Annotated in this window: 104 protein-coding genes, 5 tRNA genes and 4 pseudogenes (1 of these 113 running past the window's edge); 44 read left to right on the forward strand and 69 right to left on the reverse strand. The window is 39.0% G+C overall.

Annotated features, from left to right (window positions below; translation table 11 throughout):
- The 4 genes and pseudogenes from ACTJJG_RS02980 to ACTJJG_RS02995 form a co-directional block, all read right to left on the reverse strand.
- Positions 1-148 (reverse strand): annotated as a pseudogene (locus tag ACTJJG_RS02980) (hypothetical protein); the annotation flags it as partial.
- A gap of 136 nt (positions 149-284) precedes the next feature.
- Entirely contained in the window at positions 285-1,556 is a 1,272-nt protein-coding gene (locus tag ACTJJG_RS02985; RefSeq protein ID WP_005078412.1) for a Glu/Leu/Phe/Val family dehydrogenase, read from the reverse strand.
- A gap of 1,032 nt (positions 1,557-2,588) precedes the next feature.
- Entirely contained in the window at positions 2,589-4,022 is a 1,434-nt protein-coding gene (locus ACTJJG_RS02990; protein ID WP_032052635.1) for an amino acid permease, read from the reverse strand.
- A 412-nt stretch (positions 4,023-4,434) separates the two neighbouring features.
- Complete coding sequence (locus ACTJJG_RS02995) at positions 4,435-5,712, reverse strand: hypothetical protein (protein ID WP_032057281.1); 1,278 nt, start codon at positions 5,710-5,712, stop codon at positions 4,435-4,437.
- A 127-nt stretch (positions 5,713-5,839) separates the two neighbouring features.
- On the opposite strand from ACTJJG_RS02995, the gene ACTJJG_RS03000 reads away from it, so the two are divergent.
- Positions 5,840-6,628, forward strand: coding sequence for a class I SAM-dependent methyltransferase (locus tag ACTJJG_RS03000; protein WP_032057279.1), 789 nt, complete (start codon positions 5,840-5,842; stop codon positions 6,626-6,628).
- 26 nt (positions 6,629-6,654) lie between these two features.
- Positions 6,655-7,185: a hypothetical protein gene (locus ACTJJG_RS03005; RefSeq protein ID WP_005078420.1), complete on the forward strand. Its 531-nt coding sequence runs from the start codon at positions 6,655-6,657 to the stop codon at positions 7,183-7,185.
- 52 nt (positions 7,186-7,237) lie between these two features.
- Here the strand turns inward: ACTJJG_RS03005 and ACTJJG_RS03010 are convergent, their stop codons facing one another.
- Together ACTJJG_RS03010 and ACTJJG_RS03015 are read right to left on the reverse strand one after the other, a co-directional pair.
- Positions 7,238-7,801, reverse strand: a complete 564-nt coding sequence (locus ACTJJG_RS03010; protein ID WP_017387028.1) for a hypothetical protein — start codon at positions 7,799-7,801, stop codon at positions 7,238-7,240.
- 139 nt (positions 7,802-7,940) lie between these two features.
- Positions 7,941-8,408 (reverse strand): Holliday junction resolvase-like protein, encoded by a 468-nt coding sequence (locus ACTJJG_RS03015; protein ID WP_002116954.1) that lies wholly within the window; start codon positions 8,406-8,408, stop codon positions 7,941-7,943.
- 158 nt (positions 8,409-8,566) lie between these two features.
- Here ACTJJG_RS03015 and ACTJJG_RS03020 point away from each other — a divergent pair, with 158 nt between their 5' ends.
- The 4 genes from ACTJJG_RS03020 to yccS all read left to right on the forward strand — a co-directional run bounded on the left by ACTJJG_RS03020 (position 8,567) and on the right by yccS (position 13,503).
- Positions 8,567-9,211 carry a ParA family protein gene (locus ACTJJG_RS03020; protein ID WP_005804567.1) on the forward strand — a complete coding sequence of 215 codons (645 nt, stop codon included), beginning with the start codon at positions 8,567-8,569 and terminating at the stop codon, positions 9,209-9,211.
- Positions 9,212-9,335: 124 nt separating this feature from the next.
- Positions 9,336-10,454 (forward strand): AI-2E family transporter, encoded by a 1,119-nt coding sequence (locus ACTJJG_RS03025; protein WP_002117074.1) that lies wholly within the window; start codon positions 9,336-9,338, stop codon positions 10,452-10,454.
- A 125-nt stretch (positions 10,455-10,579) separates the two neighbouring features.
- Positions 10,580-11,149 carry a superoxide dismutase [Cu-Zn] SodC gene (sodC, locus tag ACTJJG_RS03030; protein WP_372552663.1) on the forward strand — a complete coding sequence of 190 codons (570 nt, stop codon included), beginning with the start codon at positions 10,580-10,582 and terminating at the stop codon, positions 11,147-11,149.
- Between the two features lie 203 nt (positions 11,150-11,352).
- Positions 11,353-13,503: a YccS family putative transporter gene (gene yccS / locus ACTJJG_RS03035; RefSeq protein ID WP_017403260.1), complete on the forward strand. Its 2,151-nt coding sequence runs from the start codon at positions 11,353-11,355 to the stop codon at positions 13,501-13,503.
- Positions 13,504-13,543: 40 nt separating this feature from the next.
- Here yccS and ACTJJG_RS03040 read toward each other — a convergent pair whose 3' ends face one another.
- Positions 13,544-14,773, reverse strand: coding sequence for a chloramphenicol efflux MFS transporter CraA (locus tag ACTJJG_RS03040; RefSeq protein ID WP_069120184.1), 1,230 nt, complete (start codon positions 14,771-14,773; stop codon positions 13,544-13,546).
- Between the two features lie 368 nt (positions 14,774-15,141).
- Positions 15,142-15,510 carry a hypothetical protein gene (locus tag ACTJJG_RS03045; protein WP_014207798.1) on the reverse strand — a complete coding sequence of 123 codons (369 nt, stop codon included), beginning with the start codon at positions 15,508-15,510 and terminating at the stop codon, positions 15,142-15,144.
- Positions 15,511-15,747: 237 nt separating this feature from the next.
- Between ACTJJG_RS03045 and ACTJJG_RS03050 the strand changes: the two genes are divergently transcribed.
- Complete coding sequence (locus tag ACTJJG_RS03050; RefSeq protein ID WP_014207799.1) at positions 15,748-16,335, forward strand: NAD(P)H-dependent oxidoreductase; 588 nt, start codon at positions 15,748-15,750, stop codon at positions 16,333-16,335.
- A gap of 13 nt (positions 16,336-16,348) precedes the next feature.
- Positions 16,349-16,663: a putative quinol monooxygenase gene (locus ACTJJG_RS03055; RefSeq protein ID WP_032057273.1), complete on the forward strand. Its 315-nt coding sequence runs from the start codon at positions 16,349-16,351 to the stop codon at positions 16,661-16,663.
- Positions 16,664-16,708: 45 nt separating this feature from the next.
- Here ACTJJG_RS03055 and ACTJJG_RS03060 read toward each other — a convergent pair whose 3' ends face one another.
- Together ACTJJG_RS03060 and ACTJJG_RS03065 are read right to left on the reverse strand one after the other, a co-directional pair.
- Positions 16,709-17,077, reverse strand: a complete 369-nt coding sequence (locus ACTJJG_RS03060; RefSeq protein ID WP_017400479.1) for a hypothetical protein — start codon at positions 17,075-17,077, stop codon at positions 16,709-16,711.
- A gap of 93 nt (positions 17,078-17,170) precedes the next feature.
- Positions 17,171-18,580 carry an FAD-binding oxidoreductase gene (locus ACTJJG_RS03065; protein WP_002116692.1) on the reverse strand — a complete coding sequence of 470 codons (1,410 nt, stop codon included), beginning with the start codon at positions 18,578-18,580 and terminating at the stop codon, positions 17,171-17,173.
- Positions 18,581-18,958: 378 nt separating this feature from the next.
- Between ACTJJG_RS03065 and serA the strand changes: the two genes are divergently transcribed.
- From serA to ACTJJG_RS03080, 3 genes are all read left to right on the forward strand, one after another.
- A complete protein-coding gene (gene serA, locus ACTJJG_RS03070) occupies positions 18,959-20,191 on the forward strand; it encodes a phosphoglycerate dehydrogenase (protein WP_004705258.1) in 1,233 nt (410 codons plus the stop codon).
- 98 nt (positions 20,192-20,289) lie between these two features.
- Positions 20,290-21,174, forward strand: a complete 885-nt coding sequence (locus ACTJJG_RS03075; RefSeq protein WP_005804555.1) for an EamA family transporter — start codon at positions 20,290-20,292, stop codon at positions 21,172-21,174.
- Positions 21,175-21,264: 90 nt separating this feature from the next.
- Complete coding sequence (locus ACTJJG_RS03080) at positions 21,265-22,128, forward strand: EamA family transporter (protein ID WP_014207805.1); 864 nt, start codon at positions 21,265-21,267, stop codon at positions 22,126-22,128.
- Between the two features lie 7 nt (positions 22,129-22,135).
- Here ACTJJG_RS03080 and ACTJJG_RS03085 read toward each other — a convergent pair whose 3' ends face one another.
- The 3 genes from ACTJJG_RS03085 to truB form a co-directional block, all read right to left on the reverse strand.
- Positions 22,136-22,579, reverse strand: coding sequence for a hemerythrin domain-containing protein (locus ACTJJG_RS03085; protein ID WP_001019905.1), 444 nt, complete (start codon positions 22,577-22,579; stop codon positions 22,136-22,138).
- Positions 22,580-22,790: 211 nt separating this feature from the next.
- A complete protein-coding gene (locus tag ACTJJG_RS03090; protein WP_000525218.1) occupies positions 22,791-23,567 on the reverse strand; it encodes a sulfite exporter TauE/SafE family protein in 777 nt (258 codons plus the stop codon).
- Between the two features lie 19 nt (positions 23,568-23,586).
- On the reverse strand, positions 23,587-24,492 hold the full coding sequence (gene truB, locus ACTJJG_RS03095; RefSeq protein WP_002116937.1) for a tRNA pseudouridine(55) synthase TruB: 906 nt from the start codon (positions 24,490-24,492) through the stop codon (positions 23,587-23,589).
- Positions 24,493-24,645: 153 nt separating this feature from the next.
- Between truB and ACTJJG_RS03100 the strand changes: the two genes are divergently transcribed.
- Positions 24,646-25,677 (forward strand): lipase secretion chaperone, encoded by a 1,032-nt coding sequence (locus tag ACTJJG_RS03100; RefSeq protein WP_032063173.1) that lies wholly within the window; start codon positions 24,646-24,648, stop codon positions 25,675-25,677.
- 115 nt (positions 25,678-25,792) lie between these two features.
- On the forward strand, positions 25,793-26,734 hold the full coding sequence (locus ACTJJG_RS03105; protein ID WP_080777126.1) for a lipase family alpha/beta hydrolase: 942 nt from the start codon (positions 25,793-25,795) through the stop codon (positions 26,732-26,734).
- A 51-nt stretch (positions 26,735-26,785) separates the two neighbouring features.
- Here the strand turns inward: ACTJJG_RS03105 and rplS are convergent, their stop codons facing one another.
- From rplS to ispH, 12 genes are all read right to left on the reverse strand, one after another.
- Positions 26,786-27,154: a 50S ribosomal protein L19 gene (gene rplS, locus ACTJJG_RS03110; RefSeq protein WP_002116654.1), complete on the reverse strand. Its 369-nt coding sequence runs from the start codon at positions 27,152-27,154 to the stop codon at positions 26,786-26,788.
- Between the two features lie 219 nt (positions 27,155-27,373).
- Positions 27,374-28,129 (reverse strand): tRNA (guanosine(37)-N1)-methyltransferase TrmD, encoded by a 756-nt coding sequence (trmD, locus tag ACTJJG_RS03115; protein WP_002116964.1) that lies wholly within the window; start codon positions 28,127-28,129, stop codon positions 27,374-27,376.
- Positions 28,130-28,171: 42 nt separating this feature from the next.
- Positions 28,172-28,720, reverse strand: coding sequence for a ribosome maturation factor RimM (rimM, locus tag ACTJJG_RS03120; RefSeq protein WP_002116736.1), 549 nt, complete (start codon positions 28,718-28,720; stop codon positions 28,172-28,174).
- A gap of 19 nt (positions 28,721-28,739) precedes the next feature.
- Complete coding sequence (gene rpsP, locus ACTJJG_RS03125) at positions 28,740-28,991, reverse strand: 30S ribosomal protein S16 (protein ID WP_000260334.1); 252 nt, start codon at positions 28,989-28,991, stop codon at positions 28,740-28,742.
- Between the two features lie 147 nt (positions 28,992-29,138).
- Positions 29,139-29,564 (reverse strand): type IV pilin protein, encoded by a 426-nt coding sequence (locus ACTJJG_RS03130; protein WP_002117055.1) that lies wholly within the window; start codon positions 29,562-29,564, stop codon positions 29,139-29,141.
- Positions 29,561-30,043, reverse strand: a complete 483-nt coding sequence (locus ACTJJG_RS03135) for a type IV pilin protein (RefSeq protein WP_002116770.1) — start codon at positions 30,041-30,043, stop codon at positions 29,561-29,563. Before ACTJJG_RS03135 ends, ACTJJG_RS03130 begins: the two co-directional genes overlap by 4 nt.
- A gap of 10 nt (positions 30,044-30,053) precedes the next feature.
- The gene (locus ACTJJG_RS03140) at positions 30,054-33,908 is read right to left on the reverse strand and encodes a PilC/PilY family type IV pilus protein (RefSeq protein ID WP_057061736.1); all 3,855 of its coding nucleotides are present in this window, start codon (positions 33,906-33,908) and stop codon (positions 30,054-30,056) included.
- An 11-nt stretch (positions 33,909-33,919) separates the two neighbouring features.
- Positions 33,920-34,729, reverse strand: a complete 810-nt coding sequence (locus ACTJJG_RS03145; RefSeq protein WP_017481716.1) for a PilX N-terminal domain-containing pilus assembly protein — start codon at positions 34,727-34,729, stop codon at positions 33,920-33,922.
- Positions 34,726-35,727, reverse strand: coding sequence for a PilW family protein (locus tag ACTJJG_RS03150; protein ID WP_057061737.1), 1,002 nt, complete (start codon positions 35,725-35,727; stop codon positions 34,726-34,728). Before ACTJJG_RS03150 ends, ACTJJG_RS03145 begins: the two co-directional genes overlap by 4 nt.
- Positions 35,727-36,287, reverse strand: coding sequence for a type IV pilus modification protein PilV (gene pilV / locus ACTJJG_RS03155; RefSeq protein ID WP_081037637.1), 561 nt, complete (start codon positions 36,285-36,287; stop codon positions 35,727-35,729). The genes ACTJJG_RS03150 and pilV overlap by 1 nt, the downstream gene beginning before the upstream one ends.
- Complete coding sequence (locus ACTJJG_RS03160; protein WP_005067119.1) at positions 36,281-36,754, reverse strand: pilus assembly FimT family protein; 474 nt, start codon at positions 36,752-36,754, stop codon at positions 36,281-36,283. The genes pilV and ACTJJG_RS03160 overlap by 7 nt, the downstream gene beginning before the upstream one ends.
- A gap of 169 nt (positions 36,755-36,923) precedes the next feature.
- Positions 36,924-37,874: a 4-hydroxy-3-methylbut-2-enyl diphosphate reductase gene (gene ispH, locus ACTJJG_RS03165; protein WP_002116992.1), complete on the reverse strand. Its 951-nt coding sequence runs from the start codon at positions 37,872-37,874 to the stop codon at positions 36,924-36,926.
- Positions 37,875-37,996: 122 nt separating this feature from the next.
- Here ispH and gmk point away from each other — a divergent pair, with 122 nt between their 5' ends.
- The 5 genes and pseudogenes from gmk to ACTJJG_RS03190 all read left to right on the forward strand — a co-directional run bounded on the left by gmk (position 37,997) and on the right by ACTJJG_RS03190 (position 41,822).
- The gene (gene gmk, locus ACTJJG_RS03170) at positions 37,997-38,626 is read left to right on the forward strand and encodes a guanylate kinase (protein ID WP_002116973.1); all 630 of its coding nucleotides are present in this window, start codon (positions 37,997-37,999) and stop codon (positions 38,624-38,626) included.
- A gap of 72 nt (positions 38,627-38,698) precedes the next feature.
- The gene (gene rpoZ, locus ACTJJG_RS03175) at positions 38,699-38,977 is read left to right on the forward strand and encodes a DNA-directed RNA polymerase subunit omega (RefSeq protein ID WP_002116990.1); all 279 of its coding nucleotides are present in this window, start codon (positions 38,699-38,701) and stop codon (positions 38,975-38,977) included.
- A gap of 38 nt (positions 38,978-39,015) precedes the next feature.
- Positions 39,016-39,171 (forward strand): annotated as a pseudogene (locus tag ACTJJG_RS03180) (hypothetical protein).
- Positions 39,172-39,186: 15 nt separating this feature from the next.
- Entirely contained in the window at positions 39,187-41,292 is a 2,106-nt protein-coding gene (locus ACTJJG_RS03185) for a RelA/SpoT family protein (RefSeq protein WP_032057263.1), read from the forward strand.
- A gap of 146 nt (positions 41,293-41,438) precedes the next feature.
- Entirely contained in the window at positions 41,439-41,822 is a 384-nt protein-coding gene (locus ACTJJG_RS03190) for a RidA family protein (RefSeq protein ID WP_002116996.1), read from the forward strand.
- On the opposite strand, the pseudogene ACTJJG_RS03195 reads toward ACTJJG_RS03190, so the two are convergent.
- Positions 41,812-41,939: pseudogene (locus tag ACTJJG_RS03195) on the reverse strand (hypothetical protein). The gene ACTJJG_RS03190 and the pseudogene ACTJJG_RS03195 overlap by 11 nt on opposite strands.
- 102 nt (positions 41,940-42,041) lie before the next feature.
- Between ACTJJG_RS03195 and ACTJJG_RS03200 the strand changes: the two are divergent.
- Both ACTJJG_RS03200 and bfr read left to right on the forward strand, forming a co-directional pair.
- Positions 42,042-42,236, forward strand: a complete 195-nt coding sequence (locus ACTJJG_RS03200) for a bacterioferritin-associated ferredoxin (RefSeq protein ID WP_000289091.1) — start codon at positions 42,042-42,044, stop codon at positions 42,234-42,236.
- 243 nt (positions 42,237-42,479) lie between these two features.
- On the forward strand, positions 42,480-42,944 hold the full coding sequence (gene bfr / locus ACTJJG_RS03205; RefSeq protein ID WP_005067113.1) for a heteropolymeric bacterioferritin subunit Bfr: 465 nt from the start codon (positions 42,480-42,482) through the stop codon (positions 42,942-42,944).
- A gap of 42 nt (positions 42,945-42,986) precedes the next feature.
- Here the strand turns inward: bfr and ACTJJG_RS03210 are convergent, their stop codons facing one another.
- The 17 genes from ACTJJG_RS03210 to ACTJJG_RS03290 all read right to left on the reverse strand — a co-directional run bounded on the left by ACTJJG_RS03210 (position 42,987) and on the right by ACTJJG_RS03290 (position 64,502).
- Positions 42,987-44,615, reverse strand: coding sequence for a PglL family O-oligosaccharyltransferase (locus tag ACTJJG_RS03210; RefSeq protein ID WP_017481721.1), 1,629 nt, complete (start codon positions 44,613-44,615; stop codon positions 42,987-42,989).
- A gap of 105 nt (positions 44,616-44,720) precedes the next feature.
- Positions 44,721-46,034, reverse strand: a complete 1,314-nt coding sequence (locus ACTJJG_RS03215; RefSeq protein ID WP_032063181.1) for an O-antigen ligase family protein — start codon at positions 46,032-46,034, stop codon at positions 44,721-44,723.
- A 57-nt stretch (positions 46,035-46,091) separates the two neighbouring features.
- Positions 46,092-46,529, reverse strand: a complete 438-nt coding sequence (locus ACTJJG_RS03220; protein ID WP_004789794.1) for a pilin — start codon at positions 46,527-46,529, stop codon at positions 46,092-46,094.
- Between the two features lie 348 nt (positions 46,530-46,877).
- Positions 46,878-47,438: a TPM domain-containing protein gene (locus ACTJJG_RS03225; protein ID WP_032057259.1), complete on the reverse strand. Its 561-nt coding sequence runs from the start codon at positions 47,436-47,438 to the stop codon at positions 46,878-46,880.
- On the reverse strand, positions 47,432-48,514 hold the full coding sequence (locus tag ACTJJG_RS03230; protein ID WP_032063182.1) for a TPM domain-containing protein: 1,083 nt from the start codon (positions 48,512-48,514) through the stop codon (positions 47,432-47,434). Before ACTJJG_RS03230 ends, ACTJJG_RS03225 begins: the two co-directional genes overlap by 7 nt.
- A gap of 24 nt (positions 48,515-48,538) precedes the next feature.
- Positions 48,539-49,129 (reverse strand): LemA family protein, encoded by a 591-nt coding sequence (locus ACTJJG_RS03235; protein WP_002117090.1) that lies wholly within the window; start codon positions 49,127-49,129, stop codon positions 48,539-48,541.
- Positions 49,130-49,259: 130 nt separating this feature from the next.
- Positions 49,260-50,147: a metal-dependent hydrolase gene (locus tag ACTJJG_RS03240; RefSeq protein WP_014207824.1), complete on the reverse strand. Its 888-nt coding sequence runs from the start codon at positions 50,145-50,147 to the stop codon at positions 49,260-49,262.
- Between the two features lie 173 nt (positions 50,148-50,320).
- Positions 50,321-51,742, reverse strand: a complete 1,422-nt coding sequence (locus ACTJJG_RS03245; RefSeq protein WP_002117101.1) for a glutamate synthase subunit beta — start codon at positions 51,740-51,742, stop codon at positions 50,321-50,323.
- 69 nt (positions 51,743-51,811) lie between these two features.
- Positions 51,812-56,287 carry a glutamate synthase large subunit gene (gene gltB / locus ACTJJG_RS03250; RefSeq protein ID WP_014207826.1) on the reverse strand — a complete coding sequence of 1,492 codons (4,476 nt, stop codon included), beginning with the start codon at positions 56,285-56,287 and terminating at the stop codon, positions 51,812-51,814.
- A 461-nt stretch (positions 56,288-56,748) separates the two neighbouring features.
- On the reverse strand, positions 56,749-57,618 hold the full coding sequence (locus ACTJJG_RS03255; protein WP_032057253.1) for a hypothetical protein: 870 nt from the start codon (positions 57,616-57,618) through the stop codon (positions 56,749-56,751).
- 16 nt (positions 57,619-57,634) lie between these two features.
- Positions 57,635-58,717 (reverse strand): 3-dehydroquinate synthase, encoded by a 1,083-nt coding sequence (gene aroB, locus ACTJJG_RS03260; RefSeq protein ID WP_002116776.1) that lies wholly within the window; start codon positions 58,715-58,717, stop codon positions 57,635-57,637.
- A gap of 28 nt (positions 58,718-58,745) precedes the next feature.
- Positions 58,746-59,315, reverse strand: coding sequence for a shikimate kinase AroK (aroK, locus tag ACTJJG_RS03265; RefSeq protein WP_002116987.1), 570 nt, complete (start codon positions 59,313-59,315; stop codon positions 58,746-58,748).
- 11 nt (positions 59,316-59,326) lie between these two features.
- On the reverse strand, positions 59,327-61,453 hold the full coding sequence (pilQ, locus tag ACTJJG_RS03270; RefSeq protein WP_069120196.1) for a type IV pilus secretin PilQ: 2,127 nt from the start codon (positions 61,451-61,453) through the stop codon (positions 59,327-59,329).
- 62 nt (positions 61,454-61,515) lie between these two features.
- Entirely contained in the window at positions 61,516-62,043 is a 528-nt protein-coding gene (locus ACTJJG_RS03275; protein ID WP_069120199.1) for a pilus assembly protein PilP, read from the reverse strand.
- Positions 62,044-62,053: 10 nt separating this feature from the next.
- Positions 62,054-62,806: a type 4a pilus biogenesis protein PilO gene (locus ACTJJG_RS03280; RefSeq protein WP_206216692.1), complete on the reverse strand. Its 753-nt coding sequence runs from the start codon at positions 62,804-62,806 to the stop codon at positions 62,054-62,056.
- Positions 62,803-63,444 carry a PilN domain-containing protein gene (locus tag ACTJJG_RS03285; protein ID WP_033848908.1) on the reverse strand — a complete coding sequence of 214 codons (642 nt, stop codon included), beginning with the start codon at positions 63,442-63,444 and terminating at the stop codon, positions 62,803-62,805. Before ACTJJG_RS03285 ends, ACTJJG_RS03280 begins: the two co-directional genes overlap by 4 nt.
- Complete coding sequence (locus ACTJJG_RS03290) at positions 63,444-64,502, reverse strand: pilus assembly protein PilM (protein WP_033848910.1); 1,059 nt, start codon at positions 64,500-64,502, stop codon at positions 63,444-63,446. The genes ACTJJG_RS03285 and ACTJJG_RS03290 overlap by 1 nt, the downstream gene beginning before the upstream one ends.
- A gap of 161 nt (positions 64,503-64,663) precedes the next feature.
- On the opposite strand from ACTJJG_RS03290, the gene ponA reads away from it, so the two are divergent.
- Complete coding sequence (gene ponA / locus ACTJJG_RS03295; RefSeq protein ID WP_032057246.1) at positions 64,664-67,225, forward strand: penicillin-binding protein PBP1a; 2,562 nt, start codon at positions 64,664-64,666, stop codon at positions 67,223-67,225.
- Positions 67,226-67,240: 15 nt separating this feature from the next.
- Here the strand turns inward: ponA and ACTJJG_RS03300 are convergent, their stop codons facing one another.
- The 9 genes from ACTJJG_RS03300 to ACTJJG_RS03340 form a co-directional block, all read right to left on the reverse strand.
- Positions 67,241-68,065, reverse strand: a complete 825-nt coding sequence (locus ACTJJG_RS03300; RefSeq protein WP_080777164.1) for a putative RNA methyltransferase — start codon at positions 68,063-68,065, stop codon at positions 67,241-67,243.
- Between the two features lie 2 nt (positions 68,066-68,067).
- Positions 68,068-68,400 carry a DUF7709 family protein gene (locus tag ACTJJG_RS03305; RefSeq protein ID WP_002116981.1) on the reverse strand — a complete coding sequence of 111 codons (333 nt, stop codon included), beginning with the start codon at positions 68,398-68,400 and terminating at the stop codon, positions 68,068-68,070.
- A gap of 59 nt (positions 68,401-68,459) precedes the next feature.
- The gene (gene mraY / locus ACTJJG_RS03310; RefSeq protein ID WP_002116751.1) at positions 68,460-69,578 is read right to left on the reverse strand and encodes a phospho-N-acetylmuramoyl-pentapeptide-transferase; all 1,119 of its coding nucleotides are present in this window, start codon (positions 69,576-69,578) and stop codon (positions 68,460-68,462) included.
- Positions 69,579-70,979, reverse strand: coding sequence for a UDP-N-acetylmuramoyl-tripeptide--D-alanyl-D-alanine ligase (locus ACTJJG_RS03315; RefSeq protein WP_032057242.1), 1,401 nt, complete (start codon positions 70,977-70,979; stop codon positions 69,579-69,581).
- 8 nt (positions 70,980-70,987) lie between these two features.
- Positions 70,988-72,487, reverse strand: a complete 1,500-nt coding sequence (locus ACTJJG_RS03320; protein WP_032063184.1) for a UDP-N-acetylmuramoyl-L-alanyl-D-glutamate--2,6-diaminopimelate ligase — start codon at positions 72,485-72,487, stop codon at positions 70,988-70,990.
- Positions 72,488-72,490: 3 nt separating this feature from the next.
- Positions 72,491-74,323, reverse strand: coding sequence for a penicillin-binding protein PBP3 (gene ftsI / locus ACTJJG_RS03325; RefSeq protein WP_017400506.1), 1,833 nt, complete (start codon positions 74,321-74,323; stop codon positions 72,491-72,493).
- Between the two features lie 11 nt (positions 74,324-74,334).
- Positions 74,335-74,667 carry a cell division protein FtsL gene (gene ftsL / locus ACTJJG_RS03330; RefSeq protein WP_002116847.1) on the reverse strand — a complete coding sequence of 111 codons (333 nt, stop codon included), beginning with the start codon at positions 74,665-74,667 and terminating at the stop codon, positions 74,335-74,337.
- A complete protein-coding gene (gene rsmH, locus ACTJJG_RS03335; RefSeq protein WP_032063185.1) occupies positions 74,667-75,590 on the reverse strand; it encodes a 16S rRNA (cytosine(1402)-N(4))-methyltransferase RsmH in 924 nt (307 codons plus the stop codon). The genes ftsL and rsmH overlap by 1 nt, the downstream gene beginning before the upstream one ends.
- A 231-nt stretch (positions 75,591-75,821) precedes the next feature.
- Complete coding sequence (locus ACTJJG_RS03340) at positions 75,822-76,823, reverse strand: sulfate ABC transporter substrate-binding protein (RefSeq protein WP_032057238.1); 1,002 nt, start codon at positions 76,821-76,823, stop codon at positions 75,822-75,824.
- Between the two features lie 400 nt (positions 76,824-77,223).
- On the opposite strand from ACTJJG_RS03340, the gene ACTJJG_RS03345 reads away from it, so the two are divergent.
- From ACTJJG_RS03345 to ACTJJG_RS03380, 8 genes are all read left to right on the forward strand, one after another.
- The gene (locus ACTJJG_RS03345; RefSeq protein ID WP_002116889.1) at positions 77,224-77,523 is read left to right on the forward strand and encodes a hypothetical protein; all 300 of its coding nucleotides are present in this window, start codon (positions 77,224-77,226) and stop codon (positions 77,521-77,523) included.
- 116 nt (positions 77,524-77,639) lie between these two features.
- A complete protein-coding gene (gene gltX / locus ACTJJG_RS03350) occupies positions 77,640-79,148 on the forward strand; it encodes a glutamate--tRNA ligase (RefSeq protein ID WP_044425090.1) in 1,509 nt (502 codons plus the stop codon).
- Between the two features lie 57 nt (positions 79,149-79,205).
- Positions 79,206-79,281, forward strand: a tRNA-Ala gene (locus ACTJJG_RS03355).
- Positions 79,282-79,306: 25 nt separating this feature from the next.
- Positions 79,307-79,382: transfer RNA gene (locus tag ACTJJG_RS03360), tRNA-Glu, on the forward strand.
- Between the two features lie 128 nt (positions 79,383-79,510).
- A complete protein-coding gene (locus ACTJJG_RS03365; RefSeq protein ID WP_044425093.1) occupies positions 79,511-80,932 on the forward strand; it encodes an amino acid permease in 1,422 nt (473 codons plus the stop codon).
- Between the two features lie 120 nt (positions 80,933-81,052).
- Positions 81,053-81,952: a PGAP1-like alpha/beta domain-containing protein gene (locus tag ACTJJG_RS03370; RefSeq protein ID WP_080779836.1), complete on the forward strand. Its 900-nt coding sequence runs from the start codon at positions 81,053-81,055 to the stop codon at positions 81,950-81,952.
- Positions 81,953-82,073: 121 nt separating this feature from the next.
- Positions 82,074-82,149, forward strand: a tRNA-Glu gene (locus tag ACTJJG_RS03375).
- Positions 82,150-82,178: 29 nt separating this feature from the next.
- Positions 82,179-82,254 (forward strand) — tRNA-Glu (locus ACTJJG_RS03380).
- A 91-nt stretch (positions 82,255-82,345) separates the two neighbouring features.
- Here ACTJJG_RS03380 and ACTJJG_RS03385 read toward each other — a convergent pair.
- Complete coding sequence (locus tag ACTJJG_RS03385) at positions 82,346-83,293, reverse strand: hypothetical protein (protein WP_372552659.1); 948 nt, start codon at positions 83,291-83,293, stop codon at positions 82,346-82,348.
- Positions 83,294-83,566: 273 nt separating this feature from the next.
- On the opposite strand from ACTJJG_RS03385, the gene ACTJJG_RS03390 reads away from it, so the two are divergent.
- Complete coding sequence (locus tag ACTJJG_RS03390) at positions 83,567-83,905, forward strand: hypothetical protein (protein WP_002117013.1); 339 nt, start codon at positions 83,567-83,569, stop codon at positions 83,903-83,905.
- Between the two features lie 19 nt (positions 83,906-83,924).
- On the opposite strand, the gene ACTJJG_RS03395 is transcribed toward ACTJJG_RS03390, so the two are convergent.
- From ACTJJG_RS03395 to ACTJJG_RS03435, 9 genes are all read right to left on the reverse strand, one after another.
- On the reverse strand, positions 83,925-84,881 hold the full coding sequence (locus tag ACTJJG_RS03395; RefSeq protein ID WP_002116718.1) for a cation diffusion facilitator family transporter: 957 nt from the start codon (positions 84,879-84,881) through the stop codon (positions 83,925-83,927).
- A gap of 132 nt (positions 84,882-85,013) precedes the next feature.
- The gene (locus ACTJJG_RS03400) at positions 85,014-88,172 is read right to left on the reverse strand and encodes an efflux RND transporter permease subunit (protein WP_017400513.1); all 3,159 of its coding nucleotides are present in this window, start codon (positions 88,170-88,172) and stop codon (positions 85,014-85,016) included.
- Entirely contained in the window at positions 88,162-89,370 is a 1,209-nt protein-coding gene (locus ACTJJG_RS03405) for an efflux RND transporter periplasmic adaptor subunit (RefSeq protein ID WP_044424943.1), read from the reverse strand. Before ACTJJG_RS03405 ends, ACTJJG_RS03400 begins: the two co-directional genes overlap by 11 nt.
- Complete coding sequence (locus ACTJJG_RS03410) at positions 89,370-90,779, reverse strand: TolC family protein (protein WP_069120221.1); 1,410 nt, start codon at positions 90,777-90,779, stop codon at positions 89,370-89,372. The genes ACTJJG_RS03405 and ACTJJG_RS03410 overlap by 1 nt, the downstream gene beginning before the upstream one ends.
- A 57-nt stretch (positions 90,780-90,836) precedes the next feature.
- Positions 90,837-91,229 carry a cation efflux protein, CzcI-like gene (locus ACTJJG_RS03415; protein ID WP_002116733.1) on the reverse strand — a complete coding sequence of 131 codons (393 nt, stop codon included), beginning with the start codon at positions 91,227-91,229 and terminating at the stop codon, positions 90,837-90,839.
- Positions 91,230-91,425: 196 nt separating this feature from the next.
- Entirely contained in the window at positions 91,426-91,599 is a 174-nt protein-coding gene (locus ACTJJG_RS03420; protein ID WP_005067037.1) for a hypothetical protein, read from the reverse strand.
- Between the two features lie 144 nt (positions 91,600-91,743).
- Positions 91,744-92,361 carry a methyltransferase family protein gene (locus ACTJJG_RS03425; protein WP_017400516.1) on the reverse strand — a complete coding sequence of 206 codons (618 nt, stop codon included), beginning with the start codon at positions 92,359-92,361 and terminating at the stop codon, positions 91,744-91,746.
- Positions 92,352-92,546 (reverse strand): hypothetical protein, encoded by a 195-nt coding sequence (locus tag ACTJJG_RS03430; protein WP_005067033.1) that lies wholly within the window; start codon positions 92,544-92,546, stop codon positions 92,352-92,354. The genes ACTJJG_RS03425 and ACTJJG_RS03430 overlap by 10 nt, the downstream gene beginning before the upstream one ends.
- A 56-nt stretch (positions 92,547-92,602) precedes the next feature.
- Positions 92,603-93,001, reverse strand: a complete 399-nt coding sequence (locus ACTJJG_RS03435; RefSeq protein WP_002116970.1) for a cation efflux protein, CzcI-like — start codon at positions 92,999-93,001, stop codon at positions 92,603-92,605.
- Positions 93,002-93,149: 148 nt separating this feature from the next.
- Here ACTJJG_RS03435 and ACTJJG_RS03440 point away from each other — a divergent pair.
- Together ACTJJG_RS03440 and ACTJJG_RS03445 are read left to right on the forward strand one after the other, a co-directional pair.
- Positions 93,150-93,843 (forward strand): annotated as a pseudogene (locus ACTJJG_RS03440) (hypothetical protein).
- A 340-nt stretch (positions 93,844-94,183) separates the two neighbouring features.
- The gene (locus tag ACTJJG_RS03445; RefSeq protein WP_069120222.1) at positions 94,184-94,567 is read left to right on the forward strand and encodes a tetratricopeptide repeat protein; all 384 of its coding nucleotides are present in this window, start codon (positions 94,184-94,186) and stop codon (positions 94,565-94,567) included.
- 44 nt (positions 94,568-94,611) lie between these two features.
- Here ACTJJG_RS03445 and ettA read toward each other — a convergent pair whose 3' ends face one another.
- Complete coding sequence (gene ettA, locus ACTJJG_RS03450) at positions 94,612-96,273, reverse strand: energy-dependent translational throttle protein EttA (RefSeq protein WP_005067029.1); 1,662 nt, start codon at positions 96,271-96,273, stop codon at positions 94,612-94,614.
- 295 nt (positions 96,274-96,568) lie between these two features.
- Between ettA and ACTJJG_RS03455 the strand changes: the two genes are divergently transcribed.
- A complete protein-coding gene (locus ACTJJG_RS03455) occupies positions 96,569-97,846 on the forward strand; it encodes an O-acetylhomoserine aminocarboxypropyltransferase/cysteine synthase family protein (RefSeq protein ID WP_069120223.1) in 1,278 nt (425 codons plus the stop codon).
- A 274-nt stretch (positions 97,847-98,120) separates the two neighbouring features.
- Entirely contained in the window at positions 98,121-99,011 is an 891-nt protein-coding gene (locus ACTJJG_RS03460; RefSeq protein ID WP_002116932.1) for an SDR family NAD(P)-dependent oxidoreductase, read from the forward strand.
- Positions 99,012-99,079: 68 nt separating this feature from the next.
- Here the strand turns inward: ACTJJG_RS03460 and ACTJJG_RS03465 are convergent, their stop codons facing one another.
- Positions 99,080-101,266 carry a SulP family inorganic anion transporter gene (locus ACTJJG_RS03465; RefSeq protein ID WP_032057225.1) on the reverse strand — a complete coding sequence of 729 codons (2,187 nt, stop codon included), beginning with the start codon at positions 101,264-101,266 and terminating at the stop codon, positions 99,080-99,082.
- A 295-nt stretch (positions 101,267-101,561) separates the two neighbouring features.
- The gene (locus tag ACTJJG_RS03470; protein WP_017400519.1) at positions 101,562-103,910 is read right to left on the reverse strand and encodes a Tex family protein; all 2,349 of its coding nucleotides are present in this window, start codon (positions 103,908-103,910) and stop codon (positions 101,562-101,564) included.
- 656 nt (positions 103,911-104,566) lie between these two features.
- Here ACTJJG_RS03470 and ompR point away from each other — a divergent pair.
- From ompR to ACTJJG_RS03495, 5 genes are all read left to right on the forward strand, one after another.
- Positions 104,567-105,331 (forward strand): osmolarity response regulator transcription factor OmpR, encoded by a 765-nt coding sequence (gene ompR, locus ACTJJG_RS03475; RefSeq protein ID WP_000060753.1) that lies wholly within the window; start codon positions 104,567-104,569, stop codon positions 105,329-105,331.
- Positions 105,332-105,348: 17 nt separating this feature from the next.
- Positions 105,349-106,806 (forward strand): ATP-binding protein, encoded by a 1,458-nt coding sequence (locus ACTJJG_RS03480; protein ID WP_032063594.1) that lies wholly within the window; start codon positions 105,349-105,351, stop codon positions 106,804-106,806.
- Positions 106,807-106,839: 33 nt separating this feature from the next.
- Positions 106,840-106,962, forward strand: a complete 123-nt coding sequence (locus tag ACTJJG_RS03485; protein WP_080779819.1) for a hypothetical protein — start codon at positions 106,840-106,842, stop codon at positions 106,960-106,962.
- 35 nt (positions 106,963-106,997) lie between these two features.
- On the forward strand, positions 106,998-108,512 hold the full coding sequence (locus ACTJJG_RS03490; RefSeq protein ID WP_002116671.1) for an acetyl-CoA hydrolase/transferase family protein: 1,515 nt from the start codon (positions 106,998-107,000) through the stop codon (positions 108,510-108,512).
- Positions 108,513-108,642: 130 nt separating this feature from the next.
- Entirely contained in the window at positions 108,643-109,074 is a 432-nt protein-coding gene (locus ACTJJG_RS03495; RefSeq protein WP_002116887.1) for a GNAT family acetyltransferase, read from the forward strand.
- Positions 109,075-109,242: 168 nt separating this feature from the next.
- On the opposite strand, the gene ACTJJG_RS03500 is transcribed toward ACTJJG_RS03495, so the two are convergent.
- Both ACTJJG_RS03500 and ACTJJG_RS03505 read right to left on the reverse strand, forming a co-directional pair.
- Positions 109,243-109,318: transfer RNA gene (locus tag ACTJJG_RS03500), tRNA-Phe, on the reverse strand.
- A gap of 106 nt (positions 109,319-109,424) precedes the next feature.
- Positions 109,425-109,808, reverse strand: a complete 384-nt coding sequence (locus tag ACTJJG_RS03505; RefSeq protein ID WP_002116928.1) for a GNAT family N-acetyltransferase — start codon at positions 109,806-109,808, stop codon at positions 109,425-109,427.
- 102 nt (positions 109,809-109,910) lie between these two features.
- On the opposite strand from ACTJJG_RS03505, the gene hisB reads away from it, so the two are divergent.
- The 5 genes from hisB to hisA all read left to right on the forward strand — a co-directional run bounded on the left by hisB (position 109,911) and on the right by hisA (position 113,374).
- Positions 109,911-110,504, forward strand: a complete 594-nt coding sequence (gene hisB, locus ACTJJG_RS03510; RefSeq protein ID WP_002116767.1) for an imidazoleglycerol-phosphate dehydratase HisB — start codon at positions 109,911-109,913, stop codon at positions 110,502-110,504.
- The gene (hisH, locus tag ACTJJG_RS03515; RefSeq protein WP_032057222.1) at positions 110,504-111,121 is read left to right on the forward strand and encodes an imidazole glycerol phosphate synthase subunit HisH; all 618 of its coding nucleotides are present in this window, start codon (positions 110,504-110,506) and stop codon (positions 111,119-111,121) included. The genes hisB and hisH overlap by 1 nt, the downstream gene beginning before the upstream one ends.
- 150 nt (positions 111,122-111,271) lie before the next feature.
- Positions 111,272-111,820 (forward strand): DUF805 domain-containing protein, encoded by a 549-nt coding sequence (locus tag ACTJJG_RS03520; RefSeq protein WP_372552794.1) that lies wholly within the window; start codon positions 111,272-111,274, stop codon positions 111,818-111,820.
- A gap of 86 nt (positions 111,821-111,906) precedes the next feature.
- Complete coding sequence (locus ACTJJG_RS03525) at positions 111,907-112,548, forward strand: 3'-5' exonuclease (RefSeq protein ID WP_032057219.1); 642 nt, start codon at positions 111,907-111,909, stop codon at positions 112,546-112,548.
- Positions 112,549-112,642: 94 nt separating this feature from the next.
- Positions 112,643-113,374 (forward strand): 1-(5-phosphoribosyl)-5-[(5-phosphoribosylamino)methylideneamino]imidazole-4-carboxamide isomerase, encoded by a 732-nt coding sequence (hisA, locus tag ACTJJG_RS03530; protein WP_000905538.1) that lies wholly within the window; start codon positions 112,643-112,645, stop codon positions 113,372-113,374.
- A 54-nt stretch (positions 113,375-113,428) separates the two neighbouring features.
- Here the strand turns inward: hisA and ACTJJG_RS03535 are convergent, their stop codons facing one another.
- Both ACTJJG_RS03535 and ACTJJG_RS03540 read right to left on the reverse strand, forming a co-directional pair.
- A complete protein-coding gene (locus ACTJJG_RS03535; protein WP_032057218.1) occupies positions 113,429-115,120 on the reverse strand; it encodes an ATP-binding cassette domain-containing protein in 1,692 nt (563 codons plus the stop codon).
- Between the two features lie 206 nt (positions 115,121-115,326).
- Positions 115,327-115,343, reverse strand: partial view of a helix-turn-helix domain-containing protein gene (locus tag ACTJJG_RS03540; RefSeq protein ID WP_032057217.1) — the end only. Its footprint extends 535 nt past the window's final position; only the last 17 of its 552 coding nucleotides appear in the window; its start codon lies off the right edge, out of view; its stop codon occupies positions 115,327-115,329.

Here is a 115,343-nt window from a genome sequence, read left to right on the forward strand (position 1 = left end):
TCCCGCCTGCAAAATCGATATATTCTTTATTTTCTTGATCCCAAATACGTGAACCTTCGCCACGTACCGGAATGAAATTTGCCGGTGCAAAAACTGGAACCATCCAGTCGTTAAAGTTGCTTCGAGTTACAGAAATTGGCTGTTCCATGCTTACCTCAGTATTTATTTAATATATTCGATAACACTTAAATTTGAATAATTCAGAAAAAGGGACTGAACAAATAAACCCTATAACATCCTTTATATTTGTTCAGACCACTTTTTCTAAAAGTAATTTCCGCAGATTAGCCTGGGAAAATACCGCGTTCTTTACGAGCTTTTAAGATACGCTCACATGCCAAGATGTAAGCCGCTGTACGTAAAGTACAAGCGTTGCTGTTTGCTGTATTCCAAACATCTTCCATAGCTTGAACCATCAACTTGTCTAAACGCTCGTTGATTTCTTCTTCGCTCCAGAAGTAGCTCGCCATGTCTTGAACCCATTCGAAGTAACTTACAGTTACACCGCCGGCGTTACATACCACGTCAGGAACTACAACAATGCCACGCTCAACTAATACGTCTTCAGCTTTAGGATATGTCGGGCCGTTTGCGCCTTCTAAAATCAACTTAGCTTTAAGTTTTTGAGCACGTTCAACAGTGATTTGGCCTTCCAATGCAGCTGGAACAATAATGTCAACTTCAGCTGTCCAGAAATCTTCGTCAGCAATTGATTGAGCGCCGGCAAAACCACCAACACCTTGATTTGCATTTACGTGATCACGTAATGCTTCAAGATCAATACCATCAGCATTGAAAATTGTGCCAGTGTGGTCTTGAACGTGTGTAACTTTCGCTTTCGATTCAACAAATAAGAAAGCTGCTTCACTACCTACGTTACCAAAACCTTGAATAGCAACTTTCGCGCCTTCAATTGGTAAATTAATTTTTGCTGCTACTTCACGACCTGTAACGAATACGCCACGACCAGTTGCTTTTACACGACCTAAAGAACCGCCTAAGTGAACTGGTTTACCAGTTACAACACCAGTTACCGTGTGACCTTGGCTAGTAGAATAAGTATCCATCATCCAACCCATGATATTGGCATTCGTACCAACGTCTGGAGCAGGAATATCTTTTTGAGGCCCAATAATATGACCAATTTCAGTCGTATAACGACGAGTCAAACGCTCTAATTCACGAGTTGATAATTTACGTGGATCAACACGGATACCACCTTTTGCACCACCAAATGGCAAGTTCAAAACAGCAGTTTTAATTGTCATCCATGCAGATAACGCCATCACTTCATTCAAATCAACATTTGGATGGTAACGAACACCGCCTTTACCCGGACCACGAGACAAGTTGTGTTGTACACGGTAACCTTCAAAGTGCTGGATCGAACCGTCATCCATCACGATTGGCACGTCAACAATAAGCGCACGCTTAGGACGTTTTAAAGTATCGATATAATCAGCTAAGTGTTCTAAATATGGCGCTACACGGTCAATTTGTGCCAAGTAAGTTTGCCATGCATCGCTATGTTCGTTTACGTATGAAAGATCTGACATCTTTTTTCCTATATACCTTCATAGACTCAGATTTGATAAATCCGTAGTCTTTATTATTCAGCAACCAAAACCTTGCAATAACAAAGTCTTAGTTTATTTACTAAACCTTCTGCTCTTCTAAAGCATTAGATTTTTTAAATTCCATTTGTTGATACTAAAAGTATGATCTACTTTTATATATCGATATCTTTTACAAGCTTTCTTTCATGTAACTTACTGTTTATAAAGCTATCTTTATAAAAGCAAAGTTTAACCACAACCCACTTAATCCAGTCGGCTGAAATATAAATACAAAAGAAATGGCATAACCGTTTGGGAGTTAAAAAGAACGATGATTTATAAAAAAATCATATGTCCATAAAAATTATTTTGACTAATCGATAGATCCCTCCATTAGTCTTTTTAAAAATAAACATTGTTCAATAATGCTACAGATTAATTATCTCTACACACACCGCTTAAAATTAAGCCGGAACATAGCTATAAAATCTTCCAATAAATATAGCATAGAGCACACTCATTTAGAACATTTTAAAATAAATAAGCAGAGAAAAAATAATCAAATCGCACTAATCTTTATAATAAAAAAACAACAAATATTAAAAAAAGCTTAACTTTAATAAAAAAAATTTATAGAAAACATAAAATCATAATTTAAAAAAATACACCAAATTAAAATCATAAATAACAATAACTTAAAAATTAATCACCTTTATGAATTTGTCAAAAAATTATACCCTCTCTACATTAAATCTATAATAAGTCCATTTCTAATTCATATTTTATAAAAACCCAAAAACCTCTTTATCAAATAACCAAGCTAAACATAGACTTAATCAACTATTAATAATAAATAAATATTAATAAGAATCCGATAAATGGTAATTTTATAAAACAATATTTGTTTTCATGATCAAAAATAAAACTTCATTTTTAAAAAAAATACAGAAATTCTTTCTTTTGTAGTTCCTCTAAGGCACAAAAAAAGGCCCCTTTCGGGACCTTTAAAAACACATTTTTCGACTAAAAAGCTTAGCTTTGCACTAGATCTTTCTTTCGATAAAAAATGAAGTAGCTTGCATAACATAAAATGATAAAAATAATGCAGCAGATAAAACCAACTTGCATAGATGGGTCAAATACCATACTGATACAGGTAACGATACAGAACAGCCCACCTACAATTGGAGTAAGAGGGAAAAGAGGTGCCGCGAAGCGTAAATCTTTTGCTGTTTTACCCGACTTATACCACTGTCTACGGAAGTTAAACTGTGAAACGCAAATCGCAATCCAAACCACAACCATTGTAAAAGCTGCAACGCCCAACAAATTCTTAAAAATTGTTTCTGGCGCAAATTGTTCTGAAAGCAATCCAGGAATTGCACCAAACATAGTTACTGTAATGGCAACAATCGGTGTTCCAGAAGGAGTTAATTTAGAAAATATTTTTGGTAATTGATTTTTTGCCGAAAGCGACCACATCATACGTGAAGCAGCAAACAAACCAGAATTTGCAGCAGATAGTAAAGCCGTAATAATTACAAAGCGAATAATGTCTTCTGCGTATGGAATACCAATATAGTTAAATACCGTCACAAAAGGACTATTACTTACTTCATTTGCACTAAGGCCTGCAAGCTGGAACGGCAGTAATGAACTAATCACCACAATTGTACCAACAAAGAAAATCAGTAAACGCCAAATAGCCGCATTGATTGCTTTAGGAACTGTCTGTGCTGGATTCTCAGCTTCCCCCGCTGCTACCCCAATTAATTCTGTGCCCGAAAAAGCAAAGTTAACAATCAGCATAGTAGCAAAAATTGGGAAGAGACCGTTTGGGAACCAACCGTGAGCAGTCAGGTTACTAAATAATGGTGCTGTTTCATGTCCGTGGTAAGGAATAAAACCAAAAATTGCCAGTAGACCTAAACCAATAAAACAAATAATAGTGACAACTTTGACGAGTGCCAACCAGAATTCAGATTCGGCAAATAATCGAGTTGAACTGATATTAAGGAAAAAAACTAAGGCGCCAAAAAAAAGAGTCCAAGCCCATACCGAGGTAGATGGAAACCACTCCTGCACCAATAAAGCTGCCGCAGTAAACTCAGTCCCCAAAGTTGCAGTCCAAGTTAACCAATAGAGCCAAGTAATCATATAGCCCGTACCCGGACCAATATAACGGCGGGCGTATTCACCAAAAGAACCTGATTCCGGTACATGAACCGCAAGTTCTCCCAGGCATAACATCACGGTATAGGCAATTAAACCGCCCAAAAAATAAGAAATAATTGCGCCAATTGGGCCTGCTTGGGAAATTACATCACCAGACCCTAAAAAAAGACCTGTACCTATGGCACCGCCAAGGGAGATCATCACCAAATGTCGAGTACTCATTGCTCGTTTCAAAGGTGCAGAACTTCCATGTTGCGATGCATCATTATTCCGATAATTTAATGATTGCATATAAAAAACTGTAACGACAATTTAGTAAAAAATCATTTTAGGAGAAAAAAATAAATATGCAATTATCTTTGAATAGTGAACTTATTTTAACCAAGCTCTTCAGGTAAAAATAAAATATATAGTAAAAACATTTAGTTATATTTTTTATAGCTATAACCGTATTTTAATTAATCTTATATTATTTCTATAATTTATGTAGTAGAAAAACCCATTTATTTTTAAATATAATATTTATATACATTACTGGTTATGTCTACTTTAAATACAGCAGATCACCATATAATAAACCTACTATTTATTTAAATAATGAATTTTAAAATAATATACAAATAAGTTTATAAAAAAATATTTTTTAAGCAAAAAATAAAGCCCAAACCTAAAGGTCTGAGCTTTATTTAAACACTATAAAGTTTTAATAGCTGATGGTAGTCAACTGTTCTGTAGGTTGAATTGAACCTTCCGTAAATTCACACAGCCCTTGTTCATCACAAGATAAATTTAGTTGCTTATAGCTAATCGCAAAGCAGTCGAAATATTTTTTGATTAGAAAAGGACTCATATCCGATGTTAAAGGCTCTTCACTCTTGAACAATTTAATGACTTTGCGATCATTCATCGCTAACAAATAAATTTCATTATTTAATTCAATATTCACTACACCAGTTTGCTCAGCCACAATTGGAACCAAATAAGATTTATTCGCCAGTAGAGTGTCTACCGTGTAACTTTCAAATTTTGAGTTGATGAGGTTGAATACCAAAATTAAACCAAAGCTAGTCTGCAAGCCTTCTTTGTAATTTGCATCTTCTTGAATTCGCAGCACTTTAATACCAAGCTTTTGAAAGTCCAACTCAGTTGCTTGATTTGTTTTTATCAGACTACGTGTAATAGCCTGTTTAAGTGGGTTATCAAAATAACGTTCATCTAGCTGAAAATCATTTTGGCGTAATATTTTTAACAACATTTCATCATGTTGGGTAAGAACATGCGCAAGTACATTACGGAAGTAAAACTTACTTTGTTTTTTGACCTTACGAACTTGCTGATAAAAATAGATTTCATCGAAATCATGTTCAATAAAATCATGTAATAAACTTGAACTAGCCAATACTGACAATGCTTCATGACCAGTAAATGGCAAATGAATCGTATGTAAGCTAGGTAACAGCTCTTTTATTTTTAAGTAATGTTCACGGTCAATCGAGAAATATGGGTCATAAACAATAACGTATTCACGCGCTGCATCGACATCTTGCGGCTGAATCTGCATGTCCTTGTTTGCTACCGAATCAAAAAACTCAGCGTAGCGTCGGTCTTCAACATGCTCTGGGTCAATTGAATATTGAGGCACAAATGCAATCACACGGTTCATATTCAATAAATTAGAATATTTGATTGCCGCATAGCCGCCCATTGAACCGCCATAACCCACAATATTTTTAAAGCCTTCTAGAATAGGCGAAATTGCTTTTGCCAGCTCAATCATGCTTGCTTGAGGAAACCATGATTTTTGTTTTGGCATTACCCCAATAACATTATATTGGTATTTAATTAGAGACTTTTCAGCATTGATAGATAAGCCACTCGCTCGGGTAATCAAATCGCCAAAAGAGAGAACTAATGTATTAGAATCGCCTGGTAAAAAAATGGCTCTAATGTGTTCGTCTTCAAAAATAATTTGCTTATCCATGCTCACACCGAAAGAAAATTTACTCCCACATACAACGTCAAAAATGAAACAAAATAGGTGTTTTGCCAATTTATGATTGCGGAGTATCTTATTTTATAGATGCCAGTCAGATTAAAAAGCGCAAAATATGACACAATCCTTACATCCTGCCGCTCAAAAAGGCTTCAGCTCAGCTGCTGAACTTTATCAGCAAGTTAGACCTAATTATCCCGCAGAAATAGTAAGTTGGCTGCAAAATTGCCTACAAATACAGGAAAAATCTACTGTTATTGATCTTGGATCGGGTACTGGCAAATTCTTACCCTACTTAAAACAAACACATGCTGATGTTATTGCAGTTGAGCCAATTGGCGAGATGTTACAGCAGCTTCAACAAGTTTATCCTGATATCAAAACATTACAGGCTTTTAGCAATTCAATTCCTGTAGCAGACCATAAAATTGATGCCATTATTTGTGCGCAATCTTTTCACTGGTTTGACAACCTCGATACCCTAACAGAAATGCATAGAGTATTAAAACCCAAAGGACATTTAGGGCTAGTTTGGAATCAACGTGACGAACGTACAGATTGGGTCAAAGCTTTAGCTGATTTCCTACTTCCTCTTGAAGGCGACACACCTCGTTATCATAGTGAAAAGTGGAAACGTGTATTTGAACAACAAGATTTATTCATATTTGATAGCCTACAAACATTCACACAGTCACAACACGGTTCTGTCGAACAAGTCGTGAGTAAACGTTTACTCTCTACGAGTTTTATTGCTGCAATGACTGAAAAAGATCAATTACAACTCAAAGCACAGTTTGAAAAAATTGTTTATGATTTTACGGGATTAGGTCCTCAAGATCAGATTGATTTTCCATATGTTACGTATGCATATCACTTTCAAAAAAGTACGTTACCCGTTAAATAATTAGTGAATAGGTTTGGTTGAAAGTTATGAAGAAAACACCTCAAATCATATTAATGTCTTTGCTTTGCTCTAGCCTATTTCTGACTGCTTGTAAAAAAGCGGATGAGCCTGCTAAGACGGAGCAACCTTCTGCCACCTCATCTACCGATCAGGTTTTAGAAAAACTGAATGAAAGACCTGTTAAGACGTTCCCTGCCACTGCTGATGATGCACACGATATTGCGCTGTTAGAGGATTATGACCGTCGCTTTACAGAAATGAGTGACGAGATGGAAAGTGAATTAGCAAAAATGCATGAAGCTGGAACCCTCACTACAGAGTTTGAGCAACAGCGTACTCTCGATAATGTGCGCTCTTCTCTGACCATGTTAAAAGATTTAGATTTAAAAACTGAGCAGGGCCGTTACATTCAGGGTCTACTTTATCAATATTGGGAAAACCAAGAAAAACACTTGAGTGATAAGCAAGCCAATAAAGATGAACAGATCAATGATCTTGCCGACTATTTACAAGCACAAAATCAATTAAAATATTGGAAAGCATCGCAACAGAAATAAGCAATGTAATGGTTATAAAAAAGCCTTCAAACTTATGAAGGCTTTTTTCAAATTATATATTTTGCTTTTCAACCCAATGAATTGCCTGAACGCGGAATAACTCACATGCACCATCACCAGTATCGGTCGGGGTAAGTGAAGATTTCCAGACTAAATTTTTGTCCTTAATCTCGACAAGGTCACCTTTTAGATAAACTAAATCACCACGTTTAACCTGTTTAATCTGCTGAGCAATCTCAGGGTTCGCAGGAATGATGTGCATGTTAGACACCATTTGCATTGCTTGCTCTGCTGGAACAGGTAATTTAGGAATTTTCCAGTTTAAATAACGGTCATATTGTTTCACTGAAATATGACGTGCGATTTCAGGCTGTGCAAACAATCCCCAGCTTACGGCATAGTCGATAGGAGAAAACTTAGCTTGTTCATCATTTTGATAAACTTTTGAACCCAAGATTCTGAAATTTCCTTGAAAAGGTTGTAATACAGAAATAGATTGATCTTTTTCTATAGGGCTCAAACCATTGGCAATATTATATTCACTTGAGGTCGATGCAAATGTTGAACTCATGCCAATCGCGGCGAGTAAGCCCATCATCAAACGTTGTTTTTTCATCGTGTTACACCTCAAATATTGCTAGATCAAAGTGAATAGATCTTCGATTTATAATAGCTTTAAGCGATGAAAAAAATATCGAAATTTAGTAACAATACAGATCAATTTCGTCTATTTTTGTGCTAAATTAAACAGCTTGTTAATCTTCGAAATCTATTCTCAACGTTTCAAAACGAACCTTGCCTTGTTGAACAGCTTGTGCAATTGCCTGTTGACCTTTCGTAAGTCTAGCTCCACCACTTTTTACATCAAGCAAAATAATATTGATGTCTTCTGCCGTACCATCGCCATCGCGAAAATCGGTGTATCCATCAAAGATAATATAGTCCACCGGATCGCCCATGAATTTTGCATCGCTTGGTAAATACTGAAATTCAGGTAAAACTGGAGCAAATTGTTCTGCCATTTTTCCTTTCAACACCGCACGACTTGTATTTACACTTCTCTTTTGTGCTTGAGTAAGCGCTTGTTGATGCTCTAGTTCAAGTTCAGCAATATATTGCTCATATTCAGCCTTAATTCGTCCATTACGTGTATTTGATAAAATAAGAGTAGTGATAATGATGCCAATTCCAGCACCAATAAGCATGGCAAGCCATACAGACATAAATTTTCCTTAAAAAGCACGAATTAAGATTACAGATCTAATCATATCTAAAATAACGAAACAGCTTAAACTTTTGTCAAATGTGGTCATCTCCTTCACATAAAAAGATGCTAAGGTATAAAACATAAACAAATGTGCTGCTGAAAATAATTGGATTTATGAAAACGATACTTATTGCAAATCAAAAGGGCGGATGCGGAAAAACCATGACGGCCATTACGTTGGCAACAGCATTGGCACAAAAAGGATATAAAGTAGCATTAGCAGATTCGGACAATCAAAAATCGGCTTTACAATGGTTAAAACAGCGCCCTGATACCGTTGCAACGATTCAAAGCCTAGACTGGCGTCATGAGAAATCAATTGGTGATGCACCCAAAAATCTGGACTATTTAATTATTGATGCGCCTGGCGCACTTTCAGGTGAGCATGCTGAACAACTTATTAGTGAAGCTCACGCCATTATTACTCCGCTTCAGCCTTCATTTTTTGACATAGACAGTACTCGTCGCTTTTTGAAGCATTTACAAGATATTAAACGTATTCGCAAAGGCAAAGTACAGATTTTGCTTCTTGCTAACCGTGTAAAACCAAACAGTGCAAGCTCAAAAGATATCCAGCAGTTCTTTGAAAAAATTGAACAGGAACCTGTTGCATGGATTGCTGAACGCACTGCCTATGGCAGCTTAGCAATGCAAGGTTTAAGCATTTTTGATAAACCGCAAAAAAACTTTATTAGTATCCAAAATCAATGGCAACCTGTTCTAAACAAGTTAATTGAAGATAAAGCTGAGTGGTTTTAAAAGAATTTTAGCCTTTGAAACTGGATGTATAAGGTTCTTTACATTACGGCCTTAAAATTTGCCTCAGGTTATTTTTCAGTTAATATGACTTTATTCTATGTAGAAAATTAGAGAAATATTGTTCGTGCATCCATACGCTCCTAATTTACAGCGCGTTTTATTGTTTGGGCTGTTTTTTATTTTGATTTTTTTAGGATTTAATATCCTGAAATATTTTATTGTTCCTGTACTTTGGGCTGCCATCATTGCATATATGACTTGGCCTATTTATTTAAGAATTCAGCGTTTTTTTGGAGAATCACGTAATACTTTAAACGCAACCCTAATGATTAGTCTGGTCATTTTGGTAGTTGGTATCCCCTTTACATGCGCGGTTTTTATTTTGCAGCATGAGGGACGTAACTTATATTTTGATTTACAACGTCAGGTTTTTTCGGGTCATTTAAGCGTTCCAGATTTTATTCGTGATCTTCCTTTTGTAGGAAAAGAGATTTCTCGTACACTCAATGAATTAAATAACGATCCTAATAGTACGATTCAAAATATCGCAGCTTGGGTACAAAGCCATTTAAGTTATGGCCGTGTGCTGCTTGGTGAAATTAGTAAAAATATTGTCAAACTTGGCTTTGCAGTATTTAGCCTATTTTTCTTCTATCGTGATGGTCAAATGATTTTATCTCAAGTGAGTAAAGCTTTAGAAATGGTCATTGGCCCTCGTATTCATCATTATCTCGATACAATTTCTGAAACAACTCGTGCAGTAGTCTATGGTGTCGGTTTAACTGCAATTGCTCAAGCCGTTTTAGCTGGATTAAGTTACTTCGTAGCAGGTGTACCAAACCCTATGGTACTCACTATTGTTACTTTCTTATTGGCTTTAATTCCATTTGGTACTCCAATTTCTTATTTAGGCGTTGGCTTATGGTTGTTCTCTCAGGGACAAACCATGGAGGCAATTGGTGTTGTGGTTTGGGGTGTGCTGATCGTCAGTAGCTCAGATAATGTGATTAGACCACTCGTCATTTCTGGTGCCACCAAAATTCCGTTCTTATTAATTATGTTTGGTGTATTAGGCGGTATTGCGAGTTTTGGCTTGGTTGGATTATTTATTGGTCCTGTAATTTTGGCTATTTTACTGGCAATTTGGCGTGAATGGTTACATGAGACGATTGAGCCTGAACCTATGCCAAAAACGACCATGATTTATGATTCTGAGAGTGAATCGTCTAATGATGAAAAGTGACATAGAGATTTAATTTAAAAATGTTTCTAGATACAAATTAACTATTTAAATTAACTTGTAGATCAGACCTCTGTTTGTTTGAATCAAACAATCATATATATTTATAAGGACATCCAATCATGCAGATGTTTAATAAAATTGGCGCAGTCTGTGTGCTTACAGCCCTTTTTACCGTTGGCTGTAGTTCGGTAACTAAAACTATATCTGACACAGCCCAAGCATTAACCTCAATGCATACAAAAAAAGTGGTCGACGTAAATGAAGTGACAGCTAATGGTATTGGCAAAAAAATAGGTACTATTAGCTTTCAAGATAGTGACAAAGGTTTAATTATTACCCCTGCTCTTGCTGACTTACCAAGTGGTACTCGTGGTTTCCATATTCATGAAAATGCTTCTTGTGCACCTGCTGTAAAAGATGGAAAACCTGGCGCTGCTTTGGCTGCTGGTAGCCACTATAACCCGAACCAAGCCCCTCATCATGGTACTCCAACCACTGGCCATTTAGGTGATCTACCTGTTTTGGTTGTTGATAATACAGGTGTTGCAACAACTGCCGTGATCGCACCTCGATTAAAACTTGCTGATATTCAGGGTCGAGCGATTATGATCCATGCGGGTGGTGACAATTATTCAGACTCACCTCAACCTCTTGGCGGTGGCGGAGCACGAATTGCGTGTGGCGTGATTAAATAATTTATGTATTTTTCAAATTGTGGGTATCTAAAAAGATATCCACAATTATGTTAATTTATTGATCGTTACAACTTGGTTTAAGTCTAATAAAATCTTAAAAAATGACTGACTTTGGTAGATAAAAAGAATAATATTTTTGAAGTAATAAAAATTTAAAGTTACATACTGCTTTCTCACGTATTCTCTAATTTAGAACAAAAGCCGTGAATTATCTGACCCAAATATTTAATAGCTTTAAGACGAACTCTATTTTAATTTATTGCTTGCAAATTCTGATTGTACTGACTGGCACAACTTTAGGTTTGCTGTGGCTGGGCTATAATCAACTTATTGTTCCTGTGACCTTAGGCGCAATTGCAGCAGCATTAACAGACTTTGATGATCGCTTAAGTATTCGATTACGCAATTTGGTCTATGTCTGCCTGCTCTTTTTTACAGTCAGTAGCATTCTCGGCTTTTTAGCTCCTTACAAAATTTTCTTTATTTTATATCTCTCTATCTCAAGCGCTTTTTTCATATTACTAGGCGCCTTAGGGCAACGTTATGCCACGATTTCTTTTGGCACGATTCTGCTCTCTATTTATAGTATGTTCGGTTTAGGCGAATACGCACATTGGTATCAACAACCTACTTATTTTGTTTATGGTGCTCTGTGGTACGGTTTAACTTCTATTTTATTTTTTATTATTAAACCGACACTTCCCTTACAAGATAAGCTCTCACAAATTTTTAAAGAAATTTCTGTTCTACTACAAGCAAAAGCTCGTTTGTTTGATCCGGACAATAAAGAGAATGTTGAGCAGCTTTTATATGAATTATCTCTACAAAATACGCAAGTTGCCCAAAGCCTCAATCAAATACGCAGTTCTCTACTTACTCGGCTCAAAGCTTCCAGAGTCAGTAATAAAAGTATCTATTGGCTAAACCTATATTTTTTCGCACGAGATATTCACGAGCAAGCCACTTCAAATTATTTACATTACGAACATATTCAACAGAATTTTAGCCGTAGTGATCTTATTTTCCGTTTCCAAAAAAACCTGCGTCTACAAGCACAAGCATGCCAAGACTTAGCTCAATGTATTTTATATAACCAGCCATATCAGCCTTCGCAAGAAAGTCAGAAAGTATTGGGACATTTGGAAAGTTCTTTAAAAGATTGGATACAACAACATCCACAAAATTTTGAAGTTAAAAATTTAAAACTTATTTTTGATAACTTAAAAGGAATGCATGAACAGTTTGAACAACTGCAATATGCCCAACCTGTTCCTGAAAATAACACTCAAACAAGACAAGAACACTTAAATTTACTTGATGATGATATTCAAGGATTTTCAGATCTTATCTTAAAACTTCGGCAACAACTTACGCCACAGTCAGCGCTGTTTAGGCATGCCATACGAATTGCTGTGGTTTTCGCCGCAGGTTATGCAATTTCACTGTTACCCTTTGCGCAGCATGGTTACTGGATTTTACTCACCAGTTTGTTTGTCTGTCAGATTACTTATTTTGCGACTAAAAGCCGTCTTAAATTAAGAACGATTGGTACCTTACTCGGTGTTTTATTAGGAATACCTATTTTATATTTTGTACCGAGTATTGAAGGCCAGCTCATCATTACAATTATTTGTGGAGTCTGCTTTTTTTACTTACGTCAAAAGAAATATGCTTTGGCTACGCTCATGGCCACCCTTATGGTGCTATTAATTTTCAACTTAAAAGGCGCTGGCTACAGTATTATTTTGCCTCGACTGATAGATACCTTATTAGGCTGCTTTATTGCATGGCTCGCCGTAAACTTTATTTGGCCCGACTGGAACTTTCGGAACATCCCCAACAATATTAATAAAAGCAGCAAAGCGACCTTAGATTATTTCAATGTGATTGTTGAGCAATATCAATATGGCAAAAATCAGGATATAGAATACCGCCGAATTCGCCGTGCTGCACATAACGCTCAGATTGAGCTATCCAACATGATTTCAAGCTTAAGTGCTGAACCGAACCCGAACCCTCAACTCATCCATTATGCTTTTCGTTATCTGGTTTATAGCCACAGCCAACTGAGTTACGTAGCAGCGTTAGGAAGCCAACGACAAAAAATTGATGATCAACAGGTATTACAACTCTTACTGGATTGTCAGCAAATTCTTAAACAGAGCTTATTTGATCCGGCTTATATTGATTTCAATTTCCTTGAGCAGACTTTAGCGCAAATTCAAAGCCTAACTACTCATGAGCACTTTTCAGAGAATTACACACTCGTGTTAAAACAAATTAGTTTATTATTAGAAACCTTGCCTGAATTATTAACACTTAAAGACAAACTTTTAGAACAAGAGATTAAGTAGAATAAAAAAATACCGGAATATCACTTCCGGTATTTTTTATTTAATTGTTGCCTTGTTGCAGTCTTTCTTGCATTTCCTGCTTCAAAGCACTTCGCGGTTGGCTAAACCAAAGAACAATAAAGGTAAATGCAGACAATGCAAAAGCCCATAAATGAAATTGTGTATAGAGATAACGTACAAGTTCAATCATTGCAAAGAAGCTCATCATCAGTAACATTGAAACTGCTGCTGCCACAGTTCCTTTTGATACCTCTGATGACATGAGTGCAAAGCGATATAAGACTGAAAAGCTAATTCCCTCACCAAAACAAATCAGTGTCATGCCTGTAAGCAAACATGGTATGAGATAGGTTTGCCACACTACACCTAATATTAAAATGAGTGTACCGGTTAGCATAATCGGCAAACCCATCATGACGGTTTTACCCAAAGGCAAACGGTCAATAATTTTGATTAAGACAATGTTGCCTACGATTAAACCCAAAAATACGGGGAATTGAGCTAAGCCATATTGCACACTGGTGAGCTTTAATTCATCTACTAAAATGATTGGAGATAAAGCAATCCATAGCATTAAAGGCATACCCACTAAAGGTAATGCGAGGCTTAAACCTAAAAACCGGCGGTTGGCAAACACCTTTTTAAAATCATCAAAAAGATAACTAAAAGGTTGCTTGGTTACACTGACTTGCTGGCTTGGCATCTGTTTTTTCAACCCGATCCAACTGAGTAATGCCAATACAGCGATGGCGACAAAGCCCCAGTGCCAAGACACATAATCAATTAAGAAAGCGCCAAGTACAGGTCCTAGCAAGGGTGCAAGTAATGAGATATTTGCCATGAGTGCCATGACTTTAATCGCATCACGTTCAGCAAAACTTTCTTGAATGGCCGCATAACCAACGGCTGAAATTACAGTTAAACCAATTCCCTGCAAAAATCTTAAAGCTAGAAATTGCTCGATTTGCGTCGTCAGTAAAATTAAAAAACAGCATAGAGCAAAGAATAAAACTCCTGCTAATAGTACTTTTTTACGTCCGAGACGGTCCGACAAAGGACCAAGTAACCATGCAACAGATGCGCCACCTAATAAATAAAATGACATCGAAGATGGTGCCCAAGTTGCACTTACACCAAAATCTTCAGTAATTGCCAACATGGCTGGCTGAATCAGGTCATTACCAATATAAACCGCAAATTCAAATAGCACTAAGGCCAAAGGAAACATCAACGTTGTACGGTTCAACGTTGTCGTTTGAATATTTTTCATGAGTTGTACACTTCAAAATAGCGGCCATATGTCTGTACGACTACCTATAAAATAAGATGTAGTCATGACGATGACATGTATGGTCAATCAATCTTTAGTTAAGTTGTTATATGCCGTGAGAGTGCATGTTTAGAGTGTGAAACACCGTATTCACAAGGTGTCTAAAACGAGAAAAAATATATGACGTGAGATTCGGTAATTTTTACCAATTGGCACAATTGCCGAGCGCAACAATAGCACTTTTTAAATTGATCAGCAATCATGCAATTTCAAGAAGCTTAAATTTCAGTTTTTTGCACAAAAGGGCATGCAAATTATGCTTGTGCACAAACTCAAAGTTATCCACATATTCGATAAAAAATTAAGCATCATGGGCAAGGATTAACTTGAAAATCTGTAGTTTCCTCTCCTTTTGTACATTGATAGCTTTGCTTTTTATTCACAATTTTCCAGATTTGCTGATCTCGTTTTAATAAATATTCAGTACGTGTTTTCGACACCGCATCTGGACTAGGCTCTGTTTGCAAAATAGTAACTTGAGCATTGGAAGGATCATCCGAAGCATTCATTTGCTGTGAAATATCTAAATTGCTTGCATCATTTAAAAGATCTGGTTGATCGAGTAATACAGCCTGTATAGGACTATCAGCAAGTTGAGCAGAAGAATTTTGAGGGGGAGCACAAGCTGTTAATATGCTTAAGCTGAAAATAATCAACAAACCATTCTTTTTCATCACTCTTCCCCTCTATTTACTCAAAATTAATGCTAAAGATAATAGGCCACTTTTTCCTTTTGAGCTTTGTAAATAAGTATAAACTTATTGATATTAATGAGATAGATTAATTTTAAATAGAAATCCAATAATAATTATTGATTTTTTATCAACAATATTTTTCCTATTCATGCATTTTTCTACAACAGTAAATCTCATAGAGTATGCGTCAAATACAGGAATTTAATGAGAGCAACATCCATGAGTAAGATTTTAGTGATTAATGGTGCTAAACAATTTGCCCACTCAAACGGTGAATTAAATGACACATTAACCACCCTAGCAACCACACATCTCACGGAACTCGGCCACGAAGTTCAAGTCACCCGTGCAGACAGCAATTATGATGCTGAAAGTGAAGTTGAAAAATACTTATGGGCAGATGTTGTTATTTATCAAATGCCAGGCTGGTGGATGGGCGCACCTTGGACAGTCAAAAAGTATATTGATGATGTCTTTACCACTGGTCATGGTTCACTTTATGCAAGTGATGGGCGTAGCCGTTCTGATGCCTCAAAAAAATATGGTTCAGGTGGTCTAATTCATGACAAAAAATATATGCTGTCATTGACTTGGAATGCTCCAATGGAAGCATTTGAAGATGCAGATCAATTCTTCCACGGCGTAGGTGTAGATGGTGTTTATTTACCATTTCATAAAGCCAATCAGTTCTTAGGCATGAGCACCCTTCCGACATTTATCGTAAATGACGTAATTAAAATGCCTGACGTTGATAGTTATGTTGAAGAATATAAAGCACACTTAAATACTGTATTTGCAGCAGCCTAATAAGGAGAAATCCATGCTAACCATTATTGCGGAAATTCGTACTAAATCGGGTGGACAGCATCGCCAGAACGTATTGGATGCCTTTCAAAAAATCATTCCAACTGTTTTAGCAGAAGATGGTTGTCATGGTTATGAACCTTTAGTTGATCACAAATCAAATGCGAGCTTCCAAACCCAAGAGCCTGACATGATTGTCATGCTAGAAAAATGGCAAAGTGTTGCCCATCTTGAAGCACATTTAGCGACGCATCATATGCAAGCACATCATGAAGCAGTTAAAGATGATGTAGTTGACGTTAAAATTAAAATTTTAGAAAACGGCGTATAATTTAGACTATAAAAAAAGACGATATATTTATCGTCTTTTTTATTTTTAAGAGCAAAGCTGGGTTTGAAAACCTCTAGAGCCTTTCCCTCTCGCGCATTGATAGCTCTTTTGCTTATTTTGCAATTGCCACTTTTCATCAACTAGCTTAAATGAATATTCTGTTCGGATTGCAGAAACAGAATCATCCATTAAACCTGTTTGGATAACGGTAATACGGGAAACTGTTGGAGATTCTACTCGGTTAAATACTTGCTGAACTGAGGTATTGTTATGCTCTTTTACGATCTCAGGCTGGGCTTTAAGTACTTGTTGCATCGGAGTTTCCGAACCCACAAAAGGAATTAATTTACTGGTCGTCGCACACCCAGTGAAAAGCCCAGCACAAAGCGCTGAAATTAAAAATAAACGTTGCATTTTTATCACCAAAACAAAAGCCATAGCTTTATGATGCTATGGCTTTGTCGGTTACTCTGTAGAAACTATGTAGTCCTACAAAATAGATCTAATTTAAAGATCGAATAATTTACCTGGGTTCATCAAACCATTCGGGTCAAATACTTTTTTCAAAGCTTTCATATATTCAATTTCTTCAGGCGAACGTGAATATTCCAAATATGGCTTTTTCGTCATACCGACACCGTGTTCAGCAGAGATTGAACCGTCGTATTTTTTAACGGTATCAAACACATATTTATTTACCACCTGACACTTCGCAAAGAACTCATCTTTGGTTAAGTTTTCAGGTTTTAAAATATTTAAGTGCAAGTTACCGTCACCGATATGACCGAACCAGCAAATTTCAAAGTCTGGATAGTTTTCTTGAACAATCGCATCAATTTCACGAATAAATGCAGGTACGTGAGTAATTAATACTGAAATATCGTTTTTGTATGGAATAAATGGCGCGATTGATTCAGAGATATCTTCGCGTAAACGCCATAAGCTTTCTACTTGGTCAAGGCTCTGGCTCATTACACCATCAAGTACCCAACCCTGCTCCATACAATGCTCGAAAATTTCCATTGCTTTATCGAGAATCGGCTCATATGGAGCTTCAAACTCAAGTAATACATAGAACGGGCATTGAGTTTCAAATGGGCGTTGTACATGTCCATGATCTAAAACTTTTTGCATTGCAAGTTCACCAAAGAACTCAAATGCAGTTAAGTCGATGTCTTTTTGGAAAGCATGTAACACAGGCATTACTGCATCGAAATCTGGAACACCTAAAACTAAAACTTGTAAGTTTTGTGGTTGACGCTCAAGTTTAATTTCTGCTTCGGTCACTAAACCTAATGTGCCTTCACCGCCAATAAACAAATGCTGTAATGCATAACCAGTTGCATTTTTAACCATGCCTTTGTTTAAACGCAGGATGTCACCTTTACCAGTCACTACAGTTAAACCAAGTACCCAGTTACGTGTCATGCCATATTTAATAACTTTAATACCACCAGCATTGGTACCAATATTACCGCCAATCTGACTAGAACCCGCTGACGCAAAGTCCACCGGATAATACATGCCTTGTTCTTCTGCATAATTCTGCAATTGCTCAGTCACAACACCAGCTTGAACACGCACCATACGGTCTGCCGGGAAGAACTCAAGAATTTGGTTCATTTTGTCCATGCTAATGACAATTTCACCATTGGTTGCTACCGCACCAGCAGAGAGACCAGTACGACCACCTGACGGTGTAATCGCAACATTAAACTGGTTCGCAAGCTTTACAACTGCCTGAACTTGTTCAGTCGTTGACGGAAAAACGATGACCGATGGGTTCGGATTAAAATGCTTGGTATGATCTTTACCCCAGTTTTCGAGACTATCAGCATCAGTTTTAATACGGTTTTCACCGACGATTGCTGTTAATTGGGTGAGTAACTCAGGTGTTAAAGCGACTGGAGCATTCATCGTTTGCAGACCTAGCAAGAAGTAAACTGTGGTGGGACTATGACCTCATAATTCTCAAGGTTCTCACCTGAGCAAAGTCATAATGTTCAAGGAACTCCTATATTCTACATGTATCCGCGCAAGCGATAAAGTTCAGATTAGAGATACTGTCACTACAAAACATGTTTAACGTAAATAAATGCTTTCTATGGGGCTTTCAGAGAAAAATCACATTTATCCCCCTACCAAGCATATTTTAAAATGCTCGACAAGCCATAAACAGAAGTGATTAGACATAGATAAAATTGCCATAAGGCGATGGTATAAACGAAATATCTATAGCACCGCCCAGTATGTTATTATACCGCCACCAAATTTGGCCTTTGTAGCGGAGCCGTAATGAGCCAACATCTTTCACTACCTAAAGATAAAATCCGTTTCCTTTTGTTAGAAGGCGTTCATCAAAACGCAGTCGATACTTTAAACGCTGCGGGTTACACCAATATTGACTATCGTAAAACTGCTCTTGAAGGCGAAGCGCTTAAAGAAGCAATTAAAGATGCTCACTTTATTGGTATTCGTTCGCGTACCCAATTGACTGAAGAAGTTTTCGAAGCTGCAAACAAATTGATCGCAGTAGGTTGTTTCTGTATCGGAACAAACCAAGTTGATCTTAAAGCAGCAATGGCACGTGGTATTCCTGTATTCAACGCACCGTATTCAAATACGCGTTCGGTTGCAGAGCTTGTACTTGCTGAAACGATTCTTCTTCTTCGCCGTGTTCCTGAAAAATCGGCGGCTTGTCATCGTGGTGGTTGGGACAAGTCCGCTGTCGGTTCTTTTGAAACTCGTGGCAAAACTTTAGGTATTGTGGGTTACGGTTCCATCGGTTCTCAACTTTCAGTTCTTGCTGAAAGTATGGGTATGCATGTTATTTATTATGATGCAGTAACCAAATTACCAATGGGTAATGCTCGCCAAGTTGGTTCTTTAGATGAGCTTTTAGCAACTGCAGATGTTGTGACTTTACATGTGCCAGATGTTCCATCTACACGCAACTTCTTCACTAAAGAACAATTTGCGAAAATGAAAGAAGGCGCGATTTTCTTAAATGCTGCACGTGGTACATGTGTAGTGATTGAAGATTTAGCTGATGCAATCAAATCTGGTCATATTGCTGGTGCAGCGGTTGACGTATTCCCGAAAGAACCAAAAGCAAACGGTGAAGAATTCCAGTCTCCACTTCGCGGATTAGACAACGTGATTTTAACTCCTCACGTTGGTGGTTCAACCATGGAAGCGCAAGCAAACATCGGTTTAGAAGTTGCAGAGAAATTTGTTGCTTACTCTGATAAAGGTATGACACTTTCTGCGGTGAACTTCCCAGAAATCGCATTACCATTGACAGCTGGCCAACACCGTTTATTGCACATCCACAAAAACGTGCCAGGCGTATTGTCTAAAATCAACAACTTGTTTGCTGAACAAGGCATCAACATTTCTGGTCAGTCTCTTATGACTAAAGGCGACATCGGTTACCTCGTCATGGACGTTGACGCTTCTGCTTCTCACGAAGCTTTAGATATGTTGCATGAAGTTGAAGGTACAATTCGCGTGCGCGTATTGTTCTAATACGAACTGTAAATTTAAAAGCCACAGCAATGTCTGTGGCTTTTTTATGGGCATTTACATTATCATGTGAAAAGTATACCAATCGATCAAATAATAAAATGTCCAGTTCGAACCAGAAATCTCAGCTGCATGCTTTGGGCTTTCTCATTCTCGCTATGCTAAGCGTACAAAGCAGTGCATCTTTAGCAAAAATTCTGTTTCAGAACTTCCCTGTACTGACTGTTTCAGCAATGCGCCTATGTTTAGGTGCAATTATTCTTGCCTTTATTTTTAGAATTTGGCGAATTAATTTTAGTCAGGTTCGATGGAAAGCAATTTTAGCTTATGGATTTGCGCTTGCAGGCATGAACGCACTGTTTTATCTGTCGATCGAACGCTTACCGATTGGGATCGCGGTTGCTTTTGAATTTATTGGACCTTTAAGTGTGGCGTTATACCACGCACGCCAAAAATATGATTTTGTTTGGGTGAGCTTCGCAATTATTGGGCTGATTTTACTTTTCCCTTTCAATCAGGCCCATAGTCTAGATTGGATCGGCGTTTTATTTGCTATTAGTGCAGGGGCTTGTTGGGCGCTTTATATTATTGCCGGTCAGAAACCTTCTGGTATTTCAGGTAATCATACGGTGTGCTTGGGAATGAGTGTAGGTGCATGCATCTTATTACCCATTACCTTTTTTTCAGGCTCAATTGCACAAGTTATAGAACTTCCCTATCTTTTTTATTTTATTGGTTTGGCTATTTTAGCCAGTGCTCTCCCATTCTCTTTAGAAATGTTAGCACTGCGCAATTTGACACCTTTAAGCTTTGGAACATTGATGAGCCTAGAACCCGCAGTTGCAGCGCTATCTGGTTTTATCTTTTTAGGCGAATATCTGTTATGGAACCAATGGCTAGCACTTGCAACCATTATTACCGCTTCTGTTGGTTGTACCATAACCACCCAAAAAGCTCGCCAAGAACGTGAAAAAGTAGCAAGTTAATTTAATGAAATTTGCCAGCTAAAACACAGTATTCGTTATAATTGTCCACCATTATTTTTAGACATCAGATGAAGCGCTAGAGTATTTTCCATGCAAAATCTTCCAATTATTGCTGTGCTGTATATGATTTTGTCTATGGTCTCATATCAAATCAGCGCTTCATTTGCCAAACAGCTCATTGCAACATTAGACCCTCTCACCGTTACAATTTTAAGGCTGAGCTTTGCAACAGTCATCGTCGCGATCATGTTTCGCTCTTGGAAAATCTGGTCACGCTTACCCTATTTAAAATGGCGTGATTTATTGATGTACTGCGCATCTTTAGGGTTAATGAATATCCTATTTTATACCTCACTTGGAAAATTACCCCAAGGTATTGCTGTTGGATTAGAGTTTATTGGTCCATTGGGTCTTGCGCTTCTTTCTATTAAACAAAAGAGCGACTACATTTGGGTAGCACTGGCCATGTTAGGCATTGCACTCATGGTACCTTGGCAAAACCCTATTCAACACCATTTCTCGTATGTAGGTGCAGCATGTGCACTAGGTGCTGGACTTTGCTGGGCCTTCTATATCTATTTCGGTCATAAAGTTGTGACTCAAAATATCGGGATGCACGCCTTAACGATTGGGATCGGTGTATCTGCACTTGCCTTATTGCCAATTGGAATCTGGCACAATGCTCCTGCATTACTTGAGACACAGTACTGGGGTAAAGCCTTACTTATTGCGGTGTTAGCGACTGCAATTCCATATGCACTTGATTTAATGGCTCTCAAACAACTCAATAAATTAACTTATGGGACTCTAACGAGTTTAGCACCAGCATTGGCAGCATTAACGGGTTTCTTATTGCTTCACGAAGAAATCAGCATGCTGCAATGGGTGGCTTTGGCTTGCGTAATGCTGGCCTCTATTGGTGTTACTTTAAGAAGTACTAAAAAGGCTGCATAGGTTTACTCTACTGCTGCTTTTTATACTTTTTATATTCCTTTAAATATTTATTACCCAGTGTCTCCTTTTCGCTGTCTTTAAGAATTTTTCCGGCTTGTTGAAAAAACTTATGTTCTTCTTCTTTTAAATGATGATGGACTTTTTCACTCAACTGTTTGGCGGTTGCTAACCAGCTCGGGCTACTCATATCGGTTTTTTCAAGTTGTTCGACCAACTCATCCATTTCATGATGTTCAGATAAAGCATGTCTCGTAATATCTAAACCGACATCATCAAACATTAAAGGAATATAAAGGTAACGATCTTCGGCAACTGAATGGGCATAAAGTTCATTTTTTAATGCATCAAATAATTCTTTTCGTTCTTCGGTTAAACCGTGTGTCTGAATGAGTTGTTCAGAAAGGTTACGTTGATTTTCATGGCTTTCTCTTAATGCTTCGAAAATATTCATTCTCTTCCTCATTTTTTAGCTAAAAAATCTTTTTTATTTCAAGGTTTATCATACGTTGAAATTTATAATGTTTAAGTAGCTTAAAATGAGACTATTTTTTACACAGTTTTCTTTCTAGTAAATTTCTGTAATGATTTTTATATTTTTAACTGTAAATGATACACAAAAGTATGAACTGCATTTTTGAGACAGCTCATACTTTCAATCTTATTTAACCCGTAACAAACATTTGATAGCCCAAACGGCAAATCAGAATACTTACCAAAATTAAAAAGATAATTCGCACAAAACCACTGCCATATTTAAGTGCAGTACGCACCCCAACAATAGAACCTAGCACGTTAGCCGCCGCCATCATTAAACCAATATGTAAAATAGCGTGACCAGTTGGGATGAGGAAACTCAGCGCAGCTAAGTTAGTCATAAAATTACCAATTTTTGACAAAGCTGAAGCATGCAAGAAATCAACTTGTAAAAAACGGATAAAGAAGAAAATAAAGAAACTGCCAGTACCCGGCCCAAAAATACCGTCGTAGAAACCAATGGCCAAACTACCAATACCAGCTAAAATTAACATTTTCGTGGTAATTTTTTGCTCGGTATGAACTTGACCGAAGTTCTTTTTAACTAGGGTATAAATCGCAATCACAATCAACATTACGAAAACGAAAGGACGCAATACGGATTGTGGAATAAGTGATAAACATGCAGCGCCAGCAAAAGAACTAATCAAGGCACAAATGGCAATAACGGCTAAAAGCTTCCATTGCAACTTTACTTTTTTAGCAAATGTATAAGCCGCCGATGCAGTACCAAAAATGGATGAGACTTTATTGGTACCAATCACCGTAGCAGTCGACATGTTAGGAAAAGTGCTCATGATCCCGGGAATCTGGATGAGTCCACCGCCGCCTACAGCAGCATCAATTGCTCCTGCAGTAAACGCAAAAAAGATCAAACTAAGGATAACATCCCATTCCATGCCCATGCTCTATACTCTACATCTACTACAAATTTAAGATACGCTTAGGTACCAACCGTTTTTTATCGGTAATCTCTGCTAAGCCTAAACAGCGCTCACCTGAAAACACCAAAACTTCTGCTTCTGCTGAATGCTCAATATTGCTTTCTAAACCGTTGCAAAAATATTTTTCACGCCCTTCCGGAACTTGAATTTTTAGGAAATGGTCAACTGGTGCATAAACTGGAAGTAGCAAAGCTTCTCTTTGCTCTTCTGTTAAACTTTCCAGATATTCAATGGTATAACTCGGTATAAGCTCAAAATGTCCTGTTTGAGTCCGATTTAGCATCGTTAAATGTCCACCACAACCAAGTGCTTCACCAATATCTTCACCTAGTACACGGATGTATGTACCTTTAGAGCAGGTTACATCCAGAGTGATACTATTTTCGGTAAACTCAATAAGCTCTAAAGCATAAATCGTGACTGGACGCGCTTCACGCTCAATCTCTATACCTTTTCTCGCCAACTCATATAACGGCTTACCTTCTTTTTTCAAAGCCGAATACATGGGTGGAACTTGTTGAATATCTCCTCTAAATTTCTCTAAGGTTTGTTCAATAAGTTCTTGGCTAAGCACCGGAATAGGACGCTCTTGTAAAATCTCCCCTTCCACATCACCTGTTGTAGTGGTCTGTCCCAATCGAACAGTGGTTTGATAACGCTTTGTTGAGTCCAGCAAATAATGTGAGAACTTGGTCGCCTCTCCCAAACAAATCGGGAGCAAACCTGTCGCCAAGGGGTCTAACGCTCCAGTATGGCCTGCTTTTTGGGCGCGATATAACCAACGCACTTTTTGCAAAGCCGCATTTGAACTTAAGCCTAATGGTTTATTTAATAGAAATACACCACTGATATGGCGACGAGAAATTTTTTGATTTTTTGTCGTCATTTTTACTGGAACACAAAGCTAGAAAAAAGTGCCGACATGTTAGCAAATTCGGCAAGATATTTTCACAATATTTAGGTGCCTTTTCACTTATTTTATGGCACATTAATGAATGAGTAAAAAAACAACAAATTAAAACTTAAGGAAGATATCTTTATGCAAGGGATGCAGAAGAAGGTATTGTGGTGCGTGCTCGTTTTTTTTATTTTGAGCCTCATTGCATGTGTCTATTGGTTAAGTCCTGATTCAAAAAACAGATCAACCCAAGTCAGTGAAAAGACAGCTCAAAATTTAGCATCAGCTCCACCCACAAATAACTCAACGCTAAATGCAGATGCTTACCATAGTAAAAGTCAGCAAGATACTGAAGTTAACTGTCAGTTAAAAATTGATAGTTCCCAACATTTGGTCGTTAATAGTCAAACACGTGACTGCTTTGAATATTTTATTACCCAATATGGAGAAAATGATTTAGAGCAAATTAAAAATCACTTTGGACAATTTATTCAGGGAAAATATTTAGAGCCCGCTCGCTCACAGATTATAGATTTATGGGCCCGCTACTTAAAATACCGTGAACAGCTTGCTCAAATCCAAACGCCCTCGTCAAAACAACAAGATAAAAATTATTTTCAAAAAATCTTTAATTCAATTCAAGATCTAAGAAAACGTTTCTTTTCGGCCGCTGAAGTTGAAGGGCTCTTCTCAACTGAAGATATCTATCAGAACTACACGTTAGATCGTATGCAAATACTTGAGGACTCTTCTTTAAGCGAAATTGAAAAGGCTCAAAAGCTTAAAGAACGTTTCGAAGAACTTCCTGAAGACTGGCAGCAAAACCTACAAGAACTTTCTAAACTTGATGACTTACATGCACTGACCAAACAAATTAAAGCACGCCATGGTTCAGCAGAAGAGCTTAGACAAATGCGTACAGCACTCGTCGGAGCTGAAGCAACTCAAAGGCTAGAAACTTTAGATACGCAACGGAATGCTTGGCAACAAAGGGTCACAAGTTATCTCGATGGTCGAGATGAAATTATTAAAAGTAACATGAGTGATAGTGCTAAAAGCCAAGCCATACAACAATTACGCCAACAACAATTTAACTCATCACAAGAACAATTAAGATTGCGAACTTTTGAAACGGTCCATGATCAGGGAGGTGAACTGCCATTTAATTATTAAGTCTTTCCTATTAGGGACTGACTAAACAAGCACTAGCAGTAAGAAGCTGCTTTTCATACAAAATAAAAATAGTGAGTAAAAAATGAAAAGGAAGTTAACGTTTTTTTGCGCTGCAATGCTCTCTGGATTGAGTATTTCAGCGGCCTATGCCACAAATGCTGAACAAGTTAAAAACTCGTTCGTCTATTCATCTTATGCACAAACCAAATATCCACTGGTTTTTAACCACGGTATGGCAGGTTTTAACCGAGTTGGGACAGATACACTTGGTCTCGATTACTGGTATCAAATCCTTCCGGATCTTGCTCGTAATGGAGGAAATGTCTGGGCAACCAGAGTGTCACCTTTTAACTCAACAGAAGTGCGTGGTGAACAACTTGCCCAGCAAGTAGAAGAGATTATTGCCATTACCGGCAAGCCTAAAGTCAACTTGATCGGTCATAGCCATGGGGGCCCGACAATTCGCTATGTGGCCGGTATCATGCCAGAAAAAGTTGCCTCACTCACTACAATTGGTGCACCTCATAAGGGATCACCAATGGCAGATGTGATCCTGAACGTTGAGGGTACTCCTCTGTCTGGACTGGCAACGTTAGTAAACTGGTTTTCAGCAGCCATTACTTGGGCAGGAGGCCTAGACCCAACAAGCTATCCGCATGACTCTTTAGCAGGTGCTCATAGCCTATCAACTCAAGGTTCAGCTCAATTTAATGCTCAATTCCCTATGGGTGTACCAACTACTTCTTGTGGTGAAGGGACATACCAAGAGAAAGGTATTTATATGTATTCTTTCTCGGGGAATAAAGCGCTGACCAACCCATTAGATCCATTTGATATTGCGCTTACAGGCAGTAGTTTAGTAGTCGATCCATTTGGTGATAATGATGGACTTGTTTCCCGATGCAGTGCCAAATTTGGTAAAACAATTCGTGATGATTACAACTGGAATCATTTAGATGAAGTGAACCAAGTACTTGGTATACGTTCTATTTTCGCTTCCGATCCTGTCTCGGTTTACCGTCAACATGCAAACCGTTTAAAACTTCAAGGACTATAGTTTTTAAACAAAAAATGCGCCAAAAGGCGCATTTTTTTACTCGCTATAAGCTTACGCTTTACGAGCTGGTAATTTTTCACGAATACGTGCAGCTTTACCAGACAAGTCACGAAGGTAGTAAAGTTTAGCACGACGAACGTCACCACGACGTTTCACTTCGATTTTAGCAACAACTGGTGAGTGAGTTTGGAATACACGCTCAACACCAACACCGCTAGAAATTTTACGTACTGTGAACGCAGAGTTCAAACCACGGTTTTTCTTAGCGATTACAACACCTTCAAATGCTTGAAGACGTTCACGATCACCCTCTTTTACTTTTACTTGAACGATGACAGTGTCACCAGGAGCAAAAGCAGGGATATCAGATTTTAACTGTGCATTTTCAACAGCTTGAACTAAAGGATGTTTACCACTCATTGTGGGAATCTCCAATATGTGCGGAGTCAGAAGAGGTCTGAATTTCCGCTGGGGATAGAGGCTAAAGCGCATATCAACCCGTTTATCTTTCCCTTTACGACAATATGTCTATAAAGAGCCTTTAAATTTACATAAAACTATTCAATAAATAGAATTATGCTTTAACTCGAAGCATTGCTTCTCGTCTCGTTGCAGAACTTGCGTTCTTGAGAATAACGATTAAGAGTTACCGTTATTCACTTGCGTATCTTTTAGCCATTTTTTTTGCTGCTTAGTCAACTCAACCTTTTCGACCAACTCAGGTCGACGCTCTAGAGTTCGTTGATATCGCTGCAAAAAACGCCATTTTTCAATATTGCCATGATGTCCAGATTTTAATACCTCTGGCACATCCAGCCCTTCAAAATGGTCAGGCTTTGTATATTGTGGACAATCTAAAAGACCGTCAACAAAAGAATCTTGTACTGCTGATTGTTCATCTGACATTACATTCGGCAAACGGCGAATAATACTGTCAAGTAACACCATAGCGGGCAGTTCACCACCAGATAGAACATAATCACCAATTGACCATTCTTGATCCACATAATGCTGGATCAAACGTTCATCGACTCCTTCATAACGTCCACACAGTACAATTAAGCCGTCATAATCAACAAACTGCTGTACTGCCTGTTCATTTAAGGTTTTGCCTTGTGGGGACATATACACCACAGGAACATGAACATGTCCTGCTTGTGAGGCAAGCTGTTTGGCATGTGCAATTGCTTTCGCCAAAGGCTCAGCCATCATCACCATACCTGGGCCGCCACCAAATGGACGTTCATCCACTCTTCTGTAGTTTCCCTCAGCAAAATCACGAGGATTAATACAAGTGACTTGTACAATATCTCGCTTTGCCGCACGTCCGCTGATGCCGTAGGCTGTAATCGCTTCAAACATTTCAGGAAAAAGCGTAATGACTGCAAAAAACATCACAGACTCCTCTATTTTCCTGCTGTATTAATCCTAAAAGGATTAATAATCTACGCCCCAATTGACGTAAATACGACCAGCTTCAAGATCAACACGTTGTACTACATCTTTATGCCAAGGAATCATGCGCTCTTCTGAATCAATGCTGTCTGGGGTAGCATGCACCACCATCACATCATTAGCTCCAGTTTCAAACAACTCATGAATTTTCCCTAAGTTTACTTCCTGTTCTTCTTCATCCAGACCTAACACAGTTAAGCCCTTTAAATCTGACCAGTAGTATTCATCTACATCTGCTTTTGGCAGTTGAGACTTAGCAATCCAGATATTAGCGCCAACCAAGCTTTCCGCCCCAGTGCGATCACTCACACCTTTCAACGCAACAACTAGGCCTTTGCCATGTGGTTTCCAACGTTTTACATCTATTGTTTGCCAACCGGCCTTGGTCTCAATGTACCAAGGCAGGTAGTCAAACATGTTGCTCATAGGTTCTGTATTTGAATACACCCAGAGCCACCCATTCAATCCATAAGCTGAACGTAACTGTCCAATCTGAATACGATCTTCGGGAACATTCTGTGTTGATGTCATGGGCTACCTACTACAAAAATTATGCAGTAGCTTTTTTAGCTTGAGCAGCTAAAGAAGCAACACGTTCAGAAGGTTGAGCACCTTGAGAAACCCAGTGAGCAAAACGGTCTGCATCTAAACGAAGTTTTTCTGCTTGACCTTGTGCAGTCGGGTTAAAGAAACCGATACGCTCGATGAAACGACCATCACGTGCATTGCGGCTGTCAGTCACAACGATTTGATAGAATGGACGTTTTTTTGCGCCGCCACGTGCTAAACGAATAACAACCATGATAAAAGCCTTATAATTCTTACGGATTATCCCTGCGCCGACCATCGACAACACTTCAAACCCCTTTCATAGAGGGCGACATTCTACGTGATTTTCGCCCTGAAAGAAAGATTATTTTTTGAGTTATCCGCAGTTTTGAATTTAAAATTACTGTAGCCAATTTGATGTGGCAGATAACGCACAATCAGTTGCACCTTTTGCCCAAAATTTTTGCCCTTGATCATTAAGACAAATGATCCCATCACCAGCTTGAGAACTAGTAGCAATAGGTGTAGCAGTTAACACCCAACTTGAATCAGTTATGCTAGCGAAAGCTAAGTTATATAAGGCTTGGCCTTGTTGAGGACTGACACTAGAACCATAAACCGATGTAATCGTTGCATTCGATGGATAGCGATTGTGAACTATTTTTTCTGATTCTAATGTTTGGGCAATATTCATCATTTCAGATTGAACAGCTGTACGATGTCCTTTGCGTAAATACTGCAAATACGAAGGTGTAGCTATAGCCGCTAAAATTGCAATTATTGCGACTACAATCATGAGTTCTATTAAAGTAAAACCATTCTTCATTGCCAATTCTCACTATTTGTTTCACATACATTGCAAGTGACTGCTCCACCACAGTCATTATCAACAGCCGTAGCTGTTAAACTTTGGCAACGCAAACCTGAATTCTTAGCAATAAAATTAAAATTTCTTGAATCTGTAGTTGTCGCTTTAATGACCCATGTCTGCCCATTTGCAGCAGCATTCGTCAATAAATTTCCTGTCGTCGTATCATCACTAATTTCAATCGTATAACCACCCCGTGGCAAAGTTACAGATGTCGTAGTAAATCCTCTATAGGTAAAGTTCTTGGATTTATGCCGTTCCAACTGTTCTGCCAATTTTAGAATTTCACCTTTAGCAGCAGAGGCAGTCGCTCTGCGGCTATAACTTTGATATGAAGGGATAGCAATCGAAGCAAAAATAGCGACAATCACGATGACAACCATGAGCTCAATCAAGGTAACACCCTGATTAAACCGTTGGATATAGTATTTATTCATAAGTCATCCTTTAGCGATAACGCTCATACCAGCGCGCAGGAACTAAGTGACTTGTACATTGCCACTCGCCCGTTCCACTCTCGTTTCCAGACAGCTTTAATTTCCCACAACTATTAGTCGCAGGTGGGTTATCCTCCGTTGGTACAAATGTTACGCCACGAATACCGGAGCCAATAACGTTTTTATTACATTCGGAAGCTCCTACTGGGCAATTAGTACCAGTTTGTGTTTTGAATCCACTTCCATTCTCTTTATTTTGATCAATTGACCCATCAGAATTAAGGCAGGCGCCAAATGGTAAACAGAACGTCTGCTGGTCAGTTTCACCTACTACACGTGGTAAACATGGGTCTGCCGCTACAATGCCTGTTCCCTGCGGATCATAAACAGGCACAATTAAAGTCCCCGTAACGGCCATAGGTTCTTCAAAAGCTTTCAGTCCACCTTTAATACGGAAACTATTATTAGCTTTCTCTGTGCCATCGCTCATACTAGAAAGTGAGCGATACCAACCACTTTGCCCCACCCCAGTGTTTGGAAAGAAAATCTGTGCTACTCGTGTTTCCCCAGACCGTAAAATTTGTGGATTTTTTCGAAGCGTCAATCGAGTAATATCTTTTGTTTCAAGTTGGTTATCAGCTAAAGACATTAAATTCTTTTTGATAAAGTCTTTATCGATAATCCCATAGACATTGTTTACAGGTCTTCCGCTTAATGCGGTGCTCGGTGACATCCCCTCACGACCTGTAAGCGGATAAACATCTAAAGGTGTACTACGGTCACCTGAAGCAATACCTACAGTAATAAAAGTGCGGATTCCATAATCATGAATTGTCACTGTTGGCGGTTCATAAAAACGCGGCGCATTCCCAGCGGTATAGTCATTCGAAGCATCATAAGTTGAGTCATTTGTTGCTAAATTCGCTAATCGAACAACTCGAATACCGAAACTGCTATAAGTTGAATTTGTTTTTGTCTGGTTATTATTAAGATCGATACGGAAAATTTGCCCGCCTAAATCGCCAAAATATAAATGGTCTACCAAACCATCAGCATCTCGATCTAAGGTACTAATGCGACTAACAATACTGTGCTTCATATTAGAGTTATCTATATTAGAGCCTGTATCACTAGTCCACCATAAGCGTTCCCCAGTTTTAGCATCAATAATATAAACAGCATTCCCTTTTGCTTTTCCATTCGTAAAGCAAGAATTACTCAAGGTAATATTCGGGTTTTCATAACATTGGTCGTAGCCACCACCAACAATCATAACCCGTTTAATAACTCCGTTATAACGTATATTTGCAAGTACAGGTTTAGACCAACTCTGCCCCATGCGACTATAATCAGTTTGATCTGCTCCTACTCTAAACAGGAGCTTAGGTGAGACAGGATTTAAGACATTTAAGCCATAATAGCTGCTGCCACCCATTCGCATGCCACCATAAATATTCATTTGCTTTGCAGTTACTTTTGATACTGCTGAGCTACCGCTTCCCGTTGTAGTAATACTATATGCAGGGTCAGATACCCAAGCCCCATCCATACCGTGAGCAGGAGCTGAGGCATCACTTTGGCCAACCACTAAAGCTTTTGATGCAATTGGATCATTTAATATATCAGCCGGAACGAAAGCCATTTGTTCTACGCCAGTTGAAGCATCCACAAGATGCAGACCACCTTCCATCGTTCCATAGAGAATAGATTGTTCACGCGCAGATGTTAAATTCCCATTTTCATCTAATGTTCCATTATAGGTAAGCTGCACCGGTAAAGAATGAATACTACCGCCCATCGATAAATAGGGTTCATTCGATGTAACTAATGACGAAGGTAAAGTCGTAGCGCTAATATCAGTTGAGTAACCTAGATAATTTAATATTTTTAATTTCAAGCCAATCGGGAAAGCTTTTAAAATATCTTGTCCAGTTGATGCATTAAATTTTCCTAAAACATAACTTGCTGTATTAGCCACACTATCAAAAGGATTAGTTCCTTCTGGGGGAGCAGCTGGGATTTTTAGCAAATTAGTTCCAGAAGTCGATATTTTCGTTAAGCTACCATCTGCCGCAACAGCGGAAACATCAGTAAATAAGTTGCGGATTTTAGTTTGTACTGCGTAATAATATTTTATGATATTTCCATCTTCATCACGTGTTTCATTTTGTCCAGCAATTGGTAAAGGAACTTTTGCATATGAACCACCTAAAAAGACGTTACCTCCATCATTATAATTAGAGCTATTCCAATAATCTTTCGTACCCGTTCTAAAAGCCCCACTTGCATTGTAAACCAACCCACCAGTGTTAGCTTCAAAAGCACCTGCATTGCCCCCTGATAAAACAACATGATATTTCTTTAAATTTCCACGCCATGTTAAGTAGGTGTTAGCTGGGTTTGGCTCTAAAGCCCGTAAGTAACCATATTCCTGTAAATTTTTAGGGTTTAGTGCATCATAAGGAACTGAGATAGCGCCAGTGGTTAAGGGTTGTAACGGAACTTTTTCTAAGTTATTAATAAATGCGATAACACTGTCTGTTACACCTTGCGCACTTTGGGTAGGGAAAAAACCTCCATTCCCATAACCAGGTGCAGCGACCGCATTTGTGGTCTGATTCGGTGAACACGCATCATCTCCTTTTCGGTCAGATTGGGTTCTCGAACTTAAACGACAGGCATTTTTTACATCAGAAGAACTTAAACTAGAAAAGTCACTACCAAAACCGACAAATGCTGTTTGAATAGAAACCCCAGCTGGGTTTTTTGTTTTATCAAATAATCTTTTTGCAAATTCCCCCATACAGGCCCAACCAGAGTCTGCTGTAGTGTTAGACAAACCTCCAGAACAAGTAAAATTTGCTCCCAAAGTGCTGCCTAGGGCTGTCGACATGACAGTTGCAGAACGCGTATTTGTTGTATTGTTCGGCTCCCCATCTGATAAAAAGTAGATTCCTTGCCCATCACAACTCTGGCGATTGGTCACCGCAGGTAAAGGAGATTGGTAAATAGCATTTAAATTAGAGGCATTTCTATCTACAACAATATTGGGATTGCTGGTTGTATCGTTTGATTTTGATTTTGGGATACCACTATCTGCATTTGCTACAGCATAATTAAAGGTGGTGTAGTAATAAGTATAAGAATAGGTCCAATCCGACGAAGTATCATAAGCAGTTGCCGTATCCACACCCGGATTAGAAGTTGACCAGTTACTCCAATAGCTATTAGAGCGACAAGGTTGCCATAGATTTGTGGTATCGATTTGTGAATCGCGATAATTCGTACAATATGAGTATTCCGTTCTATTATCAGATTTTCGCACACGCTTTATATAGCTATCTTTTCGGATAGCATAATTCGCCTCTGAATAGGTCGTTGTACCCATCAAATAAGCAGCAGCTTCCGCATAAGCATGTGCTGAAGGCGTTGACCCGCCAGCAGTTAAATTTGCAACAGCCTGTTTTAATTTATAACGTTGAGAACCCACTGTATTTAACGTACTCGCATCTCCTAAAGGAGCAGCAGCCACTAAAACCTGCCCACTTCGGCTATCACCATTTGCAGAGAAATTTCCCAACCCCACACGAGTGTCATTTAAAACAGGATTATTACTTGCTAAAAAAGCATTCATACCATTTTTAAGCATGGCCAGACGGTTTTCGCCATAACTATTGTTGGTCATACTTCCTGATGTATCCAACATCATCACAATAGTTTTTTTACCAGCTGTAGGTGAAGCATAAATTTGTAAATCACTCGCCTGCACAACGGAGCTTGTCATTAGCCATGTAAAAGCAACTGAACTCGAACAGATGGCATACCATAAATTATTTGGCTTAAAATTCTTCAATTTTAGTTTCACGATATTCCCCGTTATGAACCTGGTGCCGTAATTTGAGTGAGTTTATTGGTATAGTTAAATTCTTGAACTTGAGTACTAAAAGGCACGTTATGATTTGCCAAACACTCCGCCAATGTTTGTTTAGCCGTTAATGCGGTATCAAAATTGTCGCTAATTTTTGCTGCACTCGTGCTTAAGCAATCTCTTTGTAAAGTTTCAATAGAGGTAGATGCATAGGCTGGCAAAAAAGCAGTTGTAATCACCCGAATACGTTGCGTAGACAACATGCTTTTAGGTAGTTGCGTACCTTCCGAGGTGTTTGTTCCTCGTGGTAAATTTGAACCTGGAATATCGTTAGCAGCATCTGTTGGAACACTTACAGCAACTTGGGTAACCACTGCTTGACGATTACTTCCATAGTCAGTTGTTAAATTGCAGAAACCCGCCACTCCGCCATCTTCGACAACCGCATTATTGGCACTTCCTGCTCGAAGTAAACTTGCGCCTCTAGTCTGAGCAAAATTTGTTGATGTAGAAACAGGCTTATAACAAAAATTGTATTCTGCACCTGGGTTACTTTCATGCTCTTTAAGCGCGGCACCAATCACATTAGTAATATTAGTTAGGGTGGTAGGATTCATCTGCACAATGAGTTCTAAAGGAGTGTCAGATGACTGAAAATTTAATTGGCTAACTTGGCTATTGGTAGCAACTTTTAAAGAAACAATAGCCACTCTTATTGCTAAAACGCCTACAGAAATAACAATCAATAAAATAATAAGCACAACAATAAGGGTTGCCCCTTTTTCCTTAGATCTACTCTTATGAATTAAATGGGTCATAGACTTTCCCCCATCGCGTTGCGTAGAGCAATTGTTAAGTTATAAGTGCGGCGTAAGAATCGAGTTGTATTATCAGAAGCATGCACGGTTTGATCTAACATAAAAAAAGATTGCTCAGGATCTATTGCTTTGCTTTGGGCATTATTAGTAGAGCGCGCTAATACAGATATTTGTATTGAAAGAATTCGTGGCGGCATCACAGATGGTGTGGCATCTCGGGCAGCCTGTGCAGCAGCGCGATATTGGGGAATGGTATAATAAGCAAAATTGCCAGCCGCATTTTTTGCACCAAACAGCACATGGAAATGATCAATACGCGGCAATACAATTTGACCAGCGTCGCCTAACCCAGCAACAGTGGTCGGTTGAGCTGTGGCTACAGCAGAGGGAGTATTTGCATCACATGCAAGTGCATAATCTTGCTGGGAACTACCATTGCTATCCAGACGTAAAAAATAACGCTCTACAATTAAATCACCTGCAAGTACATTTACACCTTCACAATTGGTCATATTCGTAGGTGCAATAAATTGGATAGTCAGCTGATCACTTTGCACAGCAGTATTTGAACTGTTCTGTATATTTGAAAGACCTTTCCAGTGATTACTCACAGTACTCACCGTATCCCCTGCACCACGACTAAGTAATGTGTCAGCAATATAAGTATTTGTTCCAACGTTAGGGACAAAATTAACATTGTTGTTATTGGTTGCAGTTGAAGCAGTTAATACAACACCGCCCCAAGGGGTCGTATCAGTTAATATTGGGTTGGTTACATTTCCATAATTTAGAAGCCGTATATCACGGGCAATATATTCCAAACCAAAAATACCGCTATCTTGTATTTCAGCATTTGCTTTTTGTAGACGGCTTGATAGAAGTCCACCAATAAATAATTGAGTCGCCACGGCTACCAAAATTAGACCTAAAGCCAATGCAACCATCAGCTCAATTAATGTAAAGCCTCGCTGCTTCCATGATACAAATGAGTGAGCCATTAATATGCTTCCATCATTAAACAGTTCGAATTATTGGCATAAACGCCATTTGTACTCATACAGCTCGACACATCCGCGCTAGTGACTCCCTCATTTGTTGTAATTACTGGAGCGGTTTTCCCCCAAAAAACAAACAAACATTGCCTCTGCTGGGCCATTGTGCTTGTAACCCCTGGGCAATTTGTCATTGTAATTTTCATGCCAAGTTGATCAGCATTTCTTGCTGCTTGATATGCATCAAATTGGGCAAGCTGAGAAGGTGTACAAGCCGCATTGAAACACAATGTAGGAGCTGCGGTGGTAGATGAATAATTGCTATAACTACGGACAAATGCGGGATACTGACTAGCTTGAGAACTATTTACGCGAATGTTTTCTGCTAATCCTCTCATGATCATAATCGCTTGAGATTTGCTTAATGCCTCTGAAGAAGCATCCATAGCACGGACTTGCAAGGCAACATATCCTAAAACCCCTATCGCAATTAAAATTAGGGCAACCAACACCTCTAATAAACCCACCCCAACTTGAGCTTTTTGTTTAGAGCCCTGCATTAACATGTCTCCTCAGCTTTAAAAATTAATGTGCCAAGCTTTGTTAAAATAAGAATTTTCTTTTTATTTATTTTTGAATTACAAATAGATAAAAGTGTGTCTTGGGTGATGTTGGTTATCACCCCATTCGCATTAAAAGTTAAAGTCGTCGCTGTTAACGAACTCTGCGTACCATCAGCAGCGATATTTTTAAGCTCAAGACTGTTATTGGAATCAGCTTTCCAATTCAAGGAAGTGGGAGTATTTAAAGCTGTTGAATTCAGATTAATAGAAACGTCTTGTCGACCAAGTATGGCTTGGCTCTTTGCTTCCGATAAAGTATTGATTAGATCTCGTTGGTTTCCATCTAGTCGCTTACTTTCTAATAAATTCGACATAGATGGCGCGGCCATCATCGCGATAATAGCCATGACCGCAATCGTCACCATAAGCTCAACCAAGGTGAACCCGTCTTGCGGAATAATTCCCCTCATCCCCACACCCCAAATAAACTTTAAAATTTTTTATTTATTAATTAAATTTTACGTCTTATGTTTACAAAACAAATACAAAGCAGATAAAGGGTATAAAAAAACAGATAACTGTCATATCAACAATTATCTGTTTAACTTTTTAAAATCAGTATGTTAAATGCATCACACTTTAAGCTTGAGTCACATGAATACGTAATTCCTTAGGAAGACTAAAGGTTATGTTCTCTTCACGCCCATCTAATTCTTTCGGTGCTTGAGCACCCCAATCTTGTAAACGTTGAATCACTTGTTTAATCAAAATTTCTGGCGCAGAGGCACCAGCAGTAACACCTATTTTACACGTCTCATTAAACCATGACTGCTCTAACTGATCAGCATTATCTACAAGGTAAGCGGCTTTACCCATACGCTCTGCAAGCTCACGTAATCGATTTGAATTTGATGAGTTAGGTGAACCTACAACCAATACGACATCACACTTTTCAGCTAAATCACGTACAGCATCTTGTCTGTTTTGAGTTGCGTAGCAAATGTCATCTTTACGTGGGCCCTGAATATGCGGAAATTTTGCACGCAAAGCATCAATAACTTTAGCTGTATCATCAATAGATAGCGTTGTTTGAGTCACAAATGCAAGTTTTTCAGGATGTCGAACGGTAAGTGCAGCGACATCTTCTTCATCTTCAACCAGATAAATATCACCGCCTTTTAATTTGTCATATTGCCCCATTGTGCCTTCGACTTCTGGGTGCCCTTCATGACCAATTAAAATAGCTTCAGTACCTTCACGCGCATATTTAGTCACTTCAATATGAACTTTAGTCACTAGAGGACAAGTCGCATCGAAAACTTTTAAACCTCGGCGTTCAGCTTCTTGTTGAACTGCTTTTGAAACACCGTGCGCACTAAAAATTACAATTGAGTCATCCGGAACCTGATCTAGTTCATCAACAAAAACGGCCCCTCTTTGACGTAGGTCATCTACCACAAATTTATTGTGTACAACTTCATGACGTACATAAATAGGAGGGTTGAAACATTCTAAAGCCCGATTGACGATTGCTATGGCTCGATCAACACCGGCACAAAAACCACGCGGATTAGCTAACACAATTTCCATAACAGCCTCAAAATTAATAAAACAGGGGAATTTCTCTTGAATATTTGCAATTAAAACTATTCAGTTTAAACGCACGGTACACTACAATAGCGAAGATATTTTATCATATCAGGAAAAATATCATGTCGGGTCTATTGTTTGTCGTTTCTGCTGCATCAGGAACGGGCAAAACATCTTTGGTAAAAGCCCTGCTTGACCGTGTGAGCAATTTACATGTTTCAGTCTCGCATACAACCCGAGGTCAACGTCCCGGTGAGTTAGATGGTGTTCACTATCACTTCACTACAAAAGATGAATTTCTAGACCAAGTCAACCATGATGGATTTATCGAATACGCTGAAGTATTTGGTAACTACTATGGCACTTCTCAAGCTACGGTAAAACAACAGCTAGCTCAAGGACACGATGTCTTACTTGAAATTGATTGGCAAGGTGCAGAACAAGTACGCAAACTTTTCCCTGAATCCAAGCAAATATTCATTTTACCCCCAACTCAATTTGATTTACGTCAGCGTTTATCTAACCGTGGCACGGACTCAGTTGAAGTCATTGAGCATCGTTTAAGCTGTGCAGTAGAAGATATGCAGCACTACACGAACTTTGATTACATCATTATCAATGATGATTTTAATAAAGCTTTACATGAGCTTGAAGCTGTGATTACAGCAAACCGTTTAGTGCTATCTCAGCAAGCAAAACGTCACCAAACTTTAATTCAAGACTTGATTACTCCTCAACCAAAACAGGAATAACTTGAGTCTAGATCGAAAGCCTTTTATACTATTTAGTCTGTTCAAATTTACCATTCCAAAACGAGAACTTTTATGGCACGCGTCACCGTTGAAGATTGTTTAGATCATGTAGACAACCGTTTTGAGCTTGTGCTCGTTGCAAGTAAACGTGCTCGTCAATTGGCACGTCAAGGCATGGAGCCAACTGTAGAATGGGATAACGACAAACCGACTGTAGTTTCTTTGCGCGAAATCGCGGCTGGGCACGTTACGAAAGAAATTCTTAAACAACGTGAGCAAGATTACCAAACTTCTAGTCTTGATCTTGCCCTTTCTACAAACAGCTTGAATTTAGAAGGTTTTTCTTTCTAATTCACCCTGTTTCATAAAAAAACCATCGTTTTTCTGCGATGGTTTTTTATTTGGCTTTGTCCCATATTTAAACATATTGAGAAAAGCAATTATTTTCATTGAAAAAAAAATACACTTTTTCAAATGAAAAAATTGACAAGTTCCGCAATATGCTTTTCATTAAGAAGCAGATAGATTTAGTTTTTCAGCAATAGGAAAAAGGGTGATTTATGCCAGGCGAAGAGGTCAGCCAAGCCAAGCAACAGCTCAAATTAATTATCGACCCTTACTTATCGGTAAGCGAAGTCGAAAAAGTGCTTGCTGCCTGCGATTTTGCCGATCTAGCGCACACTGGCATTACGCGTAAAAGTGGCGAACCCTATATTCTGCATCCGATTGCTGTAAGCTGTATTCTTGCAAACATGCGTTTAGATGCTGAAACTTTAATGGCAGCACTTTTGCATGATGTTATTGAAGATACTCAATATACAAAAGAAGATATTATTGAGAAGTTTGGCCTAACCGTTGCAGAGCTAGTCGATGGTGTAACCAAACTTAGCCAATCAAGCGATAAAGAATATAATAAGGCAGCTTCATTCCGAAAAATTCTGCAAGCGACCTTACAAGATCCGCGTGTCATCATTATTAAATTAGCAGATCGCTATCATAATATGACAACTCTAGGTGCTTTACGTCCAGATAAACGTGCCCGCATCGCTCAAGAAACTTTTGATATATTTGTACCGATGGCAAGATTAGTCGGCATGAATGAAATGGGCGATAATCTAGAGAATCTCTGCTATCAAAACCTTGACCTTGATATGTTTGATAACGTTCAGAATGCTCTGCTACAGACAAAGCCAGAACGTTGTAAATATCAAAGTATCTGGGAACAAAACCTCGCTGAACTTCTGCATAATTATCATATCCAAGGCCGTATTAAAAAGAAAAATAACAATATCGAATTATTACGCCATTTCGTTAAAAACGAGATGGATCTCCAAGAGCTTACCCATAGTCATGCTTTCGAAATTGTTCTACAAAGCATTGCCGACTGTGACCGCCTAGAAGAAGCATTAAGAGAAAACTTTCAGGTTATCCAGTACCAAGACCACATTCGTCGACCATTACCCGGCGGTAATCAGTCTTTATTGATTAAACTTAAAGGCGAAAAAACAACACTATCTCTTACCATTCAAACTGAGCTCATGCGTAAAGCTGCCCGTTTTGGGGTAGTTTTAGGTGAAAATGCGCCGCAAACTTGCCGCTCTGCCATTCAGGCTTCAATGCAGAACTTAAATACATTGATTGACGGTGAATGTGCTAAAACAACTTTTAATGATTTACTTGATTATCTACATCAAGAAAAAATCTGGGTATATACACCACACGGTCAACTGCATGAGCTACCGCAAGGCGCTACTGTAGTTGATTTTGCTTATTCAGCAAGCTTATTTTTAGGTAACCATGCGGTTGGTGCAAAAGTCGATGGAGAGATTAAACCACTCTCTACCCCATTAGTTAGCGGTCAGGTTATCGAGATTATTACGGATGTTTTGGCAACACCAAACCCAGACTGGCTAAGCTTTATTAATACGCAAAAAGCGCGTCGTGCATTACAGCATGTGCTTAAAGATCAAGATATCGAAGAACAACGTCTTGTTGGTGCACAAGCACTTTCTCGTGCATTAAAACTTTTTAATCGTTCAATCAATGATCTTTCTGAAGCGGACTGGTTAGATCTATTGCAATGGCGCCACATCGATAATAAAAATACATTGTTTGAACAAATTGCGGTTGGCGATTTACTACCTCAACTTGTAGCAAATCACTTATTTGCTCATGACAAACATCCGCAAGTAGAAAACTCAGATCGACTTATTCAAAGTACGGAAGGAGTCGACGTTAAATATGCACACTGCTGCAATCCTATTCTAGGCGATCCAATTCAAGGACATTTAACACGTCGCGGGTTAATTGTGCATCGAATTCGATGTCATAACTTGCTACATGAACAACATTTACACCCTGAAAATATCATGCCGCTTCAATGGAAAGCAGATGATGTAGATGATGTCCGTTTTACAGCATATCTTGCTATTTATATGGCAATGAGTGACGAACAGGTATCAGACCTAATCTATCAATGTCGTAAAAATAACGCTGGGGTAGAGATGGTTCACTCAAATGAGCAAAGAACTTTTGTGAATATTGTAGTGAATAACCGTAAACATATTGCAAAAGTCATTCGTGATTTACGCATGCACTATGGTTTCCCACGGATTGAACGTTTAGACGCTCCTGCTCCACAAATGGAAATTTCAAAAGTAAGTTAAATCTTTATAGAGACTATTGGTTATAAATTTTTGTTTCCTTAACAAAATCAAACTTTCCAAATTCACTTAATCAATTAAATCGATGATACTTTTGTCCAAAGCTATCATCGATTATGATGGAAATAGATTTAATCAAGGAGAACCAAATGTCCCGCCAAGTCATTCATACTGAAAATGCCCCTGCTGCTATCGGCACATACTCTCAAGCTATTTTAGTAGACAATACGCTATATCTTTCAGGGCAAATTGGTTTAGACCCATACAGTATGGAACTTGTAGAAGGTATCGAAGCTCAAATTCGCCGTGTATTTGATAATTTAAAAGCAGTTTGTGAAGCTGCTGGTGGTTCACTTGCAGATATTGCTAAGCTCAATATTTTTTTAACTGATCTATCAAATTTCCAACTCGTAAACCAAATTATGGGTGAATATTTTGCTCAGCCCTACCCTGCACGTGCAGCTCTTGGTGTAGCAAGCTTGCCAAAAGGCGCACTAGTGGAAATGGACGGAATTGTAATTATTAATCAATAAGATATAAATTTTCAAACTATCCAATTTTAAATATTTAGTTTTTAAAAAACGAACCACCTTGGCATAAAAATCTAAATTCTTTTTAGATTTCCGCTTAGGTGGTATTTTTTTATCCAAAATCCCAATAATGATAAATGAGATTTTAAATGAATTTCATTGACAAACGATAATAATTATCAATAATATCAATTATCGCATTTATATTTGGGGATCACTCCCATGTACGTTTGCTTGTGTCGTGGCATTACCGATCAGGATATTAAAGACGCTATTGAAAATGGCGCTGAAAGCTATCGTGAAATTCGCGATTTGCTTGATCTTGGTACATGCTGTGGACGCTGTGCACCAGAAGCTCGCGCTATTATTAGCGAAGAATTAGCAGAAATCGCTGCTCGCATTTCTGTAGCTGCATAATAAAAATTAATATTTAACAAAATTTATTGACTCCTCCACCGCTTTTTGCGGAACCTTTATAGTTCCTCATTCAAGCGGTTTTTTTTGACATAAAAACCTCCTTTTTAATATTGTGTTGTTTTTGATTGCGATTTTCATTTGCTGTTCCATAAATTACTCGCCATCTCCATGATTGTTCACTAAAATGGATTTATAGATTGCCTTAATTAAGTTTGAGGCAGAAATTGTTTTGGAGTAGCTACAATGAAAGGCAATCGTGATGTCATTAATCAGCTTAACCAAGTGCTGTATCATCATTTAACTGCAATTAATCAATACTTTTTACATTCACGCATGTTTAATGACTGGGGAATTGAGCAGCTTGGCTCTGCTGAATATAAAGAATCAATTCGTCAAATGAAGCATGCAGATAAAATCATTGAACGTATTTTATTTTTAGAAGGACTACCTAACCTTCAACATTTAGGTAAGCTTTATATTGGTCAACACACAGAAGAAGTTCTGCACTGTGACATTCGTAAAGTAAAAGAAAATATAGAAGCAATTCAAAAAGCGGTTGCTTTAGCTGAAACAGAGCAAGATTATGTCACTCGTGACCTTGTTCAAGAAATTCTAGAAAAAGAAGAAGAATACTGGGACTGGCTAGATACTCAAATTGATCTTATTGGCAATGTTGGTATTGAAAATTATATCCAGAGCCAAATGTAATTTCTCATAAAAAAATCCCCTTATACTTAAGGGGATTTTTTATTACTTCTCTTTTAGTAATTCTGATAGCGTTATTTTTTGCTTATAAAGATGTTGCAAAATAAATATTTGCTGCTGTGCCTGTTCTACTTTCCCGTTGTAAGCGAGCAATTTTGCGTATTTACGTAAGTTATATGGAGTAGGCTTATTCTTTATAAAATTTTCCCATTCAACCAAATCACCTTCAGATAAAATATTTTGGGGATTAAGTTCTATCCAACTTAAACGCTGCTCAAACTGTGTTAAAACAAAAATTTTACCACTTCCCATAAATTCAGCGTTTGGACGCTTATTATTAAAAAGCAAATTACTATTCAGAACATAGACATTGTAATCACGTAGAATTGCAATAATAAGCAATAAACTTACAACCCATGATAAGCGAAAAAGATGTTTGTTGAGGATAATTCCCTTAAGTACAGTAGTTTGTGCTTGCACAATACCCAGTAGGAATCCACAAGTAAGTAAGAAATAAGCATAGCGCTGTGGAAACTCTAACATGGCATGAATAAGCACTGTACAGACCATCATAATCGCTATAATCGAGATGGTATTTTTAGCCTGTTGATTTAACCAAATAAACCAGCAAGCAAAGTAGGTAATGATTACAGTACCCAAGGGAATACCATTCCAGATAATTAAATCAAGCAGTACATTATGTGCACTAGTCGTCCACTCTCCTGTTGGGAAAGCATGGTAAACTGTCATTTGTGCCACACTGGTTTGATTCCAACCATAACCTAACCAAGGGTGCTGCTGTACAGCAAGCAACATTTGTGACCAGATATTAAAACGCAAATACCCAGAGCTTGCTCTTTCAACCAAACCACTTGCTTCGGTTACATCAGTACTTGACCATGCTTCAATTAAATTAGTAGCAAATGGTAGAATTACACCAGCCATTACGAAAAAACCGACGCACCACAAAAAACCTTGAAAAACTCCAAATCTTTTTTGTTTCCCAAATTGTTTAACTATCCAATAGATGAATAAAAATGGAAAAACGATCCATGATGTTCGTGACTGACTCAAGGCGATCGTAAACAGAATAATGAGGGCTGAAGGCAGGAGTAACCAGACGGTTGCCTTATTTTTTTCATATAGATACAAACATCCTAATAACCCAATAATTAGGAATGTTGCCATGTTGTTGGGTTGACCAAAATTTCCGTAAGGACGGTTACCAATCAGATGAAGGGTATAAATTAAATGTGATTCAATATTCAACCATTGAAAAATTGCTATAAGACTAGTTAATAGCGATGTAATAATTACTAATAAGCTAAAACCTGAAAAAATTTGATCTCTCTTTTTTTGATCTAAAGATAGGTTGTAGCCAGCCAAGACCATAAACCAAAAACCTAATAAGTAAAATGTACTTAATAAAGCCGTACTTAAATCAAAAACTAAACCAAAGCCCCACTGCACAATAGGAATTAAAGTAAATGGTAGCAACAATATCTGTGCTCTAGGAATTTTAATATTTTGTTGAAGTAAAGCAATTAATACACATAGCCCAGCCCCAAAAGTACTGACTTCACTTGAGAACATGACCCACGGGCTGTAGTGAAATGGAGACAACCATGCAAAACCCAACAGGATTGCAGCGAAGAACAGAAAGAATACTTGCATAGTGAGAGGCTAGAGACCAAAACTTGTGAGAATTATACATGGAAGTCTAAAAAAGAATGTATGAAGTCTAAATGAAAAGACCTTAATAAAATTTAGTATAAAAAATTAAGGAATGTGTGAAGCTGGTATCAAGTGCTGTGTACTACCATACTCCCAAAAATTTGGTGCCATCCGTCCGACATAACTCGTACACCCCCAGCAAGTTAAATCTTGTCCTAAGTACATAATCGTAATGTATAAAAATAAAGCTCCCCATAAAGCAATTAGTAGTTTTGTAGCTCTATAAGGATATTTCAAATATTCTTTAGACTGCTCCGACTGAGAAAAAGCAAATGCTAAAAATAATATACAGGCTATTTGTGAAGCGGGATAAACCATACTTCCTGAGAACATCGCATCAACTAAAATTGCAATTAAGCCAGCTTTCGTAATAGGTAAAGCATCCTTATCTCGAAACAACTTAACAACTTGATATATCATCCAAACTAAAAAAATACACCCAACTATTCCCCATTCAAAAATTAACCTTAAATATAAATTATGTATGTGATGTCCATATTTATATTGGATTTCTGAGAGATACCCCCCCCCAACTCCAGACCATGGCTTTTCTTTCCATTGCTCAAAAACAAAACTCCACATCTCTGCACGCATGGATGTCCCCACTCTCATTACGGTCATGGTATTTTTATCAGCGAAATAAATCGTAGTTTTATAAACTACAAAAGCAAAAAAAATGTAAATACAGCTTTGCAAAATGAGCTTTCGATTTTCTCGAGAGTAGATAACGAAAACTAACAATCCTGTCGCTACAGCAAATAAAGCGGATCTAGCTCCATCAAAAAACCATGCTAGAGCAAAAAAGAAACTAGCAAATGGATAAAAGTAATGAATATATGGATACTTTTTATTTTTCAAAAAAATTAGAAAAAAGAATATAGGCACGATAATACTGTCATAAATTCGGATCGTGCCAGAGTTAAATTGCCAATCAAACCATTGTTTATATAAAATAAAATTAGCGATAGAGATGCAAATAAATAAACATGGAATAAATGCTGAAACAACGATCAATGCTAAGCCATGTTCTATATTTTTTACATTCTTTAAATCATATGGCAAAGCAGAAAATATAAATAGTAATGCTATCGCAGACCAAAGTTCTTGAAACTGAAAAATGCTATAAGTTGTTATCTGTATAGCAATTAATAAACCAATCAGAAAAAAAGTAATTTGAGTGGAAATTGAATATTCTATTTTTTTTGTAAAAATCAAAATTAACAAAGCAAATAGTGCCAATGGAAACTGTAATAAACGAAGTTCATCATATTGGAAAACTGACCAACCAATTTGATAACCTAATAATGCTGTAATGAGATAAATTCCTATTAGTAGGAACATTATATTTTTTTTCAACATATTTATTTTCTTCAATAAAAAAAGAGAGGTAGCAACCTCTCTTTTTTTAGCTATTTATTACGAAGCACCACATGATTTAGGACGTAAATTTGTTGCAACATCAGTTTTACAACGCCATGTACCCGTAGTGCCTGCTGTAGCACTATCAGCTGTTCGTTCCCAAGAAATTTTCTTACCGTTGATTTGTGAAGTACCTTGCAATGTACATTCAATTGTTGTCAATCCAGTAGTAGCAACAGATACTGAAATAGAAGAACAAGCATTACTCGAGCTTTGTAGTCCTACGTCAGATGCTGCAGATAAATTAGCTGCTAAACCTTCTGCTAATTTAGTTTCTGTATTAGTTTTACCAGCTGTAATATCGGTTAAACCTGTTCCTACTTGAGACTTAGCAATATAGTTTTGATATGCAGGAATCGCAATTGCTGCCAAAATACCAATAATGGCAACCACGATCATAAGCTCAATTAATGTAAAACCTTTTTGTGCATTCATAGCCTTTTCCCCAAAGATTGTATGTATGTTTTTATATAAGCTTTTTCAGCTATCAACTATATTGCAGCATCCATGCCAACTTTTATTTTAATTAAAAAACAAATATTTATATTAAATTTAACTATTCTTAAATATTAAATCGGTGTAAATAATTGACAAAAATTGTCACTCAAACTTTATTGGTAATATGTCACTAATAAAAAATAGCTCATCACTTATTTCAATTTTTTAATTCTTTATTGTGATAAAAATCTCATTAAAAATAAATAAATAGGTGACATTTTTTGTCAGTCACCTTTAAAAGTAAAATTATGAAAATTAGCTAATATAAGAATATCAAAAAACGAGCTAATTAAGAATAATCGGAGCATTGCCTAATTCATTGGATTGATCGGGCATGTTTTCGTCATAAAACCGTGACATCACCTCTCCAATTTGTTGTACGCCCATCACTACAGCTTGCTGATATTCTTTTTGCTTAAGCTTTTGTACTATTACTTCACAAATCTGTTGCCAGACTTGATCGTTAGTCGCATTTCGAATGCCACGATCAAATATAATTTCTACCGTTCGTTCACATAAATTTAGGTATAACAATACGCCGCTATTTAATGCAGTATCCCAAACGCCTAGTTCTGCAAATAATTGCTGTGCTCTTAAACGCGTGTTTTGTCTATAAGCTTGTGAACATGGAATATGGCCTTCAATTACAACCTGTATTTCTCCAACATGGCCATGTTCTGCCTGCTGTACAGCATCTGCGATAGCTTGCTTATCTTGTTTTGAAAAATAACGACTACTAGCAGGTAAATAACATAGATGTTTAAACCAACGTTTTAGACTTGGCTCTACAGATTCTTCAATTTTTGGTTGAGTAATAATTTGTGTTGTTTCTGATGTTGTTACCATGAGCCTGAAGCACCTCCACCGCCAAAACGGCCTCCGCCGCCACCATAGCCTCCGCCACCTCCGCCGAAGCCTCCTCCACGTCCACCGCCACCAGAACCACTCAGAATGGCCTGTAAAATAAATTGGGCAATTGATGTAATGAGTAAAAAGAAAATACCAAAACCAAGTAGTAAGCTAGTGACTAGCCCTGCTCCATTTACGAATCCTGCTACTGCAGCAGCAACACCAGCTGTAGATGCACTAAGCGGACGACCGACAATAAATGAACCCACAATTCCAGCAACAAGAATAAATAAAGCCATTGTCAGCGTTGTCTGCTTGGCTTGCTGTTCTTCTGCAGCTTGATGCTGACGTTCTTTTAAATCTTGAGCAGCTTGCTGTGCTACTTCTGGGTCAAGATTTAAAATTCTTCCAATTTCATCGATACCTGCACTCAAACCTTGTGCATATTGGGCTTGTTTAAAATAAGGTGTAATTTGGTTTCGAATGATCCGACTTGCCACAATATCCGGCAACACACCTTCTAGGCCATAACCAGTTAGTATTTGTATACGGCGGTCATTTACAGCGACTGCAATGAGTAATCCATTATCACGTTTAGATGATCCCAATTGCCACTTTTCACCAATACGTAACGCATAATCAAAGATATCTTCTTGACCAGTTGTGGGAACAATCACAATACCAATCTGCGCTTTGCCTTGTTGGTATAAACTTAGAATTTTTTGATTAAGTTGCTGCTTCTCAGCCTCGCTTAAGATATTGGCTTGATCAATAACAGGCTGGTTTAAAGTTGGCAAACCACGAATTGATTCCCCATCAGCCATATCATTAGTAAATTGGACTTGAGGAGCAGGACTTGAAGCAGCTTGCCCCTCTATTTTAGTTGCAGCAGCTTGAGTTTGTTGCTTTTGAACAATTTTGCCAGCAACTATTGCGTCTCCCTCATCGGTAGCAGTTGCAATATTAGTTTCACTCCATGCCGTATTCTGAAAAAGAACACCACAACAAAGCAAAATTAAGGTCGAAATAAAGACCTTAATTTGCTTTGATTGAAGCAATAGAGTATTTCTCATACGGCACTCCTTTGATTTGTAAAATTAATCAAAAGAAACTTTTGGAGCCTGTTGTGCAGATGCTTCTGCAGAGAAATTGGCTTTTGGATGCATACCAATTACTTTTGCTGTTACTGCCTGAGGGAACTGACGCACATATGAGTTATAGTCTTGTACTGTTGTAATATAACGATTACGCGCAACAGCAATACGGTTTTCAGTACCTTCAAGCTGAACTTGTAGTTCTTGGAATTGAGTATTGGCTTTCAAATCTGGGTAATTTTCCGAAACAGCAATGAGTCGAGATAACGCCCCTGTTAATTGACTTTGAGCCTGTTGATATTTTTCAAGTAAAGCTGGGTCTTCTAAAACTTCTTTATCAACTTTTAAACCTGCCACATTAGAACGTGCCTGTGTCACTTCAGTTAATACTTGCTCTTCGTGCTTAGCATAACCCTTAACTACGTTCACAAGATTTGGTACCAAATCTGAACGACGTTGATATTGGTTCTGTACTTCAGACCACGCTGCTGTTACAGCCTCATCTTTTACTTGTAGAGTGTTATAGCCACATCCCGAAAACAGTAAGGTACTGGCAAGTGTTGTTGCGATCGCAAATTGTTTCAACGTTTTCATCGTCACATTATCCTCAAGTTTTTCTTTATATTTTTAACCTCTTTACCTGATTGTATGATGAATTAGGCATTATTGTGTTGCTTTTATTTTATTGATTTTAAAAAACCGGACTTTTAAATCCGGTTATCTATTAGCTCAATCGCTGATCTTTTTCTTGTTCAAAACTTGCCATTTGATATTCTTCTGCCAAAGAGCTTTTCCAATAATTAACCATCCTGCCATAATCTTTTTGACTCGGATGAAAGTCTTTTTTGTAATATGCAAAGTATTCAGGCATTAACTGAACAAGCATCTTCATCAGCAAATATAATCCAAATAAATTACCCCCGATTTTAGGTAAGCTATTCCATTTATCTTGCCAAAATAAACGAGTTGTCCCATAAAAAGCGAGGCTCGCAAATCCTGTAGTGACGCTACGCATTAATAATCTGCGAATACGATCATCACCATATACATGTTGATAAACATCAAATGCAACCGAACGGTGTTCAATTTCTTCAATCGCATGCCATACCCAAAGTTTTAGCGCATCTTCATCTAGCGTCTTTAATAACTCCGGGTGCTGTAAGACATATCCCCCAAGTAAAGCAGTGAAATGTTCAAACGCACAGGTCAATGCCAATTGCAGCTTAGGTGGAATTGTTCTTAAATATTTATCCCGCTCATTTAGCCAATTTTGAAAACTGTCCAGATTATAATCATCCCGTCGCCAAGCTTCATTAAATTCGCCATGTGCTTTGGAATGCATGGCCTCTTGTCCAATAAACGCCGCAATTTGTGCTTGTAGCTGAGGATCCGAGACTTTATCACGCACATTACGTACGCTATTTACAAAAAATTGCTCACCTACCGGAAACGTTGATGAGAGTGCAGTTAAAAAATGCGACATGAGGGGTGAATTTGCAAAATAGTGCCGCTTGATGGCCTTTGGATTAAATTCAAGACGACGCACTGTAATACCCAACGCTTTTCGACGATTTAAATATGATTTTTCTGCCGTCATACCTGCGATGTTCATATTCAACACCTACTGTATTGAAGAAGGAAGTTTCGAGTATGTCTCGAGCTTAAAAAGCTAAAAAGGGCAAAAAAGCTTATTATATTTGCCAAAAACATCAAAGTGACTAATGGCAGCCAATAAAAAAGCCTACTTGAAGTAGGCTTTTTTCAGTTATTTAACAAATTAATTTATTAAACACCAAGATAATCCAAAATGCCTTCAGCAGCTTGACGACCTTCCCAAATCGCTGTCACAACAAGGTCTGAGCCACGTACCATATCACCACCAGCAAAGATTTTCGGGTTTGATGTCTGAAATTTGAATTCTTGCTTTTCAGCTGCGACAACACGGCCTGAACCATCAAGATTGATATTCACATTACCAAACCAGTCTGCTGGGCTTGGGCGGAAACCGAAAGCAAGTAAAACTGCATCAGCTGGTAATACTTCTTCAGAACCAGGAATTGGCTCAGGACTACGACGGCCACGACTATCTGGTTCACCCATTTGTGTCGTTACCACTTTTACGCCTGTTACCTTGCCATTTTCACCAACGATTTCGACTGGTTGGCGATTGAATAGGAATTTCACACCCTCTTCATAGGCATTTTTTACTTCACGCGCAGAACCTGGCATGTTGCTTTCATCACGACGGTATGCACAAGTTACATCGTGAGCACCTTGGCGCAATGAAGTCCGGTTACAGTCCATTGCGGTATCCCCACCACCTAGAACAATCACCTTTTTCCCATCTAAGCTGATGTATTCACTTGGATCTTTTTCCCAACCTTGACAACGATTCACATTAGAGATTAAGAAATCAAGTGCATCATAAACACCATCAAGATCTTCACCCGGGAAACCACCTTTCATGTAGGTATAAGTTCCCATACCCATGAATACTGCATCATATTCTGCAAGTAATTCATCAATCGTGATGTCTTTACCAATTTCAGTATTTAAACGGAATTCGATGCCCATGCCCGTGAAAATTTCACGGCGGCGTTTCATGACATCTTTTTCCATTTTAAATTCTGGAATACCGAATGTAAGTAAGCCACCAATTTCAGGACGCTTATCAAATACAACTGGTTTAACACCACCACGAGCTAGAATATCCGCACAGCCTAAACCTGCTGGACCAGCACCAATAATTGCAACTTTTTTGTCAGTCCATTTTACGCCTGACATATCTGGACGCCAGCCTAAAGCAAAAGCTGTGTCATTGATATATTTCTCAGCATTACCAATGGTTACTGCACCAAAACCATCATTTAAGGTACAAGCACCTTCACACAAACGGTCTTGTGGGCATACGCGACCACATACCTCAGGTAGTGTATTGGTTTGATGACAAAGCTCAGCAGCTTGGAAAATTTGGCCTTCAGCGATCAGTTTTAACCAGTTTGGGATGTAGTTATGTACAGGACATTTCCATTCGCAATATGGGTTACCACAGCCTAAACAACGGTGAGTCTGATTAGTGACAGTTTCCGATGTAAAAGGCTTATAAATTTCCACAAATTCTGCTTTGCGGACAGTAATATCTTTTTTCTCTGGATCTTGGCGTGGTACATCCAGAAATTGAAAGTCATTATTTAGGCGTTCTGCCATGTCTCTCTCCGTGGGTAGGCGCGGATTTCCTTGTTGCCCGCACCTGCCTATGTCTTTGCAGTCGTGGAATTATTGTGGGTCAGCTTGTGTTGTTTTCAAAAGCGTTTGCAAATTAGCAGCTTTTGGTTTCACAAGCCAGAATTTACGGCTGTAGAAATCGAACTCATTGCGGATTTTATAAGCCCAAGCACTACCAGTTTCTTTGATATGCTCATCGATAATACGCAACAAGAACTCTTTATGATCTTCCATAGATTCTGTTGAGATACGATTTAAATCAATCAATTCATGGTTGTAGTAATCTACGAAGTCATTATCGAGGTCAAGTACATAAGCAAAACCACCAGTCATGCCCGCACCAAAGTTATGGCCTACTTTACCAAGTACAGTCACAACACCACCTGTCATATATTCACAGCAGTGATCACCCGCACCTTCGATTACAGCAAATGCGCCAGAGTTACGAACTGCAAAACGCTCACCCGCTGTACCTGCTGCAAAAAGCTTACCGCCAGTTGCACCATACAAACAGGTATTACCAATAATTGCTGTGTTCTGTGTTTGGAAAGGTGAACCTTGTGGTGGGAAAATCGAAATACGACCACCCGCCATACCTTTACCTACATAGTCGTTTGCATCACCTTCAAGACGGATGTGTAAACCACCAGCATTCCAAACACCAAGCGACTGACCAGCTGTACCAGTTAAGTTCATTACAACTGGATGAGCTTCCATACCCAAGTTGCCGTAGCGACGAGCAATTTCACCCGAAACACGAGCACCGATTGAGCGGTCACAGTTCACGACGTTGAAGTTGAACTGACCACCAGCGCTTGACTCAATTGCAGGAAGCATTTCAGCGACCATTCTCTCAGCCAATACACCTTTATCAAATGGTGCATTACCTTCTACTTGACAGTATTGTGCTTTACCTTCAGCAGAAGGATGAGAAGTTAACAGAGCACTTAAATCAAGGTGAGCATGTTTTTCAGTTTCACCAGGCAATACTTCAAGCAAATCAACACGACCAATTAAGTCTTTCAATGAAGAAACACCTAATGCTGCCAACCATTCACGAGTTTCTTCCGCAATAAAGTGGAAGAAGTTGATAAGCATTTCTGGCTCGCCAATATAGTGCTCTTGACGTAAATGATCTTGTTGAGTTGCAACACCGGTTGCACAGTTATTTAAGTGACAAATACGGAGGTATTTACAACCTAGAGCGATCATTGGTGTTGAACCAAAGCCGAAACTTTCAGCACCTAAAATTGCTGCCTTGATTACATCAAGACCAGTTTTTAAACCACCATCAGTTTGTACACGTACTTTTCCACGCAAGTCGTTTACACGAAGTGCTTGATGCGCCTCACTCAAACCTAATTCCCATGGAGAACCCGCATGGTGAATTGAAGAAAGTGGAGATGCTGCGGTACCGCCGTCATAACCTGAAATGGTAATGAAGTCTGCATACGCTTTTGCAACACCAGCAGCAATCGTACCTACACCCGGCTCAGATACCAATTTCACCGATACCATTGCTTTCGGGTTAACTTGTTTCAAGTCAAAAATTAACTGAGACAAATCTTCAATTGAGTAAATATCATGGTGTGGCGGAGGTGAAATTAGCGTTACACCAGGTACCGAGTAACGTAAACGTGCAATTAAACCATTTACTTTACCACCTGGTAACTGACCGCCCTCACCTGGTTTTGCACCCTGAGCAACTTTAATTTGCAATACTTCAGCAGAAGTTAGGTATGCAGGAGTTACACCAAAACGACCAGATGCGATCTGTTTGATTTTCGAGTTACGAATTGTGCCGTAACGAACAGGATCTTCACCGCCTTCACCAGAGTTTGAACGACCGCCAATCGTATTCATCGCGATTGCAATTGCTTCATGTGCTTCTGGAGAAAGAGCACCTAAAGACATACCTGCCGAGTCAAAACGAGGCAAGATATCTTCAACCGATTCAACTTGCTCAACTGGAATTGAGTTCGTTGTTTTTAACTTAAATAAGTCACGAATAGTCGCTACTGGGCGGTTATTCACCAGCTCAGCATATTCTTTAAAGTCTTCGTATTTACCAGAGCGAACGGCTTTGTGTAATGCATTAATTACATCTGGGTTGAACGCATGATACTCTTTATCAAATACGAATTTGAGCAAACCACCCTGATCAATTGGCTTACGATTTGACCAAGCTGTCGCTGCTAATTTTTTCTGGTCTTTTTCAAGATCAGCAAATGTTGCGCCCTGAATACGACTTGGAACACCTAAGAAACATTGATCTACCACTTCTGATGATAAACCTACTGCTTCAAAAAGCTGACCGCCACGATAAGAAGCAACTGTAGAGATACCCATTTTTGAAAGGACTTTTAATAAGCCTTTCTCAATACCTTTACGGAAGTTTGCTTGCGCATGGATTGGGTCACCTAAAAGCTCACCTTTAGCGATCAAATCATTGATCACGTCATATGCAAGATATGGGTAAACTGCGGTTGCACCAAAACCAAGTAATACCGCAAATTGATGCGGATCACGTGCAAAACCAGTTTCAACCATGATGTTTGCATCAGTACGCAGGCCAGTTTTGATGAGGTAATGATGTACCGCACCTGTTGCAAGTGCTGCGTTTGCAGGTAATAAACCTTGGCGGATATTTTTATCAGTTAAAACAATTAAAGTTTTACCATCACGAACCGCTTGCGCCGCTTCTTCACAGATACGCGTGATCGCAGCTTGCAAGCCTTCTTCTTCGGCATAGTTTAAATTGATATCAACTGCTTCATAACCCGGACGCTCAATGCTACGGATTTGCTGCATTTTTGAATTTGACAATACAGGGCTAGAGATGATGATACGGTCAGCATGCTCAGGGCCTTGCTCAAAGACATTTTGTTCACGACCTAAACAGGTTTCAAGCGACATTACAATTGACTCACGTAGCGGGTCAATTGGCGGGTTTGTCACTTGAGCAAACTGTTGACGGAAGTAATCTGTTACGTGGCGTACTTGACGAGATAATACAGCCATTGGCGTATCATCACCCATAGAACCAACAGCTTCTTGTCCGCTTTCAGCGATTGGACGTAACAACTGGTCGCGCTCTTCAAATGTCACCATAAACATTTTTTGAGCCGCTTTTAAAGCATCGCCAGTTAAACCTTTATCGACTAATTGCTCTTCAAGTTCTGGGTTTGCATTTAAACGAATCGCATGATCACGTAACCACTCACGGTACGGACGCATGTTTTTCAAATGTGTACTAACATCTTTAGTATCAAGTACTTTGCCTGTTAAGGTATCAACTACCAAAATTTGGCCAGGACCTACACGACCTTTAGAAACTACGTCTTCAGGCTCATAACCCCAAACACCGATTTCAGATGCCAAGGTAATGTAATCATTTTTGGTAATTACCCAACGCGCAGGACGCAAACCGTTACGGTCAAGCATACAGATTGCATGACGGCCATCTTGAATAACGAGACCTGCTGGGCCATCCCAAGCTTCCATATGTTTAGAATTGAACTCATAGAATGCGCGTAAGTCTGCATCTAAAGTTTCTACGTTTTGCCAAGCTGGTGGTACGAGCATACGTAAGGCACGGAATAAATCCATACCACCACCGACTAAGATCTCAAGCATATTATCTAAGCTTGAAGAGTCCGAACCCGTACGGTTAACGATTGGGTTAAGCTCAGTAAGACCTGGTAATAATGGGTTTTCAAATTTAGGAGTACGCGCCAACGCCCAGTTACGGTTTGCTGTAATTGTGTTGATTTCACCATTATGAGCAAGGTAACGGAATGGTTGAGCCAACGGCCAACGCGGCAATGTATTAGTAGAGAAGCGTTGGTGGAATACCACGATATGTGATTTTAAACGCTCATCAGCTAAGTCTGTATAGAACTCAGCAATTGCAGCCGGCATCATCAAGCCTTTATAGCTGATTACTGTCGAACAAAGCGTAGTCACATAGAATGACGGATCATTTTGTAATTGTTGTTCTGCACGACGACGTGCTAAGAATAATTTACGGTTAAATTCAACTTCAGTCACACCCATTGGACAGTTCACAATGACCTGTTCAAAAGCAGGGAGCGATTGAAGCGCAATTTCACCTAGTGCATCGTTATTTGTAGGGACAACACGCCAAGCCAGTACACGTAGGCCATCTGACTCGATTTCTTTCGTTAAAATATTTTTAGAATGTTGCGCTAATGCCGGATCAGTATTTAAAAATACAGTACCCACAGCAAAAATTTCACTCAGTGTAATATCACTCAGTTTTTTTGCTTCATCACGGAAAAATTGCTTTGGCATCGCCAATAATAAGCCGCAACCATCTCCCGTCTTGCCATCTGCGGCAATACCACCACGGTGCGTCATGCAACTTAAACTGTGAATCGCGGTTTCAACTAGATGATGACTTGATTCACCCTTCATATGGGCAATCAGTCCAAAACCACAGTTATCCTTAAACTCATCAGGTTGATATAAACCTTGAGCGGGAGCTACAGTATTAGGCGATGGCATGTGCATAGCGTACCCTTCTTTCAATAAGGCTCTTTCGAGCGTCAAACAAACAACTTCTTTTTGCGATAGTGCCTACGGACGACAGTTAGCTCAATGTTTCACAAAAAAAATTTTTGGGCTGATAAGCCAATATACGCTGTTCCATTTTTACGTACACTGGTTTTTGCTAGAAAAATGTTTTGACTTATTTCGCACTCTTTTAAAGCAGTTCGACCCCTCGACTCTGCATAGAATTTACTCTTTAGAGCGCTAAAATAGTTTACAGCACATTAATAAGCACAAGAATAAAGCAAAAACTATGCCAATGTTATTTTTTGCAATTAAGTATTTATAATTGTTGAAAATAGATCGATTTTATTCGCGTTATCATTTTAATAAATGACTAAATATGCACCACAGTTGATCAAAAAATATATATGACTATTATTATTGCACCATATTTGTGCGATACATCCTTATAATTAATTACCTCTTGTGCCCTCATTTGTTGCATTTTTTGCTGTAGGTTCTGTTGTACGATTCTGTTGAGCCTTTTTAGCCACATCAACTGCCGAATTAGACTGATGTACATCCACAACATTCCCCTCAGCATCTCGACGAATAATCGTTGTACGAGTTGTAGAATTTGTTGCTGGAGCCGTTACTTTAGGTTGTGTAGCCACGCCGCCCCCTATGAGTAAGGACTCATCAATTTTGGGCAGAGCAGCTGGACGTAACCGCACTTCATAAGTTTGGCTAATACCACCTTTCATTTCATCCGTCCCTAAATCATTGACTAATGGCGCATAGGTCGAAAATTGTTGCGGTTGAGGTTTAATTGATTCAGGTAAATCAAGATTAAGTTGGGTTAACTGCTGAATTGCATCTTCAGAACGTTTAAATACACCATATGTCAAAACATATTGTTCAGATTGCTTATCTCCACTTAAACGGAAGTAGATAAATTTATTCCGTTCTGGACGATTTTTTAAAAAGTTTTTAATAATATCTTCATCAGACGCACGGAAAAGCTCAAGCGTCCATTGTTTCTTGTTTTCATTAATAAATTTTGTACCGCGGAACTCTGCCTCATGTTGACCAGAAGCAACCGTACGGGTTGTTAAATCAAGAGGTCTAACTTCATCAGCTAAAGCCCCTAAATTAGCCGTTGTTGCCACCTTCTCTGGCTGAATTTGCACTGGCGCATCCGAATCAGCTGATTTTTCAACTTCAACCAGCTTTTTACTATCGGTCATTACCCAAAAAATAAAAGCGAGCAACAAGCAGACGATACCACCCACCAACCAGATATATTGTTGAACATTCTGCCAAAGTGTACGTGATACAGTCATGTGTTACCTTAATTTATTATCCGTGTTGATTTGCCAAAATAGCTTGTTTCATGAGTTCAACATCAAAGTCTTTAGTAATTACTGCTTGCCCAAGTTGCTTTAACAGCACTAAACGTAATTGACCATTGAGAACTTTTTTATCATGCGCCATATATCCAAGGAATTCATCCAATGGAATTTTTGGACATGATATCGGCAAATTAGCGCGTTGAATAATTTTTTTTGTACGCCCTACATCATCGCTTGAAATCCAACCTAAACGTTGTGATAAATCAGCTGCCATCACCATGCCTGTCGCTACTGCTTCACCATGCAACCAAGTGCCATAGCCAAGGTAAGATTCAATCGCATGACCGAAAGTATGACCCAAGTTGAGTAAAGCTCGTTCGCCTTGCTCTTTTTCATCGTTAGCGACAATACGCGCTTTATGAGCACATGAACGATAAACAGCTTCTGCTAAAAGTTCAGCATCTCGCCCAATTAACCCATCCATATTCTGCTCTAACCAAACAAGAAAATCAGCGTCACCCAACAAGGCATATTTAATGACTTCTGATAATCCAGCAGATAACTCTCGATCTGGTAAAGTATCAAGTTGAGCCATATCAGCCAAAACAACTTGAGGTTGCTGAAATGCGCCCAACATGTTCTTACCAAGAGGATGATTAATCCCCGTTTTACCACCCACACTTGAGTCTACTTGTGAAAGAAGTGTAGTCGGAACCTGAACAAAATAAACACCACGTTGGAAACATGCTGACGCAAAACCAGCCATATCCCCAATAACACCACCACCCAAAGCTAAAACCGTACAATCACGATTAAAACCAGCTTCAAGTAAAGCATCAAAAATTAAATTTAGATGTTGAATATCTTTATATTTCTCACCATCTGGCAAAATACAAGTCGCTACAGTTTTACCCAAACTTTTTAAAGCCTCTTGATAATGAGATAAATATAAAGGAGCGACCGTTTCGTTACTCACGATCATGATCTGTTGACCATGAATATAAGGCTCAAGCAACTGCTTAGGATCAAGTTGACTGCCAATAAAAATAGGATAACGGCGTTCGCCTAATTCAACATGTAAAGTTTGCATGAGTTTATAAAACCACAAGTAAGTTTGGCTATTTTAGCGGGTTGGACAAAATAAGTTGCAGAATCTTTTGAGCAAGATCACGAGCAGCACCCTGATTGGTTTCAATCGTGTAATGCGCAACTTCACGATATAAAGGATCACGTATTTTCAACAAATCACGTAATTTTTGTTCAGGGTTTTCAACTTGTAATAGAGGTCTATTTTTATCGCGGTAAGTTCGTTGTAATTGTAGTTCTACAGGAGTGTAAAGATAAACAACAATACCACGTTGCTTTAGAAATTCGCGGTTGGGTGCTTGAGTAATTGCACCTCCACCTGTCGCCAACACTAAGGCTTTACGGGAAGTCAACTCATTTAACACTACCGTTTCACGAGTGCGAAATCCAAACTCCCCTTCTTTCTCAAAAATCCAGGGAATAGTGGCACCTGTTTTGCGTTCAATTTCATGATCACTATCTAAAAATTCACGCCCTAATAGTTCGGCTAAATGACGTCCAACGGTTGTTTTTCCTGCCCCCATGGGCCCTACCAAATAAATATTTGGCAGGGTTTCAAACGCTTTGCTTGGCAAGGCGCCACCTATTTCAATTGCTTTCATTAAAAAATATATTAATGATTTCTCACCAAAGTGTCATTAACAATTCGTGGCGTAACGAAAATCAGTAACTCTTGCTTATCATCAGATTTCACATCTTTTCTAAATAAACGCCCAACTACAGGAATGTCTCCAAAGAAAGGAACCTTGGTTTGTGAATTAGAAGTAGTCTGCTCAAACACCCCTCCTAAAATGACTGTCTCACCATTATTAACAAGTACATTGGTATTAATATTATTTTTATTTAAAATTAATTCACCATTAGGTGCTTCGCCGGCTACAGAATCCTTAGAAATATCCAATTTCATTTGAATTTTACCGTCAGGCGTAATACTCGGGGTAACATCTAGGCTTAATAGTGCATCTTTAAATGATGTACTTGCTGTGGCACCCGCAGCAGAATTCGTCGTGGTTTGATAAGGAACTTGTTGACCTGTTGCCACTCTCGCAGGTTGTTTATCTGCGGTCATCACTTTAGGTGTGGAAATCACCTCACCATAGCCATCAGCTTGTAATGCAGAAAGTTCGAGATCAAGCATAAAATCAGACATACTAATCAAGCCAAAGGCAATACTTCCAGCTGGATTAGTTACACCCAAATCGACATTTAAGTTATCTGGACGTTCAATCGTGTATTTATAACCACCCGTAGTCTCATCCTTTTTGGGCTCTCGTAAATTCCATAAGGTCGTTTCGCTACCACCAACTAATAAATTATTATTGTTGGTAATCCCTTGCGATAATATTCCCCATTTAACACCGAGCTCTTTAGTAAAAGAAGTAGAGGCTCTTACAATTCGAGCTTCCACCATGACTTGTTTGATCTGTACATCAATCAAATCAATCATTTTACGAACTTTATCAATATTTTGGGCTGTATCATTTACAATCAAAGTATTAGTACGCGTATCGGCAACAGCACTACCTCTTGAGCTTAATAAGCTTTCTAAAGCAAGAGAGTCTGAACCTGCTGTACGATTTGCGACAGCTGTCTTGCCATCACGAGTCTCTTCAATTAGTTTAAGGACATCTGCTGCTTTTGCATAATTCAAACGAATATAATCTGTTTGGATCGGTGCCAATTTAATAGTTTGTGCTAAAGCTTTTGCCTCATCGTCTTCTGCCTTGATCAGTTCCGCAACTGGAGCAATCCAAATTACATTACCATTTCTGCGTTTATCTAAATTTTTAGTTTTTAAAATAATATCAAGTGCCTGATCCCATGGAACATCTTTTAAGCGCAAAGTGATGTTACCTTGCACACTGTCAGCCGCAACCATATTAATGCCAGTAAAATCAGCAAGTAATTGTAAAACGCGACGAACTTCAATATCTTGAAAATCAAGAGAAAGCTTATTACCAGAATAATTAGATGGTTTAGATGAAATGTTTACACTTTTATCTTGAGGACGCTTGAGGCTGATGGTTAATTTATTTTCCGCCTGATAAGCCATATATTCATAGCTACCAGTAGATTGAATCGTAATAACACCGTTGCCTTTATCATTATAAGATTCAATGGTCGAAACAGGCGTTGCAAAATCATTTACATTTAAGCGCTTAGTTAAATGAGTAGGAATTTTAGAACCCAAAGTTTTTACTACAACTTTGCTGCCTTGTTGTTGCACATCAACAGGGGTATTACTCCCCAACAGGTCAATAACAATAAGACCTTCCCCTTGACTACCGCGTTGGAAGCCGATGTTTGAAACACCTTGGGTTTGCATTGCACTTGCTGATACAGGTTTAGCTACAACGTGCGCAGAATTAATCTTTAAAATAAAAGTGTTGCCTTCAATACGAGTAGTAAAAGCACCTGCCTCTTTCAAATTTACAGTTAAACGTGAACGCTGATCATCAGAGCTTACATCGACCGAACTCGCTTCATCCGTTCCAATCGCCACTTTTGACTGTGTTAAATTCTGCTGCGCTTTATTAAAGTCTAAAATCAAACGTGAAGGATTCTCAAGCTGATATGCCTGTGGTTGCGGTGGCAAGCCATTAAATATCACTCGAATTTCTGTTCCCTGACCCGCTATTTGCGTCGGTACAATATTAGTCATGCTGACCTGTGCAGACGCAATCTGCATAATTGCAATCGCCACAGCTCCCATAGAAAACTGACGGAATACGTGATTCATTGTCTAACCATCCCCAATAAATAATCTTTAAAAATAATTTTTTCTTTGTTATTCCCTAAATTTTAGGGTGCGGGTCCAATTAACACTAAGGTTCTTGGTCTCTCCACATAGCCTTCTCGCCCATCAGGGACAATCTCCACCAAATCAATCTGAGTAGGACCAATATGGGTAATTCGACCTTGATTCATCCCGATATAGTTCCCTACCTGCACTCGCTCAATTTGTTGATCAGGTGTTTGGATCAGAGCCATGACTTGCCCGCGGCTGTTACGCATACTTCCTTTCATATTTAAGGACTCTAATGCATAGCTTTCGAGTGGCTGTGGTGCACGTGAGAAATTCGGATATACTCGTTTCCCCGCCATAATTTTGAGCTCAGCAGCAAGTGAGCTTGGTAAAAATGGGCTCTTTAACTGATGGGCTGCATAATTAAATTGTGGCACAGGCGTAAAAACAGGCGCAGGTTCTATGGCTTGTGGTGGCTGATTACGTATATCGGCCATTTGCTGATTTACGGCGTCGATTCTAGAGTCGCATCCAGCTAAAGCTAAACATGCCAAAATAGAATGAGAAAATTGTTTAAATTTCATCGTAATTCTCCTATTTCGGCTGTGTGTTAGCAGTAGAAGAATCAGGTGCTACCGAGGAAGCCGAAGCATTTTTTTCCTGATGTTCAGGATTTTCTACAGCACCCATATAGCGATAAGTTTTTGCTTTGATAAAATAATTAAGCACAGGAATATCTGATTTACCATCCTTAACAGGAGCAGCTTCAACAATAAAATCATGCATCGTCACAATACGTGGTAATGCCGCAATACTGCTAACAAAAGCACCGAAAGCGTGATAATCCCCAGTTGCTTCGATAGTAATAGGCTGTTCAATAAAAATTTCCTGCTTCACTTCATCTTCTAAGCGAATATTTTTAAACTTCAGACCAGAATTCACGCCCGTTAAGTTAATATCTTCAACTAAACTTGGAATTTCGGTTTCTTTTGGCAATTGTTCTAACTGCTGATTGAAGTTGGCTTGCATCTCTTGAAGTTGAAGCTGGTATTGCTGCAAGTTGCGTAATTTTGAGTCTTTTTCACGAAACTCATTTAATAAATTACTTTCTTGTGCTTGAGCATTATCAATTGCTTGTAGCTTTGGTTGAATAGCAACAAAATACCCTAAAGCCAGTACAGCAAAGAAAATAAAAATCCAACACGTAATTTTCACAGATAATGGCCAGCTACCATAACTGTTCATGTCGAGCGTGTTAAATTGCTGAAGAAATTTTTCTAAGGTGATCTTTTTTTTCTTAGATGGAGCTTGTTCTAAAGACAGCTCATGAAGTTCATCAGGACTCATTTTGCCACCCCCTTATCCGTACCTAAAGGCGTATTGGCGGTATCATCTGTTGTGGTCACCCCCATTTCCCCTACATCAACAGTAACAACAAAACTGCCATAGCTATCTTCAACTCTAGGAAGCAAAGAACTTACAGCTTTATCTTTTTTCTCTTCGGTCGCCAAGAAAGAGCTCATAAAAGCGTTGCGATACCATGGTGATGCTTCGAGATTACGTAATAACTCTGCAACTGTATTTGGACTTTCCGCTTTACCTTCAATCGTAAATTTATCTCCGGTTCGGCTGAATTTAGTCAAATACATGGCTGCCGGGGTCACACGTACTAATTCATCCACCAAACGTACAACGACCGGACGCTGGCTTTGCAAACCTTGAATGAGCTTCATACGCTCAATAATTGCATCCCGCTGTTCTTGCAAGCCATTTAAGGTTTTAAGTTGTTGATCTAGATTCTGGTTTGTACTGATGATGAGCTGATTTGCTTGTTCTTGATCATTTAATTTTTGATTCAAATAAAACCACCCTGCAAATACAGTGGTTATCCCCAAAACAACGACCCCAAAACATAAAATAATAAATTGTTTTTTACGCTGCTCCCTAAGCCCATCACGCCAAGGGAGTAAATTAATTGTTGCCATTAATCAAAACTCCTTAAAGCCAAGCCACATGCCACCATTAATGAAGAAGCATCATTTTCAATTTTTTGAACTTCGACTTGAGGAGAGAAACCCATTTGTAAAAATGGATTGGCAATAGTGACTCGGTAACCGAGTTTCTGCTGCAACAATTTAGCAAGCCCTGGAATGTTGGCATTGCCACCCGCTAGCAAAATATGGTCAATTTCATTGAATTGGGATGAAGAGAAGAAAAATTGTAGAGATCTAGCAGCTTGCTGAACTACAGCATCTAAAAATGGTTCTAAGATTTCGATGTCATAATCATCTGGCAAAGAACGTTCTTTTTTAGCGCGTCCCGCTTCTTCTAATGACAAACCGTAACGGCTTTGAATTTCCAAAGTAAGCTGTTTACCGCCAAAGACTTGTTCACGGGTATAAATGATTTTGCCATTTTGCATAACCGATAATGTGGTCATGGTATGGCCAATATCTAAAATACCAATGGTATTTGCACCCATGGGTAAGCTATCAGCAAACACACTAAAAGCACGCTCGACAGCATAACTTTCAACATCAGCAAGCTTAGGCGTTAAATCAACCAGTTCCAGTACTTCTACGCGTGTTTCAACATTTTCTGTTCGTGTTGCGACTAAAAGTACATTCACACGATTTGGATTCGGCAGTCGATCTGGTAAAACCTCAAAATCAAGGCTCACCTCATCTAAAGGGAACGGTATATATTGCTCCGCATCTAATCGAATCTGAACTTCACGTTCATCATCGTTCATATCTGCATCCATTTCGATAGTTTTATGAATAACCGTCGATGTTGGAACAGCAATTGCAGCGTTAGTGGTGTGGGGATTTGCTAAATTCATCGCCCGTTCCAAAGCTTCTGCAACTGCTTCTGGATTCAAAATATTTTTTTCAACTACACTGTTCTCAGGTAAAGGCGTTAAAGCATAGCTTTCTACCCAATATTTACCGTTCTTAACAGAGAGCTCTAACAACTTAACAGAAGTCGAACTAATATCGACGCCCATTAACCCCTTATTCGGTTTACGATATAACCTGAGCACACTATTGTCCTATTATTTTTTTATCCCCAAAAAAAATTACAAACCAATAATCTAGGTCTTTATTTTTACACGGATACAATATCTCATCTAACAATCCGCATGTCTAAAGGCTATACTGACCACAATTAGTTTGTATTCGATCTTATTAAAGCTTACTTATCATGAAAAAGCTATCCAGTTTGGGCTTCGTGCGTCCAATTTTTTTGATCATTATTATTATCTTAGTCTCACTTCCGATGGGCTTTTATGGCATGTATCTCTATATCGCCCCATCGCTTCCAGAAATGAGTTCACTAAAAAAAGCTCCCCTTTTAAAACCATTACAGGTCTACACTTCAGACAATCAACTGATTGCCGAGTACGGTGGTAAGCTTTCTATTCCGGTTGAATACAAACAAATTCCCCCTGCTTTTATTCATGCATTTTTAGCAGCAGAAGACTCTTCTTTCTTTGAACATAGCGGGATCAGTTTTAAAGGTTTAGGTCGTGCTTTGAGCGAAAGTGTGACGGGTTCAGATGTGCAAACTGGTGGTTCAACGATCACCATGCAGGTTGCAAAGAACTATTATTTGAGTCCAGAAAGAACCCTAAAACGTAAAATAACCGAAATCTTTTTGGCTCGAAAAATTGAGCAAAATTTATCTAAAGAAGAAATTCTCAGCCTCTATGTGAATAAAATCTTCTTAGGGAAAAATGCGTATGGTATCGCGGCAGCAGCCAAAATTTATTACAACAAAAGCATTAATGAGCTCAGCATTGCTCAAATGGCGATGATCGCTGGTTTGCCCAAAGCACCATCTAAATATAACCCTGTAGTTAATCCTGAGCGCGCACTCGAACGACGCAACTGGATTTTAGGCCGTATGTTACAGCTGGGTTATATTTCTCAAGCAGAATATCAAAAAGCAGTTGCAGAGCCGATCAATTTAAATATGCCCAATCGGGATTTAAATAATATTCATCCCTATGCTGGGGAAATGGTTCGTTCAGAACTTGTAAAGCATTTCGGTGAACAAGCCATTGATTCTGGTTATAAAGTCTACACAACAATTAATGCTAAACGCCAAGCGATTGCAGAAAAAGCTGTGCAAGATGGCCTTGAAGCTTATGACCGTCGCCATGGCTGGCGTGGTGCAGAAGCACATGACAAACCGTTAACTGAATTTAGAGCATATGCCAACACTTATCCTGCACAAGTCACTAAGGTAAATAGCAGCTCTTTTGAAGCATTAATGCAAGATGGCTCAACCGTTACGGTTCAATGGTCAGGCATGTCATGGGCACGCCCCTATCGCAATGCAAATAGCGTAGGTGGCGCTCCTTCACGTGCGTCCCAAATTGTTAAAGTTAAAGATATTGTTCGTTTACGCCCAAACGATAATAAAACCGCATGGTCTTTAGTTCAGGTTCCAAAAGTTCAAGGTCAACTCATTGCAATTAACCCGAATGATGGTTCAATTGAAGCAATTGTAGGTGGCTACAACTTCTACCAATCCAAGTTTAACCGTGCCTTACAAGGCTGGCGTCAACCGGGTTCTACAATCAAGCCATTCCTCTATGCTTTAGCATTAGAAAGAGGTATGACACCTTATAGTATGGTGAATGATAGCCCAATTACGATTGGCAAATGGACACCGCGAAACTCTGATGGGCGTTACTTAGGTATGATCCCATTACGTCGTGCTTTATATTTGTCTCGTAATACCGTATCAGTAAGACTTCTACAAACAGTAGGGATTGAACGTACTCGCCAATTATTTATGGATTTCGGTTTACAAGAAGATCAAATTCCTCGCAACTACACCATTGCTTTAGGTACTCCTCAAGTATTACCAATTCAAATGGCAACTGGTTATGCAACGTTTGCAAACGGCGGTTACCGTGTTCAACCACATTTCATTCAACGTATTGAAGATGCTTACGGCAAAGTCATTTATGAAGCCAAACCAGAATACGCATGTATTCCATGTATTAATGCACCTGACACAACGGATGATGAGCAAAAACCTAAAACAACTGATGATGAAGTCATTGCGGTTACGAATAAAGATATAGAACAGAAAGAAAACGCAGCTAAGCAGCTTAATCTTAAACAGACTGACAAAAACAACAGTCAATATCGCCAAGCTCAACGTATTTTAAAATCAAGCTCTGCTTATGATATGGCGAACATCTTACGTGATGTAATTGAGCATGGTACAGGTCGTGCTGCACTTAAAATTGGCCGTAGTGATTTAGGTGGTAAAACAGGTACTACGAATGATGCAAAAGATGCATGGTTTGCAGGCTTCAACGGCAAGTTAGTGACTGTAGCATGGGTTGGATTTGACCAACCGACTACGCTTGGCCGTCGTGAATATGGTGGTATTGCTGCATTGCCGATCTGGATTAACTTTATGGGTCAAGCATTGCAAGGTACGCCAGCAGCTTGGGTCCGTTTAGATAAAGATGCTAAAGGTCCTATTTCACGTGACCAACAAGAAACCGTGACAGAAGTAACTGATAAGAAAACTTATCGTGCGGCTCCGCCACTAGCACGTCCGCTCTATCGACCAGCACCACCACAACCAAAATTAAGCAATGACAATGACTTTTCCGATTTACCAGGTGAAGAAATTGTTATTCCGTCAAAAGCTGCGCCTCCTGCCATGAGACCTTCACAGGAGTCCGCTCCTAAGCGAGAAAAAGATGAATTAGAAAATCTGATTAATCAGATTGAATAATAGAAAAAGCCATCGTTAGATGGCTTTTTTATTGCGCTTCTGAAAGACATAAATTTGAAAAGATGCAGTTATTTCTAATTGTGACTGCTGCTCTAACTGCGAACGGCGCTCAGGAGAGGCTTTATAAGCATAAGGTGTCATAGCAATCAGATTTTTTAGGGCTTGTTGATCGAGCACAAAAGGCGCATCAATAATTTGCTCTTGCTTTAACTCAAACAAATTTTTTAGTTGCTCTACAAACTTTTCTGGTGTGTGAGGATTAACTTGCTCAAATAAAGCCTCACGCATGGCATACAAATGTTCAGAAGCAGGCGTAACAACAATTAAATAGCCATCATCTTTTAAAACACGCGCAATTTCTGCTTGCGGAATTGGGCTAAATAAACTGGTGCAAGCATCCATACTCCTATCCAATACAGGTAAAGTTGCTCCTGTTCCCACCACCCAAGTTACTTCAGTGTTGAGCTTTGCCGCACGTTGTACCGCGTTTTTTGCAATATCAACTCCAACACACTGTTCAACAACTTGCTGCATAGCACTTGTATAGTAGCCCTCACCACATCCGATATCGAGTATTGCTTTTACATCTAGTTGCTTTAATAAATCGACTACAGCTTGCTGTAATGGCTGATAATAACCACCTTGCAAAAAAGCTCGTCGCGCATCGACTGACTCGGGCGTATCCCCTGGGTTTTTACTATGTTTATGTTGCACCACATGTAAATTGACATAGCCTTGTTTAGCTACATCATAACTATGTCCCTGCTCACATCGCCAAGTTCGTTCAGTTAAATTCAGGGACTGACGACACACAGGACACATTAAAACTTGCTTAGCCACGTTTAATTATTCTCTTGTTCTTTTTGTTGTAAATAAGTCTTTGCGTGTAGTCCAACAAAGGTGCGACCTGCATTTGTACCATTAATCCATTCATCTACCTGAAACAAATCAAACAGACCTACCTTGACTAAAGTTGGAATTGCGATCTTTAGCTCTTCCTCAATTTGTCCTCTTTGCCCTGCATTGTATAATTCAATATTGTGCAGCATTGTTGCTACAGTTCCTGTTTGAACCTGACTTCCATCTTTAAGTACAACTTGAGGTAATACCTCGCCCTCTCCAACTACTTTTTGATTAATCACCGATAATTGGTCTAGACCAGCAACTTTTGTCATTCACCTCTCCAATAAAAAAAGCCAGTAGAACTGGCTTTATATTGACACTAAAATAAGATCTATCGCAATTTTAAAGTCATTAGACCTAAAACTACTAATATAATTGTAATAATCCAAAAACGAATCACAACTTGCGTTTCTTTCCAGCCCTGCTTTTCATAGTGATGATGCAGCGGCGCCATTAAGAACACACGTTTATTACGCATACGCAAAGAGCCAATTTGTAAGAATACAGATACTGCCTCCATTACAAATACACCACCCATAATTGCAAATACGATTTCTTGACGAACCATAACTGCAATTGTTCCAAGCATCGCACCTAAAGCTAAAGCACCGACATCACCCATAAATACTTGAGCAGGATGCGCGTTATACCAAAGGAATGCCAAACCTGCACCAATCATGGCAGAACAGATTACTACGAGTTCAGAGGTATATTTCACATATGGAATATGTAAATAGTTAGCGAAACGGATGTCACCAGACAAGTAAGCAAATACGCCTAAACCTGTAGCCACCATGACAACCGGCATAATTGCCAAGCCATCTAAACCATCTGTTAAGTTAACAGCGTTAGAAGCACCATTAATCACCAGATAGGTAAATACAATAAATGCCAAACCTAAAGGAACAATTGAGAGTGGAATTGAAAGATTCTTAAAGAATGGAATCAATAAATCCAGCATGTTTGCCGTATGTTCTGCATTGGACTGTTGAGTTGCAATTAAATATAACGCAATACCAGCACCCAGCGATGCAACAGAAGTCCAGAAAAACTTCTTACGTGCGGGTAAACCTGCATTGTCTTTATAGCGAATTTTAATCCAGTCATCTGCCCAGCCTACAGCACCGAATACAACCATTACACCAAGCACAATCCAGACATAAGGGTTAGATAAATCAGCCCATAGCAAAGTACTAATACCAATTGAAAGCAGAATTAAAATTCCACCCATCGTTGGTGTACCCATTTTTTTAGCATGATTTTCAGGAGCAAACGAACTTACTGCCTGACCGTATTTTAACGCTTGTAATTTACGAATCATGATCGGTCCAAGGACCAGACCAATGGTCAGTGAAGTTAATACACTGAGTAAAGAACGTAATGTTAAATAACGAACGACCTGAAACGAGCTGTGATAGCCCGCAAGTTGTTCAAACAACCATAACAGCATTTAAAGTTTCTCCATCAAATCAGCCATCAACGTTTCCATATGAGTAAAGCGAGAACCTTTAAACAGGAAACTCATGGACTGGGGTTGATGTGTTTGGATTAGATTGATTAAAAATGGAAGTGCCTCAGCTTGTGTCTGAAATGCTTTCACTTTATTAGAATGAGAGTCTGCACCCTCGAGAGCAGCTGGAGCGAACTGTCCAACTGCAATAATATGATCTAAAGGGAGTTCGGCAAGATCACGACCTAAATCATGATGCTCTTGCCAACTGCTATTACCTAACTCACCAATATCCCCCATGACCATCACTTTTACGCCTTGTTGCTGCAACAACACTTGTGCAGCAGCGCGCATAGAAGTCGGATTGGCATTGTAGGTATCATCAATAAATAAGTAAGGTGACTTTTGAATAAAGTTAAGACGACCTTTCGCTCCTTGAGCTTGCTCTAAACCTTGGACAATATCTTCTAGTCCAATACCAATTGCTAAAGCAAAAGCTACAGCTGCGGTCGCATTTTGAACATTATGCTCACCCGCAAAAGGAAGCTTAACTCCACTACTACCTTGTGGTGTATGAAGGATAAAATTCGTTGATTGAGGCAATAACTCCACATCTGTTGCATAGACATCGCCTCCTACACCAAATGTAGAAATACGATGAGCTTTCGCAGCATCTAGAATTTCGGCAGTGAAGTCATCTTGTTGCGGCACGATTGCAACGCCATTTGGTAAAATGTGACGATAAATTTCCGATTTTGCGCGGCAAATACCTTCACGACCACCAAACTCGCCTAAATGAGCTGTACCAATATTTAATATGCCCGCAACATGAGGCTGAACGAGTTTTGATGTGTAATCAATCTCGCCTTGATGGCTTGCACCCAACTCCATCACCGCATATTGATGTTCTTTGCGAAGCTCTAGCAACATCATTGGTACACCAAGGTCATTATTTAAATTCCCTCGGGTGATTAGTGTCGGTGCTAAGCGCGACAATATACTTCCCAGCATTTCTTTGGTTGTAGTTTTACCACTACTTCCCGTTAAGGCAATCACCTTTAATTGTGAGTTTTGCTCACGGCGATAAGCGCCGAGTTGCCCTAAAGCCAATCTGGTGTCAGCAACAACGAGTTGTTCAATATCTACATCTAGCGGACGTTCAACAATAGCTATTTGACAACCATTTGCAGCAACTTGCGCAACGAAATCATGCGCATCGAAACGCTCACCTTTTAGTGCTAAAAAGGCATCCCCAGTTTCCGCATGACGCGAGTCCGTCAAAATACGTTTAATTTCAGTTTGAGGGATCTGGTCTTTATGCCAGTAGCCCTGTGTTGCCTGTTGTAATTGTTGAGCTGTCCACGGTTCCAAAGGCACGGTACTGGTGGTTGAAGTATGCATAATTCGTCCTATTGTGCAGGGTAAGCAGCGTCTACAGTGTGATGTTGTGCATCAATCGCAGAACGCACTTCAACAACATCATCAAACCAGTGACGCACACCATTAATTTCTTGATAATTTTCATGTCCTTTACCGGCAATCACAACAATATCACCAGCCTGAGCCTGCTGTGCAACAAATTTAATTGCTTCACGGCGGTCATGAATTTCATGCATACGGTGCCCTGAAAAGTCGATTCCTTGCTTCATGTCAGCAAAAATTTGTTCAGGGTCTTCTGTTCTTGGGTTATCCGACGTCAAAATAACTGGATTTGCGCCGTCTAAAGCTGCTTGAGTCATTAATGGGCGCTTACCGCGATCGCGGTCCCCGCCACACCCAAATACAGCCCAAAGTTGATTAGACACATGACGTTTTAAGGTTTTAAGCACTTGAATTAATGCATCTGGTGTATGCGCATAATCAACAACAAATAAACGCTCACCATCACGAATAACCTGCATTCGACCTGGGGCACCAATTAGTTTAGGAACGAAAGCTACTAACGCTTTTAAATCAAAACCTGCTTGCTCAGCAGCAATAAGAGCTGCAACCAAGTTTTCGACATTAAAATGCCCTAACAATGGACTTTGCACAGCAAAAGAACCTTGTGGGCTCACTAAATTAAATGTCGCTCCTGCTAAACTGTAACTCAGGTCAGTAATATAATAATCAGCAGTATTTTGAGTAAGTGAATACGTTAAAATTTTCGGTTGAGCAGGATTTTGCTTTGCTGCATTGATCATGAGAGCAGCATGCTCATCATCTAAATTAATAACAGCTACTTTTAAAGAGCTAAAACGGAATAAAAGAGCCTTAGCCTCTGCATAAGCCTCTAAAGTGCCGTGGTAATCCAGATGATCACGACTCAAATTGCTATAAACAGCAATCTCAATCGCACAACCATTTAAACGACCTTGTTCCAAACCATGTGAACTTGCCTCTAAAGAAGCAAAAGTCGCACCTTGTTTTGCATAATCATGCAATGCATTTTGCAGTTGTAAAGCATCAAGCGTAGTGTGCGTTGAGGGTGTTAAGTCTGGCAAAATACCATTGCCTGTAGTACCCATCACAGCACAGCGCTGTTGTTGAGAGCTAATTAATTCAGCCACTAGACGCGAAATTGTGGTTTTACCATTTGTACCAGTCACTGCAATAATACGCACTGGTACTACGGGATCTATATGCTGTAAATAACGTTCTTGCCATTCACCCATACGTTGACGCACATCAGAACACACCCACTCATTTGCTACGCCCAACTCCGTCTCGCTAATAATGGCAAGTGCACCATTAGCTAAAGCTGACTCAGCAAAAGCGCGTGTTTTTTCAGGTTGGCTATAACTGGTCAAAGCGATAAAGATCTGGCCTGACGCAACCTTACGACTGTCTAAACTAAAGCCTTGAAAAGGCTGTTTAGACCACTGTGCATCGATCTCAACTGGATTAATTTCTTGGAAAGAAACAGACATAGCTTACCTGCGAATAGGATTTTCTGGAGTATCAAGGGGCTTATCAAGCGGCACATTCATTAAGCGCAATGATTCTTGCATAATTCGTGCGAAAACAGGGGCCGCAACCAAACCACCGTAATAACGGCCTTGTGGATTTTCAACAACTACAATAACCGCTAAACGAGGATCACTAATCGGAGCTACGCCTGCAAATAAAGCACGGTATTCATTATTTGAATAACCTTTACGATCTGCACGAAGTTTATGAGCTGTACCTGTTTTACCACCAACGCGATAACCCGGAATATTAGCTTGCTTTGCAGTACCGCCCGGCATCGTCACCTGCTCAAGCATAAGCAAAACCTGATCAGCAATTTTTGGAGCAAGAACTTGCTCACCTTTAGGTGCTTGATCGAGTTTATGCAAACTTAGAGGCATTTTTACCCCATGGTTTGCAAGCATTGCATAGCCTTGCGCCAACTGAAGAATAGTTGCATTTAGACCATAACCATAAGCCATGGTACCAATTTGGGAAGAGTTTAATTTGCTTACAGGAAGTACTAAACCAGAGCTTTCACCGGGGAACTTCACAGCAGAACGTTTACCAAAGCCAGCACGGTTAAAGAAGCTTGGTAACGTTTCTTTAGGAAGTGACAATGCAATTTTTGCCGAACCTACGTTTGATGACTTAATAATTACGCCACTGACAGTCAAAGCACCATAGTTATGCGTATCACGAATGGTATGCCAGCCTAAACGCATTGAACCTGGTGAAGTGTTGACAATCGTATTTGGCGTATATTGTCCAGTTTCGAGTGCAGCAGAAACTGTAAAAGGCTTCATGGTAGAACCCGGCTCGAACATATCAATCGCACCGCGGTTACGCATGGCATCTTTATTAGATAAACCGTTTTTATCATTCGGGTTATAAGATGGCCAACTGGTCATAGCCAGAATTTCGCCTGTTTTAACATCTACAGCAATTGCTGTCGCCGAACGGGCGTTATTTGCGACACCAGCAGCAGTCAACTCACGGTACATAATGTATTGCAAACGAGAGTCGATACTTAAAGTGATGTTTTCGCCTGGCTCACCTTCACGAATAACCTCTGAAACTTTTAAGCGGTTACCACGTTTATCACGAATAATTTTTTGTTCGCCATCTACCCCAGACAGTTGTTTATTCAACTGCATTTCCAAGCCTTCAATCCCTTGGCCTTCACTATTGGTTAAACCAATAATCTGAGCATTTGGCTGCGGTTGAGGATAATAACGTTTATATGTTTTCTCAGCATAAACGCCTTGGAAGTTACCCTTTGTAATGAGATCTGCCTGCTGTGGCGGCACTTCTTTTTTCAAAACCAAATAACGAGAACGTGGGCGCGCATTCATCTGTTTTTTTAGATCTGCACGATCTAAACCAACCACATCCGCCAACTCATCAAGGTTTAAGTTTTTATCTGGTAATTGTCGTTTTAACTTACGATTATTCGGATCTTTTTTTAATTCGGCTGTAATTTCGTCATATAAATGCTTGGTATCAAAGTAATCACGTGGATCAATGACAATTTTCATAATAGGCGTACTAATGGCCAGAGGCACACCATGACGGTCGCTAATAACCCCACGCATTGCCTCAATACGTTCCGTACGCAAAATATTGGCATTGGCCTTGTTTTGTAAAAAGTCTTTATTAATCACTTGCACATAAAATGCACGTGCAATTAATACAACAAAACAGAGCAATACTGTTGCCCAGAGCAGATAAAACCGCCACATATCGAAGGCAAGAGTTGGTTTTTCCGAAATAGACTGCTGTTTTTTCCGTGTTTGCTTTATTCGCTTATCTACCATACAGCAAGGCCTTACTTATTTTGCTCTGAGGTCATCGGTAAAGAAATTACCACCGTTTCTGCAGCAGGTGGCGAAAACATGCGTAGTTGGGTTACAGCACGCGTACCAATCTGTGCTGTTGCACCGAAGGTTTGTTGCTCAATAAGCAAACGCCCCCATTCAGCATTGAGATCATCACGTTCACGCATATAAGAGCTGAGCTCTCTATAATCATGACGATATTCAAATACTTGAAAAACCACCATCATGGCACTGATAAAAACAAGCGCCACTAATACGGTGTATGCCACAACTTTTTTCACCACTTTATTTTCGGTGGTTTCAATTTCATCACTGCTTTTCATTACGCGCCTTTTTGTTCCAAGCGTTCAGCAACCCGAAGCCATGCACTACGTGAACGTGGGTTCGCTTTTACTTCTTCTTCACTCGCACGAACCCGTGAAATTTTCTTTAACCTTCTTGTATCTACCTGTTGCTGAGGAATTCCCCAGCCAATATCTTCTGCCAAAGTCGATTCTTTTTGAATAAATTGTTTGATCAAGCGATCTTCAAGAGAATGAAAGCTAATCACAGACAAACGCCCTTTTGGTTTTAGTAAGTCTACAGCTTGTGGTAAAAATACTTCAATATCATCTAGTTCTTTATTAATAGCAATACGAATTGCCTGAAATGTACGTGTTGCTGGATGCTTATGTTTTTCCCACTTTGGATGAGCTGTTTTAACAAGTTCTGCCAATTGGGCTGTTGTATCTAGTTTTCCAGCTTGTTTAATCGCTTTTGCAATACGTCGACTATAACGTTCTTCGCCATATTGATAAATAATATTTGCTAATTGTTCTTCTTCAATTTCAAGTAACCACTCAGCTGCGGTTAACCCCTTAGAATTATCCATTCGCATGTCTAGAGGACCATCCTGCATAAAACTGAAACCACGCTCAGCTTGGTCGAGTTGAGGAGATGACACCCCTAAGTCAGCCATAATGCCATCAACACTCACCACACCAATTTCCTGCATTTTTTCTTTAATATCAGCAAAACTGGCATGAATAATGGTAAATCTCGGGTCTTCTTGTGCCAAAGCAGCTGCAACTTCCAAAGCTTGAGGGTCTTTATCAAATGCATATACTCGTGCATTTTCATCAAGTTTCGAGAGCAATAAACGTGTATGCCCACCTCGTCCGAAGGTTGCATCGATATACACCCCTGTTGTGCGATCTGCCAATAAGCTCTCAACGGTCTCAAAAAGTAAGACAGAAATATGCGACATAGGTGTTAAATCATTGCGTAAAAATGTAACTGCACATTATCACCTTGTTTATGACCAACGCCAAACGGCTTTTTGTAGGAAAATATTAATTTTTCATAGATAAAACCGTTTTATTAGCATTTTTTAAGCAAAAAAAGAAAGCAAGCTTACTTTTTTAAGTTTGCTTACTTTCTTTATGAATATTTAACTTCTAAGTTTTCTTTTTGGACTATTGTTTTTAGATCATTTTATTTACTGCTTGCCATCATAAATTTGATCAAAAATAGCACCGTTTGCAAAATGAGTTTTCTGAGCTTTAGCCCAACCACCGAACACATCATTAATGGTAAATAATTTAATTTTTGGGAATTGCACTGCATATTTCGCAGCCACTTGAGCATTACGCGGTCGGAAATAATGTTTAGCAGCCAATTCTTGGCCTAAAGGTGAATATAAAAAGTTCAGATAACCTTTTGCCAAGGTTCGGTTTCCATCTTTATCTACGGTTTTATCTACAATCGCTACGGATGGTTCAGCCAAAATTGAAATTGATGGATAAACAATTTGATATTTATCCTTATCAGGTCCTTTCGTCGCCAACAAAGCTTCATTTTCCCAAGACAACAAAACATCACCAATGCCACGTTCGGCAAATGTCGTAAGTGAACCACGGGCTCCCGAATCTAGAACTTTCACATTGTGATAAAGTTTTTTAACTAGCTCTCGAGCCTTAGTGTCATTTCCACCTGGCTGTTTTAATGCATATCCCCATGCAGAAAGATAAATCCAACGCGGTGCGCCACCTGTTTTAGGGTTAGGAGTGATAATTTCCACACCTGGTTTTGTTAAATCATTCCAGTCGCGTATATTTTTTGGGTTACCTTTTCGTACTAGAAACACGACAGTCGAAGTATACGGGGCAGAATTATTTGGGAATTCTTTTTGCCAGTTCGGCTGAATAAACCCAGCTTTCACAATCTCATCAATATCATTCGCTAATGCTAACGTTACTACATCAGCTTCAAGTCCTGTGGCTACCGCGCGGGCTTGTTTGCCAGATCCACCATGTGACTGTTTGAATTCAACGTCTTGCCCTGTTCGCTGTTTCCAAAATTTACCAAATGCTTGGTTATATTCTTGATAGAACTCTCGAGTCGGATCATAAGAAACATTTAAAAAAGAGGTCGCTGCTTGAGCCGCTGTTGTTGCTATTCCCACATATAAAGCGACAGCTATTATTGATATTTTTTTCATTTACAAAATCCATCATTCGTTTTAGTTTAACTATATTTTTAATTTTATTTTTTACAATCAATTACTTATATTTATATCTTTTTTATTAATCTTTTTTAGATATATAGCTTAGAATGTCTAAGTTATTTCATTTTTGAAAAATTTTGTAATTATTCTTACAACTTATTTTAGACCTTCACTTTATCTACACATTAATTTGTTAAATAATGAAGCGTAAAGGATACATAGGGTCTACATTTGAGTCGACCAGTTTAAAATATAGGTAAATTTTGTAAAAAGTGTGACACAGTTCCACTTTTTTATTAATATTTATGTTTAAATCGTAGCATTACCGTAATTTTACATTTTGTTAAACTCAAAAAATAGATGAAATGTAATGAAACAGAGGGGATGATTAACAATGAAAATTCATTATGGAAAAGCTTTAAGCTTAAGTTTGGTGCTGAGTTTGGCATCACAGTTTTCTGCAGCAGCAGTACTTAAAGATACTCCAAGCAAAACTGGTTCAGAGAAGCAGACTTCTCTTATTGAAAAAGCTTTAGATCAGCAGAAACGTAACCCTATTGTGTTACCTTCTACAAATGATGAGCTTAAAGTTCTAAATACGATTCGCGTTACACCAACTCAAAATTTTCTTGCTGCACAACACGAACGTTTTTCACGTTTTGTTCAGGCAATCTTTCAGCCCCATGCTTCTTAAAATCTGAAACACCCCCTCTTCGTTTCAGTTTTAGCCCAGCCTGACGTTAAATAAAACGTCAGAATACTGGGCTTTTTCGTTATAATAGTTTCAATTTTTATTTTGACCCTTTATCTATGAAAGTTCGTACTCGTATTGCACCTTCCCCTACCGGTTTTCCTCATGTTGGCACAGCCTATATTGCTTTATTTAACATGTGTTTTGCGAAACAACATGGCGGAGAATTTATTTTAAGGATTGAAGATACAGACCAACTTCGTTCTACACCAGAGTCTGAAAAAATGATTTTGGATTCATTACGTTGGTTAGGTTTGAATTGGTCTGAAGGTCCAGATGTAGGTGGCCCACATGCACCATATCGCCAATCTGAACGTATGGGAATTTATAAGCAATACGCATTAGAACTTGTTGAAAAAGGTCATGCTTTTTACTGTTTCGCAACCGCAGAAGAACTTGACCAAATGCGTGCTGAACAACAAGCACGTGGCGAAACACCAAAATATGACGGCCGCGGTTTAAAACTTTCTCAAGAAGAAGTGACTCGACGTCTTGAAGCGGGTGAACCTCATGTCATTCGTATGAAAGTACCTGAAGAAGGTGTTTGTAAATTTAACGACTTGCTACGTGGAGAAGTTGAAATTCCTTGGGCTCAAGTCGATATGCAAGTCCTTCTTAAAACAGATGGCTTACCTACTTACCACTTGGCTAACGTTGTTGATGACCATTTAATGGAAATCACTCATGTATTGCGTGGTGAAGAATGGCTTCCATCTGCACCGAAGCATCAGTTGCTTTACCAATATTTTGGTTGGGAAATGCCAACTCTTTGCCACATGCCATTGTTGCGTAACCCAGATAAATCAAAACTATCTAAACGCAAAAACCCGACATCAATTAACTACTACCGCGATATCGGTGTATTACCAGAAGCCTTACTCAACTATTTAGGCCGCATGGGTTGGTCAATGCCGGATGAAAGAGAAGTTTTCACATTACAAGATATGATGGATAACTTTGATATTCAGCGTGTATCACTAGGTGGACCAATTTTTGACGTTGAAAAATTGAACTGGCTTAACGGTCAGTGGATCAAAGGGTTAACTCCAAGTCAACTATTAGACCGTTTATTAACATGGAAGAGTGATCGCAACACTTTGGAAGACATTGCTGCCGCTATTCAACCACGTATTAATTTACTTTCAGAAGCTGTGAATTGGGCTGGTTTCTATTTTAACCATATGCCACAAATTACTGCTGAAATGTTTGAAAGTAAAAAATTGACTCAAGAGCAAGTTCGTCAAAGTTTACAATTTGCAATTTGGCGTCTTGAAGGTCAGTTTACTTGGAATAATGACACCGTTAGCCAAACCCTAATGGATCTTGCGAATCAGATGGGCATTAAACTACGTGATTTCATGCCAGCGTTCTTTATCGCAATTGCCGGTTCAACGAGTTCAACACCAGTGATGCAATCAATGGTTACGCTTGGGCCTGATTTAACTTTCGCTCGTTTACGTCATGCCTTAGAAATTGTGGGCGGACCGAGCAAGAAAGAAGTTAAAAATTGGGAAAAACTCAATGAGAGCTTAAAATTGCCGAAAAATGACGCAACTAGCGAAGTTTAATTCATTTTTTTGTTGACGTGTGAGCGCATTCACCCTAAGATTGCGCTCACACAAACTGGGGTCATAGCTCAGTTGGTAGAGCGCTACAATGGCATTGTAGAGGTCAGCGGTTCGATCCCGCTTGACTCCACCACGCTCCTTTGTGTTTGCCTCATCAAGTCCCTATCGTCTAGAGGCCTAGGACATCGCCCTTTCACGGCGGTAACCGGGGTTCGAATCCCCGTAGGGACGCCATATTCTGCTTTAAAAATTATAAAAAGACTCTATCGTCACCTTACTGTTTATTCTTTATCTCTTTCTAGATTGCACATTTGTCTATTTTATCTAAAATAGCGTCTTTCTTAATTCTCTCAATGTGTAATATGCAGCCATCTGACAATCAACTAGATGCTCATCAGCATCAGAACAGTACTGCACCTTTAAAAAGAGCCATGAGCACTCGCCATCTTGTGATGTTATCACTGGGCGGAGCGATCGGAACTGGTCTATTTTTAGGTTCAGGGGAAGTCATTTCACAAACTGGAGCTATTGGCGCAATTATTGCCTATATTCTTGGTGGCGCGATCGCTTACATGGTCATGCTCTGCCTAGGAGAACTCGCTGTACACATGCCTGTTTCAGGTTCTTTTGGTGCCTATGCCAAAAAATATATCAGTCCAAGTACTGGCTATATGATTTCTTGGATGTACTGGCTCACCTGGACTGCAACGCTTGGAACCGAATTCACTGCCGCAGCCCTACTCATGCAAGAATGGTTTCCACAGATTTCTATGTGGATTTGGACAATTATTTTTGCAGTTACTATCTTTGGCTTAAATATTAGTTCAACGCGTATTTTTGCTGAATCTGAGTTTTGGCTGGCTCTTGTTAAAGTCGTTACTGTCATTGCCTTTATTGTGCTCGGCCTATTAGCAATTTTTGGTTTAATTCCATTCCATGGTGCCCAAACTGCTCCACTATTTAGCAATCTTACGGCTCAAGGCTGGTTCCCTCATGGTTTAATTCCTATTTTTACGACCATGTTAATTGTTAACTTTGCATTCTCAGGAACCGAATTAATTGGTGTAGCAGCTGGCGAAACAAAAGATCCAGCTCAAAATGTACCAAAAGCGATTAATGCCGCGATCTGGCGCCTCCTTATTTTCTTTGTGGGTACCATCATTGTTATTAGCGCTTTACTTCCTTTCCAACTTGCAGGTTTAGGCGGTGACGGTGTAAGTAGCAGTCCTTTTGTGACGGTATTTAATTATATTGGTATTCCATATGCGGATGACATTATTAGGTTTGTAATCATCACAGCTCTACTTTCAGCAGCAAATTCTGGCTTATATGCAGCTTCACGTATGATGTGGTCTCTGTCAGAACAAAAATTACTGCCTAGTGTGTTTGCGACTTTATCAAAAAGTGGAACACCAATCGTTGCTCTAGTTGTAACCATGTTCGGTGCAATTCCAGGTTTGCTATCAGAGCAATTTGCACCTGAGACTATTTTTAAGAATCTGCTTGGTGTTGCAGCTTTTACCATGGTGATTGTATGGATGAGCATTTGTTTAAGCCAGTTCAATTTCCGCCGCCAATGGTATAAATCAGGTCATACAGTTAAAGACTTACAATATGCTGCGCCTTTATTCCCTATTGTGCCAATTTTAGGTTTTGTTTTCTGTTTCATTACTTGCTTGAGTATGGCAGCAGACCCTGAAATGCGCGCTGGTTTTGTAGGCTGTCTTATTTTTACAGCTTTATGTTATGTCAGTTATTTTATTTTTTATCGCAATAAAGACTAAACCCGTCGTTATTCAATTAAAGTGTAGCAAAAAGCTACACTTTTTTTTGCCTATATACTGGTTTTAAATAACATACCGTTGTAGATTAAAATTTATATTAAAAACAAAATCTTGTATAGAATGAAAATTATATTTATCCACGGGATGAATCAACAAAACTACACAGCACATCGCTTGAAAGAGCATTGGTTAAAAGTGTTTAAGCTCGGCCTAAAACAAATGCCTTGCAGAGTTAATATCCGCGATCTTCATATCCACATGCCTTTTTATGGCGACTTAATGACCAAATACCAATTAAGTAACCAATTAGACCTTAACACGTTATTACCTAAATCATTTTTTAATAATTATTTCCCTATTAACGTACACCCAAGTAATCCTCCGACTAGAGAGCACACTCCATTTGTTCCGTTGTTACGTCCCTCAACCGATCAAACTGATAAAAGCTTCTCAGAACGGCTTTATCTGACTTCTCAATTAGTTAAAGATCGTGTACTGAAAGAACTAGTTGTTTTATTAAATAACTTTCCTAAACTGCATGAAAGTTTGATTCAACAATTCCTCATCGAAACCTATATGTATCTATCTAACCCAGAGTTTATGGAGGAAGTACATCAAAGAATTTTAAAGAAAATGCGAGAAGACGAAGATTATATTGTGGTCGGACACTCTCTTGGTTCAGTTATCGCTTTCCAATTATTATCAGATCCATCTTATCAATTCTCAGTTAAGCGTTTTATCACCCTAGCTTCCCCTTTATCTTTTCGCGTGATTCAAAGTAAGCTCCCGAGTCCAATTTCTAGACCGCCATGTATTTACGGTGATTGGTTTAATTTTTACTCTCAGGATGATTTTTTGACTGCATTTCCATTGTGTGAAGCCCCATTTAATTTTGAACCTGCCATTATTAATCAGAAAATTTATACTTTCGCCAACCAGCCGCATGAGATTTTAGGATATTTACAACATCCGTCGGTTATAAAGGCAATTATTGAACCTTTTCAGAAAAATGAGGGCTAAATGTATATATTTTCTACAATTTGAGTTATTTTTAATCGCTTGACTGTTTTTTTTAATATTTCTTCAGAAAACTATTTGACACTTTTATTAAATCGACCTAATATACGCCCACCTCTGAAACGTCCCTATCGTCTAGAGGCCTAGGACATCGCCCTTTCACGGCGGTAACCGGGGTTCGAATCCCCGTAGGGACGCCAATATTTTTTCAGATGTATGCCTCATATAAGTCCCTATCGTCTAGAGGCCTAGGACATCGCCCTTTCACGGCGGTAACCGGGGTTCGAATCCCCGTAGGGACGCCAAATTCTAAAAAGCCACTGCATAACGTCAGTGGCTTTTTTCTTGCCTAAAAAAATGAAAAGCTAATCAATGATTAGCTTTTCATATGCTCTCTCAACCCGCAATTCCCACTTGTACTTCAAGGCGACCTGACTGCACTCGTAGTCCTCTAATTTCAAACTGATCTACGAGCTGCTGCACAAGCTCACGACTTTCTCTCAAAATATTCAAGCCCGGTAAAATACTAAAATCAGTCAAACTTAAAAGCTTTTCAACCATCCATGAACGGTTGTTAATAAAGTCAATAAATCCTGCTTGCTCTAGGTCAATAAACCACATGCGATGCCCATCGCGTTGGATTCCGAGAATATCGCCAATCAAGTGATTAATGAGTGATGGAATAGGCAACATATTTACGACTTCGAAACCAACTCGACCAATACGGCGCACAGCCCAATTTGACAAGGTGCCGCCATGTCGAATCTGAACATCAAGACTTTCATCCATTTGTCGCAAACGTAAGAATTTTTCCTGCCCAATACGACATTCCAATACTTTAAAATCTAAACTCAAACGATACATGAAGCGATGATAATGCCCATCGATCTCGACTTGGAAACTGTCATTGCCGCATTTAATTTTAATATCATCAATTTCGGAGCGATCAATGCGCTTACGAATTTGATTATTTAATAACATTTCGGGTAAGTACAACGTTAAGGTACTTTTGCCCAAAAAAGTTCGCGCCATAATCAACGCGACTTGGCGTGCTGTTTCACTGGTTTCAGACACCATATCTCTTACAGTACCTGCTGCCAGATTTGTCATTCCGACAACTCCACGTCGTGTATGAGTAGTTACTTGATCGAGTGCGTCCAAAGCAGCATCAGCAACCTCTGCAATATTACGTGTCGTGTCGCTAGCAAACCCAACTGCATCTTGGGCATGTTGCAATGTCTTATGCAGTAATCGACGAGATAATGACGGTTTAGCGGTATCTGGGGTAGCTAAAACCGATGCTGTCGTTGTAGGCTGCGACTTATTGTCATCTTGTTGACCCAAGTCCCTCTCTCCTTTTTATATTTATCCCACATCCTATTCGAGTATTTAAGCTCATTTATTGTGCTAATCACACTTCATTTTTCTGTAGATTAGCATGCTCTACAATATTATTTTAATTTTTATGTGTACGGATAAATCATCTGTTTTTTATATTTCTTTGTTTATTCATAAGTAATTTTTCTGCTAACTCAACGCATTTCATCGATATCTTACAAATTTTTTTCTTTCTGCACATTTCCGTTAGAATAGATTCAAACTAAATGTGGAGTTCTCATGCAATATCGTTGCCCTAAATGTCAAAGTGTTAAAATTATGCCTGTGAGCCAAGGCGTGAACAGCGCAAAACCTGTCGTTCCTAAAAGTCTGGTTATCTTGATTCCTGCAATTTTTGTGCTTTTACTGTTAGTAGTCATTAGCATCTTTATGTGGATTTTTGGCAATGGTGCAGGTAGTTCTCTTCAAATCGCAACAGTAGTTGCATTTGTGGTTACTGTAGGGGCTGGTTTTATGTTCTGGCGTGATTTGCCTGATTTTAAATTGTCTATGCAAGCATTTATGCAGTCACAAAAACACTGGAAATGCCGTGACTGCAATAACGAATGGGAAATTTAAAAAAACTGTTCACATCAGCTTAATGCTGATGTGAATGTGCATTATCTGCTTCATCATGTTTATGCGAAGCATGCTGAGCAATGTGCTGACAATTAATCTCGGCATCGTCCTCAATTTGCAATGTCACTTCACCAATACCATGTTCATGAGAAAGCATTTCAACAGCATCTTGATACAACTTGGTACGATCAGCTTCAGGCGCAAATAAGTGCACGGTTAAATGGATATTTTTAGAAGTAATCGCCCACACTTTGAGTTGGTGAATACTCTCAACACCATTTAAAGAAAGTAAATCTGCACGTAGCTTCTCAATATCGACCTCTTCGGGTACACCTTCGAGCAAAATGTTAATACTTTGCTTAAGTAAAACCCATGTTCTTGGCAACACCCAAAATCCAATCAGTACTGCAATAAGCGTGTCAATCCAGTACCAATTAGTGAAGTAAATAATAATTGCACCAATAATAACGCCTACCGAGCCTAGTGCATCACTCAATACTTCTAGATAAGCACCTTTCACATTTAGGCTGTTATTGGCACTCGACATTAAAAGTTTCATTGAAATGAGGTTAATTACTAAACCAATAGTCGCTACAACCAGCATACCCACACTTTGAATTTCGGGTGGCTTAGAGAAACGGATATAGGCTTCATATAAAATATAAATTGCCACCACGAACAGCATGAGTGCATTAAATAAAGCGGCCAGAATTTCAAAGCGTTGATAACCAAAAGTACGCTTATTATCAGCGGGACGTTTTGAAATCTGAATTGCGACCAGAGCAATTGCCAAAGCAGCTGCATCTGTAAACATATGCGCAGCGTCAGAGAGCAACGCCAGACTTTGTGTGATTAAACCTGCAATAACCTCAACAATTAAAAATGTCGTAGTAAGCGCCAAGGCAATCGTTAATTTCTTGGCATTACCTTCAGTCACTACAGCATGACTATGGTCATGACCATGTTGTCCACCCATTTTGCGGACTCCTTATTATTTATCTTTATGGTGAGGTAAAAGTAACCATGAATTCATGCTTACCTTTACCTGTTTCAAATACTTTTCTGACTCAAACTTTTTCATCAAAAAAGATATCTCAAATCGATGACATTATGAATGCTCAACTTTATTCGTCTTGCTTTCATTCATCCATCGATAAATGACTGGCAATAAAACCAGCGTTAGTATCGTAGATGAAATAATGCCACCGATTACTACCGTTGCCAAAGGTCGTTGTACCTCTGCACCAGTTCCAGTTGCCAAAGCCATTGGAATAAAACCAAGTGAAGCAACAAATGCCGTCATTAATACAGGGCGTAGTCGCAGTACAGCACCTTTCCAAGTAGCTGCATGAACATCTAGGGTTGCTCTTAGCTCTTTAATGAATGTGAGCATGACCAAACCATTCAATACCGCAACACCTGATAAAGCGATAAACCCGACTCCAGCAGACATAGAAAGCGGAATATCTCTCAGCCACAAAGCGACTAATCCACCAGATAAAGCGAAAGGAACTCCGCTAAATACAAGTAAGCTGTCTTTAAAATTACTAAATACCGCCATCAGCAATACAAAGATCATGATGAGCGCCATCGGTACAACGATTTGCATTCTTGCAGTGGCAGAAGCAAGATTCTCAAACTGTCCTCCATAACCCAACCAATAACCGCTAGGTAGCTTTTGCTGCGCCAGTTTGCTTTGCATCTCTTGTACAAAAGACCCAAGGTCACGATCACGCACATTTGCCGTCACAATCACTCGGCGTTTGCCATTTTCACGGCTCACTTGAGCAAGGCCCAGAATATTTTCAACCTTGGCAACGTCTTGTAACTGGATCAGACCGCCGTTTGGTAAGCGAATCGGTAATTGTGCTAGCTGCTGAGGCGTACGCATGTTTTCCTGTAAGCGAATCACGAAATCGAAACGTCTATCGCCCTGTAAAATTTGCCCTACACTCTGTCCTCCAATACTCGCAGCGACAATATCCTGAATAGACTTGACTGATAATCCATATTGAGCCGCTAGTGCATGATTAACATCTACATTAAGTAATGGCAAACCATCGGTCTGTTCGACTTTGACTTCACTAGCACCTGGAATGCTACGTAGCTGTTGGGCTATTTTTTCTGCTTCCTGATTGAGGACTTGCATATCATCCCCAAAAACTTTCACCCCGATATCACTACGGACACCTGAAATGAGTTCATTAAAACGTAGTTCGATGGGTTGCGAGAATTCACTGTTATTACCAGGAATCTGATTCACGAATTGCAGCATTCTGGTACGCAATTCATCTACCGTTTCCTTCTGATTAGGCCATTGATCATGTGGCTTTAGTAAAACAACACCATCGGAAATATTAGGAGGCATGACATCGGTAGCAACCTCGGCTGTTCCTGTTCTTGCAAAAATAGCCTTAATTTCAGGAAAAGCTTTGAGTAACTGCTTTTCTACGGTCTCTTGAATCCTAAGTGATTCCTCTATACCAGTACTTGGCGCACGCATGAGTTGCAAGGCAAAATCCCCCTCACTGAGTTGAGGCGCAAACTCACTACCTACTCTTGTTGCAATTGCACCAGTAAGAATCAAGATGCTGACTGCTGCCGTTACAACAACATATCGGAAAGCATAAGCTTTATCGAGTAAGCCTGCATAACCTTTTTTCAGCATCATCATCCAGCGGCTTTCTTTTTCCTTCACTTCACCCGTAACAAACAGAGCTACTGCTGCTGGCACAAAGGTCACAGATAAAATAATTGCTCCTAATAATGCTAGGACAACGGTCATTGCCATAGGATGAAACATCTTTGCTTCAACGCCTGCTAAAGCAAAAATTGGTAGGTACACGACCATAATGATGATCTGACCAAATATTAATGGTCGGCGTGCCTGTTTAGCCGCTAGAAAGACCTCAGTGAAACGTTCGGAACGTGTTAATAAGCGACCTTTTAAATGCTGCGCTTCAGCTAAACGCCGAATACAGTTTTCAACAATAACAACGGCCCCATCAACAATGATCCCGAAGTCCAAAGCACCCAAACTCATCAGGTTGGCACTGATTTTTTGTTCCGCCATACCTGTTAAGGTAAAAAGCATTGCCAATGGGATAATACAAGCAGTGATTAAAGCGGCGCGAAAGTTTCCTAAAAAAATAAAAAGGATAACGATGACTAAAATCGCCCCTTCAATCAAATTTTTAGCTACTGTTTTAATCGCTTTATCTACGAGGCTACTACGATCATAGACTGTTTCAATCACCACGCCCTGAGGGAGTGATCTTTGAATTTCCTGAACTTTGTCGTCAATCGCCTTAGCAATAGTTTTACTGTTTTCACCCATCATCATCATGGCGATACCTAAAACAGTTTCCTGTCCATTATAGGTAGCACCACCTGTACGCAAATCATGACCAATCGATACTGACGCTACATCCGCAACCCGTATAGGTAAACCGTTTTTAGTGGCGACCGTAACATTCTGGATATCTTGTATCGATGTCAGCATACCCGGAACACGAACTGTGAGTTGCTGACCATTCTCTTCAATAAATCCAGCACCGCGGTTTTCATTATTATTTTGAAGCGCATCCTGTAAGTCGGTGAGTGGAATTTGCAACTGTTGTAACCGTGTCAGATCTGGAGAGACCACATAGGTTTTGTTATATCCACCAATGCTATTAACCTCGGCTACCCCTTGTACACGTTGTAACTGGGGCCGAATAATCCAGTCTTGAATTTCACGCAGGTCCATCGCGCTATAAGCTGAACCATCTGCTTTTTTAGCATTTGGCTCTGCTTTTACCACCCATTGATAAATCTCACCGAGTCCAGTCGAAATTGGAGACATTTGCGGATCAATGCTATCTGGTAAAGCACTCTTAGCTTCTTGTAAACGTTGGTTAATCAGCTGTCTTGCCCAGTAAATGTCAGTACCATCTTTAAAGATAATCGTGACCTGAGAAAGACCATATCTGGAAATTGAACGAGTCTGTTCCAGATTGGGAATACCAGACATGGCATTTTCAATCGGATAAGTAATTCTTTGCTCAACTTCAGGTGCTGTAAAACCATTGGCCTGACTATTGATCTGCACCTGTACATTGGTGATATCAGGCACGGCATCAATTGAAAGTTTTTGGTAGCTATAAATTCCGACACCAATCCAAGCAATAACAAACATCATGACCCAAATGGCGTTGTTAATTGAAAACTGAATGATCCGATCAAACAAACCTTCAGCCTCTGGCAAATCAGGTTTATTAATGTCCATGCTCAGCCTCCCCTTTTTCAAGTTCGGACTTAAGCAAGAAACTACCTTGAGTCACATATTGCTGTTTTTCAGTAATTCCTGATTTAACTTCTACCCATTGTGCATCTGAAGAATAATTGCCTAACTCAACGGCAACAGGGGCAAAATGAATTTTGTCCTTCTCCTGTTTTGCAATAAAGACGACATTCTTTCCATCAATCTGTTGTATCGCTGTCTTGTTAACCCGTAATACAGTCGCTGCATTATTTTGTTTCAGTAACACATTGACCATTAAGTTAGGGCGTAATTCTTTTGAAGGTGTTAGTACCTTGGCACGAACCTGTAAACGACCAGTTTGAGTATCTGCTTCTGAAGTTAGGCTTTGCACCTGCGCTTTAAAAATATTGTTCGTTTGCAACGATTTAAATTCAATTTCCTGATTAGGCTGAATATTGGTATTTGCACTTGGTAGCACAAACTCGACCCATAACTGATCCAGGCGATCAATAACAAATAATTGTTTTTCAGGACCAATTTGCTCACCAATGACAATATCTTTATTACTGATTACACCACTTAAAGGTGCTGTTAAAACATATCGGCCTTTACTTGAGCGATTCGCTCCCAATGCAGATAAACGGCTATTTGCAGCTTGTACCTGAATTTGCGATTGACGATATGCATTGTAAGCGCGCTGGTAATCTTGACGTGCTGAAACCCCTTGTTCCCACAATTGTTTTTCACGTTGATAATCTTGCTGGGCTAATGTCAGTGCTTCTTGCGCCATGCTTAAGTTAGCTTGTTGATCGACCAAATCAGGTACAAATAAAGTCGCAAGCGCCTGACCCTTTTCAACTTGTTGTCCCAACGCAACATTTACGCTATCTACACGTGCTGAAAACGTTGAAGAGACATGTGCTTGCTGGTCTGTATTTACAACGAGTTTGGCCGGATAAGAGAGGCTCTGTTCAACTTCTCCACGTCCTACTTGCTCTAACTTCACTCCATATTCAACCAGTTGCTTAGAAGTCAGGTTTAAACTTCCTTCCTCTTTTTCAGATTCTTCATGACCAGCTTCACCCTCTGCATGCGCTTCTTCACCTTCATCAGTATTAGGCTGTTTTTTTCCAGAGAAAAATAACCAAGTACTTAAAGTAAGGCAGACAATCAGCAGCAAAATAGCAATAAGCCATTGGTTTTTCATTTTTTTAACTGACATTACTCTGCCCCTCCAACTATCGGCAAGTTATAGGTGTCTTGCCATAAATTTTGATTAATTTGATTTAATGCATCTCCAGACATCACCATATTTGGATCGATCCCGAGAGCTAAACTTTCCGCCTCAATTGCTTTTTGCCAAGCAGATTTAAGGAGTTGAACTTTCTTCAAACGTTGTTCTTGTAATTGAAGGGTAGATTGCTGAACATCGGTAATTGCAAATTTACCGACTTTAAAGCCAAGCAGCATTTTCTCTTGTACCGTCTCTGATAAAGGGATTTGCTGCTCATTCATTAAATTATATTGCTGCTTTAAACCCGCTAACTCGTACTGTAGAGTACGAATAGAATTCTCGCTTTGCTTTTTATAAAAGCTTTGCTGCTGGTCAATTAAATCGAGTTTGCTTTGTGCAACTCTTAGGGCATATTGCTGGCGATTAAAAATGTTTAAAGGAACCGCTATACCTACTCGGATCTGATTTTCGGTACTGCTCGTTTCTACGGTTTTACTACGAACCACGCCCATATTTACAGTAGGCGTAGGCCGATTTTTTGCCTTTAAATAATTAATTTCAGAATTTTGTTGCATTGCTTGAAGCCGCAGGGACTGTTCTAACAAATTCTGTTTTAAGTATTGATCGATATCACCTTCATTTTTTAAAGGCCACGCACTTTTTATATCTGGACGTAACGTGAAGTTATCTTCTGTCTCACCCCATAAGTTAGCCAATTTTCTTTTAGCACTACTCAGTGATAATTCAACTTCCTGATATAAACGCTGATTTTCAACATGCGTCATGAGAGTTCGATCTAAATCAACCTGAGCAATACTGCCTGCCTGAAAGCGTAAGCGGGTAGCATCAAGAAGATTTTTACTCGTTCTTAACTGGGCTTTAGCAACTTCATGTTCAAGCTCTAAAATAGATACTTGTGACCATAAATATTTTACCGCCAGCTTCAGTTGAGCCTGATATAAAACCTGATTTAACTCAACTTGATTTTGCTGAACACTTGCCAGTTTTTTTGCTGCAGAACGTACACCAAAAATATCTAGTTTTTGCGAGATCCCAAGTTCTAATTCCTGATCTTTTCCAGATTTAAAACCCGTTTGCTGTACAGAAACCGTCGGATTTTCCCATAGCTGGCTCTGTTTGATATTGCTCGCGGCGATATCTTGTTGAGTTTGCCAAATTCCTGTTTGAGTCTGAAACTGCTTAACCTGATCGAGCACCTGTTCAAACGTTAAAACATTCTGTACACGCTGTGGTTGTGTATTCTCAGCAAGGTTCTGATTTGAACTGGCTGCGTTTGTTACGACACCAGTTGAAAGTGCAACAGCAACAACTAATGATTTAAATACCCAAGATGTACTCAGACTAACGAAACTTTTTTCGTATAAAAAAATAGACATAAAATAACCCTATGAAATAAATAATATTTCTGGTGGGCTAATTTTCGGCTACCCCACCTATAGCAGGGTTAAAACAGGAGGCGGGTCTTGTTTAGAGATATGAGGGGACTTATAAGAATTGGACCAATAATATTGTTGTTTTGGCTCAGATGACTGTATTAACGGTGAAACAAGTTTTTCTTGTGCTTCTACAATCACAACATGAAAACATGAAGGCAAATGGTCATGATGATCGGACAAGTTTAAGGGAGCTTTATGAGTCCCTACGATATCTGTCTTTTCCGTATGGCTATGCTGTGAAGCTTCATAACTCAACGCTGCATGATGACCAAAATGATGTAATGCCTTTTCCTGATTTTCATGGGCGCAAAATGCCGCTGCCACATTCCATAAACTTTGGAATATAAGCAAACAGAATAAGACGGACATGAAAAGTGCAGAACGTGGCAACAGCACACCATTAAACTAAGAAGTTGAACAAAGCCACTATAGCAGGCAGTGGGCATGTAATAAAATTACATCTATAAGTAGCAGTATAGAAACGATTCTAATCTCGCCTGAGTAAAGATAAGAATAAATCATTAAAAATCTCTATCTTTACTCATAGGAAACTAATTATTAAGTAATTAGTTTCCTACAAAAGAAATTATTTACGCTTACAAGTTAAATGAGGGTTCTTACTTTCTTCAGCTTTAGCTTTTGTTTCTTGCTGAGACTTAATATTCTTTTCGAGGAATATTAACCCTCCATCAGCATGAGCCAAACTTGTTGAAAGAAGTAAAACCATCAAAACCGATTTTGTATTTAGTTTAATAGACATAATAATCACCAGATCTAAATATTCATAATTTATTTAAGGACTTAGCCCAGAAATAAAATTAATTTTTCGCATACCTTAGTTAATCAATTCAGGACAAATCTTCTGAGTCTCTAAGAAGCATGCGGATATACTTTCATTTCATTTTTAGAACCAACTAAATAATGAAGGGAGAACACCGTGCAGTCGCAACTCATCAAAAAGTTGGACTAAGGCCGCAACCCAGATAAACCACACCACCTGCGTCAAAAAAATACGGAAATGCTTCGGTGAAACCTGATAGAACTCAGGCTCTTTAAAATTTTTGAAACTTGGTAAAAAGCGTGGAATTGTCTTTATATAATCTGAATATGCAGTTCCATATTTTTCACTCAGGAATGCTTCTTCTTGGCGTATAACAAAATGGTAGTAACAGAGAAAATAAAGCGTGAATACTATTGGAAAGATAAACGTCTCTGTAATCAACATGATCCCGACTCCACCCAGATAACTAAACAGATAGAGTGGATTTCTACATAAAGAATAGGGACCGTCTGTCACCAACTTGGCATTCTTAAATCCGGAAATGTAAAGACTGCACCATATTCTTCCCATTACTCCGATGCCCACAAAAAACCATCCAAAGAACCATAAAATATGTTCTATAAATGCCGCTTGGAAATGCCATTTACTAAAACTTAAAGCAAGAATAATAGCTAAAATCAGCCCAATCACTCGGGAGCTCACAGTTCTAACACGGGGGGAAAATAAAATATTCATTTCCATAAACCTCCATCACTGTGAATCATCAGAGATGAGATAACCGACTCATTAAAATGATATTTTTGTTTTCCCGAAAGATTTGACAGAACCTTATATCCCGCCTTGTCATTAACATAAAGACGTGAATGTTTAAGCGAGTAATCTACATAGAAGATTGCTGCGCTTTGTTTGCACATATAATTAAGCATAAAATAACCCTTTGAAATAAATAAATTTCTGGTGGGTTATTTTTCGGCTACCCCACCTATAGCAGGGTTAAGACAGGAGGGGGATTTAAAGAGCCAAGATACGGAGACTGATAAGAATTAGACCAGTAATAGATTTGTGAAAGCTCATGTACACGCACAAAAGGTTCTTGAGCTTGTTGTGCATTTTCAGTCATCACTACATGAAAACATGAAGGTAAATGATCGTGATGATCTTGCCAGCTTAATAGAGCATTATCAGAATTTTCTACAATACCCACATGTTCAGTCTGCATATGGTCTGAAGATTGATATACATTTAAATCTGCATGATGACCGAAATGTTGTAATGCCATTTCCTGATTTTTATGCACGCAAAATGCCGCTGCAACATTCCATAAGCTTTGGAATATAAGCAAACTAAACAAGACGGACATAAAAACTGTAGAACGTGGCAACGGTACACCATGACAGTAAATTGCACAAAGTCACTATAGCAAGCGATACCAATGTAATAAAATTACAAAATGATTTTTGGTTAATTTATCGCTGTTTTAAAAAAGTTTTTTCTTTAGAAAAATTAATTTCCTGTTTTGAGTTCCTGCAATGTATAAACTATTTTCTACTCTACTTGTTGTCGTCTGTTTAAATTTGAGTGCTTGTGCCACGACATTACTTTCAGAAGCCTTACCTGACGAAACCACAAGAACCGAGAAAATCTTTTTAGCAAAAGATCAAATCATTGCTTTAGGACAAGCTGTTCAAAACCAGCAAGAACAAGGGATCATTTTTGTAGGCCAAGATTTTAGTTACTTAATGACCGAGGGAAGCGCTGAGCTATCAAAACTTCTTCATGCAATCCCAGCAGATCAGCGAAGTCTGACCAATCCGTCCCCACTGGTACTGACCATGGATGACCCAAATCATTTTCATGGAGAACTTCAATTCCTATATAAAACTCCTCTATTCGCTCTTTCTGAACAACAAAAAGAAAATTTAAAAAAACCTAGGATTTAAAAATCATTTTGTTGTGATAGAAAATCAAAAAGATGTTTTATATCCTTACGCTTTTCTTAGCTTTAAAGGACAAATATATAAAGCTCCAGACATACAAAAAATTCAACAAACTCTTCCCATTCCTTATCCTATCGCCTTACACCAAAAAGATGAAATAACAAAGAAACATCCGTTTAAACGTGTAACTCGTATGGCACTTTATCCGTTAGCGATGGCATTTGATGTGGTCACGGTGGCCCCTTCTCTGATCTGGGCAGACTTACGAGGTGACTTTACAAGATAGAAGTCCCTAGGCAAAACTAATTAACTAGCTCTTAAGCTGGTTTTGTTTAAAGAAATTTCTTTTGTTTGATATTTATAAATTTTCTCAAAAGTCTTTTGCGTTAAATAATAGCTATTTTTTAATTTTAAAAGCTCTAATTTCCCTTAAGAATGCCACTATTCTCATAGTAGTTTCACTTAGCGTAAAAACACGTGTAACTTTTATGTAAGCCAAAACTTCATTATTTTTCATCCAAATGCGCTATATCACATTTACAAAAAAAAACATAATATTTCAATATAAGGGACTAGCTTAAAAGTGTGAGTCAATTCAATTAAATTGAGGAACAAGGGAGACTATCATGAATATGAAATCAATCAAGTATAGGCTTAATCACTTGTTTGCTTTTGAAAACTTACCTTCTGATATGCATTCACAAGCAGTTGATGAAATTGAACAGGGTTTACGCTTTGAGGAACTGGCCGAGCAAGACCATGAACGTATGCAAAACTGGTTAGATGTAACTCCTAACGACCGAAATGCTATGTGGTGCTACCTACGAGCAGCTTTACGTGGTAGCTCTGACGCTTCTTTTAAGCTTGGTATCGGTTATATAAATGGTCAATTTGGATTAGATAAAAATTATCGTGAAGCTGAAAAATGGCTACAAAAAGCAGCAAGTCAGGGACATCCCGATGCTGAACGCTGCTTACAAGAAGCGTTTAGCAAGCTCGCATTTTCTTAAAATAAAAAACCAGCCCTTAGGCTGGTTTTTTAAATTAACAGAGATTATCCGCTAATTTTTTTGTATTTAGTACGTTTTTGAACAGCGTCTTCACCTAAACGTGACTGACGGTATGCTTCATATTCTGCATAGTTACCTGTGTAGAATTCTGGCTGTTCATTTTCGAATGACAAGATGTGTGTCGCGATACGGTCAAGGAACCAACGGTCATGCGATACCACCATTACCGTACCTGGGAATACAAGAATTGCATCCTCAAGCGCACGTAAAGTTTCAATATCCAAGTCGTTTGATGGCTCATCCAGTAAGATAACGTTTGCACCTTGCTGTAAAATTTTCGCAAGTTGTAAACGGTTACGCTCACCACCAGACAATTCGCCTACGCGTTTTTGCTGGTCTTGGCCTTTAAAGTTAAAGCGGCCGATATAAGCACGTGAAGCAATTTCATAATCGCCCACTTTCAAGATATCTAAACCACCAGACACTTCTTCCCAAACAGTTTTGTTATTGTCTAGAGTGTCGCGAATCTGCCCTACGTAAGCCACTTTAACTGACTCACCTAAAGTCACAGTACCTGTATCAGGTTGCTGTTCGCCAGTCATCATACGGAATAATGTTGTTTTACCCGCACCGTTTGGACCAACGATACCTACAATTGCTGTTGGAGGTACAGTAAACGATAAGTTTTCGTACAATACACGGCCGTCAAATGATTTGCTGATACCTTCCACTTCCACAACTTTATTACCCAAACGAGGGCCAGGTGGAATGTAGATTTCAGACGTTTCATTACGTTGCTGGAATTCTTTAGAGTTAAGCTCTTCAAAACGCTCCATACGCGCTTTGTTTTTCTTTTGCTGACCTTTCGCATTTGAACGAACCCATTCAAGTTCTTTTTTCAATGCCTTAGCAAAAGATTCTTCTTGTTTCTGCTCTTGTTCTAAACGAGCATTTTTTTGCTCTAACCAAGAAGAATAGTTACCTTGGTAAGGAATACCATGCCCACGGTCAAGCTCCAAGATCCACTCGGCAACGTTATCCAAGAAATAACGGTCATGCGTAATCGCAACGATTGTGCCAGGGAAATCTTTCAAGAAGCGCTCTAACCAAGAAACAGATTCTGCATCTAAATGGTTCGTTGGTTCGTCAAGAAGCAACATGTCTGGCTTCGAAAGCAATAAACGGCAAAGTGCTACACGACGGCGTTCACCACCTGAAAGCTTAGTTACGTCTGCATCCCAAGCTGGAAGGTTCAAGGCATCTGCCGCGATTTCAAGCTGGTTATTTAAGTTATGTGCATCCCAAGCATGGATAATTGATTCTAATTTTTCCTGCTCTTTTGCAAGTGCATCAAAATCTGCATCCGGATCTGCATATTCTGCAAAAACCTGATCAAGGCGCTCTAATGCATCTAAAGCTTCACGCACGCCATCTTCAACGTTACCACGAACGTCTTTAGTCGGATCAAGAGGTGGCTCTTGCTCTAAATAGCCGATTTTAATTCCAGGTTGTGCACGAGCTTCACCAGAGAAATCTTTATCTACGCCAGCCATAATACGAAGCAAGGTAGATTTACCTGCACCGTTCAAACCGAGTACACCAATTTTGGCACCCGGGAAAAATGATAAAGAGATGTCTTTTAAGATTTCGCGCTTTGGCGGAACCATCTTAGACACTCGGTTCATCGTATAAATATATTGGGCCACGCAGGACTCCTCAATTGAAAAACCAATACATCGCATAAGCGATAAATAATCGCGCGTATTATACGCTGAAAACCTCGATGACTTGAAGTTATGATTTCCATCGTACGGATTTATCAAACAATTTTCTTTTTCAATAAGTTGCAAAATGTTTATGGATAAGATTTATACAACGTTTCAGCGTATATTTTTCTATCTATATTCCTAAAATTAGAAAACAAACCAGAATTTCTGCAATTTTCTATTTAACTTTTAAGCTAGACTCGCTCAATATTTAACTCACGAAGATGAAGTAATCATGACTTATAAAGATGAAACCTTAGCAATTCATGCTGGCTATTCACCCGAAGCGACAACAAAAGCCGTTGCGGTCCCTATTTATCAAACAACTTCGTATGCATTTGATAATACACAGCACGGTGCCGACCTTTTCGATTTAAAAGTTCAGGGCAATATTTATACTCGCATTATGAACCCGACCACTGCTGTGCTTGAGCAACGCCTTGCTGCTCTCGAAGGCGGAATTGGTGCTTTAGCCTTGGCTTCTGGAATGGCAGCGATTACCTATGCTGTCCAAACGATTTCAGAAGCGGGAGACAACATTGCCTCCGTCTCAACTCTATATGGCGGAACTTATAATTTATTTGCCCACACCTTACCAAAACAAGGCATTGAAGTTCGCTTTTTTGATTATCAACAGCCGGAAAGCTTACGTAACTTAATTGATGATAAAACTAAACTTGTTTTTGTTGAGTCAATTGGGAACCCACTCGGAAATATTATCGATTTAGAAGCAATTTCAAAAATTGCACATGAATATGGCGTACCTGTCATCGTTGATAATACTGTTGCTACCCCTGCCTTATTAAAACCATTTCAATATGGCGCCGATATCGTTATCCATTCGCTTACGAAATATATTGGTGGACACGGTAATAGCATTGGTGGCGCGATTATCGATAGCGGTAAATTCCCTTGGGGTAAATATCCAGAGCGTTTTAAAGTTTTGAACACGCCAGACCCAAGTTATCACGGCGTTAATTATGTTGAGGCATTAGGCGAGGCTGCCTATATAGCACGAGCTCGCGTTGTACCATTGCGTAATACAGGCGCGGCAATTAGCCCGCTCAGTGTCTTCTTGATTTTACAAGGCCTCGAAACTCTAAATCTCCGCATGGAGCGTCATACTGAAAATGCGCAAAAAATTGCAGAGTATTTACAGACCCATCCAAGAGTAAAATGGGTGAATTACGCAGGTTTAAAAGATCATCCGCAGCACCAGCTTGCTCAAAAATATGTAAAAGGTAAACCTTCTGCAATTTTATCTTTCGGTGTACAAGATGGGCGTGAAGGAGGTACTCGATTCATTGATGCACTTCAGCTATTTACTCGTCTTGTAAACATTGGTGATGCGAAAAGTTTGGCTTGCCACCCTGCAACTACGACTCACCGTCAGCTCAATGAACAAGAGCTTAAATCTGCTGGCGTAAGTGAAGATATGGTTCGTCTTTCCATTGGAATTGAGCATATTGATGACTTAATTGCCGATTTAGAACAAGCACTTTCAGCTGTATAACTTTTAAACTATTTATCAAGCCTCTGGAAATAGAGGCTTTTTTCATTTTCTTGTTCATTTTATAACTAAAATAATTAATGGATTAAGATACTATTTTAGAGTTTTTACTCTAAATAAATTGTTAAATTTCATATATTTACAGGCTAGACAATTTTTAAACATCTATTAAGATAAAGACAATATTTATGAGTTCATCTGGATGAATCTACGGTTGTAAAAAATAAAAATTACATACCGGAATAAATAGTCCCTGCCCCTACTTAGGTAAAATGCTGTGAATAAAAAATTAGAAGCTCTGTTCCAGGAAAAGGTACAAGATAAAGTCATTTTAGTGACAGGCGCCTCGAGTGGAATCGGATTAACGATTTCAAACAAACTTGCTGATGCTGGAGCCCATGTTTTACTGGTTGCCCGTACTCAAGAAACTTTAGAAGAAGTAAAAGCAGATATCGAAAAACGTGGTGGTAAGGCATCAATTTTCCCATGTGATCTCAACGATATGGAAATGATTGACCAAGTTTCTAAAGAAATTTTAGCAACTGTGGATCACATTGATATTTTAATTAATAACGCAGGTCGCTCTATTCGCCGTGCTGTACATGAGTCTTATGATCGTTTTCATGACTTTGAACGCACGATGCAATTAAATTATTTTGGCGCGGTTCGCCTAGTTCTCAATATCTTGCCGCATATGATTCAGCGCAAAGACGGACAAATCATTAATATTAGCTCGATTGGTGTTTTAGCAAACGCTACTCGCTTCTCTGCATATGTCGCATCTAAAGCAGCTCTTGATGCATTTAGCCGCTGTCTATCTGCCGAAGTTCATGCACACAAAATCGCAATTACTTCAATTTATATGCCATTGGTTCGTACCCCAATGATTGCACCAACTAAAATTTATAAATATGTTCCAACCCTTTCACCTGAGCAGGCTGCTGACTTAATTGCTTATGCAATTGTAAAACGTCCAAAACGTATGGCAACCAACTTAGGTCGCTTAGCTTCAATGACTTATTCTGTAGCGCCAGGCATCAATAATATGTTTATGTCGATTGGTTTCCGTTTATTCCCAAGTTCAGATGCAGCGAAGGGACAAAAAACTGAGAAATTAAACTGGGCACAAAAAGCTTATGCACGTATTTTCCCTGGTGAACACTGGTAATTTTGAGTTAAACGCATAACGAATAAAAAGCGCCTTAACTAAGGCGCTTTTTTTAACTAAAGGACTGATCAATCAAGAAACTGAACGTGCCCTGTTTTTACATCATAAATTGCACCCACAACTACGATCTCACCTCGATCAACCATATCTTTAAGCACACTGCTGTTATTAATAATGTACTGGATATTGTAATGAACGTTCATTGCTGTCACTTGGCTAATAAAAGCATTACCTAATTCACGTGGTTGCATAATGTCATATACGCTATCAACCGAATGCATTAATGGTCCAAGCACATATTGAATGTGTGGCATTTCCTTCACATCAGACACTTGCTTTTGCTCTAAACGCAATTGACATGCACTTGTTACCGCACCGCAATCGGTATGTCCTAAAACAACGATGACTTTAGAACCTTTGGCCTGACATGCAAACTCAAGTGAACCCAATACTTTTTGCCCAGCAATATTACCTGCAATTCGTAAGCTAAACAGATCACCAATACCCACATCAAAAATCATTTCGGTAGGGGCACGTGAGTCCATACACCCAAGGACTGCTGCAATCGGATGTTGCCCTTCATCTGCAGTCACACGAATTTGTCGGTAAATATCTCGTTGTAGACGTTCATTTTTTACAAAACGTTCGTTCCCTTCTTTAAGTAGGTTAACGACCTGTTGTGGACTCAGCTTTTGTTGCAAATCATGTGTACTAATATCAATATCAAGTACCGCATCATCAACATCTTGATAGTGCTGCTTAAACCCGACCAGTTTAAGATTTACTTGGCGTTTAATAGCCGTTTCACTTTGATAATCTTGAATAACTTGATAGATATCAGGATCGATCGAATCACATTGAGTTGCATCAATAATGAGTTGTTGATGTTTATGTACGTGTTCTAATGCCGAAATAAGCGCAGAACGATTAAGAAAGGTGACTTGAGAAGGAAGCTCAATACGAGTCACTACGCCATGCAAACGCTTCTCTCTATAAACACGAATACCTTTATTAAAATTGCCATAAAGAATAAAAGCACTACTGGTGAACAGACCAATTAAAATTCCCATTAAAAGATCGGTCAGCAAAATTGCAACTAAGGTAATAATAAAAGGTAAAAACTGTTTCCAACCTTTTTGATAAAGCTGTTTAAATAGTTTTGGATGAGTAAGCTTAAAGCCTGTGACAATAAGGATCGCGGCCAATGCAGACAAAGGAATCATGTTCATCAATGGCACAAAGAACAAAACCGCCAACAGCAACAATATCCCATGAATAATGGTAGAGCATTTACTACGCGCACCTGTATTCGCATTCACCGAACTTCGCACAATCACGGAAGTGACGGGCATACCACCTATTAAGCCCGAAACGATATTCCCTGTGCCTTGTGCCCAAAGTTCACGGTTCGGCGGAGAAGAACGTTTTTGAGGATCGATTTTATCTGCTGCCTCTAAATTCAATAACGTTTCTAAAGATGCAACGACAGCCAGAGTAATTGCCCCTGTGTAAATCATAGGCTCAGCTAAATAGCTAAAATCAGGGAAAATTAATACTTCTTCGGGAGCTTTTAATATATTCGGCAATTGAATGAGGTTATCAATTTGCACTGCCCATGCAGAACCCATACTCACCAAAATAAAATTTAAAACTGCTGCTAGTACAACCGCAATCAAAGCAGAAGGTAAAGCTAGTTTTTTAAGTGGACTGCTATCCCACGCTAAAATTAAAAATAAACTGAGTAAGCCAATAAGCGCTGCGCCTCCATCAAAACGTTGAAGGAATGCATCAGGTGTTGAAGTCCAAACTTGTTTCCATGAAAAATCAGAAAGTCCGAACAGATAAGGCAATTGCGTGGCAATCAGGATCACGCCAATAGCAGCTAATAACCCTAAAATGACATTATTTGGAATAAAGTTCGCAAAAAAACCTAACTTAAATAATCCAAATAGAATTTGTAGAACACCGGCAAAAATAATACATAATAAAAAGGCGGCATAATTGCCGCCTAATTGTTCTAACTGTACAAGGATGACAGCAGTCAGCCCTGCCGCTGGGCCTGCAACGCTAATGTGAGAACCACTTAGTAAACCCACAATAATGCCGCCCACAATACCTGCAATAATACCAGAGATGATGGGAGCACCTGAGGCTAAAGCAATACCCAAACACAGCGGTAATGCCACGAGGAATACGACAACTCCGGACAAGAGGTCTTTTAAATGAAATCTATTTTTCAGGTTTAAAACCGACATAAAACAACCATTTATAATATAAAGAAATAAGCAAAGTTGTACTATTACAGCCTGAAAGTGAGTAAATGCTTCAAGGCTGGGTTGATGATGTCTAACAACTGAATATCATTAAAGTTTAGTTATGCTATAACGTTGTGTATTTAATTGTGTATTTAACAACGATTTGTTGATCTTAAGATTCACCTCATCTTTACAACTGTTTTTTTCTTATTTTGCTTTTATATAATTATTTAAAACATAATATTTAACCCATAAAAAGGCCTCCAATTGGAGGCCTTTTTTAAACTAAAAATTCTTATTTAGAACCTTTAATTCCTGCTTGTAATAACAATGCACCTAAACCACCAATCTTTTGTTCTTGTGGCTTGTCTTGCTTGCTACGCTGAGGACGTTCAGCTTGATCTTTACGCGGTTGAGGACGTTTACCTTGAGGCTTACGCTCAAAACGCTGTTCTGTATTTTGTTCACGGCGTGTTGGGCGCTGCGCTTTTACAGGTGCAGAACCTTCAGCACGCATACTTAAGTTCACGCGGTTACGTTCAACATCAACCTGCATAACACGCACTTGTACGATCTGACCTGGTTTTACAACTTTATGCGGATCAGAAACGAACTCATTCGCTAACTCAGAAATATGAACTAAACCATCTTGATGTACACCAATATCAACGAAAGCACCAAAGTTTGTGACATTAGTGATCACACCCTCAAGTTGCATACCTTCAGTTAATTGGCCCACTTCAGTAATATCTTCGCGGAATTTAGCAGTACGGAACTCTGGACGCGGGTCACGACCCGGTTTTTCAAGTTCAGCTAATACATCTTGTACTGTTGGCAAACCAAATTTGTCATCAACAAATTCATCAGCTTTTACTTGGCGAATGATTTCGGTATTACCAATGATGTCTTTCACAGTTGTCGCTTTTGCTGCAACAATTTTCTCAACAAGACCATAACTCTCAGGGTGAACAGCAGAAGCATCTAAAGGTTCAGAACCATTTTGGATACGTAAGAAACCAGCCGCTTGTTCAAAAGTACGCTCGCCTAAACGTGGTACACTTTTTAAAGCTTGACGGTTATCAAAACGACCATGCTCTTTACGGTATTCAACAATTTGCTGAGCAATCGCTTTGTTTAAACCCGCAATGTAAGCCAAGATTGCTGGTGACGCCGTATTTACATCAACACCAACAGCATTCACACAGTCTTCGACTACAGCGTCAAGCGTTTTAGCCAAACCAGTTTGGTTTACATCGTGTTGATATTGACCTACACCAATTGATTTCGGATCAATCTTAACAAGTTCAGCAAGTGGATCTTGTAAACGGCGAGCAATCGACACTGCACCACGAATTGAAACATCAAGCTCTGGAAGTTCTGCCGCAGCAAGTTCACTTGCAGAGTAAACAGATGCACCCGCTTCACTTACAGTCACACGTGTTAATTTGAGGTCGGTGTTTGCAGCCATCATTTCAGCCACTACAGCTTCTGTTTCACGGCTAGCAGTACCATTACCAATAGCAATAAGCTCTACATTATATTCACGGCATAGACGTGCAAGTTCAGCAATAGAGCCTTCTTTATCTTCTTTAGGCGCGAATGGATAGATCGTGCTATGAGCAAGTACATCACCTGCATCGCTTACTACCGCAAGTTTCACACCAGTACGAATACCAGGGTCAACACCTAAAGTAGTACGACCACCTGCTGGCGCTGATAATAATAAATGACGAAGATTTTCAGCAAATACCTGCATTGCTTCTGCTTCGGCAGTAAGTCGTTTCTCTGTTAGCAATGAATGCTCGATTTGAGGACGAACTTTACCCAACCAGAATAATTTTGCAGTTTGTTTTAAAAAATCTTGACGTGCTTGAGGTTGAATTTGCTCAAGGTTGTATTCAGTTTCAATACGCGCTAATGGTGCATCATCTTCACCATCAACTTTTAAACCTAATACATTTTCTTGACGACCACGTAACATCGCCAATAGACGGTGTGAAGGTAATTTGTTTAAACCTTCAGAAAATTCAAAGTAATCACGGAATTTTTTACCGACTTCTTTCTTTTCTTCAGAAGCAACAGTACTTTTTAAAACCGCAGTTTTTGCAAAAGTTGCTTTTAATTCTGTAGTAAGCGCAATATTTTGTGCCCAGTCATCAATCAGAATATGCTGGATCGCATCTAACTGACTTTCAACATCTGGATAGTCTTCATGACTAAAACCAGCCAATGCTTCTGTCGGGTCAACTTGTTCTGCAATAATTTTTTCAGCAATCGGTCCTAAACCTGCTTCTTTTGCTTTAAAAGACTTACTTGTACGCTTAGGACGATACGGTGCATAAATTTCTTCTAAAGCATTTTTTGTTTCGGCTGCATTCACCCGCGCCAACAAGTCATCATTCAATTTATTCTGTTCTTGCAATGACTGAATGACCTTTTCACGGCGCTCATATAAATCACGTAAATACGCTAAACGAGTATCTAATTGGCGTAACTGCGTATCATCTAAACCTTGTGTTACTTCTTTACGGTAACGGGCAATGAATGGAACACTGGCACCTTCGTCAATTAAGCGGATGGCAGCTTCTACTTGGTTTGGACGTACGGCAAGCTCACTTGCCAACTGCTGAACTAAGTCAGTCATCGTGTTTGATCCCACAAGGATAAAGTTTAAAAGCACTGATTATAAAGACCAAGCCCATAAAATCCACACTTGTTTGCGTATTCAAAACGTTTTTTTGTATTGACTCTGAATATTTATACTTTTTACGACTACTAGAGCACGTAAAAACAGTGGTTTAAGTATGAAAAAGTTAAGACTGAACCCTACCTTTTAATCTTTATAAAATATAAACGTACGACTTATGTCATGAACATGACAAAAAATTAATATAATTTATGAGAAAATGATCATATTGATACATAGCCCAGAAGATAAAAATTTGAGGTTGAGCACTACTTTATTCTTCTAATTTCTTATCTACTCAGTTTTTTTATCTTATTCAGCAATCAAAAGTCTATTATATTTATTTCAAATAACTGATTTGAAACAATTAGTTATTACTATTGAGTTATTATAAATTTATTGAAAATTTAACTATTTGTTGTTTTAGGTCGGTCTTTGCTAAATTATGGGCTTAAGATGTTGTTTTTTGGTTTCAAACCACCTTGAAAATTGTAATTTTGAGCAAATTGATACATAGTCTAAACAAGAACATCGGCATTATACTGAGGGCTTGTTGGCAATAAGCCTATCCGACCCAATAATATATAAATTATGACTTTAAAAGGGAGTACATCATGAGTTTAGTTGTACCTGCTGAACATCCTGAAACCGTACACAACGAAACGGATCGTGTCGAACGTATTTTAGTGGTCGATGACGATGTGCGTTTACGTACCCTATTGCAACGTTTTTTGGAAGATAAAGGCTTTGTTGTAAAAACTGCCCACGATGCTTCTCAAATGGACCGTTTATTACAACGTGAGTTATTTTCACTTATCGTACTCGACTTTATGTTACCGGTTGAAGATGGTTTAAGTATTTGTCGTCGTTTACGCCAATCAAATATTGATACGCCAATCATCATGTTAACAGCACGTGGTAGCGATTCAGACCGTATTGCCGGTCTTGAAGCTGGTGCAGATGACTACTTGCCAAAACCATTTAACCCAAATGAGCTTTTAGCACGTATCCGTGCAGTATTACGTCGCCAAGTTCGTGAAGTTCCGGGTGCACCAAGCCAACAAGTTGAAGTGGTTAGCTTTGGCCCATGGTCTTTAGACTTGTCTACCCGCACACTGACACGCGAAGGACAAATCGTTACCTTAACAACTGGCGAATTTGCCGTATTAAAAGCATTGGTACAACATCCACGTGAACCATTAACACGCGATAAATTGATGAACTTAGCGCGTGGCCGTGAATGGGGTGCAATGGAACGTTCAATTGACGTTCAAGTTTCTCGTTTACGTCGTTTAATTGAAGATAACCCTGCACGTGCACGTTACATCCAAACTGTATGGGGTGTCGGCTATGTGTTCGTTCCAGATGGTGCTGAATAAGCTTGAGATAAGATAGAGTGAGTTTAGAACCAATCGCCCCACAGAACTTTACCGATTACGTGACCTATTCAGAGCGTAAACGGACTCGATGGGAACGTTTTCTCGATAAAATAAAGCCACGTTCTGCTGCCATGCGTACCACTATTCTGGTACTGCTGGTGGTGTTCTTTAGCTTATTTATGTCGTTATGGTTCTTTTGGCGCACTCTTTATTTACCTGAAATTCAACAGCACGCCCGTTATCTTGCGGTCGAGCTTGAGCTCGTCAATAATCCTGATATACGAATTTTTCATCGTGAAAATGAAGTAGATATTGATGCGTGGTTGCGTAATCGAGTCGGTATTGAATACGTTACCAACCCCAAAGAATATCCAAGTGTCCGAGAAAAGGTCATTGCCGAGTTTTTTACCAATCACGTCGAAAAAAAGCTGGCAAATGAGATCGGGACTAAAGACGTTACCGTTTATTTCCAGTTTAAACCGAGCCCACGCATTTGGATTCAAACACCTGAAATGCATGGAAACTGGGTTCGAGAGCCTTTAAAAACCTATGCCAACTACAGTCCTGAACTTTTAGTGGGTTGGGTCGTGGGTGTTCCATTACTGTCGGCTATCATTATTTTAATTTTGGTTCGACAGATGAACCGCCCTCTGCGTCGTTTGCAGAATGCTGCCAATGAATACAGTAAATCCGGAACAGCGCCGTACCTTGATACCAACCACGGTCCACTAGAAATTCGTCAAGTAAACCAAGCCTTTAATCGTATGGTCTACACACTCGATCAGACTGAGCGTGAGCGACGTATTATGTTGGCAGGTATTTCACATGATTTACGCACTCCACTTACACGCATACGTTTAACAGCAGAGATGCTGCCTGATGAGTTTTTACGTGAAGGCTTGGTCTACGATGTAGATGACATGGATGCAATTCTTAATCAGTTCATTTCGTACATGCGCGATGGATCAGATGAGGAGTTGAAAGACACCAATATCAACATGCTTTTGCAAGAACTTGTTGTGCAATTTAAACCTCTCGATATTCAATTCGAGATGCAGGATGTACCTATTATTCCGGCACGTAGCCTTTCTTTAAAAAGATTGATTGCCAACTTGATTAATAATGCAAAACGCTATGGTGCTGAACCGATAGAGCTCAGTGCAAAAGTTGAAAATGAATGTATTTTAATTACCGTTGCTGATCATGGCGAAGGCATTCCTGCAGATCAAATTGAAGAGTTAATGCAACCTTTTGTTCGCGGAGACTCAGCAAGAACCATTCAAGGTAGTGGTCTTGGGCTGGCTATCGTTAAACGTATTGTTGATATTCATCATGGTGAGATTCAAATTCATAATCGTGAACAAGGTGGTTTAGAGGTTATTATTTCTTTACCAATCCCAAAACCGACTACCGAAGAAAATACTACGACGAATCCTTTGGAAAAAATAAAACAAACTTTAAGTGAGCGCTTTTAATTTGATCAATCAACAATTAAAAGCCTTGTTTTAATTACAAATAAAAGCAATAAAAATCAATTAAATAAAGACCATAAATATAATTTATACCATCATTTATTTACAAAATTAGACCTTAGCCTAACACCTATGCACTTTTCAATTTTTCATAGCTAAAATCCCGTATGTTTTGACAATATTGAGGATGTCCAATGTCTTTAAGTCGTATTCGCCTAGCTTCTCTTCATGACAAGGTCATCAGTGCTGAACAAGCTGCGCAATTCATCGAAAATGGAATGACTGTTGGTATGAGTGGTTTTACTCGCGCCGGTGAAGCTAAAGCTGTTCCACAAGCACTTGTAGAGCATGCAAAGAAAAATCCGTTAAAAATCACGTTAATTACGGGTGCTAGCTTAGGTAATGACTTAGACAAACAACTCACGGAAGCAGGTGTTTTATCTCGTCGTATGCCATTTCAGGTAGACAACACTTTACGTCGTGCGATTAACAACGGCGAAGTTATGTTTATTGACCAACACTTGTCAGAAACTGTTGAACAAATGCGTAACCAGCAGCTTAAACGTCCAGACGTTGCGGTGATTGAAGCAATTGCGATTACTGAAGATGGCGGTATTATTCCAACAACTTCGGTTGGTAACTCTGCAAGTTTCGCAATTTTTGCCGAAAAAGTTATTGTTGAAATCAACACCTCTTTAAGCGAAAGCTTTGAAGGTTTACACGACATCTATATTCCGACTTATCGTCCAACACGTACTCCAATTCCATTGACAAAAGTGGATGAGCGTATTGGTACAACAGCAATCCAAATTGATCCTGCAAAAATTGTAGGTATTGTATTTAACGATACACATGACTCACCGTCAACAGTAACTCCTCCAGATGATGAGACTCAAGGCATTGCAAACCACTTAATTGCTTTCTTTAATAAAGAAGTTGCAGAAGGTCGTTTACCGAAAAACCTTGGTCCATTACAAGCAGGAATTGGTTCTATTGCCAACGCTGTACTAACAGGTTTAAAAGATTCTGATTTTGAAGACCTCATCATGTACTCAGAAGTACTACAAGACTGTACTTTTGAACTCATTGATGCAGGCAAAATGAAATTTGCTTCTGGTAGCTCAATTACACTTTCTGCAAAATGTGGCGAAAAAGTTTTTGGCAATATCGAAGCTTACAAAGACAAATTAGTGCTTCGTCCACAAGAAATTTCTAACCATCCTGAATTAGTTCGTCGTTTAGGGATTATCGGCATTAACACTGCGCTTGAGTTTGATATTTACGGTAACGTGAACTCAACTCACGTGTGCGGCACTAAAATGATGAACGGTATTGGTGGTTCAGGTGACTTCGCTCGTAACGCCCACTTGGCGATCTTTGTAACCAAATCAATTGCTAAAGGCGGCGATATCTCTTCTATCGTGCCAATGGTGAGCCACGTTGATCACAGTGAACACGACGTTGATATTTTAGTGACAGAGCAAGGTTTAGCTGACTTACGCGGTTTAGCGCCTCGTGAACGCGCTCGTGCAATTATCGATAACTGTGTACACCCACTTTATCGTGATGCATTAAATGACTACTTTGACCGTGCATGTGCTAAAGGTGGACATACCCCTCACTTACTTCGTGAAGCATTGTCTTGGCATGCAAACTTCGAAGAAACAGGTCAAATGCTTCAAGCAGCACCAGTTGCAAAATCAGCTTAAATCACTGGTTGAATCCAAGCACTCCTTCGGGGGTGCTTTTTTATTTGTTTAAATTATTAATAAAAAACTGCTCAAGCCCGAATTTTTATTTTATCTTTTGAGCACATCAAAACAAAAAGTAGAAATCCATATGTTTATTATTCGTCAATTTACAAATGCAGATCTGGATGATGTCGTTATTTTATGGGAAAGCTGTGGACTGACCCGCCCTTGGAATAATCCGGAAACCGATATTTTCAGGAAAGTCTCACAACAGGATGATTTGTTTTTAGTTGCTATTAAAGATGAGCAACTGATTGGTACGCTTATGGGCGGCTACGACGGTCATAGAGGCTGGATCAACTATTTGGCTGTTCACCCCCACCAACAACGCTTAGGAATCGCTACAGCGCTCGTTCAGCAGCTTGAGAAGCGCCTCATCGCTCGGGGTTGCCCAAAGCTTCAATTATTAGTCCGTAAAGACAATTTGAATGTATTGAATTTTTACGAACAACTTGGCTATGACGAGGTAGAAGCCGTGTGTTTAGGAAAACGACTTATTCGTGATAGTTCTCATGATTAGAACCACGTTTCAGTTGAGCCATTTTTAAAAACTTAAGGCGATATTGGGGATAACCCTCTTTGCTTGTGGATAAAATGAGATTTATACACAGGTAAAGTCTTAATCTTGTTATTAAATAAACAGGCATGAAAAAAGCCCCATACATTATGAATGGGGCTTTCTTGAATATGGTGGCGAGACCCAGGATCGAACTGGGGACACACGGATTTTCAATCCGTTGCTCTACCTACTGAGCTATCACGCCGAAGTGGGCGTATTAAACAATATTTACAAGAAGACGTCAAGCAACTTCCGCGTTTTTTGTAACAAGTGATTATTTTTAAATCACAACTACAAAATAATAGAAATTTTTAGTGATGTAGTTTACCAATGTGAGCCAAACAGCGATGAATCGCGCCACAGCCTGGCTCAAAAGTTTTAACACCTTTTGACTCTTCTATGCGGCAAGCTTCTTCAACTAAGCGCTCAGCTACCCCACGACCACGGTTAGCAGGGTGCACAACAATATATTCAAGGACCTTGCTTTCGCCTTGTCCTGAAGACCAAATTGCACCTATAATTTTGGTGTTAAATTCGGCAGTGTATAGCGTGGTATACTGTTGTAAATCTTGTTCAAGTTGTTCAATCGCATCGTGCCCGTCACCAAACTCCGGACTTGTATCATACAGTCGCTCAAGCTGATCGCGGATCTCTGAATTATCTAGAGAACTATAAGCATGTACGGTAATAGGCATTGATTAACCCTCCTGAGCAAACTATGATGCTGTCACGAATTCGTCACAGCGAAATTGTCGTTAACATCCAATCATTTTTGACGTTTTTTGAGGAACGTGTCCATGACGCAACGTATCAGTGAAGTGGTTAGAAATACCAATGAAACCAAAATTCGAGTTCGTTTAAATCTCGACGGTACTGGTCAAGGCACACTAAACACTGGAGTTCCATTTTTAGACCATATGATTGATCAAATCAAGCGACATGGCTTATTTGATATCGATATTCATTGTGACGGAGACCTCGAGATTGATGATCACCACACCGTAGAAGACTGTGGTATCACGCTTGGACAAGCTTTTGCACAAGCTTTAGGCGATAAAAAAGGTTTAAAACGCTATGGTCATTTTTATGCACCATTAGACGAAGCTTTATCTCGCGTTGTTGTCGATTTATCTGGTCGTCCGGGTTTATTCATGGATATTCCATTTACTCGTGCGCGCATCGGTACATTTGATGTCGATTTATTTTCTGAGTTTTTCCAAGGCTTCGTAAACCATGCGCTTATGACCTTACACATCGATAATTTGAAAGGTAAAAATAGCCACCATCAAATTGAAAGTGTGTTCAAAGCACTTGCTCGTGCTTTACGTATGGCATGTGAAGTTGATCCACGTGCAGAAAATACGATTGCATCGACAAAAGGTAGCCTCTAATGACACGTATCGCGTTACTTGATTATGGCATGGGCAATCTACACTCAGCGGCTAAAGCACTTGAGCACGTGGGCGCTACAGTCGATGTGACCAATGATCCAAAGTTAATTGCACAAGCCGACAAAATTGTTTTTCCAGGTGTTGGTGCAATGCGTGACTGTATGCAGGGTATGCGTGAAGCAGGTATTGATGAAGTCGTACGTAAAGCTGCTTTTAATAAACCTGTTCTTGCGATTTGCGTAGGTATGCAAGCATTGCTACAAAGTTCTGAAGAAAATGGCGGTGTAGATGCATTAGGTATTTTTGATGGCGTAGTAAAACATTTCCCTCAAATGGAAGGTTTAAAAGTACCGCACATGGGCTGGAACCAAGTTCACCAAATGGACTCAAACCATCCAATGTGGAACAACATCGAACAAGATGCTCGCTTCTACTTTGTACATAGTTACTATGTCGAACCAAAAGATGAAAGCGTTGTGGCTGCGACTTGTGAGTATGGTGTGAACTTCTGCACAGCCATCCACAAAGATAATTTATTCGCGACTCAATTCCACCCAGAGAAAAGTCATACTGCTGGTTTGCAGTTACTTAAAAACTTTGTGGAATGGAATATTTAATCTGATTTAAAACTGAAAAAGATCAGGTCGAGATGGCCTGATCTTTTTTTTATTTACAATAATAACTAATCATTTATAGAATGATGTTTTATTCAACAAAATATTGAATATTTATACTTCTAAATAAAACCAAATGATCAGGAAAACAAAATGAATTCACCTTTTGAAAATCAGCCACTTCAACAAGATTCCCCCTTTAAAGCTAGTGGTCGTTTTGGGCGACTCTCTTATGCTGCTTGGACATTCTTATTTTCATTCCTCATCGGTATCGCCGTTGTCATCATCGCTTTTACTTTTGGGTTTACATCTAGTCAGGAACTAACCGGTCTTTCTACGGCAGGCATGATTGTTATCGCCATTCTCTATATTGTTTGCCTCTATGTAAGCTTTGTATTTACCATCCGCCGCTTGCACGACCGCAATAATACAGGATGGCTATCATTACTGATGCTGATCCCTGCCGTAAACCTCATTTTTATGATCTATCTCTTTGCGGCAAAAGGTACAGAAGGCAATAATGATTATGGCCCACAGCGCCCTACTCCTGGTTGGGAACGCGTTTTAGGCTGGATTTATATTGTCCTAATTCCACTTGCTTTGGTTTTTGCTGTCGTTGCCACAATCATGTCTCCGACCTATGAAGGCTATGTCGAGAAAAGTGAAAGTGTGGTCATTGGTACACCTTCTCAGTCTCAGTAATTTTTAAAGACATTCATAAAGCCTAGTCCTCTAGGCTTTATTCATATATAAAGTGAATAGCCCAATTCATTTGTACGCTGTTAAATATGTCCGAAGCCGTTGCCCTCCTTGATAAAGCCTCTATTCAGCAGCTTCCTCCTTTTAAAAATCTTAACCACCATAATATTGTGGTGATTGAAAATATTGAGCAATGCAAAAGTATTGAAGAAGAATTAAAAAACGCTGCAATTTTGGGATTTGATTCTGAATCTAAACCTACATTTAAAGTGGGTGAAATCTCAACTGGTCCACACTTGATTCAACTTGCTACAGCACAAAAAGCCTATTTATTTCATGTCAATTCATCGACTTTAAAATTCTTGCAGCCCATTTTATCTAACCAGAAGCAAATTAAAGTCGGTTTTGGCCTTAAAAATGATAAGCACATTTTTCATAAAAAAGGTATAGAGCTAGAAAGTGGTGTGGACCTTGCCAAAGGGTTTAGTCACTTTGGTTTTAAACAGCAAATGGGCTTACAAAAAGCGGTAGCACTGTTATTTGGACAATATCTCGCAAAGTCGAAAAAAGTCGGAACTTCAAACTGGGCACGAAAGCCACTTACATCTCAGCAAATAAATTATGCCGCCGCTGATGCTTATGCTGCATTACTCGTATTTGAAGAGCTCAGAAACCAAAAACTATTACCCGCTCACATTTCACAAACTATTCAAACCGCACTTCAAGCGTAAAGTAATAAAAGTCTTTTCTAAGGCTTAGCGATTGATCAATACTTTGCTAAGATGTGCACAATTTCATAATCATGATGAAGCAAGGAGCGGAAGCATGCTAATCATTCCAGCAATTGACCTGAAAGATGGTAAATGTGTGCGTTTAAAACAAGGGCGTATGGAAGACGATACCGTTTTCTCTGACGATCCGGTTGCAACTGCCCAGCATTGGGTAAATGAAGGTGCGCGCCGTTTGCATTTGGTTGATTTGAATGGTGCTTTCGCAGGTACGCCTATTCATAAGCCTGTTGTTGAAGCGATTGCTAAAGCTCAGCCAGAATTACCAATTCAAATTGGTGGTGGTATTCGCTCATTAGAAACCATTGAACACTATTTAGAAGCTGGCGTGACGTTTGTCATTATCGGTACTAAAGCCGTTCAAGAGCCTGAATTTGTAGAAGAAGCTTGTAAACGTTTCGCAGGCCACATCATTGTTGGTATTGATGCCATGAATGGTATGGTTGCAACTGACGGCTGGGCAAACGTTACTGATGTGAAAGCAACTGATTTAGCGAAACGCTTTGCTGATGCAGGCGTGTCTAGCATTGTTTATACAGACATTGCTCGTGACGGCATGATGCAAGGTGTAAACGTTGAGCAAACTGTAAACTTGGCTCAATACTCAGGCTTACCAGTAATTGCTTCTGGTGGTGTAACCAACCTTGATGACGTTCGTAACTTAAAAGGTCAACCGGGTATTTTAGGTGCGATTACAGGCCGCGCAATTTATGAAGGTACTTTAAACCTTCGTGAAGCTCAGCTTTTGTTAGATGAAAACCGTCTTTAATTTTTAAGATGTAAAAAAGAGCCGCTTTAGGCTCTTTTTTATTTTTGATTATCTTTAGTTTAATAACTTTTCTAAATCGATTACCTCATCCGCAATTTCCATTGCATAGGGCGAATGTGTAATCATGATTACGGATGGAACAACCTGCTGAATATATTCAAGTATATTTTTTGCAGTATCTACATCCAAGGCGGCAGTCGGTTCGTCTAGGATGATGAGCTGCGGGCGAGCTAAAAGACCTCGAAGAATGCAAATTCTTTGCTTTTCTCCTCCTGAAAAATTCTTATAAATTTCAGTTAAATCATCATCGAGCGTTAGTCGATGTTTTTTCAAAATATGTAATAGATTAAATTGATCAAGCATCTGAAGTAAGTAAGAATCTTCATATATGTGCGAGGAGTTATAAACTAAATTATCTCTAAGGGAATAAGGGAAAATAACTGGTTGCTGTGCAACGTAAACAACCTCATCAAAAATATGTTTAGAGAAATTTTGGCTAATATCAATATTCTTATAGCAAAGCTGCCCTGATTGAATCTGATAGACACCCATTAAATAATTCATTAGAGAAGTCTTTCCCAAGCCAGTTGGCCCAATCACGACATACGTTTTATTGGCTAATATTGTTAAATTAAAATGATCTACGGCTCTTTTCCCAAGTAAAAATTTAGCATTTATAAATTGAAAGAGAACGTTGGAGTCTTGAACGATAGAATGCGTATAATTTTCTTTATTGAGATTAAAGTATTTTCGATATTTTGCTAAGGCGACAAAGTTACCATTTAAACGCATCAAGCTTTGAGAAACCGCTAAAAATGGATTGGTGAGTTGAATAATATAAGTACTTATCAATACGAAAGCACCCGGTGTAAGCTGCTTTTCAGTTGAAAGAAAGACTGTAAATAACATAAAAAAGAGTAAAAACAAAAAGATCAGGAACAATTGAGAAATCATCAATAGCCCTATTTTTTTATTCCTATCTTTAGCTGTTTTGATGAATGAGTCTAATGTGGTATTAAATTTTGACAATTGAAACGGTACTGCATTTTTTACTTTAATTTCATATGAATTTGAGATCTGATGTATCAAATCGCTATTTACCTGATTATCTTGTTGATACATCGAATCAAATAAAGAACTACTTCTTTTATTTATATGAAAGGAAACTAAAAAAATAACGATAGCTACCAATAAAAAACTGATACTAAAAAGTAAGCTAATAGTTGTAAATAAAACTGCAAAGATCATAACCAATTGAAAAATGATTGGCCCCAAATGAAGCAGCAACGTTAGATTTATCTCACCAAAAGCAGAACTTCCTCTTGCAAGATCACTGATGACTGTTCCAGCTTCAATTTGATCTTGCTCATCTTTTTTAAGATTTAAATAATTTTTTAACCCCGCAAAAATTAATGCTCCTTTGAAATCAACCATCAAATAAGCACTAAAAATATTTTTCGTCCAATTACATAACTCATTTGCTAACCATGCTGCAGCATAAGCGAGTACGATTAGATATAAGAAATTAAATGGAAGTCGAATATCTAGTGGAAAGTTATATGCCTGTGCAGAGTAATCAATAATAATTTTTAATAGGTATGGCAATAATGTCGTAAAGAATGCTGTAAACATTACTAATAAAAACATGAGAAACATACTACCTTTCTGCTTCTTATAATTTTCTTTAGAAACCTGCCATAAAAATTTATAGTTTTGAATATCTTGTGAACTTAATAAGAACTTCATTTCTGTATCTTTTTTCTATTAAAACGAGTTAAAAATAATTTCATTACACACGAAATATCATAACTTGCCTTATTTATTCTTATTCGTATTTTTTGTTTAAATTGAATTCACAGGTTTTTAAGATAGGTCATATACATCATATATGCCTTCAATAAACTGCATAAATTTTAAAAACATATATTTTATTAAAAAGCTTAAATTCCAAATCAATACACCACATTAC

Origin of the sequence: Acinetobacter sp. 22512 (genome assembly GCF_052044755.1) — a bacterium.
GTDB classification, from domain to species: Bacteria; Pseudomonadota; Gammaproteobacteria; order Pseudomonadales; family Moraxellaceae; genus Acinetobacter; species Acinetobacter pittii.

What these genes read in the sequence shown, in the direction of transcription:
- ACTJJG_RS03235 (WP_002117090.1), bottom strand. Translation starts at nt 49,129, where the DNA reads ATGAAAACGTTGAAACAATTTGCGATCGCAACAACACTTGCCAGTACC.
- rplS (WP_002116654.1), bottom strand. Translation starts at nt 27,154, where the DNA reads ATGAGTGGTAAACATCCTTTAGTTCAAGCTGTTGAAAATGCACAGTTA.
- ACTJJG_RS03240 (WP_014207824.1), bottom strand. Translation starts at nt 50,147, where the DNA reads ATGAACATCGCAGGTATGACGGCAGAAAAATCATATTTAAATCGTCGA.
- ACTJJG_RS03245 (WP_002117101.1), bottom strand. Translation starts at nt 51,742, where the DNA reads ATGGCAGAACGCCTAAATAATGACTTTCAATTTCTGGATGTACCACGC.
- ACTJJG_RS03390 (WP_002117013.1), top strand. Translation starts at nt 83,567, where the DNA reads ATGCAATATCGTTGCCCTAAATGTCAAAGTGTTAAAATTATGCCTGTG.
- ACTJJG_RS03505 (WP_002116928.1), bottom strand. Translation starts at nt 109,808, where the DNA reads ATGCCTATTACCGTACATGCTTATAGTTCTCTAGATAATTCAGAGATC.
- ACTJJG_RS03135 (WP_002116770.1), bottom strand. Translation starts at nt 30,043, where the DNA reads ATGAATAAATACTATATCCAACGGTTTAATCAGGGTGTTACCTTGATT.
- ACTJJG_RS03455 (WP_069120223.1), top strand. Translation starts at nt 96,569, where the DNA reads ATGACTTATAAAGATGAAACCTTAGCAATTCATGCTGGCTATTCACCC.
- ACTJJG_RS03395 (WP_002116718.1), bottom strand. Translation starts at nt 84,881, where the DNA reads ATGGGTGGACAACATGGTCATGACCATAGTCATGCTGTAGTGACTGAA.
- gmk (WP_002116973.1), top strand. Translation starts at nt 37,997, where the DNA reads ATGTCGGGTCTATTGTTTGTCGTTTCTGCTGCATCAGGAACGGGCAAA.
- ponA (WP_032057246.1), top strand. Translation starts at nt 64,664, where the DNA reads ATGAAAAAGCTATCCAGTTTGGGCTTCGTGCGTCCAATTTTTTTGATC.
- ACTJJG_RS03520 (WP_372552794.1), top strand. Translation starts at nt 111,272, where the DNA reads ATGAATTCACCTTTTGAAAATCAGCCACTTCAACAAGATTCCCCCTTT.
- ACTJJG_RS03225 (WP_032057259.1), bottom strand. Translation starts at nt 47,438, where the DNA reads ATGGTAACAACATCAGAAACAACACAAATTATTACTCAACCAAAAATT.
- ACTJJG_RS03190 (WP_002116996.1), top strand. Translation starts at nt 41,439, where the DNA reads ATGTCCCGCCAAGTCATTCATACTGAAAATGCCCCTGCTGCTATCGGC.
- bfr (WP_005067113.1), top strand. Translation starts at nt 42,480, where the DNA reads ATGAAAGGCAATCGTGATGTCATTAATCAGCTTAACCAAGTGCTGTAT.
- ACTJJG_RS03130 (WP_002117055.1), bottom strand. Translation starts at nt 29,564, where the DNA reads ATGAAGAATGGTTTTACTTTAATAGAACTCATGATTGTAGTCGCAATA.
- trmD (WP_002116964.1), bottom strand. Translation starts at nt 28,129, where the DNA reads ATGTTTTTTGCAGTCATTACGCTTTTTCCTGAAATGTTTGAAGCGATT.
- truB (WP_002116937.1), bottom strand. Translation starts at nt 24,492, where the DNA reads ATGACGACAAAAAATCAAAAAATTTCTCGTCGCCATATCAGTGGTGTA.
- ACTJJG_RS03230 (WP_032063182.1), bottom strand. Translation starts at nt 48,514, where the DNA reads ATGAGAAATACTCTATTGCTTCAATCAAAGCAAATTAAGGTCTTTATT.
- ACTJJG_RS03255 (WP_032057253.1), bottom strand. Translation starts at nt 57,618, where the DNA reads ATGACTGTATCACGTACACTTTGGCAGAATGTTCAACAATATATCTGG.
- rsmH (WP_032063185.1), bottom strand. Translation starts at nt 75,590, where the DNA reads ATGTCGCATATTTCTGTCTTACTTTTTGAGACCGTTGAGAGCTTATTG.
- rimM (WP_002116736.1), bottom strand. Translation starts at nt 28,720, where the DNA reads ATGACATCAACACAGAATGTTCCCGAAGATCGTATTCAGATTGGACAG.
- ACTJJG_RS03445 (WP_069120222.1), top strand. Translation starts at nt 94,184, where the DNA reads ATGAATATGAAATCAATCAAGTATAGGCTTAATCACTTGTTTGCTTTT.
- ACTJJG_RS03145 (WP_017481716.1), bottom strand. Translation starts at nt 34,729, where the DNA reads ATGACCCATTTAATTCATAAGAGTAGATCTAAGGAAAAAGGGGCAACC.
- ACTJJG_RS03490 (WP_002116671.1), top strand. Translation starts at nt 106,998, where the DNA reads ATGTCTTTAAGTCGTATTCGCCTAGCTTCTCTTCATGACAAGGTCATC.
- ACTJJG_RS03085 (WP_001019905.1), bottom strand. Translation starts at nt 22,579, where the DNA reads ATGAATATTTTCGAAGCATTAAGAGAAAGCCATGAAAATCAACGTAAC.
- ACTJJG_RS03080 (WP_014207805.1), top strand. Translation starts at nt 21,265, where the DNA reads ATGCAAAATCTTCCAATTATTGCTGTGCTGTATATGATTTTGTCTATG.
- ACTJJG_RS03470 (WP_017400519.1), bottom strand. Translation starts at nt 103,910, where the DNA reads ATGACTGACTTAGTTCAGCAGTTGGCAAGTGAGCTTGCCGTACGTCCA.
- ACTJJG_RS03430 (WP_005067033.1), bottom strand. Translation starts at nt 92,546, where the DNA reads ATGCTTAATTATATGTGCAAACAAAGCGCAGCAATCTTCTATGTAGAT.
- hisB (WP_002116767.1), top strand. Translation starts at nt 109,911, where the DNA reads ATGACGCAACGTATCAGTGAAGTGGTTAGAAATACCAATGAAACCAAA.
- hisA (WP_000905538.1), top strand. Translation starts at nt 112,643, where the DNA reads ATGCTAATCATTCCAGCAATTGACCTGAAAGATGGTAAATGTGTGCGT.
- hisH (WP_032057222.1), top strand. Translation starts at nt 110,504, where the DNA reads ATGACACGTATCGCGTTACTTGATTATGGCATGGGCAATCTACACTCA.
- ftsI (WP_017400506.1), bottom strand. Translation starts at nt 74,323, where the DNA reads ATGGTAGATAAGCGAATAAAGCAAACACGGAAAAAACAGCAGTCTATT.
- ACTJJG_RS02985 (WP_005078412.1), bottom strand. Translation starts at nt 1,556, where the DNA reads ATGTCAGATCTTTCATACGTAAACGAACATAGCGATGCATGGCAAACT.
- ACTJJG_RS03005 (WP_005078420.1), top strand. Translation starts at nt 6,655, where the DNA reads ATGAAGAAAACACCTCAAATCATATTAATGTCTTTGCTTTGCTCTAGC.
- ACTJJG_RS03200 (WP_000289091.1), top strand. Translation starts at nt 42,042, where the DNA reads ATGTACGTTTGCTTGTGTCGTGGCATTACCGATCAGGATATTAAAGAC.
- ompR (WP_000060753.1), top strand. Translation starts at nt 104,567, where the DNA reads ATGAGTTTAGTTGTACCTGCTGAACATCCTGAAACCGTACACAACGAA.
- ACTJJG_RS03150 (WP_057061737.1), bottom strand. Translation starts at nt 35,727, where the DNA reads ATGGCTCACTCATTTGTATCATGGAAGCAGCGAGGCTTTACATTAATT.
- ACTJJG_RS03305 (WP_002116981.1), bottom strand. Translation starts at nt 68,400, where the DNA reads ATGACAAAAGTTGCTGGTCTAGACCAATTATCGGTGATTAATCAAAAA.
- gltB (WP_014207826.1), bottom strand. Translation starts at nt 56,287, where the DNA reads ATGCCATCGCCTAATACTGTAGCTCCCGCTCAAGGTTTATATCAACCT.
- ACTJJG_RS03010 (WP_017387028.1), bottom strand. Translation starts at nt 7,801, where the DNA reads ATGAAAAAACAACGTTTGATGATGGGCTTACTCGCCGCGATTGGCATG.
- ACTJJG_RS02990 (WP_032052635.1), bottom strand. Translation starts at nt 4,022, where the DNA reads ATGCAATCATTAAATTATCGGAATAATGATGCATCGCAACATGGAAGT.
- ACTJJG_RS03060 (WP_017400479.1), bottom strand. Translation starts at nt 17,077, where the DNA reads ATGCAACGTTTATTTTTAATTTCAGCGCTTTGTGCTGGGCTTTTCACT.
- ACTJJG_RS03345 (WP_002116889.1), top strand. Translation starts at nt 77,224, where the DNA reads ATGAAAATTCATTATGGAAAAGCTTTAAGCTTAAGTTTGGTGCTGAGT.
- pilQ (WP_069120196.1), bottom strand. Translation starts at nt 61,453, where the DNA reads ATGAATCACGTATTCCGTCAGTTTTCTATGGGAGCTGTGGCGATTGCA.
- ACTJJG_RS03525 (WP_032057219.1), top strand. Translation starts at nt 111,907, where the DNA reads ATGTCCGAAGCCGTTGCCCTCCTTGATAAAGCCTCTATTCAGCAGCTT.
- gltX (WP_044425090.1), top strand. Translation starts at nt 77,640, where the DNA reads ATGAAAGTTCGTACTCGTATTGCACCTTCCCCTACCGGTTTTCCTCAT.
- ACTJJG_RS03410 (WP_069120221.1), bottom strand. Translation starts at nt 90,779, where the DNA reads ATGTCTATTTTTTTATACGAAAAAAGTTTCGTTAGTCTGAGTACATCT.
- ACTJJG_RS03100 (WP_032063173.1), top strand. Translation starts at nt 24,646, where the DNA reads ATGCAAGGGATGCAGAAGAAGGTATTGTGGTGCGTGCTCGTTTTTTTT.
- ACTJJG_RS03015 (WP_002116954.1), bottom strand. Translation starts at nt 8,408, where the DNA reads ATGTCTGTATGGCTTGCCATGCTTATTGGTGCTGGAATTGGCATCATT.
- ACTJJG_RS02995 (WP_032057281.1), bottom strand. Translation starts at nt 5,712, where the DNA reads ATGGATAAGCAAATTATTTTTGAAGACGAACACATTAGAGCCATTTTT.
- aroB (WP_002116776.1), bottom strand. Translation starts at nt 58,717, where the DNA reads ATGCAAACTTTACATGTTGAATTAGGCGAACGCCGTTATCCTATTTTT.
- ACTJJG_RS03400 (WP_017400513.1), bottom strand. Translation starts at nt 88,172, where the DNA reads ATGGACATTAATAAACCTGATTTGCCAGAGGCTGAAGGTTTGTTTGAT.
- ACTJJG_RS03425 (WP_017400516.1), bottom strand. Translation starts at nt 92,361, where the DNA reads ATGGAAATGAATATTTTATTTTCCCCCCGTGTTAGAACTGTGAGCTCC.
- pilV (WP_081037637.1), bottom strand. Translation starts at nt 36,287, where the DNA reads ATGTTAATGCAGGGCTCTAAACAAAAAGCTCAAGTTGGGGTGGGTTTA.
- ACTJJG_RS03285 (WP_033848908.1), bottom strand. Translation starts at nt 63,444, where the DNA reads ATGGCAACAATTAATTTACTCCCTTGGCGTGATGGGCTTAGGGAGCAG.
- ACTJJG_RS03320 (WP_032063184.1), bottom strand. Translation starts at nt 72,487, where the DNA reads ATGTCTGTTTCTTTCCAAGAAATTAATCCAGTTGAGATCGATGCACAG.
- ACTJJG_RS03275 (WP_069120199.1), bottom strand. Translation starts at nt 62,043, where the DNA reads ATGAAATTTAAACAATTTTCTCATTCTATTTTGGCATGTTTAGCTTTA.
- ACTJJG_RS03465 (WP_032057225.1), bottom strand. Translation starts at nt 101,266, where the DNA reads ATGTCGGTTTTAAACCTGAAAAATAGATTTCATTTAAAAGACCTCTTG.
- ACTJJG_RS03420 (WP_005067037.1), bottom strand. Translation starts at nt 91,599, where the DNA reads ATGTCTATTAAACTAAATACAAAATCGGTTTTGATGGTTTTACTTCTT.
- serA (WP_004705258.1), top strand. Translation starts at nt 18,959, where the DNA reads ATGAGCCAACATCTTTCACTACCTAAAGATAAAATCCGTTTCCTTTTG.
- ACTJJG_RS03185 (WP_032057263.1), top strand. Translation starts at nt 39,187, where the DNA reads ATGCCAGGCGAAGAGGTCAGCCAAGCCAAGCAACAGCTCAAATTAATT.
- ACTJJG_RS03160 (WP_005067119.1), bottom strand. Translation starts at nt 36,754, where the DNA reads ATGAGGGGAATTATTCCGCAAGACGGGTTCACCTTGGTTGAGCTTATG.
- mraY (WP_002116751.1), bottom strand. Translation starts at nt 69,578, where the DNA reads ATGCTGTTATGGTTGTTTGAACAACTTGCGGGCTATCACAGCTCGTTT.
- ACTJJG_RS03280 (WP_206216692.1), bottom strand. Translation starts at nt 62,806, where the DNA reads ATGAGTCCTGATGAACTTCATGAGCTGTCTTTAGAACAAGCTCCATCT.
- ACTJJG_RS03495 (WP_002116887.1), top strand. Translation starts at nt 108,643, where the DNA reads ATGTTTATTATTCGTCAATTTACAAATGCAGATCTGGATGATGTCGTT.
- ACTJJG_RS03365 (WP_044425093.1), top strand. Translation starts at nt 79,511, where the DNA reads ATGCAGCCATCTGACAATCAACTAGATGCTCATCAGCATCAGAACAGT.
- ACTJJG_RS03020 (WP_005804567.1), top strand. Translation starts at nt 8,567, where the DNA reads ATGAAAACGATACTTATTGCAAATCAAAAGGGCGGATGCGGAAAAACC.
- rpoZ (WP_002116990.1), top strand. Translation starts at nt 38,699, where the DNA reads ATGGCACGCGTCACCGTTGAAGATTGTTTAGATCATGTAGACAACCGT.
- ACTJJG_RS03065 (WP_002116692.1), bottom strand. Translation starts at nt 18,580, where the DNA reads ATGAATGCTCCAGTCGCTTTAACACCTGAGTTACTCACCCAATTAACA.
- rpsP (WP_000260334.1), bottom strand. Translation starts at nt 28,991, where the DNA reads ATGGTTGTTATTCGTTTAGCACGTGGCGGCGCAAAAAAACGTCCATTC.
- ACTJJG_RS03535 (WP_032057218.1), bottom strand. Translation starts at nt 115,120, where the DNA reads ATGAAGTTCTTATTAAGTTCACAAGATATTCAAAACTATAAATTTTTA.
- ACTJJG_RS03105 (WP_080777126.1), top strand. Translation starts at nt 25,793, where the DNA reads ATGCTCTCTGGATTGAGTATTTCAGCGGCCTATGCCACAAATGCTGAA.
- aroK (WP_002116987.1), bottom strand. Translation starts at nt 59,315, where the DNA reads ATGAAAGCAATTGAAATAGGTGGCGCCTTGCCAAGCAAAGCGTTTGAA.
- sodC (WP_372552663.1), top strand. Translation starts at nt 10,580, where the DNA reads ATGTTTAATAAAATTGGCGCAGTCTGTGTGCTTACAGCCCTTTTTACC.
- ACTJJG_RS03000 (WP_032057279.1), top strand. Translation starts at nt 5,840, where the DNA reads ATGACACAATCCTTACATCCTGCCGCTCAAAAAGGCTTCAGCTCAGCT.
- ACTJJG_RS03050 (WP_014207799.1), top strand. Translation starts at nt 15,748, where the DNA reads ATGAGTAAGATTTTAGTGATTAATGGTGCTAAACAATTTGCCCACTCA.
- ACTJJG_RS03315 (WP_032057242.1), bottom strand. Translation starts at nt 70,979, where the DNA reads ATGCATACTTCAACCACCAGTACCGTGCCTTTGGAACCGTGGACAGCT.
- ispH (WP_002116992.1), bottom strand. Translation starts at nt 37,874, where the DNA reads ATGGAAATTGTGTTAGCTAATCCGCGTGGTTTTTGTGCCGGTGTTGAT.
- ACTJJG_RS03040 (WP_069120184.1), bottom strand. Translation starts at nt 14,773, where the DNA reads ATGAAAAATATTCAAACGACAACGTTGAACCGTACAACGTTGATGTTT.
- ACTJJG_RS03210 (WP_017481721.1), bottom strand. Translation starts at nt 44,615, where the DNA reads ATGCAAGTATTCTTTCTGTTCTTCGCTGCAATCCTGTTGGGTTTTGCA.
- ACTJJG_RS03215 (WP_032063181.1), bottom strand. Translation starts at nt 46,034, where the DNA reads ATGTTGAAAAAAAATATAATGTTCCTACTAATAGGAATTTATCTCATT.
- ACTJJG_RS03055 (WP_032057273.1), top strand. Translation starts at nt 16,349, where the DNA reads ATGCTAACCATTATTGCGGAAATTCGTACTAAATCGGGTGGACAGCAT.
- ACTJJG_RS03090 (WP_000525218.1), bottom strand. Translation starts at nt 23,567, where the DNA reads ATGGGCATGGAATGGGATGTTATCCTTAGTTTGATCTTTTTTGCGTTT.
- ACTJJG_RS03220 (WP_004789794.1), bottom strand. Translation starts at nt 46,529, where the DNA reads ATGAATGCACAAAAAGGTTTTACATTAATTGAGCTTATGATCGTGGTT.
- ACTJJG_RS03370 (WP_080779836.1), top strand. Translation starts at nt 81,053, where the DNA reads ATGAAAATTATATTTATCCACGGGATGAATCAACAAAACTACACAGCA.
- ACTJJG_RS03075 (WP_005804555.1), top strand. Translation starts at nt 20,290, where the DNA reads ATGTCCAGTTCGAACCAGAAATCTCAGCTGCATGCTTTGGGCTTTCTC.
- ACTJJG_RS03405 (WP_044424943.1), bottom strand. Translation starts at nt 89,370, where the DNA reads ATGTCAGTTAAAAAAATGAAAAACCAATGGCTTATTGCTATTTTGCTG.
- ftsL (WP_002116847.1), bottom strand. Translation starts at nt 74,667, where the DNA reads ATGAAAAGCAGTGATGAAATTGAAACCACCGAAAATAAAGTGGTGAAA.
- ACTJJG_RS03340 (WP_032057238.1), bottom strand. Translation starts at nt 76,823, where the DNA reads ATGAAAAAAATATCAATAATAGCTGTCGCTTTATATGTGGGAATAGCA.